The 110,512-nt window shown below is 62.6% G+C and carries 108 protein-coding genes and 1 tRNA gene (2 of these 109 running past the window's edge); 39 read left to right on the top strand and 70 right to left on the bottom strand.

Translation table 11 applies throughout. The features are described 5' to 3' along the window. The 4 genes from ACI6S0_RS07025 to wecB all read right to left on the bottom strand — a co-directional run. On the bottom strand, window positions 1-1,845 hold the 5' portion of the coding sequence (locus ACI6S0_RS07025; protein ID WP_434405316.1) for a GumC family protein. The gene continues 300 nt to the left of window position 1, outside the view; 1,845 of the gene's 2,145 nt are visible here — the first part of the coding sequence; it begins with the start codon at window positions 1,843-1,845; the stop codon falls past the left edge of the window. Beyond that, the gene (locus tag ACI6S0_RS07020) at window positions 1,845-2,573 is read right to left on the bottom strand and encodes a polysaccharide biosynthesis/export family protein (RefSeq protein WP_099232221.1); all 729 of its coding nucleotides are present in this window, start codon (window positions 2,571-2,573) and stop codon (window positions 1,845-1,847) included. Before ACI6S0_RS07020 ends, ACI6S0_RS07025 begins: the two co-directional genes overlap by 1 nt. 117 nt (window positions 2,574-2,690) lie before the next feature. Then, window positions 2,691-3,986: a UDP-N-acetyl-D-mannosamine dehydrogenase gene (wecC, locus tag ACI6S0_RS07015; RefSeq protein ID WP_004207363.1), complete on the bottom strand. Its 1,296-nt coding sequence runs from the start codon at window positions 3,984-3,986 to the stop codon at window positions 2,691-2,693. 71 nt (window positions 3,987-4,057) lie between these two features. Next, window positions 4,058-5,194 carry a non-hydrolyzing UDP-N-acetylglucosamine 2-epimerase gene (gene wecB / locus ACI6S0_RS07010; RefSeq protein WP_434405315.1) on the bottom strand — a complete coding sequence of 379 codons (1,137 nt, stop codon included), beginning with the start codon at window positions 5,192-5,194 and terminating at the stop codon, window positions 4,058-4,060. 157 nt (window positions 5,195-5,351) lie between these two features. On the opposite strand from wecB, the gene ACI6S0_RS07005 reads away from it, so the two are divergent. Further along, the gene (locus tag ACI6S0_RS07005; RefSeq protein WP_434405314.1) at window positions 5,352-6,671 is read left to right on the top strand and encodes a UDP-glucose dehydrogenase family protein; all 1,320 of its coding nucleotides are present in this window, start codon (window positions 5,352-5,354) and stop codon (window positions 6,669-6,671) included. Window positions 6,672-6,795: 124 nt separating this feature from the next. On the opposite strand, the gene ACI6S0_RS07000 is transcribed toward ACI6S0_RS07005, so the two are convergent. After that, window positions 6,796-7,644, bottom strand: coding sequence for an ABC transporter permease (locus ACI6S0_RS07000; RefSeq protein ID WP_004207367.1), 849 nt, complete (start codon window positions 7,642-7,644; stop codon window positions 6,796-6,798). Window positions 7,645-7,757: 113 nt separating this feature from the next. Between ACI6S0_RS07000 and ACI6S0_RS06995 the strand changes: the two genes are divergently transcribed. After that, on the top strand, window positions 7,758-8,447 hold the full coding sequence (locus ACI6S0_RS06995) for a GcrA family cell cycle regulator (RefSeq protein ID WP_037519632.1): 690 nt from the start codon (window positions 7,758-7,760) through the stop codon (window positions 8,445-8,447). Between the two features lie 52 nt (window positions 8,448-8,499). Here the strand turns inward: ACI6S0_RS06995 and ACI6S0_RS06990 are convergent, their stop codons facing one another. Together ACI6S0_RS06990 and ACI6S0_RS06985 are read right to left on the bottom strand one after the other, a co-directional pair. Continuing rightward, window positions 8,500-9,678 carry a M48 family metalloprotease gene (locus ACI6S0_RS06990; RefSeq protein ID WP_434405313.1) on the bottom strand — a complete coding sequence of 393 codons (1,179 nt, stop codon included), beginning with the start codon at window positions 9,676-9,678 and terminating at the stop codon, window positions 8,500-8,502. A 115-nt stretch (window positions 9,679-9,793) separates the two neighbouring features. After that, window positions 9,794-10,636: an outer membrane protein gene (locus ACI6S0_RS06985; protein ID WP_037512020.1), complete on the bottom strand. Its 843-nt coding sequence runs from the start codon at window positions 10,634-10,636 to the stop codon at window positions 9,794-9,796. A 153-nt stretch (window positions 10,637-10,789) separates the two neighbouring features. Between ACI6S0_RS06985 and parE the strand changes: the two genes are divergently transcribed. After that, the gene (gene parE / locus ACI6S0_RS06980; protein WP_004207372.1) at window positions 10,790-12,769 is read left to right on the top strand and encodes a DNA topoisomerase IV subunit B; all 1,980 of its coding nucleotides are present in this window, start codon (window positions 10,790-10,792) and stop codon (window positions 12,767-12,769) included. Continuing rightward, complete coding sequence (locus ACI6S0_RS06975) at window positions 12,766-14,040, top strand: serine hydrolase (RefSeq protein ID WP_434405312.1); 1,275 nt, start codon at window positions 12,766-12,768, stop codon at window positions 14,038-14,040. Before parE ends, ACI6S0_RS06975 begins: the two co-directional genes overlap by 4 nt. Before the next feature lie 168 nt (window positions 14,041-14,208). Here ACI6S0_RS06975 and ACI6S0_RS06970 read toward each other — a convergent pair whose 3' ends face one another. From ACI6S0_RS06970 to ACI6S0_RS06930, 9 genes are all read right to left on the bottom strand, one after another. Further along, window positions 14,209-15,000, bottom strand: coding sequence for a LysR family transcriptional regulator (locus ACI6S0_RS06970; protein ID WP_004207374.1), 792 nt, complete (start codon window positions 14,998-15,000; stop codon window positions 14,209-14,211). Beyond that, window positions 14,997-15,395: a Co2+/Mg2+ efflux protein ApaG gene (gene apaG, locus ACI6S0_RS06965; RefSeq protein ID WP_004207375.1), complete on the bottom strand. Its 399-nt coding sequence runs from the start codon at window positions 15,393-15,395 to the stop codon at window positions 14,997-14,999. Before apaG ends, ACI6S0_RS06970 begins: the two co-directional genes overlap by 4 nt. Window positions 15,396-15,427: 32 nt before the next feature. Next, a complete protein-coding gene (locus ACI6S0_RS06960) occupies window positions 15,428-16,636 on the bottom strand; it encodes a trans-sulfuration enzyme family protein (protein ID WP_434405311.1) in 1,209 nt (402 codons plus the stop codon). Then, complete coding sequence (locus ACI6S0_RS06955; protein WP_017502835.1) at window positions 16,633-17,631, bottom strand: threonine dehydratase; 999 nt, start codon at window positions 17,629-17,631, stop codon at window positions 16,633-16,635. Before ACI6S0_RS06955 ends, ACI6S0_RS06960 begins: the two co-directional genes overlap by 4 nt. A gap of 184 nt (window positions 17,632-17,815) precedes the next feature. Continuing rightward, entirely contained in the window at window positions 17,816-18,232 is a 417-nt protein-coding gene (locus ACI6S0_RS06950) for a hypothetical protein (RefSeq protein WP_434405310.1), read from the bottom strand. An 85-nt stretch (window positions 18,233-18,317) separates the two neighbouring features. After that, entirely contained in the window at window positions 18,318-19,361 is a 1,044-nt protein-coding gene (gene leuB, locus ACI6S0_RS06945) for a 3-isopropylmalate dehydrogenase (protein ID WP_374553526.1), read from the bottom strand. A gap of 120 nt (window positions 19,362-19,481) precedes the next feature. Then, complete coding sequence (gene recO, locus ACI6S0_RS06940; protein ID WP_434405309.1) at window positions 19,482-20,216, bottom strand: DNA repair protein RecO; 735 nt, start codon at window positions 20,214-20,216, stop codon at window positions 19,482-19,484. A gap of 38 nt (window positions 20,217-20,254) precedes the next feature. Then, window positions 20,255-21,235, bottom strand: a complete 981-nt coding sequence (locus tag ACI6S0_RS06935) for a TerC family protein (protein ID WP_278391456.1) — start codon at window positions 21,233-21,235, stop codon at window positions 20,255-20,257. A gap of 141 nt (window positions 21,236-21,376) precedes the next feature. After that, a complete protein-coding gene (locus ACI6S0_RS06930; RefSeq protein ID WP_434405308.1) occupies window positions 21,377-22,894 on the bottom strand; it encodes an acetyl-CoA hydrolase/transferase family protein in 1,518 nt (505 codons plus the stop codon). Between the two features lie 116 nt (window positions 22,895-23,010). Between ACI6S0_RS06930 and ACI6S0_RS06925 the strand changes: the two genes are divergently transcribed. Beyond that, the gene (locus ACI6S0_RS06925; RefSeq protein WP_010337723.1) at window positions 23,011-23,898 is read left to right on the top strand and encodes a LysR substrate-binding domain-containing protein; all 888 of its coding nucleotides are present in this window, start codon (window positions 23,011-23,013) and stop codon (window positions 23,896-23,898) included. On the opposite strand, the gene ACI6S0_RS06920 is transcribed toward ACI6S0_RS06925, so the two are convergent. From ACI6S0_RS06920 to uvrC, 3 genes are all read right to left on the bottom strand, one after another. Then, the gene (locus ACI6S0_RS06920) at window positions 23,895-25,421 is read right to left on the bottom strand and encodes a methyl-accepting chemotaxis protein (RefSeq protein WP_434405307.1); all 1,527 of its coding nucleotides are present in this window, start codon (window positions 25,419-25,421) and stop codon (window positions 23,895-23,897) included. The two genes, ACI6S0_RS06925 and ACI6S0_RS06920, sit on opposite strands and share 4 nt — an antisense overlap. After that, window positions 25,418-25,666, bottom strand: coding sequence for a hypothetical protein (locus ACI6S0_RS06915; RefSeq protein ID WP_434405306.1), 249 nt, complete (start codon window positions 25,664-25,666; stop codon window positions 25,418-25,420). The genes ACI6S0_RS06920 and ACI6S0_RS06915 overlap by 4 nt, the downstream gene beginning before the upstream one ends. A gap of 155 nt (window positions 25,667-25,821) precedes the next feature. After that, entirely contained in the window at window positions 25,822-27,735 is a 1,914-nt protein-coding gene (gene uvrC / locus ACI6S0_RS06910) for an excinuclease ABC subunit UvrC (protein ID WP_069338467.1), read from the bottom strand. 242 nt (window positions 27,736-27,977) lie between these two features. Here uvrC and ACI6S0_RS06905 point away from each other — a divergent pair, with 242 nt between their 5' ends. The 3 genes from ACI6S0_RS06905 to ACI6S0_RS06895 all read left to right on the top strand — a co-directional run bounded on the left by ACI6S0_RS06905 (window position 27,978) and on the right by ACI6S0_RS06895 (window position 30,682). Further along, on the top strand, window positions 27,978-29,030 hold the full coding sequence (locus ACI6S0_RS06905; RefSeq protein WP_434405305.1) for an NAD(P)-dependent alcohol dehydrogenase: 1,053 nt from the start codon (window positions 27,978-27,980) through the stop codon (window positions 29,028-29,030). Window positions 29,031-29,172: 142 nt separating this feature from the next. Then, a complete protein-coding gene (locus ACI6S0_RS06900) occupies window positions 29,173-30,087 on the top strand; it encodes an HAD family hydrolase (protein ID WP_434405304.1) in 915 nt (304 codons plus the stop codon). A 70-nt stretch (window positions 30,088-30,157) separates the two neighbouring features. Next, entirely contained in the window at window positions 30,158-30,682 is a 525-nt protein-coding gene (locus ACI6S0_RS06895) for a GNAT family N-acetyltransferase (RefSeq protein ID WP_434405303.1), read from the top strand. 63 nt (window positions 30,683-30,745) lie between these two features. On the opposite strand, the gene ACI6S0_RS06890 is transcribed toward ACI6S0_RS06895, so the two are convergent. The 8 genes from ACI6S0_RS06890 to ACI6S0_RS06855 form a co-directional block, all read right to left on the bottom strand. After that, the gene (locus tag ACI6S0_RS06890) at window positions 30,746-31,360 is read right to left on the bottom strand and encodes a F0F1 ATP synthase subunit B family protein (protein ID WP_004207390.1); all 615 of its coding nucleotides are present in this window, start codon (window positions 31,358-31,360) and stop codon (window positions 30,746-30,748) included. Beyond that, entirely contained in the window at window positions 31,353-31,847 is a 495-nt protein-coding gene (locus tag ACI6S0_RS06885) for a F0F1 ATP synthase subunit B family protein (RefSeq protein WP_004207391.1), read from the bottom strand. The genes ACI6S0_RS06890 and ACI6S0_RS06885 overlap by 8 nt, the downstream gene beginning before the upstream one ends. Window positions 31,848-31,914: 67 nt before the next feature. After that, window positions 31,915-32,142 carry a F0F1 ATP synthase subunit C gene (locus ACI6S0_RS06880; RefSeq protein WP_004207392.1) on the bottom strand — a complete coding sequence of 76 codons (228 nt, stop codon included), beginning with the start codon at window positions 32,140-32,142 and terminating at the stop codon, window positions 31,915-31,917. Between the two features lie 52 nt (window positions 32,143-32,194). Beyond that, window positions 32,195-32,980 carry a F0F1 ATP synthase subunit A gene (locus ACI6S0_RS06875; protein WP_017503282.1) on the bottom strand — a complete coding sequence of 262 codons (786 nt, stop codon included), beginning with the start codon at window positions 32,978-32,980 and terminating at the stop codon, window positions 32,195-32,197. Between the two features lie 46 nt (window positions 32,981-33,026). Beyond that, window positions 33,027-33,350, bottom strand: coding sequence for an AtpZ/AtpI family protein (locus tag ACI6S0_RS06870; protein ID WP_434405908.1), 324 nt, complete (start codon window positions 33,348-33,350; stop codon window positions 33,027-33,029). A gap of 173 nt (window positions 33,351-33,523) precedes the next feature. Then, entirely contained in the window at window positions 33,524-33,910 is a 387-nt protein-coding gene (locus tag ACI6S0_RS06865; RefSeq protein ID WP_004207395.1) for a YdbL family protein, read from the bottom strand. After that, complete coding sequence (locus ACI6S0_RS06860; protein ID WP_004207396.1) at window positions 33,907-34,095, bottom strand: YnbE family lipoprotein; 189 nt, start codon at window positions 34,093-34,095, stop codon at window positions 33,907-33,909. The genes ACI6S0_RS06865 and ACI6S0_RS06860 overlap by 4 nt, the downstream gene beginning before the upstream one ends. After that, complete coding sequence (locus ACI6S0_RS06855) at window positions 34,092-37,331, bottom strand: intermembrane phospholipid transport protein YdbH family protein (protein ID WP_434405302.1); 3,240 nt, start codon at window positions 37,329-37,331, stop codon at window positions 34,092-34,094. The genes ACI6S0_RS06860 and ACI6S0_RS06855 overlap by 4 nt, the downstream gene beginning before the upstream one ends. Before the next feature lie 152 nt (window positions 37,332-37,483). On the opposite strand from ACI6S0_RS06855, the gene radC reads away from it, so the two are divergent. Continuing rightward, entirely contained in the window at window positions 37,484-38,176 is a 693-nt protein-coding gene (gene radC / locus ACI6S0_RS06850; protein ID WP_434405301.1) for a RadC family protein, read from the top strand. 2 nt (window positions 38,177-38,178) lie between these two features. Here radC and ACI6S0_RS06845 read toward each other — a convergent pair whose 3' ends face one another. The 3 genes from ACI6S0_RS06845 to ACI6S0_RS06835 all read right to left on the bottom strand — a co-directional run bounded on the left by ACI6S0_RS06845 (window position 38,179) and on the right by ACI6S0_RS06835 (window position 40,612). Then, entirely contained in the window at window positions 38,179-38,559 is a 381-nt protein-coding gene (locus tag ACI6S0_RS06845; RefSeq protein WP_434405300.1) for a glyoxalase, read from the bottom strand. Window positions 38,560-38,654: 95 nt separating this feature from the next. Next, a complete protein-coding gene (locus ACI6S0_RS06840; RefSeq protein ID WP_097383455.1) occupies window positions 38,655-40,046 on the bottom strand; it encodes a DEAD/DEAH box helicase in 1,392 nt (463 codons plus the stop codon). Between the two features lie 134 nt (window positions 40,047-40,180). After that, window positions 40,181-40,612 (bottom strand): hypothetical protein, encoded by a 432-nt coding sequence (locus ACI6S0_RS06835; RefSeq protein WP_434405299.1) that lies wholly within the window; start codon window positions 40,610-40,612, stop codon window positions 40,181-40,183. A gap of 77 nt (window positions 40,613-40,689) precedes the next feature. Here ACI6S0_RS06835 and ACI6S0_RS06830 point away from each other — a divergent pair, with 77 nt between their 5' ends. The 3 genes from ACI6S0_RS06830 (at window position 40,690) to ACI6S0_RS06820 (ending at window position 43,440) form a co-directional block, all read left to right on the top strand. Further along, a complete protein-coding gene (locus ACI6S0_RS06830; protein WP_434405298.1) occupies window positions 40,690-42,144 on the top strand; it encodes an FAD-binding oxidoreductase in 1,455 nt (484 codons plus the stop codon). A gap of 116 nt (window positions 42,145-42,260) precedes the next feature. Next, window positions 42,261-43,049, top strand: a complete 789-nt coding sequence (locus ACI6S0_RS06825; RefSeq protein WP_125985855.1) for a SapC family protein — start codon at window positions 42,261-42,263, stop codon at window positions 43,047-43,049. Between the two features lie 316 nt (window positions 43,050-43,365). Then, window positions 43,366-43,440: transfer RNA gene (locus ACI6S0_RS06820), tRNA-Glu, on the top strand. A gap of 798 nt (window positions 43,441-44,238) precedes the next feature. Here ACI6S0_RS06820 and ACI6S0_RS06815 read toward each other — a convergent pair. The 4 genes from ACI6S0_RS06815 to ACI6S0_RS06800 are packed head-to-tail and all read right to left on the bottom strand — an operon-like array spanning window position 44,239 to window position 49,994. Beyond that, window positions 44,239-44,778, bottom strand: coding sequence for a lytic transglycosylase domain-containing protein (locus tag ACI6S0_RS06815; protein ID WP_230461472.1), 540 nt, complete (start codon window positions 44,776-44,778; stop codon window positions 44,239-44,241). Beyond that, window positions 44,762-47,695 carry a MobF family relaxase gene (gene mobF, locus ACI6S0_RS06810; RefSeq protein WP_017502399.1) on the bottom strand — a complete coding sequence of 978 codons (2,934 nt, stop codon included), beginning with the start codon at window positions 47,693-47,695 and terminating at the stop codon, window positions 44,762-44,764. Before mobF ends, ACI6S0_RS06815 begins: the two co-directional genes overlap by 17 nt. Next, window positions 47,692-49,695, bottom strand: a complete 2,004-nt coding sequence (locus ACI6S0_RS06805) for a type IV secretion system DNA-binding domain-containing protein (protein ID WP_017502400.1) — start codon at window positions 49,693-49,695, stop codon at window positions 47,692-47,694. Before ACI6S0_RS06805 ends, mobF begins: the two co-directional genes overlap by 4 nt. After that, window positions 49,692-49,994 (bottom strand): hypothetical protein, encoded by a 303-nt coding sequence (locus tag ACI6S0_RS06800; protein WP_026109438.1) that lies wholly within the window; start codon window positions 49,992-49,994, stop codon window positions 49,692-49,694. Before ACI6S0_RS06800 ends, ACI6S0_RS06805 begins: the two co-directional genes overlap by 4 nt. A 483-nt stretch (window positions 49,995-50,477) precedes the next feature. On the opposite strand from ACI6S0_RS06800, the gene ACI6S0_RS06795 reads away from it, so the two are divergent. Continuing rightward, window positions 50,478-50,738, top strand: coding sequence for a hypothetical protein (locus ACI6S0_RS06795; protein ID WP_017502403.1), 261 nt, complete (start codon window positions 50,478-50,480; stop codon window positions 50,736-50,738). 185 nt (window positions 50,739-50,923) lie between these two features. On the opposite strand, the gene ACI6S0_RS06790 is transcribed toward ACI6S0_RS06795, so the two are convergent. The 4 genes from ACI6S0_RS06790 to ACI6S0_RS06775 all read right to left on the bottom strand — a co-directional run bounded on the left by ACI6S0_RS06790 (window position 50,924) and on the right by ACI6S0_RS06775 (window position 54,093). Further along, complete coding sequence (locus tag ACI6S0_RS06790; RefSeq protein ID WP_038292990.1) at window positions 50,924-51,907, bottom strand: DUF2493 domain-containing protein; 984 nt, start codon at window positions 51,905-51,907, stop codon at window positions 50,924-50,926. A 406-nt stretch (window positions 51,908-52,313) separates the two neighbouring features. Next, window positions 52,314-52,529, bottom strand: a complete 216-nt coding sequence (locus ACI6S0_RS06785) for a DUF6117 family protein (RefSeq protein ID WP_026109578.1) — start codon at window positions 52,527-52,529, stop codon at window positions 52,314-52,316. Window positions 52,530-52,540: 11 nt separating this feature from the next. Then, window positions 52,541-53,551, bottom strand: coding sequence for a DUF2493 domain-containing protein (locus ACI6S0_RS06780; protein ID WP_293921997.1), 1,011 nt, complete (start codon window positions 53,549-53,551; stop codon window positions 52,541-52,543). 83 nt (window positions 53,552-53,634) lie between these two features. Next, window positions 53,635-54,093: a DUF736 domain-containing protein gene (locus ACI6S0_RS06775; RefSeq protein WP_017503022.1), complete on the bottom strand. Its 459-nt coding sequence runs from the start codon at window positions 54,091-54,093 to the stop codon at window positions 53,635-53,637. A gap of 335 nt (window positions 54,094-54,428) precedes the next feature. Here ACI6S0_RS06775 and ACI6S0_RS06770 point away from each other — a divergent pair, with 335 nt between their 5' ends. The 5 genes from ACI6S0_RS06770 to ACI6S0_RS06750 all read left to right on the top strand — a co-directional run bounded on the left by ACI6S0_RS06770 (window position 54,429) and on the right by ACI6S0_RS06750 (window position 61,511). Beyond that, complete coding sequence (locus ACI6S0_RS06770) at window positions 54,429-54,938, top strand: hemerythrin domain-containing protein (RefSeq protein ID WP_017503021.1); 510 nt, start codon at window positions 54,429-54,431, stop codon at window positions 54,936-54,938. 247 nt (window positions 54,939-55,185) lie between these two features. Continuing rightward, on the top strand, window positions 55,186-55,842 hold the full coding sequence (locus tag ACI6S0_RS06765; RefSeq protein ID WP_026109577.1) for a DUF6766 family protein: 657 nt from the start codon (window positions 55,186-55,188) through the stop codon (window positions 55,840-55,842). A gap of 338 nt (window positions 55,843-56,180) precedes the next feature. Continuing rightward, window positions 56,181-56,372, top strand: a complete 192-nt coding sequence (locus ACI6S0_RS06760; protein ID WP_373562054.1) for a type II toxin-antitoxin system ParD family antitoxin — start codon at window positions 56,181-56,183, stop codon at window positions 56,370-56,372. After that, the gene (locus ACI6S0_RS06755) at window positions 56,369-58,354 is read left to right on the top strand and encodes a hybrid sensor histidine kinase/response regulator (protein ID WP_038293050.1); all 1,986 of its coding nucleotides are present in this window, start codon (window positions 56,369-56,371) and stop codon (window positions 58,352-58,354) included. Before ACI6S0_RS06760 ends, ACI6S0_RS06755 begins: the two co-directional genes overlap by 4 nt. Before the next feature lie 31 nt (window positions 58,355-58,385). Continuing rightward, entirely contained in the window at window positions 58,386-61,511 is a 3,126-nt protein-coding gene (locus ACI6S0_RS06750) for a hybrid sensor histidine kinase/response regulator (RefSeq protein ID WP_026109576.1), read from the top strand. Window positions 61,512-61,559: 48 nt separating this feature from the next. On the opposite strand, the gene ACI6S0_RS06745 is transcribed toward ACI6S0_RS06750, so the two are convergent. The 10 genes from ACI6S0_RS06745 to ACI6S0_RS06700 form a co-directional block, all read right to left on the bottom strand. After that, window positions 61,560-62,336 carry a Crp/Fnr family transcriptional regulator gene (locus ACI6S0_RS06745; RefSeq protein ID WP_026109575.1) on the bottom strand — a complete coding sequence of 259 codons (777 nt, stop codon included), beginning with the start codon at window positions 62,334-62,336 and terminating at the stop codon, window positions 61,560-61,562. A 364-nt stretch (window positions 62,337-62,700) separates the two neighbouring features. Next, window positions 62,701-63,330, bottom strand: a complete 630-nt coding sequence (locus ACI6S0_RS06740) for a hypothetical protein (protein WP_293921994.1) — start codon at window positions 63,328-63,330, stop codon at window positions 62,701-62,703. A 41-nt stretch (window positions 63,331-63,371) separates the two neighbouring features. After that, complete coding sequence (locus ACI6S0_RS06735) at window positions 63,372-64,562, bottom strand: DUF932 domain-containing protein (protein ID WP_293921992.1); 1,191 nt, start codon at window positions 64,560-64,562, stop codon at window positions 63,372-63,374. Between the two features lie 113 nt (window positions 64,563-64,675). Beyond that, window positions 64,676-66,553: a strawberry notch C-terminal domain-containing protein gene (locus tag ACI6S0_RS06730; protein ID WP_434405297.1), complete on the bottom strand. Its 1,878-nt coding sequence runs from the start codon at window positions 66,551-66,553 to the stop codon at window positions 64,676-64,678. A 49-nt stretch (window positions 66,554-66,602) separates the two neighbouring features. Next, window positions 66,603-67,607 (bottom strand): tyrosine-type recombinase/integrase, encoded by a 1,005-nt coding sequence (locus ACI6S0_RS06725; protein WP_434405296.1) that lies wholly within the window; start codon window positions 67,605-67,607, stop codon window positions 66,603-66,605. Then, window positions 67,604-68,518, bottom strand: coding sequence for a tyrosine-type recombinase/integrase (locus tag ACI6S0_RS06720; RefSeq protein ID WP_434405295.1), 915 nt, complete (start codon window positions 68,516-68,518; stop codon window positions 67,604-67,606). The genes ACI6S0_RS06725 and ACI6S0_RS06720 overlap by 4 nt, the downstream gene beginning before the upstream one ends. Continuing rightward, window positions 68,512-70,059, bottom strand: a complete 1,548-nt coding sequence (locus tag ACI6S0_RS06715) for a tyrosine-type recombinase/integrase (RefSeq protein WP_434405294.1) — start codon at window positions 70,057-70,059, stop codon at window positions 68,512-68,514. The genes ACI6S0_RS06720 and ACI6S0_RS06715 overlap by 7 nt, the downstream gene beginning before the upstream one ends. A 145-nt stretch (window positions 70,060-70,204) precedes the next feature. Further along, entirely contained in the window at window positions 70,205-72,733 is a 2,529-nt protein-coding gene (locus ACI6S0_RS06710) for a strawberry notch-like NTP hydrolase domain-containing protein (protein ID WP_375188861.1), read from the bottom strand. 122 nt (window positions 72,734-72,855) lie between these two features. Then, complete coding sequence (locus tag ACI6S0_RS06705; protein WP_293921988.1) at window positions 72,856-74,862, bottom strand: ParB/RepB/Spo0J family partition protein; 2,007 nt, start codon at window positions 74,860-74,862, stop codon at window positions 72,856-72,858. A gap of 32 nt (window positions 74,863-74,894) precedes the next feature. Then, a complete protein-coding gene (locus ACI6S0_RS06700; RefSeq protein WP_026109727.1) occupies window positions 74,895-75,782 on the bottom strand; it encodes a DUF7146 domain-containing protein in 888 nt (295 codons plus the stop codon). 180 nt (window positions 75,783-75,962) lie between these two features. On the opposite strand from ACI6S0_RS06700, the gene ACI6S0_RS06695 reads away from it, so the two are divergent. The 5 genes from ACI6S0_RS06695 (at window position 75,963) to ACI6S0_RS06675 (ending at window position 78,726) form a co-directional block, all read left to right on the top strand. Then, window positions 75,963-76,763 carry a helix-turn-helix domain-containing protein gene (locus ACI6S0_RS06695; protein ID WP_293921984.1) on the top strand — a complete coding sequence of 267 codons (801 nt, stop codon included), beginning with the start codon at window positions 75,963-75,965 and terminating at the stop codon, window positions 76,761-76,763. Between the two features lie 62 nt (window positions 76,764-76,825). Beyond that, window positions 76,826-77,176, top strand: a complete 351-nt coding sequence (locus ACI6S0_RS06690) for a hypothetical protein (protein WP_017503688.1) — start codon at window positions 76,826-76,828, stop codon at window positions 77,174-77,176. Window positions 77,177-77,241: 65 nt separating this feature from the next. Beyond that, window positions 77,242-77,670: a hypothetical protein gene (locus ACI6S0_RS06685; protein ID WP_017503687.1), complete on the top strand. Its 429-nt coding sequence runs from the start codon at window positions 77,242-77,244 to the stop codon at window positions 77,668-77,670. Between the two features lie 32 nt (window positions 77,671-77,702). Next, window positions 77,703-78,239 carry a JAB domain-containing protein gene (locus tag ACI6S0_RS06680; RefSeq protein WP_017503686.1) on the top strand — a complete coding sequence of 179 codons (537 nt, stop codon included), beginning with the start codon at window positions 77,703-77,705 and terminating at the stop codon, window positions 78,237-78,239. 64 nt (window positions 78,240-78,303) lie between these two features. Then, on the top strand, window positions 78,304-78,726 hold the full coding sequence (locus ACI6S0_RS06675) for a MarR family transcriptional regulator (RefSeq protein WP_293921980.1): 423 nt from the start codon (window positions 78,304-78,306) through the stop codon (window positions 78,724-78,726). Window positions 78,727-78,839: 113 nt separating this feature from the next. Here ACI6S0_RS06675 and ACI6S0_RS06670 read toward each other — a convergent pair whose 3' ends face one another. From ACI6S0_RS06670 to ACI6S0_RS06655, 4 genes are read right to left on the bottom strand one after another with little or no spacing between them, the layout of a single operon-like run. Beyond that, complete coding sequence (locus ACI6S0_RS06670) at window positions 78,840-82,052, bottom strand: error-prone DNA polymerase (RefSeq protein ID WP_017503115.1); 3,213 nt, start codon at window positions 82,050-82,052, stop codon at window positions 78,840-78,842. Further along, window positions 82,052-83,863, bottom strand: a complete 1,812-nt coding sequence (locus ACI6S0_RS06665; RefSeq protein WP_157228574.1) for a DUF6504 family protein — start codon at window positions 83,861-83,863, stop codon at window positions 82,052-82,054. Before ACI6S0_RS06665 ends, ACI6S0_RS06670 begins: the two co-directional genes overlap by 1 nt. Continuing rightward, window positions 83,778-84,539, bottom strand: coding sequence for an ImuA family protein (locus tag ACI6S0_RS06660; protein ID WP_026109607.1), 762 nt, complete (start codon window positions 84,537-84,539; stop codon window positions 83,778-83,780). Before ACI6S0_RS06660 ends, ACI6S0_RS06665 begins: the two co-directional genes overlap by 86 nt. A 12-nt stretch (window positions 84,540-84,551) precedes the next feature. After that, window positions 84,552-84,950, bottom strand: a complete 399-nt coding sequence (locus tag ACI6S0_RS06655; RefSeq protein ID WP_157228575.1) for a hypothetical protein — start codon at window positions 84,948-84,950, stop codon at window positions 84,552-84,554. A 131-nt stretch (window positions 84,951-85,081) separates the two neighbouring features. On the opposite strand from ACI6S0_RS06655, the gene ACI6S0_RS06650 reads away from it, so the two are divergent. Further along, window positions 85,082-85,255 carry a DUF6771 family protein gene (locus tag ACI6S0_RS06650; RefSeq protein ID WP_293921977.1) on the top strand — a complete coding sequence of 58 codons (174 nt, stop codon included), beginning with the start codon at window positions 85,082-85,084 and terminating at the stop codon, window positions 85,253-85,255. A gap of 1,353 nt (window positions 85,256-86,608) precedes the next feature. Here ACI6S0_RS06650 and ACI6S0_RS06645 read toward each other — a convergent pair. Continuing rightward, window positions 86,609-86,986, bottom strand: coding sequence for a hypothetical protein (locus tag ACI6S0_RS06645; RefSeq protein ID WP_434405293.1), 378 nt, complete (start codon window positions 86,984-86,986; stop codon window positions 86,609-86,611). Window positions 86,987-87,063: 77 nt separating this feature from the next. Here ACI6S0_RS06645 and ACI6S0_RS06640 point away from each other — a divergent pair. Together ACI6S0_RS06640 and ACI6S0_RS06635 are read left to right on the top strand one after the other, a co-directional pair. Next, window positions 87,064-87,824, top strand: a protein-coding gene (locus ACI6S0_RS06640; protein WP_086012830.1) for an IS5 family transposase whose coding sequence is annotated in 2 segments (ribosomal slippage) — window positions 87,064-87,397 and window positions 87,397-87,824 — 762 coding nt in all. Because the reading frame shifts where the segments join, the coding sequence is not laid out codon by codon here. 612 nt (window positions 87,825-88,436) lie between these two features. Then, window positions 88,437-88,691, top strand: a complete 255-nt coding sequence (locus tag ACI6S0_RS06635; protein ID WP_017503124.1) for a hypothetical protein — start codon at window positions 88,437-88,439, stop codon at window positions 88,689-88,691. Between the two features lie 292 nt (window positions 88,692-88,983). On the opposite strand, the gene tnpC is transcribed toward ACI6S0_RS06635, so the two are convergent. The 5 genes from tnpC to ACI6S0_RS06610 all read right to left on the bottom strand — a co-directional run bounded on the left by tnpC (window position 88,984) and on the right by ACI6S0_RS06610 (window position 93,328). After that, a complete protein-coding gene (tnpC, locus tag ACI6S0_RS06630; protein WP_434405292.1) occupies window positions 88,984-90,558 on the bottom strand; it encodes an IS66 family transposase in 1,575 nt (524 codons plus the stop codon). Between the two features lie 31 nt (window positions 90,559-90,589). After that, entirely contained in the window at window positions 90,590-90,916 is a 327-nt protein-coding gene (tnpB, locus tag ACI6S0_RS06625; protein WP_201038991.1) for an IS66 family insertion sequence element accessory protein TnpB, read from the bottom strand. A gap of 26 nt (window positions 90,917-90,942) precedes the next feature. Then, window positions 90,943-91,395: an IS66-like element accessory protein TnpA gene (gene tnpA, locus ACI6S0_RS06620; protein WP_063141500.1), complete on the bottom strand. Its 453-nt coding sequence runs from the start codon at window positions 91,393-91,395 to the stop codon at window positions 90,943-90,945. Between the two features lie 260 nt (window positions 91,396-91,655). Continuing rightward, entirely contained in the window at window positions 91,656-92,573 is a 918-nt protein-coding gene (locus tag ACI6S0_RS06615; RefSeq protein ID WP_017503125.1) for an NAD(P)H-hydrate dehydratase, read from the bottom strand. After that, complete coding sequence (locus ACI6S0_RS06610) at window positions 92,570-93,328, bottom strand: histidine phosphatase family protein (protein ID WP_017503126.1); 759 nt, start codon at window positions 93,326-93,328, stop codon at window positions 92,570-92,572. The genes ACI6S0_RS06615 and ACI6S0_RS06610 overlap by 4 nt, the downstream gene beginning before the upstream one ends. 152 nt (window positions 93,329-93,480) lie before the next feature. Here ACI6S0_RS06610 and ACI6S0_RS06605 point away from each other — a divergent pair, with 152 nt between their 5' ends. From ACI6S0_RS06605 to ACI6S0_RS06590, 4 genes are all read left to right on the top strand, one after another. After that, window positions 93,481-93,690: a hypothetical protein gene (locus ACI6S0_RS06605; RefSeq protein WP_081600971.1), complete on the top strand. Its 210-nt coding sequence runs from the start codon at window positions 93,481-93,483 to the stop codon at window positions 93,688-93,690. Between the two features lie 123 nt (window positions 93,691-93,813). Next, window positions 93,814-94,932 (top strand): DUF3182 family protein, encoded by a 1,119-nt coding sequence (locus tag ACI6S0_RS06600; RefSeq protein ID WP_017503711.1) that lies wholly within the window; start codon window positions 93,814-93,816, stop codon window positions 94,930-94,932. Next, window positions 94,929-95,723, top strand: coding sequence for an alpha/beta hydrolase family protein (locus ACI6S0_RS06595; protein ID WP_026109732.1), 795 nt, complete (start codon window positions 94,929-94,931; stop codon window positions 95,721-95,723). The genes ACI6S0_RS06600 and ACI6S0_RS06595 overlap by 4 nt, the downstream gene beginning before the upstream one ends. A gap of 99 nt (window positions 95,724-95,822) precedes the next feature. Then, window positions 95,823-96,266 carry a pyridoxamine 5'-phosphate oxidase family protein gene (locus ACI6S0_RS06590; protein ID WP_026109733.1) on the top strand — a complete coding sequence of 148 codons (444 nt, stop codon included), beginning with the start codon at window positions 95,823-95,825 and terminating at the stop codon, window positions 96,264-96,266. Here the strand turns inward: ACI6S0_RS06590 and ACI6S0_RS06585 are convergent. Together ACI6S0_RS06585 and ACI6S0_RS06580 are read right to left on the bottom strand one after the other, a co-directional pair. Then, a complete protein-coding gene (locus tag ACI6S0_RS06585) occupies window positions 96,260-96,433 on the bottom strand; it encodes a hypothetical protein (RefSeq protein ID WP_434405291.1) in 174 nt (57 codons plus the stop codon). The two genes, ACI6S0_RS06590 and ACI6S0_RS06585, sit on opposite strands and share 7 nt — an antisense overlap. Before the next feature lie 79 nt (window positions 96,434-96,512). After that, window positions 96,513-98,411 (bottom strand): glycoside hydrolase family 15 protein, encoded by a 1,899-nt coding sequence (locus ACI6S0_RS06580; protein WP_313326191.1) that lies wholly within the window; start codon window positions 98,409-98,411, stop codon window positions 96,513-96,515. A 109-nt stretch (window positions 98,412-98,520) separates the two neighbouring features. Here ACI6S0_RS06580 and ACI6S0_RS06575 point away from each other — a divergent pair, with 109 nt between their 5' ends. After that, window positions 98,521-99,414 (top strand): SDR family oxidoreductase, encoded by an 894-nt coding sequence (locus tag ACI6S0_RS06575; RefSeq protein WP_026109644.1) that lies wholly within the window; start codon window positions 98,521-98,523, stop codon window positions 99,412-99,414. Window positions 99,415-99,521: 107 nt separating this feature from the next. Here ACI6S0_RS06575 and ACI6S0_RS06570 read toward each other — a convergent pair whose 3' ends face one another. Then, on the bottom strand, window positions 99,522-99,956 hold the full coding sequence (locus ACI6S0_RS06570; protein ID WP_026109643.1) for a DUF3597 domain-containing protein: 435 nt from the start codon (window positions 99,954-99,956) through the stop codon (window positions 99,522-99,524). Window positions 99,957-100,081: 125 nt separating this feature from the next. Between ACI6S0_RS06570 and ACI6S0_RS06565 the strand changes: the two genes are divergently transcribed. After that, a complete protein-coding gene (locus tag ACI6S0_RS06565; protein ID WP_017503310.1) occupies window positions 100,082-100,654 on the top strand; it encodes a DUF4142 domain-containing protein in 573 nt (190 codons plus the stop codon). A 227-nt stretch (window positions 100,655-100,881) separates the two neighbouring features. Here the strand turns inward: ACI6S0_RS06565 and ACI6S0_RS06560 are convergent, their stop codons facing one another. From ACI6S0_RS06560 to ACI6S0_RS06530, 7 genes are read right to left on the bottom strand one after another with little or no spacing between them, the layout of a single operon-like run. Next, window positions 100,882-101,193 carry a response regulator gene (locus tag ACI6S0_RS06560; RefSeq protein WP_081600982.1) on the bottom strand — a complete coding sequence of 104 codons (312 nt, stop codon included), beginning with the start codon at window positions 101,191-101,193 and terminating at the stop codon, window positions 100,882-100,884. 39 nt (window positions 101,194-101,232) lie between these two features. Next, window positions 101,233-101,529, bottom strand: a complete 297-nt coding sequence (locus tag ACI6S0_RS06555; protein WP_017503308.1) for a hypothetical protein — start codon at window positions 101,527-101,529, stop codon at window positions 101,233-101,235. An 11-nt stretch (window positions 101,530-101,540) separates the two neighbouring features. After that, the gene (locus ACI6S0_RS06550) at window positions 101,541-102,635 is read right to left on the bottom strand and encodes a catalase family protein (RefSeq protein WP_434405290.1); all 1,095 of its coding nucleotides are present in this window, start codon (window positions 102,633-102,635) and stop codon (window positions 101,541-101,543) included. Window positions 102,636-102,663: 28 nt separating this feature from the next. Then, window positions 102,664-102,846, bottom strand: a complete 183-nt coding sequence (locus ACI6S0_RS06545) for a hypothetical protein (protein ID WP_026109641.1) — start codon at window positions 102,844-102,846, stop codon at window positions 102,664-102,666. Between the two features lie 9 nt (window positions 102,847-102,855). Beyond that, window positions 102,856-103,638: an SDR family NAD(P)-dependent oxidoreductase gene (locus ACI6S0_RS06540; protein WP_026109640.1), complete on the bottom strand. Its 783-nt coding sequence runs from the start codon at window positions 103,636-103,638 to the stop codon at window positions 102,856-102,858. 11 nt (window positions 103,639-103,649) lie between these two features. Continuing rightward, on the bottom strand, window positions 103,650-104,840 hold the full coding sequence (locus tag ACI6S0_RS06535; protein WP_017503305.1) for a zinc-dependent alcohol dehydrogenase: 1,191 nt from the start codon (window positions 104,838-104,840) through the stop codon (window positions 103,650-103,652). Then, window positions 104,840-105,415, bottom strand: coding sequence for an SRPBCC family protein (locus tag ACI6S0_RS06530; protein WP_017503304.1), 576 nt, complete (start codon window positions 105,413-105,415; stop codon window positions 104,840-104,842). The genes ACI6S0_RS06535 and ACI6S0_RS06530 overlap by 1 nt, the downstream gene beginning before the upstream one ends. 290 nt (window positions 105,416-105,705) lie before the next feature. Between ACI6S0_RS06530 and ACI6S0_RS06525 the strand changes: the two genes are divergently transcribed. The 3 genes from ACI6S0_RS06525 to ACI6S0_RS06515 all read left to right on the top strand — a co-directional run bounded on the left by ACI6S0_RS06525 (window position 105,706) and on the right by ACI6S0_RS06515 (window position 107,931). After that, a complete protein-coding gene (locus tag ACI6S0_RS06525) occupies window positions 105,706-106,494 on the top strand; it encodes an alpha/beta hydrolase (RefSeq protein ID WP_017503303.1) in 789 nt (262 codons plus the stop codon). A gap of 154 nt (window positions 106,495-106,648) precedes the next feature. After that, the gene (locus tag ACI6S0_RS06520; RefSeq protein ID WP_017503302.1) at window positions 106,649-107,305 is read left to right on the top strand and encodes a DUF6766 family protein; all 657 of its coding nucleotides are present in this window, start codon (window positions 106,649-106,651) and stop codon (window positions 107,303-107,305) included. A gap of 113 nt (window positions 107,306-107,418) precedes the next feature. After that, entirely contained in the window at window positions 107,419-107,931 is a 513-nt protein-coding gene (locus ACI6S0_RS06515) for a hemerythrin domain-containing protein (RefSeq protein WP_293922949.1), read from the top strand. A gap of 307 nt (window positions 107,932-108,238) precedes the next feature. Here the strand turns inward: ACI6S0_RS06515 and ACI6S0_RS06510 are convergent, their stop codons facing one another. Further along, the gene (locus tag ACI6S0_RS06510) at window positions 108,239-108,796 is read right to left on the bottom strand and encodes a PRC-barrel domain-containing protein (RefSeq protein ID WP_051035826.1); all 558 of its coding nucleotides are present in this window, start codon (window positions 108,794-108,796) and stop codon (window positions 108,239-108,241) included. Between the two features lie 483 nt (window positions 108,797-109,279). Between ACI6S0_RS06510 and ACI6S0_RS06505 the strand changes: the two genes are divergently transcribed. The 4 genes from ACI6S0_RS06505 to ACI6S0_RS06490 all read left to right on the top strand — a co-directional run bounded on the left by ACI6S0_RS06505 (window position 109,280) and on the right by ACI6S0_RS06490 (window position 110,300). Then, window positions 109,280-109,483 (top strand): hypothetical protein, encoded by a 204-nt coding sequence (locus ACI6S0_RS06505; RefSeq protein ID WP_017503140.1) that lies wholly within the window; start codon window positions 109,280-109,282, stop codon window positions 109,481-109,483. A gap of 86 nt (window positions 109,484-109,569) precedes the next feature. Continuing rightward, window positions 109,570-109,827, top strand: a complete 258-nt coding sequence (locus ACI6S0_RS06500; RefSeq protein WP_017503139.1) for a hypothetical protein — start codon at window positions 109,570-109,572, stop codon at window positions 109,825-109,827. Window positions 109,828-109,840: 13 nt separating this feature from the next. Next, window positions 109,841-110,011 carry a DUF2256 domain-containing protein gene (locus tag ACI6S0_RS06495; protein WP_375188345.1) on the top strand — a complete coding sequence of 57 codons (171 nt, stop codon included), beginning with the start codon at window positions 109,841-109,843 and terminating at the stop codon, window positions 110,009-110,011. An 82-nt stretch (window positions 110,012-110,093) separates the two neighbouring features. Further along, window positions 110,094-110,300, top strand: coding sequence for a DUF3253 domain-containing protein (locus ACI6S0_RS06490; protein WP_293922950.1), 207 nt, complete (start codon window positions 110,094-110,096; stop codon window positions 110,298-110,300). Window positions 110,301-110,307: 7 nt separating this feature from the next. On the opposite strand, the gene ACI6S0_RS06485 is transcribed toward ACI6S0_RS06490, so the two are convergent. Then, a protein-coding gene (locus tag ACI6S0_RS06485; RefSeq protein WP_313326185.1) for an extracellular catalytic domain type 1 short-chain-length polyhydroxyalkanoate depolymerase crosses the window boundary here: on the bottom strand, window positions 110,308-110,512 show its 3' end. Its footprint extends 854 nt past the window's final position; the window shows 205 of its 1,059 coding nt (coding positions 855-1,059); its start codon lies beyond the right edge, outside the window — the gene reads right to left on this strand; its stop codon occupies window positions 110,308-110,310.

Genomic DNA, 110,512 nt, shown 5'->3' with positions numbered 1-110,512 from the left:
CACCGCGCCACAGGGCAGCAGTGATACGCCCGCGACACCGCTGTCGAGGATCAGATCCTCGACCTTGCCCTGCCCGGTCAGCACCTCGCTGATGCCGCGCGTCGCGGTCACCCGGAACAGGCTGTGCTGCACCGGCCGGCGCATGTCGGCGTCGATCACCAGCACCTTCTTGTCCAGCCGCGCCAGCGCGCGAGCCAGCGCGTTGACGGTCAGCGACTTGCCTTCCTCCTCCTGCGCACTGGTAACCAGGATGGAGCGCGGCAGGCCGGCGACCGATGCCAATTGCAACGACGCCGCGATCGGCGCGAAGATGTCGGGCGCGCTCGGCTGGTCGCCCGTGGTCGGCACTGCGCCGAGCAGCGGCAGGTCGACCCGCTCCGCCAGCGTATCGGCCGACGTCACCGCATCGTCGAACATGTGCCGCGCCGCGATCAGCAGCAGGCCCAGCAGCATGCCGCCGAGCAGCGCGACCAGCATGATCTGTCCGGCATGGGGGGCAAAGGGCGTGGTCGGCACCGCCGCCCGGTCGAGCGGCTGGATGCGGCCGGCCTGGAAACCCGCCTGCGACGCCATGTCGCGATAACGCTGCAACAGACTGTCATGCAGCAGGCGATAGGTTTCGACCGACCGGCTCATCATGCTCATCTGCATGTCGCGGCCGCGCTCGACCCGTGCATCGCCTTCCAGCGCGGCGATTTCCGAAGCGATCTGCTTCTCGCCATGCGCCGCGACCTCATATTCCTGGCGCAGCGACGCGCGGATCGTGTTGGCCATGGTCTCGGCCTGATCGTCGAGCGCCGCGAGCCGCGCCCGCGCCTCGCGCATTTCGGGGTGGGCATCCTTGCGGAACTGCCGTTCCTCGACCAGTGCCGCGCGCGCCTGCGCCCGCTCCGCCATCAATTGCTGCATGGCGCCATTGCCCAGCACCTCGGGCAGCGTCTCGGCGCTCGCCGCCTTCGCGCTTTCCCAGCGCTTCTGCGCGGCGATGCGGTCGGCGACCGCCTGCGCCCGGAAGGCGTTGAGCTGCGCCAGACGCGCTGCGGTCGACCCTTCCGGCACCGGCGCGGCCTCCGGCTTTGCCTCCTTGCCGTCGCTCTTCTTGTCCTCGTCCGTAGCCGCCTCGGCCGGCACCGCGCCGGTGCGCGAGGCATAGACCGCCAGATCGCGCTCGGCCCGTTCCAGATCCTTGCGCGCGCCATCCAGCTCGCCCAGCAGGAAACGACGCGCCTGCACGCCGGATTCAAAGCCGCGCTTCAGGTCCGCCCGGATCAGGCTGTCGGCATAGCTGTTCGCCACCCGCGCCGACAAGGCCGGATCGGCGCTGACGAAGCTGATGCGCAATACCCGCGACTTGCCCGGCAATTCGACCTGCAGATTGTCGCGCAGCAGCTTGATGACCTGCTCATGCTCGACCTGGCGCTGGGTCAGGCTGCCCTGCCCCTGTGCCGGCCGGCGCGCATCCATGCCCTGGAAGAAGACCGGGCTGCCGACCAGCGCCAGATCGCGCGCGACATCCTCGGCCAGTGCCCGGCTGCGCAGCACTTCCAGCTCGGTCTGCATCATGCTTTCGGTGTCGGCCGCGCTGACCGGCTTCTGCATCGCGCCGGCGCCGGCGGCCCCCGCCGGCACATCCTCCACCTCGACCGAGGCGGTCGCGCGATAGTCGGGCGTCGACAGCAGGATATAGATGACGCCCGCCAGCACGCAGAGCGCCATGGTGACGAACAGGATGACGCGGTGCCGCCGCACCACGGTCCATGTGCCGCGCGCGCTCTCGACAAAGCGGGTGGTGCGATCCTCCTCGCCAGCCTGACGCTGTTCCAGTTCGATGATCCGGGACACCATCAATTGCCTCCGTCTATGGCGATGAAGCCGGTCGCGACGGCGGGAATGGCGATCAGCGCGCCGCCAAGGATAGCCTTGGCGCGCGACAGGCCGACGATCACCAGATCGCCGGGCAATATTTCAGGATCGGGCGCTTCGCCCTTGCGGATGGCGCCCAGGTCGAATGTCGCGGCCTGGCGCTGCCCCTCGACGGTGCGGACCACCACCACCTGCCCCAGGCTCGCCAGCCGGGTCGGGCCATGGGCCAGCGCTACCGCCTGGATGAGGCCGATCCGTCCTTCGATCGGGAACAGGCCGGGCTCGCGCACCTCGCCATCGACGGTGATGCGGCGACCGACCGCCTGCTTCACGAACACCGTCACCTGCGGCGACACCAGATAGCGCTCGCCCAGCCTACCGGCGATCACGTCCGACGCCTCGCCGGCGGTCAGCCCGCCAATCGACACATCGCCGACCAGCGGCATGCGGACCATGCCCGCCGCGCTGACCCGCGCATCCTCCAGCGACAGGTCGGGCTCATGATAGACCTGGACGCGCAGCACATCGTCGGGGCTGATGACATAGTCGCGGCCCACCGCGGCGGGCGCAGGCATCAACGCATAGGCGGCCTCGCCGCGCGGGGCATCCTCCACGGTCGAGCAGCCGGCGAGCAACATCGCCGCTGCCGCGACGGCGCCGCCCCTCATCCCCTTGCCATAGTGCCCCAAAATCTGGCGCTTCATGCGCATCAACACCCCATTGCGAACCGGGTGCGGCCCGCAAAAGGGCCGCTCGGCTCGGGGGTTAGCGACGCGGCACCGTCATGGCAACCGCGCGGGGGGCAGGACGAACCGCCCGGCCGACGATCAGACCGCGATGCGCTGCGCGGCTGGCTCGGGCTGACGACGCGGCTGGTCGGGCCAGATGCCGCGCGTGTCATAGACGGCCTTGCCGGCACGTTCGTCGACGGGAACGGATTTGAACATGTCATGATCGACAAGAATGATGAACACGCCGCATTGTTCCAGAGCCGTATCGAGATCGATCAGTTCGGCGCCGGTGCCGGCGAACTCCATCGGCAGATCCTGGGCATAGGGTTCGACCAGCTTGACCCGCTTGCCGTAGCGGCGGGCGAGCCGGCTGGCGACCTTGACCGCCGGGCTTTCGCGGAAATCGTCGATGTTCGGCTTGAAGGCGAGGCCGAGGCAGGCGACATCCTCGCCGGCAAAGGCGTCGATCATGTCCGAAGACTTGGCCACGACATAATCGGTCTTGCCGTCATTCACTTCGCGCGCGGTGCGGATGATGCGGGCATTTTCCGGGTCGCCGTGGACGATGAACCAGGGATCGACGGCGATGCAATGCCCGCCAACGCCCGGCCCCGGCTGGAGGATGTTGACGCGCGGATGGCGGTTGGCCAGGCGGATCACCTCCCACACGTCGATGTCCATGCGGTCGGCAATCACCGACAATTCATTGGCGAAGGCGATGTTGACGTCGCGGAAGCTGTTTTCCACCAGCTTCACCATCTCGGCCGCGCGCGCCGTGGTGGTGATGCAGGCGCCGCGCACGAACTGGCGATAGAAGCCCAGCGCCTTGCGCGCGCAACGCGGCGTGATGCCGCCGATGCAGCGATCATTGTCGATCAGCTCGACCAGGATGCGGCCGGGCAGCACCCGCTCGGGGCAATAGGCGATGGCGATGTCGCCCGCGACGCCGGGCGCCGGCATCCTGAGGTCGGGGCGCAGTTCGGCGATCAGGTCGCGCATCGCCTCGGTCGTGCCGACCGGCGAGGTGGATTCTAGGATCACCGTATCGCCGTTCTTCAGCACCGGTGCGACGGTCCGCGCCGCCTGCAGCACATAGGAGATGTCGGGCGCGCGGTCCTCGGCCACCGGGGTCGGCACGGCGATGATGAAGACGTCGCTGGCCTCGACGCTAAGCGATGCGCGCAGATTACCGCGTGCCACGACGCCCTGCACCAGGCCGTCCAGATCGACTTCCTCAATATGGACCCGGCCCGAATTGACCGTCTCGACCACATGGGCGCTGACATCGACACCGACGACCTGCGCCCCGCCGCGCGCGATCAGCGCCGCAGTCGGCAGGCCGATATAGCCCAGGCCAATGACGGAAACCTTCTGCTTGCTGTCGACGGGCATGGGGGAGATAATCCTTCATTCACCAAAATTCGGAGCGACATTGCCCGGAAATGTTGAAGATTCCGGTAATGTCAGGCGGCAAGATGCGCCGCGCCGGCCGTTCCTGCAATGATATCGGCAATCCGCTCGGCCGCCTTGCCGTCGCCGAACGGGTTATGGGCACGGGCCATCGCCTGATAGGCGGCATCATCGTCGAGCAGCGCCAGCACCTCGCGCACGATCCGTTCCCGGTCCGCGCCGACCAGCTTCGCCGTGCCCGCCTGCACCCCTTCGGGCCGTTCGGTGGTCTCGCGCATCACCAGCACCGGCTTGCCGAGCGAGGGCGCCTCTTCTTGCACGCCACCGCTGTCGGTCAGAACCAGATGGCACAGGTCGAGCAGGCGGACGAAATGGGGGTAGTCGAGCGGTTCGATCATCGCGACATTGGGCAGGTCGCCCAGCACCGCATCCATGACCGGACGGACATTGGGATTGGGATGGACAGGGAAGATCACCGCGACATCCGGCCGCGCGGCAATGTCCGCGATGGAACGGGCGATCGCCTCCATCCCGCCGCCGAAATTCTCGCGCCGGTGGCTGGTGACGGCCACGATCCGCTTGCCCGCGAAACGCGCCGCCAGATCATCAAGGCCGCTGGCCAGCGCCGGTTCGCCATGGACCCGATCGACCGTCGCCAGCAGCGCGTCGATCACGGTATTCCCCGTGACATGAATGCCGGCCGCGTCGCGATTTTCCCGCAGCAGTGCGTCGGCCGCCGCCTGGGTCGGCGCGAAATTCATGTCGGCAATGCACGCCACGACGCGGCGATTGACCTCCTCGGGCCAGGGATGATGGATGTCGCCACTGCGCAGGCCGGCCTCGACATGGGCGACCGGGATCTTGCGATAATAGGCCGCCAGGCTCGCCACCATCGTCGTCAGCGTATCGCCATGGACCACCACCCGGTCGGGCTTTTCCGCGTCGAACGCCTCGCCCAGCGCGACGATCAGCTTGGCGGTCAGTCCGTCCAGCGTCTGGTTGGGCGTCATGACGTCCAGATCGATGTCGGGCACGATGCCGGCAATCTCCAGCACCTGGTCCAGCAGGCCGCGATGCTGCGCCGTCACGATCACGCGGGTGTCGATATCGGCACGCGCCTTGAGCGCGTGGATCACCGGAAACAGCTTGATCGCTTCCGGCCGTGTCCCAAATACCAGCGCTACTTTCACTCTGTGCCCTTTCGTTCGGATGCGCCTTCCCTGGCAAAAAAGGGTAACCAGCCGCTAAACGGTAGCATGGTAATTACGCAAAGGCGCGAATTGTATTGCGTTATGACTATGCTAGAGCCTCAAACCAATCACTTCCCGTTTGGAGTTCCACCAACTCATGAAAATCACCATGATCGGCACCGGCTATGTCGGCCTCGTCTCCGGGGCCTGCTTTGCGGATTTCGGCCATGATGTCGTCTGCGTCGACAAGGATGCGGGCAAGATCGCCGCGATCGAGGCCGGCACGATGCCGATCTACGAACCCGGCCTCGACCAGCTGGTCGGCACCAACGCCGCCGCCGGTCGCCTGACCTTCACCACCGACCTGCCCGAAGGCGTGAAGGGTGCCGACGCCATCTTCATCGCCGTCGGCACCCCCTCGCGGCGGGGCGATGGCCATGCCGACCTCAGCTATGTCTATGCCGCCGCTAAGGAGATCGTCGAATCCCTCGATGGCCCGGCGGTCATCGTCACCAAGTCGACCGTGCCGGTCGGCACCGGCGACGAGGTCGAGCGGATCGCGCGCGAACTGCGCCCGGACCTCGACATCCAGGTCGTGTCGAACCCCGAATTCCTGCGCGAAGGCGCCGCGATCGGCGACTTCAAGCGTCCCGACCGCGTCGTCGTGGGCACCACCGGATCGGAACGCGCCATTTCGGTGATGAGCCAGGTCTATCGCCCGCTGAACCTCAACCAGGCGCCGCTGATGTTCACCGGCCGTCGCACGGCCGAACTGATCAAATATGCCGCCAACGCCTTCCTGGCGACCAAGATCACCTTCATCAACGAGATGGCGGACCTGTGCGAGGCGGTCGGCGCCGAAGTGCAGGAGGTGTCGCGCGGCATCGGCCTCGACAAGCGGATCGGCAGCAAGTTCCTGCATGCCGGTCCGGGCTATGGCGGCTCCTGCTTCCCCAAGGATACGCTGGCCCTGGTCAAGACCGGGCAGGATTATGATGCACCGATCCGCATCGTCGAAACGGTGGTGCAGGTGAACGACCTGCGCAAGCGCGCCATGGGCCGCAAGATCGTGAAGGCGCTGGGCGGTGAAGCGCGCGGCAAGACCGTCGCCCTGCTGGGCGTCACCTTCAAGCCCAATACCGACGACATGCGCGACGCGCCCAGCCTGGCGATCGTGCAGGCGCTGGAGGATGCCGGCGCGAAGGTCGTCGCCTATGATCCCGAGGGCATGGACGTCGCCGCGCCGATGATGCCCGGCGTCACCATGGCCGGTTCGGCCTATGAGGCCGCTTCCGGCGCCGACGCGCTGGTGCTGGTGACCGAATGGGACGCCTTCCGCGCGCTGGATCTCAAGCGCCTGGCCAGCTCGATGAGCGCACCGGTGCTGGTCGACCTGCGCAACATCTATCCTGTCGCGGAAGCGGAAGCCGCGGGCTTCACCGTCACCCGCGTGGGTGGAAAGGGCAGCGCCGCCTGATGTGGCCATGGGAAGAGGAGGGCGTCAGCGCCCTCCCCCGACTGCGCCACTGGCTGCTGGCAGCCATGCTGATCCTTGGCGCGATGCTGGCCGTGCCGATCTTTGCGGCCCTTACCTGACGCCGTCAGGCCTTGAGCTTCCAGCCCTTGCGCAGCAGCACATAGCAGAGCAGCGCCAGCCCGGCATTGAGCGCCAGCAGCACCACGCTGCCGACCAGCACATTGCCATCCGCCGCCGCAACGAAGCCATAGCGGAAGCCGGAAATGGCGTAGAAGAAGGGGTTGGCGTGGCTGATCGCCCGGAAGAGCGGCGACAGGCGGTCGATCGAATAGAAGGTGCCCGACAACAGGGTCATCGGCCCGATCACGAAATTGGTGATGGCGGCGGCATGATCGAATTTTTCCGCCCAGATCGACGTCATCACGCCGATGAAGGCGGTCAGGCTGGCGCCCATCAGGCCGAACCAGATCACCGCCCACAGATGCGTCGGCGTCACATGCACGCCGGGCCACAGCGCCATCGCCCCCCACAGCGCCAGACCGACCGCCACCGCGCGCGTCACCGCCGCGCCGACCAGCGCCAGCAGCAATTCGCCCACCGACAGCGGCGGCATCAGATAGTCGATAAGCGTCCCCTGCATCTTGCCCGCCAGCAGCGAGAAGCTACTGTTGGCAAAGGCATTGTTCATCATGCCCATCATCATCAGGCCCGGCGCGATGAAATCGGCAAAGGGCACGCCCAGCACCTGACGGTTCGCCCCGCCCAGCGCGATGGTGAAAATCACCAGGAACATCAGCGTGGTGACAGCCGGCGCCCAGATCGTCTGGAGCTGCACCTTCATGAAACGGCGCACCTCCTTGCGGTAGAGCGCGCGCATGCCGGCCCAATTGACGTTGCGGATCACCAACTCCCCCGGTTCATGGAAGGGAACGGGTGCGGGATGGGCGGCTGCAATTTTGGGCTGGTCGTTCATGATGGGATCGACTATCGGCTGGTCCGTTATGCCGCAAGGGCGTTCTGCGCGGTTGGAAGTCGCGCCTGCATGCCCCATATAGGGCGCATAGCACAGATTGTGAGGAGTTTTCATTGTCCTGGACCGACGAACGTATCGACCAGCTCAAGGCGATGTGGGAAAAGGGCCTGACCGCGAGCCAGATCGCGGACGAACTGGGCGGCGTCAGCCGTAACGCGGTGATCGGCAAGGCGCATCGCCTTGGCCTGCAGTCGCGCCCGTCCCCGGTGAAGGCCAACGAGGCGCCCAAGAAGGCCGCGCCCGCCCGCAAGCCGGCAGCCCCTGCCCCGGAAGCCGAAGCGCCCCGCGCCGCCGCGCCCGTGGCTGCCCCGCCGCCGCCGCCGCGTCCGGCCCCGGTCGCTGCACCGGCTGCGCCTGCCGCACCGGCTGCCGCCGCTGCCCCCAGCGACGCGCCTGCCGCGCCGCAGCCGCGCATCGTGTCGGTCGGCCCCGGCGGCTTCCTGCGCCAGGGCCCCGGTGACCAGCAGGCCCCGATCCCGCCGGCACCGCCGCGCCGTCTGGTACCCGCCAAGCCGAGCGCCGAAATTGCCGGCAAGACGAGCCTGCTCGACCTGACCGAGCGGATCTGCAAGTGGCCGATGGGCCATCCGGGCGAGCCGGACTTCCATTTCTGCGGCGAAGCGGTGAACCCCGGCTTCCCCTATTGCGTCGAACATTGCGGCCGCGCCTATCAGGCACAGCTGCCGCGCGGCACGCGCCGCCCGCCCCCGCCGCTGCCCTTCGGCGGCCCGCGGGTCCGCTGAGCGAAACGAGACAAGGAAGGCCGCCCCACCGGGCGGCCTTTTCTTTTGCCCCCTATTTGCCGACCAGTTGCGGATTTTCCGCCTTCCAGACCATCGCGGCATGGATGCGCCGTTCGACGCTGGGATGGTCGTAGAACAGGATTTCCTCCAGCCGCGAGGGCGATGAGGCGCGATATTCGATCGTCTTGACCAGCGCCTTGGCAAGGCCATCGGGCTCATGCGCGACCTTGAGCGAGAAACGGTCGGCGGCATTTTCATCATAACGGCTGATGCTGTTCATCAGCGGCACCAGGAATATCCCGACCACCGCCGCCACCGCCCAGGCGACTGGCATATGCGCCGGATCGCTGATCGCGCTGCCCGCGCCGAACCAGCGCGCCGCGACCGGATAGAGCCGGTCGACCAGGAAGAAGAGCAGCATCGCCAGCAGGCTCATGCCGCCGGCCAGCCACAGCACATGATGTTCGGCATAATGGCCCATTTCATGGCCCACCACGCCGCGGACCTCGGCCAGGTCGGCGCCGCGCTTGAACATGGTGTCGCTCATCGCCACCCGCGCCGTGCCGAACAGGCCGGAGACATTGGCAGTATAGCGTTCCGACTGCTTCGACCCGTCATAGATATAGATTTTGTCGCCCGGCACGCCGGCACGATGGGCCAGTTCGACCACCGCATCGCGGGTCGGCCCGGCTGGCGCGGGGGTATATTTGTTGAACAGCGGCTCGATCGCCACCGGCGCGATCACCACCATCAGGATGATGCCCAGCACGACCACCAGCCCCGACCAGGCCCACCACCAGCGCGGCGTGCGGCGCATCAGCGCATAGATGGCAACCGCCAGCAACGCCAGCAGCGGAATGCTGATTGCAGTCGACAATATATCCTCGCCCAGCCAGCCGCCGAAACCCTGGTTGGTCAGCCCATAGCTGCGCTCGCGTCCCCAATTGGCATAGATGGACCAGGGCAGTTCGATCAGCCAGTCGAGCAGGAAGAAGAGCAAGGCGGACAGGAACACCGCCAGATTGGGGCGCCGCACATGCACCCGCCGCCCCAGCCGCACCAGCAGGCCGCTGCGCCAGATCAGCGCCATGGCGACCAGTGTCACCAGCATGCCCCAAAGCAGCAGCCAATGCCCGCCCTGGGTATAGGCGATCGCCCGTTCATGCTGGGCCGGCGACAGTGTCGCCAGATAGGCGGCGGTCGCTGCATCGGGGTTGAAACCTGCCGCCATATTCTCGACCTCCCGCCATATCCTGTCGGCGGGAAGCTATGTCGGGCGCGGGATCAGGTAAAGATCACAAGAGGAAAGGGCCGGAGCATCGCCCCGGCCCCTTCATTGCGGCGGATCAGAAGCGGAAGCTGGCGGTCGCCATCAGGCTCTGATTGTCGAACTTGTCGCCACGGTTGATGCTGGTGCCGCCGGATGGCGTGATGATGAAGGGGTTGGTCGCGGGCGCGCTGCCCTGCCCCACATCGACGCGATAGTCGCCCGTGTTATAACGGGTCCAAAGATAGCGGGCGCCGATCGAGAAATTCTGCGCAACCTTGGCTTCGACACCGCCGCCCATGGTGTAGCCCCAGGCATCTTCCTTGCGATCATATTCGGTGAAGCTGTTGGCGGTGTTGCTGGTGTCGAAATGATTCTTCACCTTGGCATAGGCCAGGCCGCCGGTGATGTAGGGCATGACGCCGCCATCGGTGGTATAGCCCAGCCGCGCGCGCAGATTGGCGTTCCAGCCGATCCGCCGGGTCATGGTATAGCTGGCCGGCGTGCTCGAATATTCGGTCACGCTGTCGCTGACATAGGCCTTGCCCGCTTCGCCGACGATGCCCGCGACGATATTGCCGAACTGCCGGTCATAGCCGACATGGCCCATCCAGCCGATCGCATCCTTGTCGCCATTGCAGCCGCTGGCCGGCGTCGCGCCCCGTGCCGAACCGCCGCAGGTGCCGGGCGAAAAGGCATTGGCCCCGGCCGCCGTGGTGACGACATTGTCATAATTGCCGTCCCCGTCCGTGTCGAAGCGCAGATGTTCGCCGCCATCGCCCTTCGACCAGTTATAGCCGAAGGAACCGCCGACATAGGGGCCGGTCCAGTCGACCTTGCCGCTGTCCTGCTGCGCCATTGCCGGCGTCGCCAGGGCGAGCGCCAGCGTGGCGCCGATCGGCGCAAAATGCTTGAATGTCATGAATTTCTCCAGCCTGACCTTGGGAATATACCCTGATGGAGGCAACCGACCGGACGGCCGATTTGTTGCACCACGGCTTGTAACAATTGATTGCTGACGATCGCTTGCGCGCAGCGCTTGCGCCCGACGCCCGGCTGCCTATAGCTTGGCGGAATGTCCGAAGACCTGTTCGCCTCCGCCCAGTCCACCACCTCGCCGGGCTATGACGCCTCTACTATCGAAGTGCTCGAAGGGCTGGAGCCGGTCCGGCGCCGTCCGGGCATGTATATTGGCGGCATCGACGAGCGCGCCTTTCACCATCTCGCCTCCGAAGTGCTCGACAACAGCATGGACGAAGCGGTGGCCGGTCATGCCACCCGGATCGAGATCAGCCTGGAACCGGGCAACAAGTTGACCATCACCGACAATGGTCGCGGCATTCCGGTGGACGACCACCCGAAATTCCCCGGCAAGTCGGCGCTGGAGGTCATCCTCACCACGCTCCATTCGGGCGGCAAGTTCGAGGGGAAGGCCTATGCCACCTCGGGCGGCCTGCATGGCGTGGGCATCAGCGTCGTCAACGCCCTGTCGATCAAGACGGTGGTCGAGGTCGCGCGCAACAAGGAACTGTTCCGCCAGAGCTTCAGCCAGGGCCTGCCCACCAGCGGCCTGGAAAAGGTCGGCGCCGCCCCCAACCGGCGCGGCACCGCGGTCAGCTTCATTCCCGACAGCGAGATTTTCGGCGAGCAGAAATTCAAGCCGGCCAAGCTCTATCGTCTCGCCCGGTCCAAGGCCTATCTGTTCGCCGGGGTCGAGATACGCTGGAAATGCGCGCCCGAACTGATCGGTGACGACACCCCGCCCGAAGCGGTGTTCCAGTTCCCCGGCGGCCTGGCCGACCATCTGAAGGAGCAACTGGGCGACCGCGAATGCGCCACCACCCAATTCTTCTCGGGCAATCAGGATTTTCCGGGCGAAGCCGGCCGGGTCGAATGGGCGGTCGCCTGGCCGCTCTGGTCCGACGGCAGCTATAGCTGGTATTGCAACACCATCCCGACGCCCGATGGCGGCACCCATGAAAACGGCCTGCGCGCCGCACTGGTGAAGGGCATCCGCGCATTTGGCGAACTGGTGGGGCAGAAGAAGGCGAAGGACATCACCGCCGATGACATCATGACGTCATCGGAAATCATGCTGTCGGTCTTCATCCGCGATCCCCAGTTCCAGAGCCAGACCAAGGATCGCCTGACCAGCCCCGACGCCGCGCGCCTGGTCGAAAATGCCGTGCGCGACCATTTCGACCATTTCCTGACCGACCATATGGACCGGGGCAAGGCGCTGCTCGCCTATGTCATCGACCGCATGGACGAGCGCCTCAAGCGCAAGCAGGAAAAGGAGGTCAAGCGCAAGACCGCCACCAGCGCGCGCAAGCTGCGCCTGCCCGGCAAGCTCACAGATTGTTCGAACGACGACCCGGAAGGTGCTGAAATCTTTCTCGTCGAAGGCGACTCGGCCGGCGGATCGGCCAAGCAGGCTCGCGATCGCAAGACGCAGGCGATCCTGCCCCTGCGCGGCAAGATCCTCAACGTCGCCTCAGCAAACACCGCCAAGATATTGGCAAACCAGGAAATTGCCGACATGATCCTGGCGCTGGGCTGCGGCACGCGCAAGGATTGCAACCCCGATAATCTGCGCTACGAACGCATCGTCATCATGACCGACGCCGATGTCGACGGCGCCCATATCGCCACTTTGCTGATGACCTTCTTCTTCCAGGAAATGCCCGAGCTGGTGCGGCGCGGCCATCTCTATCTGGCGCAGCCGCCGCTCTATCGCCTGACTGCCGGCGGCAAGAGCCTCTATGCGATGGACGATGCCCAGCGCGAGGCGATGATGGCCAAGGAGTTCAAGGGCAAGAAGGTCGAGATCAGCCGCTTCAAGGGGCTGGGCGAAATGAACCCGATGCAGTTGCGCGAGACCACCATGGACCCCAAGACCCGCAGCCTGATCCGCATCACCCTGCCCGACGATATCGAGGATCGGCAGCAGGTGCGCGATCTGGTCGAGCGGCTGATGGGCACCAACCCGGCCCATCGCTTCGCCTTCATTCAGGAAAATGCGGCAGCGGTCGATGAGGAAGCGATTGACGCATGAGGCTGCTGGCGGCCGCGCTTGTCCTCATCGGGATGGCGCTGCTGCCGGGTCGCGCCATGGCTGATCCTGCCCCCGCCTTTCGCGCGCGCGCCGCGCAACTGGTGACCATCCTCGCCGGCCCCGGCAACGAATCGGACTTCTTCTCCCCCGTCTTCATCGACGCCATCCCGGTCGACCGCTGGCGCGCGCTCGCCGCCGACCTGCGCCGCCAGCATGGCCGCCCGGTCGCGCTTGGCGCGCTCACCCAGCAGAGCGCAACCGCCGGGCAGATGGAGGTCCGCTACGAACGGGCGATCGTCGCCATTACGCTGGTGATCGCGCCCGATCCGCCCAACCGCGTCGTCGGCCTGCGCATCATCGGCAGCCGCCAGGCCGATGACAGCATGGCCGCGGTGCTGCGCGACATCGCCGCCCTGCCGGGTCGCAGCAGCTTCGCCATCGCCCGGCTGACCGATGCCGGCCCCGTCCTGCTCCAGTCGCACCATCCCGACCAGCCGATGGCGACCGGCTCCTCCTTCAAGCTGACCGTGCTGGCCGAACTGGCGCGTGCGGTACAGGCCGGCGAGCGGCGCTGGAGCGATGTCATGCCGCTCGGCCCGAAAAGCTTTTCCGGCCGGCTGATGGCATGGCCCGATCACGCGCCGATGACGCTGCACAGCCTGGCGACCGCGATGATCGCCGAAAGCGACAATAGCGCGTCGGACACGTTGCTGCTGGGCCTGGGCCGCGACAAGGTCGATGCCATGCGCCAGCGCTTCGGCATAGCCGATCCCCGCAGCCTGCCGATGCTGACCACGGCCGAGGCCTTTGCCCTCAAGATGCCGGCCAATGCCGAATTGCGCCGCCGCTATGAGGCCGGGACCATCGCCGATCGCCGCGCCCTGTTGCGGGATGCCGCCACCCGGCTGACCGCCGCCCATGTCGATGTCGGCACCGTGTCGGAAAATCCGGTGGCGATCGACACGCTCGAATGGTTCGCCAGCCCGCAGGAGGAAATCGCCCAACTCGACTGGCTGCGCCGCAACGGCGGCGACGCCCTCTCGATCATGGCGGTCAATCCGGGCATCGCCCCCGCCAACGCGAAACGCTGGCGCTATTTCGGCTATAAGGGCGGCAGCGAACCCGGCGTCATTGCGATGAACTTCCTGGTGCAGGCGCAGGACGGCCAATATTACGCAGTCAGCGGCGCCTGGAATGATCCGGTCGCCCGCGTCGACGAAGGCCGCTTCGTCATGCTGATGACGCGCGCGCTCAACCTGCTCGCCGACTGATCGCCCGGTCCGGCGCCTGTCCTACACGCCGCCGATCCTCTATACATGCCCGATGGGACATGGACGACGCTCGCAACAATCCATCACCAGTTGGACATTTAATGTCAAAATGCGCGGGAAATATGCGAAGTTAAGCGGACCAAATCCTATTTTCCTGGCCCCGCCGGGTCAGGCCGTGAGCGCCTCGACCAGCGCCTTGACCTTCTTCTGGCGCCATTGCGGCAGCGGGGCGATCAGCCAGTAGCTGAGCATCGTCGGCAGGGCATCGCCCACCTTGCGCACCCGTCCATTCTCGATATCCGCCTGCGCCAGCAACAGCGGCACACTCGCCCGGCCAAAGCCGTTCGCCGCCGCCTCGATCGCCAGCCCCGCATCCGCCACCCGGATCGCGGCAGGCAGGTCGCCCGAGGGGCAGCCGGGCCATTCGATCCGCTGCTCCGGCCCGCCCGCCGCCGCTTCCACGGTGACGAAGGCGGTTTCGCCGATCTTGATGCCCTCATGCTCGCCCGCACCATCGGTCAGGCGCAGCGCCAGGTCCAGATTGGCCTCGGTAAAGTCCAGCGCCTCGTCGGCAGCGACCAATGAGAAGGTCAGGCCGGGCTGGCTCGCGGCATAGGCGGCCAGGCGCGGCTGCAGCCATTTGGCGGTGATGTCGCGCGGCGCCGCGATCGTCAGCGACGAACTGGACTGGCCCGCCTGCATCGCCCGCACCGCTTCCTCGAACTCCAGGAAACCGGCACGCAGCGCTTCCAGCCCCGCTTCGGTCTCGGGCGTCAGTTCCAGCCCCTTGGGCGTGCGGCGAAACAGCACCACGCCCAGCATATCCTCCAGCGCGCGGATCTGCTGACCGACCGCCGCCGGCGTCACCGCCAGTTCGTCGGCGGCGCGGGTGAAGGACAGGTGTCGCGCCGCGGCATCCAGCACGCGCAGGCCGTTGAGCGGCAAATGGGTCCGCTTCATTCGGCCACCGCCGGCGCGATCAGCGCGAAATGGGGAATGGTCACCTCGAACGTCTCGCCATCGGAACCGATCATCGTATAGGCGCCGCGCATCGACCCCGTCGCCGTGTTGAGCGGGCAGCCCGACACATAGTCATAGCTTTTGCCCGGTTGCACCACCGGCTGTTCCCCGATCACGCCTTCACCCTCCAATTCCTGCTGAATGCCCCGCCCATCGGTGATGATCCAGTGACGGCTCAGCAGTTGCACCGGCTGTTCGCCCTGATTTTCGATCCGGATATGATAGGCCCAGAACCAGCGCCCCCGGTCCGGCTCCGACTGTTCGGGCAGGAAAGTCACGGCGACATGCACGATGATGTCCCGCGTCGTCGCGTGCAGGGGGAACAATGCGTTCATATCTCCCGCATGCGCCTCCCTGCCCGGTTCCGTCAACGCCCTATCGTCTTGAGCGCCTGGTCGAAGTCCGCGATCACATCGTCGGGATCTTCCAGGCCGACGTTCAGGCGCAGCATATCCTCGGTGATGCCGACTTCCAGCCGGGCTTCCTCGGCCATGCCGAAATGGGTGGTCGATGCCGGATGGGTCATCAGCGAACGCGAATCGCCGATATTGTTGCTGATGTCGACCAGTTCCAGCGCATTGAGCAGGCCATGCGCCTCGGCCCGGCCGCCGCCGACATAGAGCGAGAAGATCGGCCCGGCCGCGTCCATCTGCTGCATCGCCAGCGCATGCTGCGGATGGCTCTCCAGCCCCGGATAATTGACCTTGGGCAGGCGGGTTTCCAGGAACTGGGCAACCTTGAGCGCATTCTCGCTCTGGCGGCGGATGCGCAGGTCCAGCGTCTCCAGCCCCTTCAGCACCACCCAGGCGTTGAACGCGCTGAGCGTCGGGCCGGTGTTGCGGTGGAAGGGCAGCAGCACATTGTCGATCCAGTCGCGGCTGCCACAGATGGCGCCGGCCAGCACGCGGCCCTGCCCGTCCATCATCTTGGTCGCGCTATAGGCAACCACGTCGGCGCCGAACTCCATCGGCCGCTGCAATGCCGGCGAGGCGAAGGCGTTGTCGACAACGGTGGTGATGCCGCGTGCCTTGGCGATCGCGCAGACGGCGGCGATGTCGACCACGTCCATGGTCGGGTTGGCCGGCGTCTCGAAGAAGAAGACCTTGGTATTGGGCTGTGCCGCCGCTTCCCAGGCGGCAACGTCGCTGCCGTCGATCGTCGTCGTGGCGATTCCGAACTTGGGCAGCAGCGTGTCGACCAGCCAGCGGCAGGAGCCAAAGGCCGCCTTGGCCGCGACGACATGGTCGCCGGCCGACAGCTGGCACAGCAGGGCAGCAGTCATCGCCGCCATGCCGGTCGCGGTGGCGCGACAGGCTTCGGCGCCTTCCAGCAGGGCGATGCGCTGCTCCAGCATCTCGACAGTCGGGTTCTGCAGCCGGCTATAGGTCATGCCCTGCTGTTCACCGGCGAAGCGCGCGGCAGCGTCTTCGGCCCGGTCGTAGCAATAGCCGCTGGACAGGAACAGGGCCTCGGACGTCTCGCCATATTCGGTGCGCGCGGTGCCGCCCCGGATGGCCAGCGTCGCCGGCTTCCAGTTCTTGGTGATCTCAGGGTTCTGACCGCTCTTCCGCTTCATATCGCCTTCCGCATATCCGTCGTGACGCGCGGCGTTTCGCCGCCCAATATCTGTGCCATCTGGCTCATGTCGCCATTACCGCCCGACAGGATAACCGCAACCTTCTTGCCGCGCATCTGCTCCTTTTCCTGGATCAGCGCGGCCAGCGCCACCGCACCGGCGCCCTCGGCCAGATTATGGGTGTCCTGCCAATAGATGCGGATGGCGTCGGCCACCTCGTCATCGGTGACGCCGACGAAACGGTCGGCGCGCGGCCCGAAATAGTCGAGCGCGGCCTGGACCGGGGTGCAGACAGCAACGCCATCGGCAAAGGTATAGGCGGTCGGACTGGTCAGCAATTGCCCTGCCTCGAACGAGCGTTTGGCGGCATCGACATGGGCGGATACGACGCCGACGACCTTGGTCTTGAGGCCCAGCGCATCGCGCGCCGCGATCGTGGCGCACAGGCCCGATCCGCAACCGACGGGGACATAGACGGTGTCGAGGTCCGGCACAGCATCGAACAGTTCCAGCCCATAGCTGGCGACGCCCCGTACCAGTTGTTCATGATAGGCCGGGACCATGAACAGCCCCTGCTCGGCGGCCAGGCGCACCGCCTCCGCCTTGGCGCTGTCGAAATCATGGCCATGCTCGATCAGGGTCGCGCCGAATGCCCGCATCGCCGCATTCTTTTCCAGCGCATTGCCATGGGGCACGACGATCGTCGCCTGCAGACCGGCGGCACGGGCCGCGCGCACCTGCGCCTGGCCATGATTGCCGCGGGTCGCGGTGATGATGCCCGTCACCTCGGGGTGGGTGCGGCGCAACCAGTCGATATAGGTGATGGCCCCACGCACCTTGAAGGCGCCGGTCGGCGTATGGTTCTCATGCTTGACCCAGGTTTCGACGCCGATCCGCCCGGCCAGCAGCGGCCAGGCATATTGCGGGGTCGGCGGCACCTGGTCATGAACCATGGCGGCGGCGGCACGAAGGCTGGGCAGGGAAAAGTCGTCCATGCCGCTGCCTAGCTGGCGCGTGGAACAGCCGACAGGACCGATATGCGCGAATTGGCCCCCTAGAGCCTGATCGTTTGAGGCGGAAGCGCCTTGCGCTTCCACCGATAGCGTGAATCAGGCTCCATTCTTGGATGCTAGACCTTGATTCACGCTTCAGGCAGATTCAGCCTGAAGCGATCAAGGTCTAGGCGGCCCTGCGCACCCTGCCCTCGATCAGCGGATGCAGATGCGTCTCTTCCCACTCCATATGGTCATAGAGCATGTCCTGCAGCCCCAAGGTGCCCCGGCGATAGCCATCCCAGTCAGCCATGATCTGGGCAGGCGTCCATTGCTTGATATGGTCGCTATAGCGCAGGAACAGCGCCACCATGGTGCGGCCATGCTGATGCACGACCGGCTCGGCTTCCATCGCCAGCGGCCCCTGGCGCAAGCCCCGCGCCAGCATGTCCTCACGCCCCATATGGTCGCGGAACAGCTGGGCGAAGCGGATGCGCCAGCGGGTCAGAAGTGCCATGTCGCGGACGTCATCGTCCATCATGCTGGCAAAATCCCGCATCATGCCCCGCAGGACATGATGGTCTTCAATCAGTTCAGTCGGCATTTGCGTCCCCATTCACCGCTCATATCGACCGGAAACGAAGAAACTTTACGTTCGCGTCATGCAAATGCGACGAACCGAAGCGGAATTAAAGCGCCGCGAGGACCGCGTCGCCCATCTCCACCGTGTTCATCGTGCCGCCCAGATCCGGCGAACGGGCACCGTCGGCGAGCGCCTTGGCCACCGCCGCCTCGATCCGGTCGGCCGGCTCGGGCAGGTTCAGCGAGTAACGCAGCATCATCGCCGCCGACAGGATGGTCGCCAGCGGATTGGCCTTACCCTGGCCGGCAATGTCGGGCGCGGACCCGTGGATCGGCTCATAGAGGCCCTGGCCGCCGCCGTTCAGCGTTGCCGATGCCAGCATGCCGATCGAGCCGACACACATGCTCGCCTGGTCGGACAGGATGTCGCCGAACATGTTGCCGGTGACGATGACATCGAACTGGCCGGGATTGCGGACCAGCTGCATCGCGGCATTGTCGACATACATATGGGTCAGGGCGACGTCGGGATATTCGGCCGACACCTCGATCACCACGTCGCGCCACAGCTGGCTGGTCTCCAGCACATTGGCCTTGTCGACCGAACAGAGCTTGCCACGACGGGCACGCGCCGCCTGGAAGCCGGCATGGGCGATGCGGCGCACTTCGGCTTCGTTATAGGACATGATGTCATAACCTTCGCGCAGGCCATCGGTGGTGGTGCGCATGCCCTTCTCGCCGAAATATACGTCGCCATTGGTTTCGCGCACGATCAGCAGGTCGATCGAGCCGGCCACTTCGGGCTTCAGCGCGCTCTCATGCGCCAGTTCGGGGAAGACCTTGGCCGGGCGCAGGTTGGAGAAGAGGCCCAGTTCCTTGCGCAGGCCCAGGATCGCCTGTTCCGGGCGCAGATGACGCTCCAGCGAGTCGCAGTCGGGATCACCGACCGCGCCGAACAGGATGGCATCGGCGCGCTTGGCAATGTCCAGCGTCTCGGGCGGCAGCGGGTGGCCGACCGCCTTGTAAGCCGAACCGCCGACCAGACCCTCTTCATAGGTGAGGCCGTCGATCGCCAGCGCATCAAGCACGCGCTTCGCCTGCGCGACGATCTCGGGGCCGATACCATCTCCAGGGAACAGGGCGATCAACATGGGAAACCTCTTTCTAAATCTCTGCCGGCACGGTTCCGCGAAAGAAAATGGCCGCCGCTGCCCGACGGGCGAACGGAGAATGCGGAAACGGCGCGCCCGCCCTTGCAAAAACTGCGCGCGTTACGCAACCGCTCTTTTCAGCCGATCCACCAGTCTTTCGCGCGCGGCCAGCACATCGGCCCGCCTTTCGGTCAGCACCGACCGCTCCAGGAAGAAGCCGGTCAGGCGCAATCCATCCATGATCTGCGGCCACTCCCCGGCCCCGCCCTGCAACAGGAAAGGCGGCAGCGGCAGCAGGCGCGCCTCATAGCCTTCCGCCCCGGCCCGGCTGACCGCCGCCGCGCTGCGCGGGCTGACAAAGGCCAGCTCGTCGGCGGTGCCGGTGGCGGCGCAGCGGCTCAGATCAAGGCCGAAACCCAGTTCCGCCAGCAACAGCAATTCGTAGCGGACCAAAGCCGCCGCCCAGCCGCGCGCCGCCGGCGCCGCCTCGACCGCGCCAAGCACGCCATCGAGCGCTTCGTAAAGCGTCGGATAGGGCGTTCCCTCCGGCAAAGCCGCCGCCGTCAACGCGCAGGCCCAGTCGATCGCCGCCGCCGGCAATGGCTCGCCCAGCAGGGGCGCGCGGCTATGCTCCAGCTCGACCGTCAGGCTGGCCAGTTGATCCTCGGTACGGGCGCGAAACTCGGCCATCACGGCATTGCCCGGCAGCAGCACCGGACGCAACGCCCGCGACCGTCCGCCGCGCACATAGCCCGCGACCAGCCCATGATCGGGCGTCAGCAGCCGCGCGACCGCGCCATGTTCGCCATGGGCGCGCAGCGCGCAAACGATGCCGGATGTGATGAGGACGGGCATGACGCCTTCCTATCGACGATCCGGCATTCGTGCCAAATCTAATGTTGCGGCTGCGCCTCGCCACGGGTGCGCCACAGCGACAGGCCGATGCCCGCGCCCAATACCCCGGCCGTCACCAGCAGGGAAAAGGCCGGCGGGATCTTCTCCAGCCCCAGCGCATCGGCCAGGAAGATCTTGGCGCCGATGAAGATCAGCACCACCGACAGCGCATATTTGAGATAATGGAAGCGGTGGACCGCCGCCGCCAGCGCAAAATAGAGCGCGCGCAGGCCCAGGATCGCGAAGATGTTGGAGGTATAGACCAGATAGGGATCAGTGGTGATGGCGAAGATCGCCGGCACCGAATCCACCGCGAAGATGACGTCGGCAATCTCGATCATCACCAGCGCCAGGAACAGCGGCGTCGCATGGAGCAGCGGCTTGCCACCCGGTTCGGCCGGCTGGCGCACGAAGAAATGATCGCCCTCCACCCGGTCGGTCACGCGCATGTGACGGCGCAGGAAGCCGAGCAGCCGGTTCCCCTCCATCGTCTGTTCCTTGCCCACCGTCCACAGCATGCGGATGCCGGTGAAGATCAGGATCGCCGCGAAGAAATAGAGCGCCCAGGAGACATTCTGGACCAGCGCCGCGCCCAGCCCGATCATGATCGCGCGCAGGACGATGACGCCGATGATGCCCCAGAACAGCACCTCATGCTGATAGCGGCGCGGCACTTGGAAGAAGGAGAAGATCATCGCGATGACGAAGACATTGTCGAGCGCCAGCGATTTTTCGACGACGAAACCGGTCAGATAGGCGACCGCCGCCTCCTGCCCCATCTGCCAGGCGATCCAGCCGCCAAAGGCGAGGCCAATGGCGATGTAGAAGCCGGCCAGCTTCACGCTCTCGCGCACGCCGATCTCGCGCTGCTTGCGATGCAGCACGCCCAGATCCAGCGCCAGCAGCGCGATGATGATCGTCAGGAAGAGCGCCCACATCCAGATGGGCTTGTCGAGAAAGTCGGTCGTCAGGAAATCCATGATGGGTCCGTGCTGCAAAGATGCAGGTCAAGCGGACGGCATGGCTCCCGGTTCCCTCAGCGGGAATATGTCGGAAAGCGGCAATCGAACAGCAATGATCAGTGCCCCGGCGCAGGTCAGGCTGCGCCGGGCCATTGATGATCAGCCCGGCATCATCGTGCCGGTATCGATGAAGCGCTGGTGCCAGGCGAAGGCCTCGGCCGGCAGCATCGGCGACTGCAGGCCATAGCTGCCCTGCATCGCCCGCCTGAAATAATCCTTCAGCATCGGGCGATAATCGGGATGGGCGCAATTGTTGATGATCAGTTCGGCCCGCTGGCGCGGCGCCAGCCCGCGCAGGTCGGCCAGCCCCTGCTCAGTGACGATCACCTGCACATCCTGGTTGATATGGTCGACATGGCTGGCATGCGGCACGATCGCCGAAATCTTGCCCTGCTTGGCGGTCGAAGGCGTCATGAAGATCGACAGATAGGCGTTGCGGGCAAAGTCGCCCGATCCGCCGATGCCGTTCTGGATGCGCGATCCCATGACGTGGGTGGAGTTCACATTGCCATAGATGTCTGCCTCGATGAGGCCGTTCATGGCGATGCAGCCCAGGCGGCGGACCAGTTCGGGATGGTTGCTGATTTCCTGCGGGCGCAGGATCATCTTGTTGCGGAAGCGCGCCATGTCGGCATTGAGCCGCGCCGCCGCCTCGGGGCTGAGCGAGAAGGCGGTGGCGCTCGCCATGCGCAGCTTGCCGGATTCCAGCAGGTCGAGCATGCCGTCCTGAATGACCTCCGTATAGGAGACCATATTGTCGAACGGCGCGTCGATCAGGCCCGTCAGCACGGCATTGGCGATATTGCCGACGCCCGACTGGAGCGGCAGCAGCGACGCCGGGATGCGGCCCATCTTCACTTCATGACCGAGGAATTCGAGCAGATGGCCGGCAATCGCCCGCGCACTGTCATCGGGCGGGGTGAAGGGCGCGTTGCGATCGGGCGAGTCGGTTTCGACCACCGCCAGCACCTTGGCGGGATCGACCCGGAAATAGGGTTCGCCGATGCGATCGTCCGCGCGGGTCAGCGGGATCGGCACGCGGCTGGGCGGCAACGCGGTGCCGTAGTAGATGTCGTGCATCCCTTCGAGCGCGGCATTCTGCCAGCTATTGACCTCCAGGATGATGCCCTTGGCACGATCGAGCCAGGTCTTGTTGTTGCCGACCGAAGCGGACGGGATCAGCAGGCCGTCGGGCGTGATGCCGGTCACTTCGACCACGGCGACATCCAGTTCGCCCAGGAAGCCCTGCCACGCCATCGGCGCGACCTGGCTCAGATGCATGTCGAAATATTGCATCTCGCCGCGGTTGATCCGCTCGCGGGCGATCGGATCGCTATTATAGGGAAGACGAAATTCGATGCCGTCGGCCTTGGCGAGCGCACCGTCCAGTTCCGGCCCGGTCGATGCGCCGGTCCACACCTTCACCCGGAACGGATCGCCGGCCGAATGGGCGGCGGTGATTCGGTCGGCGAGCGCCAGAGGGACGGCCTTGGGATAGCCCGAACCGGTGAAGCCGCTCATGCCCACGGTCATGCCGTCGGCAATCAGGGCAGCTGCGTCCTGCGCGCTGCGCCTCTTTGCCGCAAACCCTGCATGACCGATACGATCCGATGCCATCCTCTCGTCTCCATTAAATGTCTGACTGGCGTCCCTGCGCCGGCGCTTAGGTCTGGCTTTTCCGTTCTCCGCACAATAGGGATTCCCGGCACAATATCTGTGCAGGACATGTTCAAATGAGCGACCTGCTTCTTTCGATCCGCACCTTCATACGGCTATGCGAAAAGCCCAGTTTCACGCGCGTCGCCGCCGAAATGCATGCGAGCCACACCACCATAGCGCGACGGCTCGATCAGGTGGAAGCCCATTTTGGCACCGTGCTGTTTCACCGCACCACGCGCCGGCTGGTCCCGACGCCGGAAGCCGACCAATTGCTGGTCCATGCCCGCACGCTGGTCGACGCGCTGGAAGTGGCCGAACAGGAATTGCGCCCGGTCCAGGGCGATGTCAGCGGCACGGTGCGGATCGGCGTCACGACCGCGCTGGGCCTCTATTATCTGGGCCTGCTGAGTCTGCTCAGCGATCAGCATCCCGGCCTGCGGATCGACATGGCGATGACCGACTGGCAGCGCGATCTGGTCCAGGACCGGCTCGACCTGGCGCTGCGCGTCGGCCCGGTCGGGGACGATATGCTGGTCGTGCATCGGCTGGGCGCCCTGCCCCGCATGTTGGTCGCCCATCCCGACTATGTCGCGCGCCATGGCCTGCCCGCCAGCGCGGACGATCTGCCGAGCCATCGCTGCATCGCCTATGGCTATGGCGACCTGCCGGCCAAATGGACGGTTGACGGCCGCGACCAGTTGATCAGCGGCCCGTTCCGCAGCGACAATAGCGAGGCGGTGCATCGCGCCGCGCTCGCCGGCCTCGGCATCGCGATGCTGCCCGCCGTGCGGGTGGCGGACGATCTGGAGGCGGGGCGCCTCATGCGCGTCCTCCCCGCCAGCCAGATCGACCCGATCGACATATTGGCGGTGCATCCCGCGCTGAAGCGCCTGCCCGCCCGCGCCAGGCTGGTGCTCGATTTCCTGAAGGCGAATTTCCCCGGCGACCCGCCCCAGCGCTAAGCGGCGCGCAGTTCCTCCAGCACGTTACGCACCGTTTCCTGCAATTCCTGCGAACGGCTTGACAAGGCGGTGGCCGCCGCATCGGTTTCGCCCATGGCCGATTGCGCCTCCGCCAGCGCCAGGCTCAGCGCTTCGGCCTGGGACGCCGCTTCGGCGATATGGCGCGCCATCTCCTCGGTCGCGGCCGCGATCTCGCCGGTGGCGCGTATCTGTTCCGCTACATCATCGACGATGCCGGCAGTCGACCGGTCGATGGTATCCGCCGATTGGGTCGCGACATCGATCGCGCCCGACACGCCGTCGGCCGCACGGCGAATATCCTGCAGATAGATGTCGATCTGGCGGGTCGCCTCGGCCGTCTGCGCGGCCAGGCTCTTCATCTCCGATGCCACGACGGCAAAGCCACGCACTTCGCTGCCGCTGCGCGCCGCTTCGATCCCGGCATTGAGCGACAGGGTCCGGCTCTGCGCCGCGATCTGGGCAATCAGCGCGACAATCGAACTGGCGGAATCGACCGTCGCCGACAGCATGTCGACCTCCGGCGTCAGCGCACGGGTCGCCATCGCGCCGCGCAGCGCATTGTCGCGGGTGTGGCTGGCGCTGCCGCCCACGCCATTGATCGAAATGGCCAGCTTTTCCGTATCCTGCGCCACCGCGCGGACATCGCCATCGGCGCGGGCATGGGCCTTGCGCAATTCGGCCGAGCGCTGGGTCGTGCGATCGAGCAGATCGAACAGCCATTGCTTGCTGGCAGACAATTGCCCGGCCAGTTGGCCCAGATCGCCGACCACCGCGCCCAATCGCGCCTCCAGCGCATCGGCCACCAGCCGGCGCCGCTCGCTTGCCTCTTCGGCCCGCCGCGCCGCTTCCTCGATCGCGCGCTGCCGCGTCGCAATCGTCTGCGCCCGCTCCAGTTCGGCCAGCGCGACCTCGGCCCGCTCCTTTGCCGCATCGGCTTCCTTGCGCAGACCTTCGCTCCGCTGCCGCTCCTCAGTTTGCAGGCGGATCGTCTGGGTGAGCAGCGACACGATCCACCACAGCATCAGGGTCTGGATCACCACGATCAGCGCATGCACCAGCACGCGAGGCAGATCGCCCTCGCTGGCGAACACCCAGGCGGGGTAGCTATAATTGAGGATCAGATGATGGAGCGCCGTCACGCCGGCCGCCACCAGTAGCGCCCGCCGATCGAGCAGCACGGTCTGCGCCGCCAGCGCCGCAAAGAAGCCCATATGCATGTCCATCTGCCAGCCATGGCCGCGCAGCAGGAAGACATAGAGCGCCGGGATCGCCACCGATGTCACCGCCAGCGTCATGCGCGCTGGCGCCGAAATGTCGCGCCGCCGCACCATGATGGTCGGAAGCAGCGCCAGCAGCGCAGCCGCCAGCGCGCCGACTTCCGCGTCAGGAGAGTTGAGCAGCCAACCGATCAGCATCAATGCCGGCACATTCAGCCAGAACAGCCACATCAGCATGCGCGCACCGGCAAGGCGGATGCTTTCCATCGGGCGTTCGACGTTCATGCCCGCCCTCCCCTGCCGGCGCAGAGGAAATCGGGCGCCGCCAGCAGCAACACGCCGCGCGCCAGCATCGGCCAGGCCAGCCGATCGCGATCGCCCCGCACCACCAATGCCCCCTCGATCTGCCCCTTGCCGACCGGGATCGCGCCGACTGCAATCAACCCCGCCGCCAATCCATGGCCGCTGGCCGTTGTCAGGGGAATGGCGAGCATGTCGCCACGCGCCGGCGGCGCCAGAACACCCGCCATCTTCAGAAAAGCGACTGTCGCCAATTGCGCAGCCGCAAGCCCCCACCTGTTCCCCACCCTTGTCTCCCCTGCCGATCGGCTGCGGAAACATCACCAACAATTGTTAACGCGACACTTATGAGCCAGCAAAAATCATTGCGTTATCGTCACATTTTTCAGCCGTGGAAATAATCATAGACTTGCTGCGCCACCGCCTTCGACACGCCGGGTGCCCGTTGCAGATCCTCCAGCGCCGCATCCCGCACCGCCCGCGCCGTCCCGAAATGCATCAGAAGCGCCTTTTTCCGGGCCGGGCCGATGCCCGGCACCTCGTCCAGCGACGACACGGTGATCGCCTTGCTGCGCTTCGCCCGATGCGCGCCGATGGCAAAGCGATGCGCTTCATCGCGCAGGCGCTGCATGTAGAAGAGCAGCGGATGATTGATCGGGAAACTCACCTCCCGGCCATCCATCAGGTGGAATACCTCGCGCCCGTCGCGGCCATGATGCGGCCCCTTGGCGATGCCGATCATGCAGACATCCTCGATGCCCATATCCTCCAGCATCGCCCGCGCCGCCGACAATTGCCCCTTGCCGCCGTCGATCAGCACAAGGTCCGGCCATTCGCCGCCGTCGCGATCGGGGTCTTCACGCGCCGCCCGCCCGAAGCGCCGCTCGAACATCTCGCGCATCATCGCGAAATCGTCGTTCGAGATGTCCGGGTTCTTCATGTTGAACTTGCGATAGGCGTTCTTGCGGAAGCCCTCCGGCCCGGCGACCACCATTGCCCCCAGCGCATGGGCGCCCTGGATATGGCTGTTGTCGTAAATTTCGATCCGGTCGGGCACGCCGTCCAGCCCGAAGGCCTCGACCATCTCGTCCAATATCTTGGCCTGGGTCGTGGTCTCGGCCAGGCGCCGGTCGAGCGCCTCCACCGCGTTCCGCTGCGCCTGCTTGATAAGCCGCGTGCGCTCGCCGCGCTGGGGCACCTCGATCCGTACCTTGCTGCCCAGCCTTTCGCTCAGCGCCAGCGCCATCAGCTCGCACTCGGCCGGCTCACGGTCGGTCAGGATCAGCTTGGGCGGCGGCACTTCCTCGTAAAATTGCGCCATGAAGCTTTCCAGCACCTCTTCGGTCGCCACATCATTGGTGTGGACCGGGAAGAAGCTGCGATGTCCCCAATTCTGGCCGCCGCGGATGAAGAAGGCCTGGATGCACATCGATCCGCCCTTCTCCGCCAATGCGAAGATGTCGGCGTCGCCCAGCCCCTCGGCATTGATCGCCTGCGATCCCTGGATGAAGGTCAACGCCTTCAGCCGGTCGCGGATCATCGCCGCCTGTTCGAAATCCAGCGCCTCGGCCGCTGCCTCCATCGCCGCGCCCAGCTTCTGCTGCACGGCGGTCGACTTGCCGCCCAGGAAATCCTGCGCGTCCTGCACCAGTTCGGCATAGCCGGCCGTGTCGATGCGATCGACGCAGGGCGCCGAGCAGCGCTTGATCTGATACAACAGGCAGGGCCGCGAACGATTGGCGAAGAAGCTGTCGGTGCAGGACCGCAGCAGGAACAGCTTCTGCAATGCGTTGATCGTCCGCGTCACCGATCCGGCGCTGGCGAAGGGCCCATAATAGCGCCCCTTATATTTACGCGCGCCGCGATGCTTCTGCACGCGGGGAAAGGCATGATCCTCGCGCAACAGGATGAAGGGAAAGCTTTTGTCGTCGCGCAGCAGGACATTATAGGGCGGGCGATAGCGCTTGATGAGTTGCGCCTCCAGCAGCAGCGCTTCGGCTTCGCTGTTGGTGGTGACGATCGTCATGCTGCGCGTCTGCGCCACCATGCGCCGCAGCCGGTTGGGCAGCCGGTCGACCTGGGTATAATTGGCAACCCGGTTCTTCAGCGCCCGCGCCTTGCCGACATAAAGCACATCGCCACGCGCATCCTGCATCCGATAAACGCCGGGCCGGGTCGGCAGCGTTTTGAGCGTCGTGCGGATCGCCTCCACGCCCGCATCGATATCGGGCTGGCTGCCGGTGACGGTATAGGTCGCCTTGTCTTCGTTGAAACGGTCGGGGGATTGCGGCTGCGACATGGCCGCAGAGATAGCGGCACCGGCGCGGATCGCAATGGCGGTGTGGAACAAAGGGCGGCCAACACCCCCATTCATGATTGCTATTCATGGCTGTTTTACCGAAAGCCGGCCTAATCAACAACCTGTCGACTTCCTACATTGGGTAGGCACAGGCCGTCCCACGGCCCGCGCCCATCCAAGAATAGCAGCGGAGGGGCATACCGGCCCTGCACACCGCGAACCTCAAGCAAAGGGACATCCCCATGGCCACCAAAGCCTATGGCGCCAACGCCGCCGACAAGCCGCTCGAAGCCCTCGACATCGAACGCCGCGCCGTCGGTCCGCATGATGTCGCGATCGATATCGCCTATTGCGGCGTCTGCCATTCGGACCTGCACCAGGTCCGTTCCGAATGGGACGGCACCCTCTATCCCTGCGTTCCCGGCCACGAGATCGTCGGCCATGTGTCCGCCGTTGGCGATCATGTCAGCGCCTTCAAGGTCGGCGACACGGTCGGCGTCGGCTGCATGGTCGACAGCTGCCAGAGCTGCCCCTCCTGCGACGAAGGGCTGGAGCAATATTGCGAGAGCGGCTTTGTCGGCACCTATAATGGCAAGACCGACGACGCGCCGGGCCACACGCTGGGCGGCTATTCGCAGAATATCGTGGTGAAGGACAAGTTCGTCCTGAAGATAAGCCACCCCGCCGACCAGCTCGCCGCCGTAGCGCCGCTGCTGTGCGCGGGCATCACCACCTGGTCGCCGCTGCGCCACTGGAAGGTCGGCCCCGGCCAGAAGGTCGGCATCGTCGGCATTGGCGGCCTGGGCCATATGGGCATCAAACTGGCCCATGCCATGGGCGCCAAGGTCGTCGCCTTCACCACTTCGGAGTCCAAGCGCCAGGACGCACTGGACTTGGGCGCCGACGAAGTCGTCGTCTCGCGCAATGCCGAAGAGATGCAGGCCCATGCCAACAGCTTCGACTTCATCCTGAACACGGTCGCGGCCAGCCATAATCTCGACGCCTTCACCACCCTGCTGAAGCGCGACGGGACGATGACGCTGGTCGGGGTGCCCGAGCATGCTCACCCCTCGCCCAATGTCGGCGCGCTGATCTTCAAGCGCCGCAGCATCGCCGGCTCGCTGATCGGTGGCATCGCCGAAACACAGGAGATGCTCGATTTCTGCGCCGAAAAGGGCATTGTTGCGGACATTGAGATGATCCGCATCCAGGACATCGAAGACGCCTATGCCCGCATGCAGAAGAGCGACGTCAAATATCGCTTCGTGATCGACAACGCCACGCTGGCGGCCTGATCGCCAGGCAAAGGGGCGAATGGTCAGTCGCCATTCGCCCCGACTGCGGGCCATGCCCGCCCCTTTCCGGGGGAAACCCCGATTGCTCCCAGCTTCCCGTGCCGGTCCAATCACCGGACGTCCAAGCGCGAAGGAGCCAGCCATGTCCGATCTGCTGCCGTCCTGGAATGACGGACCTGCCAAGGCCGCGATCCTGGATTTCGTCGCGCGCGTGACCGGCGCGGGACCGGAGCATGTCCCCGCCCCGCAGCGCATCGCCACCTTCGACAATGACGGCACGCTCTGGGCGGAACAGCCACTTCAGACCCAGTTCCTGTTCGGCCGCATGCTGCGCGCAAAGCTGATCGAACAGGAACCGGAACTCGCACAGCAACAGCCTTTCAAGGCCTATGTCGAGCAGGACATGCCGGCCATAAAAGCGCTGGGGAAGCTAGGGCTGCTGGAGGTTGCCGCCCGTGAGCATGCTGGTGCGACCGAAGAGGAATTTGACAGAATCGCACGCGACTGGCTCGCCACCGCACATCACCCCCTGCTCGACCGGCCCTTCACCCGGTGCGTCTATCGCCCGCAGATCGAATTGCTGGATTTCCTGCGCGCCCATGATTTCAAGACCTATATCGTCTCGGGCGGCGGGCTCGACCTGATGCGCGCCTTCGCCGAAGACGTCTATGGCATTCCGCCCGAACAGGTGATCGGCTCCAGCCTTCGCACCCGGTTCGAAATCGACGGTGATGGCGTCGCGCAACTTGTCAAGCTGCCCGAACTCCACTGTTTCGACGACCGCGAGGCAAAGGCGCAGAATATCGCCCTTCATATCGGCCGTCGCCCGATCCTGGCCTTCGGCAATTCGGACGGCGACCTCGCCATGCTCCGCTATGTGAAGACCGGATCAGGGCCACGGCTGGCGCTGCTGCTGCATCATGACGATGCCGCTCGGGAATTTGCCTATGATCGGGATTTCTTCCTGAGCCCCTTGGCCGAGGCTCTGGACAAGGCCGCGGATTATGGCCTGACCTTGGTCAGCATGAAGCAGGACTGGAACAGCATCTTCGTCTGATGCGCGGACCGCGCCACCGTCAGACAACCGGCCGTGGCGCTCCGCAGGCTGGCCCGCCTATGACCGCCTTATGGTCCATCTCCTTCCCTTCACCCCCGATCATTTCCCCACCCTGTCGGGCTGGTTTGGCAGCGACGCGGATGTCGTTCAGTGGGGCGGGCCCTATGTCCATTTCCCGCTGTCCGACGAGCAGATGATGGCGATGCTGGACGAAGGACGCAGTGATCCGCCCGCGCGCCTGTGCTGGATGGCGCAGGACGACGGTCAGCTTGTCGGCCATGTCCAGATCGCCTTCGACTGGCGCAACGGCAATGCCACGCTGGGCCGGGTCGCGATCGCGCCCGATGCGCGAGGCCGGGGTCTGGCGGCGCCGATGCTGCGCCTTGCGCTCGCCAGCGCCTTTGCCTTCGACGCCGTCGAGCGGCTGGAACTCAATGTCTATGCCTGGAACCGGCCCGCCATCCGCAGCTATGAACGGCTGGGCTTCGTGACCGAAGGCGTCCGCCTGTCCTCCGTCCGGGTCGGCGATGCGCGATGGGATACCGCGATCATGCGGATGCTGCGATCCGAATGGACGGGCAACACGCCAGCCTGAACCCAAACAAAAAGGGCCGGCGCCTTTCGGTGCCGACCCTTTTGCTAATTCTGCCTGTTTCGATCAGGCGACCGGGCCAAGACCCTTGATCGCATCATCGACCAGCGCCTTGTCCGCCTTGGCATCATGGCCTTCGGCAATCAGGGCGGCGGCAGCGCCGGTAGCGGCCTTCACCGCCTTGGCACGAATGTCGGCGAGTGCGCTGCGCTCAGCCGCACCGATCTTGTCTTCCGCCATCTTCTGGCGACGGGCGACCAGATCGGCAGCCTGCACCTTGGCATCGGACAGAAGCGTTTCGGCTTCATGCTCGGCCGACTTGCGCATGGCGTCGGCTTCGCCGGCCGCAGCGGCCAGCTTGGCTTCATATTCGCCCTTGAGCGCTTCGGCTTCGGCACGAAGCTTCGATGCTTCGGCCAGTTGTTCCTTGATCTGGGCAATCCGGCCATCCAGAACGCCACCGATCAGGCTGGGCACCTTCTTGATCAGCAGGATGACGATGAACACCGCCATCGCCAGGCTGACCCAGGCCGTCGCGTCCATGCCGACCGCCTTGGGATCGGTATGCGGCGCGACGCCTTCATGCGCCACGGTGCCAACCGGCTCCATGCCTTCGGCGTGGATTGCCTGATTGAGGTGCGGGGCCTGCGCCTCGCTATGCTCTACTGCTGCCTCAGCCATGAGCCAGTGCCGCCTTTACTGCGTTGCGGGCCGCTTCGTCCGACGCTTCCACGCCGGAAATCCGGACGACCATGTCGCGCGCCGCATCGGCGGCGACGGTTTCAATCTGTGCCATGGCGGCATCCGTGGCGGTCTTGATCCGGGCTTCGGCAGCGCCGATCTTGTCCTGGATCTCCGCATCGGCGGCGGCCAGCTTCGCTTCCGAAGCCTTGGCGGCATCCGCCTTCGCCTTGGCCAGCGTCGCCTGGGCGGCGGTGCGGCTTTCGGCATCACGGACGCGATAGTCCGCTTCCGCTTCGTCGGCGCGGGCGAAGGCTGCCTTGGCAGCATCGAGATCACCCGAAATCTTCGCGTCGCGCGCGTCGGCCGTCGCCTGCACCTTGGGCACCATGCCGCGGCCGATGACGAAGAAGACGAAGCCGAACGTCAGCAGCAGCCAGAAGATCTGGGAAGCATAGGTATCGGCGATTTGCGCGATTTGAGGCATTTTTATCCGTCCGAAAAGGGGGCGGTCGTCAAGGGGCAGGCAGCCAGGCTGCCCGCCCCGTCGATCTTTAGGCCACGAAGACCAGGATCATGGCGATAACGAACGCCAGCAGACCCAGAAGTTCGGCGGCGGCGAAGCCGATGAACAGGCGGCCCTGCTGGCCGTCAGCGGCACCCGGATTGCGCAGCGCGCCTTCGAGGAACGAGCTGAAGACGTTGCCCACACCGAGGGCGGCAATGCCCGCACCGATCGCGGCCAGGCCAGCACCGAGCAGCTTTGCGGCTTCTGCGTCCATGTTCTAAACTCCTTTTTCTAAACCAATTAAACGTTGAAGAATGTATGAAAACTCAGTGCAGGTTTTCGGCGTCGTTGATGTAGACCGAGGTCAGCAGCGCAAACACATAGGCCTGGATCACGGCGACCAGCACTTCGAGTGCGCTGATACCGACCATCAGCACGAAGCTGGCGGCACCGACGGTCAGACCGAAACCGGGGCCAGCATTCGAGCTGTTGATGACGAAGCCGGCCAGCACCTTGAGCAGCACGTGTCCGGCGGTCATCGCCACGAACAGTCGCAGGCCCAGGCTGAACGGACGCACCATGAACGAGATCAGCTCGATCGGGAAAATGACCGGGATCATCGGCAGGGGCGTGCCGTGCGGCACGAACAGGGAGAAGAAGTGCAGCCCATGCTTCCAGAAGCCAACGATCAGCACGATCGAGAAGCTCATGATCGCCAGCACGCCGGTGGCGGTGAAATGGCTGGTGAAGGTGAAGGGGTGGACCCCGACCAGACCCAGCGGCAGCAGACCCAGAAGGTTGGCCATCAGGATGAACATGAAGAGCGAGAAGACATAGGGAATGTACTTCTTGCCGCCCTCGCCCACGTTCGAGATCAGCAGGTTCTTGATGAAGCCGGTGAAATATTCGACCGCCATCTGCCAACGACCAGGCACCAGTTCGCGCTTCATGCCGCCGATCACGAAGATCCACAGCACCACCGCAGCGGCGACCATATAGAGCGCGCTGTTGGTGAAGGCGATGTTGAAGCCGCCGATGGACAGGTGATCGGTACCGAACAGCGGTTCGATCGCAAACTGATGCATCGGATCGATTTTGCCGGATTCTGCCACTTGGACCCCTGTACCGTCTAATATTCGGACTAAGACAAAAGCGCCCCTATTGATCGGAACGCTTCGTCGTCGTCAATCTGATGATGTTCCTGAACGCCGCCACGATCCCGAAACCGAGGAAGACAAGCAGGAGCCATGGGGATGTGCCGAGCAGCCGGTCGAGAACCCAGCCGATCAACGCACCACCGACAAGACCACCGATCAGCTCTGCGAGAACCCTGTTGCCCAGACGCGAACCATCGTCCGCCTGCTGCACCTTCGTCCCCTGTCTGACCTGCTCGGCATGTTCCGCCTGCGCAATTCTCGCTTCCAGTGAAGCGATCCGCGCATCTTCCCCCGCCGGGTCCTGCCCGGGTTCACCCGCAACCATTGCCAATCCTTCCATCAGGCTGAAACCCAATGGCAGGCGGCATGGCGCTTGCGGCTGCACCCGTCAAGGCGCGGCCCGTTTAGAAAGGGGATGACGGATAGTCAACTATACTTGGGCAGGAGATTATCCTGCCCAGACGAACTGGCGGTCAAAGTCCGCCAGCCACGCGCGTTTTACTGGCCTGCGGTGGCGCAATAGGCCGGCAAAGAGATCGCCCCGGCGCCCTTGGTCTGCCAGGCACCACCGCCAACGCGATAGACCTGTCCCGGCTTCACCCGGCTGCTGAGCGTCTGGCAGCCGGTTGCGGCCGCCACATCCTGCACCGTCACGCCGCGCTTGCCGGCCAGATCGGTATAGACGGCGCGGCGCTTGATGTTGATCGATTCGACCTCGGCCCGCACATCCGCGCCCACCGTGCCGGCGATGCCCAGATAACCATCGGCCTGTTCGCCCACCGTGCCGGCGGCGATCGCGGCGGCCGCACCACCCTGGGCCTGCGCGGCACCGGCCAGAACCAGGCCGCCCAGCACAGCGGCGGCCAGCATGAACTTGCGTGTCATTGCGGGAACAACTCCGGGTTATTGTTGATCAGATCCTTGGCGTCCTTCTCCAGACGGACGACGACCTCCTGCTGGACCTTCACGTTCAGATTGATCTCGATCGGCTTGTCCGGGGCCTTGACCTGGATGCATCCCCCCAGGGCCGAAGCGGCCAGACCGGCCATCATGATTGCTGCTATCTTCATTTCGGCTCCGTATTTGACACAGTCTCGCTTGCCGCAGGCTGAACCGCAAGACCAGATTGCAGATCGGCCGCGCTTTGTGCGCGCATCTTCTGCTGGGCATCCTCGCCAATCTGGTCGCGGATCACCTGCGACGGATCGACATAGGATTGGGCGGATTTCATCAGGCCGCGGAAAGGCGCGGAAATCCGCACGTTGAAGATGAAGGGCAGGCCGACGAAGCTTTTCGCTATCCCCTGCGGCGCACCGCCCAATTGGCCCCGGTTGACGCCGTTGAACACCACATTGGTCACCATCTCGCCATCCAGTGCGCCATCCATCAGGATGGTGAGGCATTTATATTGCAGATCCTTCAGCGCGTCGAAGGCGACCTTGCCCATAACTCCGACTTGTTCGTTCGACACCGGCCCCACATAGGACAGCACGCCGGACTGGCGCGTGGGGTCGCAGGGGATGCTAGGCAGCACGCCCTCGGGCATGATTAGCGGCGCCATGCCCTGCTGCCGCGCGACCAGTACGCCGCCGGCAACCCGCCCGCCCTGCGCATTGAAGATCAGCGGCATGATGCCGTCGAACGTGCCGGTCGCCGACACATTTTTGAGGTCCATCGCCTGGATGAAGGCGCCGGCGTCGAGGCCGATGACCCGGAAGGTCAGATAGCGGTCGACGTCGGCACCAAAGTCCATGGTCGTCGGCAGAAGCACCAGTTCGCCGCCCGAAAAGGGAAAGCCGCCGCCCTCGATATGCACCTTCTGGCCGGCACCCAGGCGATAGCGCACCGTACCATTGCGTGCCTCGACCCCCGGATTGACCAGCGCGATTCGCGCCTCCTGTCCGGTCGGCGTCACCATATTGAGCAGGTCGGAGAAGCGGATTTCGCCAGACAGTCCCTCGACCGGGCCGAATGCCGCCGCCAGATCCAGCCGATCGGTCCGGAAGACGCCATCGCTGCTGACATCGGAACCGGTCCAGCGGATATGCCCCTCGCCGGTTACGCGGCCAGCGACATTGGCGATCACGCCGAGCGTCAACGGCGTCAGTTCCTCCGGCTGCAATCCCGCCCCGAAGCCAAGGTCCGGCACGGTCAGGTCGGCATGCCCCTTCCCGCTGCCCAGGTCGTGCGCAATATCGGCGCGTGCCACCGTGGCCCCCTTGCCCGGCACCTGCAGCGTACCGGTCGCGGTGATCCGGCCATCCTTCATCGCCAGGGTAAAGTCAGGCACAGACAACGGGTTGAAGCGCACCGAAGGCTGCGCATCGCGCACCTGCATCGCGGCCTTGAGCGACAGCGCACCCTTGGCAAAGGCCCAGTCGCCCGCCCCCTGCTCGACGATCAGCGGCACGGTGCCGATCCGTCCGCCCGCGCCCTTGATGTCGCCGGCAAAGCCATTCTTCGTCGCCGCACCGGTGACGCTCGTCGCAGACAGGCGAACCGGCGCATCCTCCGGGCCAATGGCGAAGTCTGCATTGCCCAGGGTGAAGCCGGTCTGGCCCAATATCAGCCGGGCATTGTCCGCCTTGAGCCGCATCGGGCTATCGCCACTTCGCCCGTTCAGCGCGACATTGTGAAGCTCCGCACCGCCCTTCATGCCGCCCGGCCCCATGGCGAAAAGCGCCGAATTGGGCAGTGGGCAGAGCGTCTGCCGGGTCTGCCCCAGCGCGAAGCTGCCATAGCGCGCTTCCAGCACTGTCAGTGGCGCGCAATGTTCGTTGATCGCGATCGCGCCATTGGGCGCCAGCCGGCCATCGATCGGCAGACCAAGACCGCGAACAGCCCCATCGGGCAGCGGCCCATCCAGCCGCAATGCGGTCGTGAAGCGCGTATCGCCCTTCGGCCCGGCAACGAATCGGACAGGCTCGAACGCCAGCCGGGCGCCGTCGGCCGTATAGGGATCAATGAACAACTGCCCGCCAAAACCGCCGCCGGCGCGGCGGGCCAGTCGGAGCGCCGCCTTGGGCAAGCCCCCGCCCTGCGACGTGATCGCGCCATCCAGCGCCCAGTCGATCGCCGCGCCGCCCTTGCCCGGCCAGGCCAGCGTCACCCGGCCGTCCCGCGCCACGGCCACCTGCGCGCCGCTGCGCGCCGCAAATTCGGTATCGGCCAGCACCAGACTGCCGGCATCGCCCTTCTGTGCCAGCGCCACCCGCGCCCGCAGCAGATTATCCGCCCCAGCCCGCCGTGCCGCATCCGCCAACCGCAGGGCCAGCGGCGCCACCGGCGTGCCGGCCGTCGACGTGCGCAAAGCCGCCAGCGGATCGCGCCCGGCCATCCGCCCGTTCCGCGCGGTCAGATCGCCGTTGAAGGTCGCATCACCGCCGCGCAGCGTCCAGTCACCGGCCAGTTCGGTTGGCCCCGCCAGCACCCCGGCACCGGAGAAGGCGCGCGCGCCGATCCGCGCTCGTCCGGCCATGGCCTTGGCCGAACCGTCGAACTCGATCCGACCGACGGGTGCCGCCAGCAACATCCCCTGCGCCTTGAGCGCATCGCCCGCCAGTTTGGCCGATCCGTTCCAGCGGTCCAGACCCTGCCCCAGCCACAGGTCGATCTCGGCCGTCGGCGCAGCCATCGCCATATCCGCGCAGGCGAGCGCATCGCCCTTGATCGGCCCGCGCAGATGCGGCCGGCCGTCCACCATCGCCACGTCCAGCCAGGCGCTCGCCCTGGCCACGCCACAGCCGGCCATCCGTGCCCTGGGCATGGCAGCGGCCAACTTGCCGCGGAAACCCGATTTCAGATTGCCGTTACCATCAATTTGCATGCCGACTGCCCCCGCATCGGTATCCAGCCGCAACTGCGCATCGCGCAGATGAAGCAGCAGGTCGGGCATGGCGAAGGGGGCCGTCGAATCGGGATCGCGAAACTTGTCCAGTTCGCCCAGCGTCAGCACGCCGTCGCGATAGGCGCCGCGCATCCGCACGCCACCGGCGCGAACCGCCGCCACCTGTGGCGTCACGCCGGAAAAGGCGATGTCGACTTCCACCCAGCGGGCGGTCAGGTCCGGCCGCGCCGGATCGCCCAGCACGACATTCTCGATCCGCTGGGTGCGCAGGCCCACCTGCGTCAGGTCATAATTGGCCTGCACCCCGCGCCGGTTCAGTTCGCGATTGACGAAATTCTCGGCAATCGGCGCGCGCTGCGTCCACAGCGCGACCAGCACCAGGCCGAGCGAACCCGTCCCGACACCCAGCCAGCGCAGCCAGCCCCGGCGAATTTCGGCTTCGCCGTTCTCGTCTTCCATCTGCCTGGCCAACCCCGACTTTCGCTCGCACTTCAGGTCCGTAACGCATCCATAACGTCCGACCCATTGGAAATATCCACCCCTGAAATAGCCTTGCCCGCGAAATCCGCAAAGCCTAGCCTTCATTTGCCGGGGAATGGGGGATCGCCAGCATGACCGAAAAAGACGAACGCGCGAGCCAGGATGGCGCTGGTCATCGCGCCCGCCTGCGCCAGCGACTGGCCGAAGGCGGCGACGGGCTGCTCGACCATGAACTGATCGAATATCTGCTCGCCCTCGCCATCCCCCGCCGCGACACCAAGCCGCTGGCCCGGCTGCTGCTGCGCGAATTTGGCGGGATCGGCGGATTGATGGCGGCCGACTGGCAGGCGATCGCACGGGTGCCCGGCATGGGCGACACCAGCGTCGCCGCGATCAAGATCGTTCAGGCCGCCGCGCTGCGGATGCTGCGCAACGATGTGGCGGAACGACCGGTGCTGGGCAGTTGGCAGGCGCTGCTCGACTATCTGCGCGCCGACATGGCCTATCTCCATGTCGAACGCGTGCGGGTGCTGCATCTCAACAGCCGCAACATGCTGATCCGCGACGAGAATATGGGCGACGGATCGATCGACCAGGCGGCCATATATACGCGCGAGGTCATCAAGCGGGCCATGGAACTGGGATCGGCAGCCCTGATCCTGGTCCACAACCACCCGTCGGGCGATCCGTCGCCCAGCAAGCAGGATATCGAGATCACCCGCCAGATTGTCGAGGCCGGCAAACGGCTAGGCATCGGCGTGCATGACCATATCATCATTGGCGCACAGGGGCATAGCAGCCTGCGCGCGCAGGGACTATTATAGCGTCAGGCGCCCTCGATCAGTTCGGACGGCCAGCCGATGCGCACCAGCAGCCCATCCGGACCGTTGATTCCAACTTCATACAGCCCCCATTCGCGATGGCGCAACATGCCGCCCGGCCGGATGATCAGATCATCGACCCGCGCCGCGATCGCCGCCACATCGGGCGTGCGCAGATAGACGCCAAAGGGATTATGCGCCGGCACATCCCAGGGCGGCGCGCCGGCCTGGGTCAGATGCACCTCGCACCCCCATCCCTCCATGATATGATAATGGTGATCACCGCCGACCCGCGCGAAGCCCAGCCTTTCCCAGAAGACCAGCGCGACCGCGACGTCATTGCTGGGCACGATCGCGAAAGCGCCAACACCTGGAATTGCCGTCATGGCCAACCTCCCCTTGCCCCGTCCCGATCACATAACAAAAAGGCCCCCGCCATGCTTGCGCGTGACGGGGGCCTTTTCAATCAGGGTTGTGCCGTTCAGCCACCAAAACCGAAGTTCAGGAATTCGGGCACCGGACCGTTCCAGCCATCGTCCGGACCATCATCGGGTTCCTGACGGCGGCTATGCGGCGCTGGGCGTGCAGCCGGCGCATCGCGGCGGTCGTCACGACGATCATCCCGCTTGTCGCTGCGCCGGTCATCCTTGCGCTCGGGCTTGCGGCGCGCGTCGCGGCCACCGGAACGCTCATTGTCGCGCTCCTCGCGATCGGCCTTGCGCGGCTCTTCCTTGGTGCGCGGCGCAGGCGCAGCCGCGACCGGCGTTTCGACATAATCGATCTTGGTGCCGATCAGCTTCTGGATATTGTCGATCGCCTCGGCATCCTCGGCCGCGACGAAGGTATAGGCGACACCCTTGGCCCCCGCGCGACCGGTACGGCCGATGCGGTGGACATAGTCATCGGGATGCCAGGGCGCGTCGAAATTGAAGACATGGCTGACGCCCTTGATATCGAGGCCGCGGGCCGCGACGTCCGACGCCACCAGGATGTTCACGCTGCCATCGCGGAACCGCTCCAGTTCGGCGATGCGCGATGCCTGGTCGATATCGCCATGGATCTCGCCCGACTTGAAGCCGTGACGCTGCAGGCTCTTGTTCAGTTCGCGCACCGTGGTCTTGCGGTTGCAGAAGATCACCGCGCTCTGCACGTCTTCTGCTTCCAGCATCGCGCGCAGCGCTTCACGCTTCTTGCGCGAATCGACCTTCACCAGTCGCTGGGTGATGTTGGTCGACGCCGTTGCCGGGCGCGCCACCTCGATCGACTTGGGATTGTCCAGGAAACGATCGGCCAGCTTCTTGATGACCGGCGGCATGGTGGCAGAGAAGAGAAGTGTCTGGCGCTGCGCCGGCAGCTTGGTGCAGATTTCCTCGATATCCGGGATGAAGCCCATATCGAGCATGCGGTCGGCTTCGTCGATCACCAGCATGTTGCAGCCATTGAGCAGGATCTTGCCGCGCTGGAACAAGTCCATCAGGCGCCCCGGCGTCGCGATCAGCACGTCGACGCCCTTTTCCAGCGCCTTGATCTGGTCGCCCATCTGCACGCCGCCGATCAGCAGCGCCATGGAGAGCTTGTGATATTTGCCGTATTTCTCGAAATTCTCGGCCACCTGGGCAGCGAGTTCGCGGGTCGGCTCCAGGATCAGACTGCGCGGCATCAGCGCACGGGCACGGCCATGCGCCAGGATGTCGATCATCGGCAGCACGAAGCTGGCGGTCTTGCCCGTGCCCGTCTGCGCGATGCCGATGATGTCCTTCATCATCAGCACCGGCGGGATCGCCTGCGCCTGGATCGGCGTGGGCGTGTCGTAACCCGCCTCGGTTACGGCCTTGAGCAATTCGTCGGAGAGGCCGAGATCGGCAAAAGTCATTCAAATGTCCGGGACAGGAGGTTGGCCGTCCTGCGCGTCCGCACGACGGAAATCGCGCGCGACTTGCGAAAATATCGCCATCTTGTCAAGGAAATCGCGCAACATGCTGAGCAAACCAGCCGTTTTTCTGCCGATCAATCCTCGGCGTCCGCTTCCACCAGCCGCCTGAAGCTGTCGATCCCGCAACTCGCGCCACTGCGCGCCTGCAACTCGTCCCGCCCCGAACAGAGCGATCCATCGTCGTCCGGCTCGACATAGAAGCCCGAATAGAAGCTGGCGGAATCGCATCCCCGCTCCAGTCGCGCGCGATAGCGATGCTTGTCCGCCAGGATCAGGTCGACCCCGTTGGACACCACGATGCTGGCCCCGCGAATCGATCGCAACGCCACACAGCGCGGCCCCTTCTTCTCTTCCCAGCGCTCGTCGCTCTTGGGCACGACTCGCGTCGGCGCCCGCCCCTTGGCCATCGGAACACGAATGATCACGCGCTGCTCGATCGTCAGTTGCGCCCATTGCACCGGGTCGGCAGCAGGCGCTGCAAGCAGCATCAGGATGGTATGAACCAAGCGGAACCCCTTTTGGGAGTGGCAAGCTATCGGCCAACGGTTGAACCGTCGATGAATTCCGGGGCATAGCATGTCCCATGACAGAACAAGCCATAATCGCACAGGATGCCATCGATCGCTTCGTCGCCCTGCTCGGCCCCAAGGGCGTCATTACCGATGCCGACGATATCGCCCCCTGGGTCAGCGACTGGCGCGGCCGCTATCATGGAACGGCCCGCGCGATCTTGTCCCCGGCCACGACACGCGAAGTGGCCGGCTGCGTGGCGCTGGCAGCGGAACTGGGCATTGCCCTCGTCCCCCAGGGCGGCAACACATCAATGGTCGGCGGCGCGACACCGCCAGCCGACGGATCGGCGCTGATCCTCTCGCTGCGCCGCATGAACCAGATCCGCAGCCTGTCGGCCGACGACAACCTGGCAGTGTGTGAGGCCGGGGTCATCCTTTCCAATCTGCACGACGCCGCCGAAGCGGCCGGCCGTCGCTTTCCACTCAGCCTGGGCGCCAAGGGATCGGCCACGATCGGCGGCCTCACTTCGACCAATGCCGGCGGTACCCAGGTGCTGCGCCACGGCACGATGCGCGCGCTGGTCGAGGGGATCGAGGCGGTGCTGCCCGACGGCAGCATCTTCGACGGGCTGGACGCACTCAAGAAGGACAATCGCGGCTATGACATCAAGCAGTTGCTGATCGGTGCGGAAGGCACGCTGGGCGTCATCACCGCGGCCGCCCTGCGGCTGGTGCCCGCCATCGCCGCCCGCGCAGTCGGCTGGGTCGGTGTGCAGACGCCCGCCGATGCCCTCGCCCTGCTGCGTCTGGTCGAAGGCGAACTGGGCGACAGCGTCGAGGGGTTCGAGGTGATTGCCGACGATGGCCTCGGCCATGTCCTGTCCCATATTCCCGGCACGCGCTGCCCGATCGAGACCCGGACGCCCTGGCATGTGCTGATCGAGGTCGACCATGGCGACATGCGCGAGCCCGGCCCGACCGAGCGGCTGGAAGGCGCGCTCGGCCTGGCGCTGGAACGCGGCATCGCGATCGACGCCGCCATTGCCGCCAGCGAAGCCCAGGCAGAGGCCTTCTGGCGCATCCGCGAATCCCTGTCGGAATCCGAAAAGGCGCAGGGGCCCGCGCTGCAATATGACATCAGCGTGCCGGTGCCGCGCATGCCGGCCTTCATGCTGGAGGCTGCCGCCGCCGCCGAAGCAGCCTTCCCCGGCACGACCGCCTCTTCCTTCGGTCATCTGGGCGATGGCAATGTCCATTTCCATGTCCGCGCGCCCAGGGGCATCAGCGACGGTCCGGCCTGGATCGCGGCGCAGGGCCAGGCGATCAACGCCTTCGTCCATGACGCGGTGGTCGCCGCGGGCGGTTCCATCTCGGCCGAGCATGGCATTGGCCAGATGAAGCGCGCCGAACTCGGACGCCTCGCCAGCCCGGCCCGCATCCATGCCCTGCGCGCGATAAAGACAGCCTTCGATCCGGGCGGCATCATGAACCCCGACAAGCTCATCCCTCGCCCCGACGAGGGTTGAGCGCAGCATATCCACAAAGCGATTGCCTAGCGGGATGGCTCCGATTATCCCGTCACACCCATATTCGGATCAGCGACGCAAGCCTTGCGCGCTCTCTAACAGGACGGAACAACATCATGGCCAGCGCGCCCGCGAACAGCCTTCCCATCTTCTACAACGACCTGATCCCGCTCAGCACCGTCGATCATGCCGATTATCGCACCCAGCCGGTCGATGCCGCTCCGTTCCTGGTGACCCAGCATGCCGTGCCGCTGACCATCGACGAATTCGTCTCGGCCCAGCGCTTCGTGCCCATCATCTTCTCGGCCGGCCAGGATTCGGTGCCGCTCGCGCTGATGGGCCTCAATGAAGGCGTGAACGTCTTCGTCGATGACGAAGGCAAGCTGCGCGGCCCGGCCTATGTCCCGGCCTATGTCCGCCGCTATCCCTGGATGCTGGCCAAGCTGCGTCCCGACAGCGACGAACTCTCGCTCTGCTTTGATCCGACCAGCAAGGCGATCGGCACCGAAGGCGACGGCCCGGTCCTGTTCGAAAATGGCCAGCCGACCGACGTGACCAAGGGCATCCTGAAGTTCTGCGAGGATTTCGAGCAGGCCGCCGCCCGCACCGGCCAGTTCATGAAGGATCTGGCCGAGATGGACCTGCTGATGGACGGCGAAGTCGCGATCCAGACCCCGAACAACGAGCAGCCCTTCGTCTATCGCGGCTTCCGCATGGTGAACGAGGAAAAGCTGCGCGACCTGCGCGGTGACCAGCTGCGCAAGATCAACCAGAACGGCCTGCTGCCGCTGATTCACGCCCATCTCTTCTCGCTGCAGCTGATGCGCGAGATCTTTGAAGGCCAGGTCAGCCAGGGCAAGGGCCCGATCGCTGTACCGGCCGCACCGGTGCCAGCAGACGCCTAAAGTCCGATTAACTCCGTTAATCGCAAATATATCGGGACAGGGCGGGGCTTGCTCTTGAAAGCAGCCGCGCCCTGTCCTATTTCTGTTGCATGCGATGCGCCTGCCCCCCTTTCGGGCGCGTCGTATAGGGCGCCTCCCCCTTGGAGGCGTCTCCTCCCTGAACCTGGCCACCCCGTGCATCGCATGGGGTGGTTTTTTATGGGCTGCAGTCGACGTAAGGGGCGCGGGGGGCGCCAAAACTTTTCACCGCTTTCGCTTGACGCCATCGCCTACCCTGCCTAAAGGCACGCCCCTGCCTGTCGCCCATGCGACATACGGCCCCTTCGTCTAGCGGTTAGGACGCGGCCCTCTCACGGCTGAAACACGGGTTCGATTCCCGTAGGGGTCACCAATCTTTTCAATGACTTAGCTCTTGAGGTTGGCCCCAAAATACCATTTTGCCTATTTCTTGTCCTTTTGACCGTCTGGGATTGTGTAGGACGCGCTTGGAAAAATTTTTCTTGATGAACTGCGGCGTAGTGCCTCGCCGCTGGCTCAGTTGACCAGCGTTGTGCAGCGCGAGGCTACACCTGCCTGAGCCCCACTCCGCATTCTTGTCTGGGCTTTAGCGTGATCGCCGTCGCTCGATCGCCTCACGCAAACTTGCAACCATGATCAAAGTCGAACTTCGATCTTTCACGATCTCCAACTCACCGGATTTGATCAGCTCATAGAGGCGGGACCGGCTTAACCCCGTCATTGTCACCGCTACCGCGATCCTTACGCTGATGGGATCAATGAGTGTAGGTGGCTTTGACTTCTCGACAGGAAGTGGCGCGTTAATTCTTGGCAGGCTCTTACGCACGGCAGAAGGTCTCCTTGTTGGAGTCTGCCAAATGGGATGAAGCCTTCTCAATCTATCGGAACTATGCGGAATTGGAAGTCCAAAGCTGACAGGTATGGGGCGGCGAAATGCGCGCGCGGCGAGGCCTCACCGTTTACGAGGAACATAAACCTACTGAAAGAGCCGCAGGTCCTGACCCTGACGCCTCACGGTGTCGCCAGCGCGGCACGCCGGCAAGGTGCCCGGAAAAGGGCTGGTTGAATGAACTCCGAATCGAAAATGTGCACTGCACAGCGTCACATTCGCTTTTCCTGAATACCGTTGCGGCAGGCTCAGATGACCGGGGGCGCCGATCATTTTGTTCGCTCAACGAACTCTTCCTCCAATGCCCCCCGCGCCGAAAGATGAGAAAATCGTTACACCAAACCGGCGCTTCAAATGTTCCGCTACGCTGCGGGCATATCGCCTCTGCCGATCAGACCTCGGACTGTGATAGACGCCCACCGCCTTCCAATAGCTGCCCGTCGATGCCAGAGCAGCGACGAAAATCCAACGGGCTGCGTGGGCATTGAAGCATGGATCGTAACGCAGCCAATGGCGAACTTCCTCCGGTGAACGATCAAGCGTTGCTGCGATTTTTGGCACCCACCAGCTATTGATCTGGAGAGGTCCGAGGTCGTGGCTCCCATTGCGGTTCGGAACCGCTGCGCCGATCCAACCGCCTTCCTGATCGCGCAGCCCCCACAGGGTCACTTCGAGCCATTTCTGTCCGCCCGCTGCTTGCCTGATGCAATGGGCGACCCTCCGTTCATCGGCTGCATTATGACCCGACGGTGCTGCAAGACAATCCGATTGCCAGATGATCAGTATCATCAGGGCGGCTGTCCGCTTACCGATCGTGATCATGCGATCGCTCCCCAATGTTCCGCTCTGTGGCAAGGTCCTCCGCCTTGGGCGCATGGGCTTGCCGATTCTCGGCCAGCGTCTGCAAATGACGGTCGAGCGTCTCGAACAGTGAGCGGGCATCGCCTGCAAGACGTCCGACAATTCCGCGGTCCGGCTCTCGCTGATCAAGTTTGCGCGCGAGCGCCCTTCCCTCTGCCTTCCGCCGCTCCTCAACCTGTTCGAGCTTCATTCCCTTCAACCGCGCCTCGTTCCGTGCGGCAAAGCGCCTGTTGTGATCGCGCTCCAGACGGCCCAAACCTTCGAGCGCCGATGTCTTCTCGCCCGACCTCTCTTCGAGTTTCGCGATGAGCTTCTTAGGGTCTTCTGTCCAGAGTTTGACGCCGTAACGGGCTCGCGTGATGGCGGTGTAGAAGTTTTGTCCATTGACAAGCGGGGACGCCACAGGGGCCAGCACATAGACGCGGTCATAGGTCTTTGACTGAGCGGAATAGACGGTCTCGGCATAGCCATGGTCCCAAGTGGAGTGGCGTCCAAGGTCAATCTGCTGGACCCGATCCCCGCGGTCCCAGCGAACCGTCGCCACCATGCCATCGAGCCGCTCCACCGTTCCGCGTTCGGCGTTTTTGAGACCAAGCTCCTTGGTCGCGAGCCGCCACTGGATGCGATCACCAGCGGCGAGGTTGCGATGCTCGGAGAGGAATATATTCACGTGCGCCGCCTTGCTGGTTCGCGGATTCCAATTGTGGATGCGCCCCTGCTCATCCGCCAGTCGCACAAGCTGCCGGCCCTTCGCATCGCGCACCACGGAAACCACCCGATACTCGCCATCGCGCGCCAGGCCAGCGCCGACCTGATCGCGGTTGAATTTCAGAACCTGGCCGCCGGAATAGAAGCGGGCCATCTGCTTCTCTTGGTCGCTGAGCCCGGCGGGGGTTAGGACCGCGAGCCGGGTGTCCTCGGCCGCAACGACGCCTTCCCGCTGCAATGTCTCGCGGATCTGACTGTTGACGATGAGGCGCGTCGCATTCTCCAGAACGAGGATATTCGTGGTTGCTCGGCTTTCAGGCTTGAGGCGCGTCCATTCCCTCACCAGCCCCTTGGCCAGTTCCTCCGCGTCTCCGCCGCTGACCACCTTATCGAGATGGTCCAGCGAACCGGCATAATCACCGGCGCGAGCCTGGGTGACAGCAAGCTTCATCGCCCTGGTTTCCTGCCGCCGTGATTCAACCAGCTCGGCGGTCGCGAGCCCAAGCTTCTGCATCAGCCAGAATGCCTTTCCCTGTTCGATCGCGCCGGTCTGCCGGTTGTCACCAAGCAGGATAAGTCTCGCACCGGTCGCACGGCTGATCTCCAGCACCCGCAGCGCCTGGCGGTTTCCGAGCTGGCCCGCCTCATCGAGGACCAGGACATCGTTGCTGCTCAGGCCATGCCCGCCACTCGCCAACAGGCTGGCGACGGTGCGAGATGCAATCCCCGCGCGATCACCCAGTTCAGCGGCGGCAGATGATGTCGGCGCAAGCGCCGTCAGTACCATCCCCGGATGCGCGGCGTTCTTGAGTGAGCGAACCAGCATGGATTTCCCGGCCCCGGCCACGCCATGCACGGCCGTTATCCGGTCTCCTGACAATGCCATGTGCACGAGAGCCTGCTCCTGCGCCGGGGATAGACCAGCGCTTTCCAGAACGGGCAGCAGCCGGTCTGCGCTGGCTACCTGTCTGCCGTCTCCCAGCGAGAGCGCGAGATGCTGGGTCAGCGCCTGTTCCAGCCTTACCGTCCTGCGGCTGGTTCGCCCACGCGTGAGGATTGCGTCGCCGGTCTGCCCCCGAGTAGCGAGCAGTTTGCGGCGGCTCTCATGGTCAATCAGGAGCGGTCTCAGGTCTTCGAACCGAACCTCTCCCACATGGGAGGCAAGGCCTACGGCAATGACGCGACCAAGTGGATTGACCGCCTCGCGCCCTTCCGATTGCCTGATCCCAAACAGGGCCGCCCGCGCTGCGTCGGCGGGCTCAACCGGGACGGGGCGCTCACCAGCCTCCATGGCCTGGGCGAGGACAGCTGCAAGTTTGGGCTCATAAGGGATGAGCCGCGCATCCCAGCGATCATGCAGCTCGTTCAGCCCGACTTTCACCTTTGCGCCACGCGTCTGATAGAAGCTCTGCCTACGCGCCGCCTGCCCGGAAAGGCCATGCTCAGCGGCATGAGCGTTGATCTGCTCGGCACGCTGCGACATCTCTTTGATCAATGCCTTTGGGACGCCCCTGATTTCGAACAATCCTTGGCGCGGATCGAAGTCGATCTCAAATCCATATTCCCGCAAATGGTGGGCAAGGGCGTTACGGTAGATTTGGCCGCTGGCCATCTGCTCGGCATACATGGCCCGCGTTTCGAGACTGGCCATCGGATTGCCCGGATCGCGGTTCGTCATGTTGAGGATCACGATATGGGTATGCAGATGGGGGTCGAGTTCGCGGCTGGCATGCTCAGTAAAGCGTGCCCACAGGAGCCGCCCCGTCGTCTCATGAACGATTTTCCCTTCTTCCCGGCGGCGCAGCTGGGCATGTTCTTCAAGATAGGAAAGCGCTGCGTCGACAGCCTTCTCATGCGCCGCGACCATCCTCTCATCGCGAAGGGCAAGCGCCATGATCGATACGGATTTGGGGGCGCTGATCGCAAAATCCCATCCGGGATGGTGGTCGATCCCGTCTGCACGCCGACGCCCTAACTGCTGGTCCTCGACAGCGCCGCTGAGCAGCGCATTAAGCTGCGCGGAATCCACCTCTCCGTGCAAACCAAGCTCGCCAGCGAGCGCTCCGCCCCAGGAAGATGTCTCCGCATCTCCCTTCGTGTAATAGTCCCCGACGGTGTAATAGCGGGCGATGTTGCCCGGGGAGCCCTTGAGGCGGCGCGGATGCATCATGCCGGCCTCGCATCGTCACGCTCACCGTTGGAACGGCTATGCTTGTGGAGGTTGAAACCACTCCTTGGCCCAAGGAGCTTGGGCGGTTCGGCGTTCGAGCTGTCCCCATCCTGCTTCGGAATTTGGTTGCCCTTATGCGCAGGCGGTTCACCCGCAGTTGCTTCTTCGGGTGAGCTGCCGTCCAAGGGCAGCTGCGGCGCGGGCGGCGCTTCCTTCCCGGCGCGACGGCGCTTTTTCTGCGACACCTTTTCGGGGTGGGGTAGAGCGTTGCCCTCCTCGAACCTCCTCGCAGGTTCCGTTCGCTCGACGAACGCCGGCTCAATCGTTGGCAGCCCATTGTACCGATCCCGGAAATGGACGACGGGCAGATTTCTTCCGAACCGGAGAAATCCCGACAGGTTGGGGAGGTTCGTGACCTCGGTATGCATGACCAGCGGGCGGGTGACTTGCATACGGGAGAGATTGACGCCGTCCCGCATGTCGTTGACCCCATAGGACATGCCCTCATTGGCCTCGACCTGTTCGACCTGCCCCAAATTCTCGGACACATGCTTGGCCGTGGGGGTATCGTTCGCTCGTAGCGCCACCCAGGTGGAACAGTATCCGGTGATCGCGGCCGCATCCTGGATGCCATAGGTTGCCTCCAGCTGCGGATAAGACTGGAACCCCAATATGCCGCATCCGCCATATTTGCGGGCGCGCGCCAGGAAGTCGCTCAGCGAGGGCAGGCGCTGAAGCGTAGGCAGCTCATCGATGACGCAATAGAGGCGGCGCTTCTGGTCGGGCGGAAGGCTCATGATCGCGCTGATCGCGATGTCGAGCCAGACGGTGACGAGCGGCCGCAGAGAAGGAAGCTGGTCGGCTTTCACCGTGATGAAAAGCCAGCTGTCATCCTCTTCATTCGCCACCCAGTCGCGCACCGAGAAGCCGTCCAGTGTGTCGTCAAGATAGGAGAAGCTGCGCATGACAGAGGCCAGTTCGGCGCGAATGCCCGCGGACGTACGGTCTCCCTCCAGCGAAATAAAGGCGGCGGCGTCCGTCCCTTCCGCAAAGGCCGCCAGCGTCTTCAGAGGGCTCCGCAGTAGCGTGTCGAGCAAGACCGAAACGAGCATCTGCTTGTTCTTCGCAAGCTTGCGGAAGACGGCGACCAGCGTTCCCCTCGCCGCCTTCGCCCAAAAGGGATCGCCGCCCTTATCTGGTATCGTGGACTCCGCGATCTGATCATAATGATAGTCGCGCGGCACATCGACCCAAGGGGACCAGCTGTCGGCTCGAGCGTCGAGCGGGTTGAGCAATATGTCATGCCCGGGCCGGTAGAATTTTTCGACGAAGGTGCCGGCCGTATCGAACACTATCGCCCGGCGGCCCTTCCCACGCATTCCCGCCAGCATCTTGACGATGATGTTGGTCTTGCCCGTCCCCGGCGCACCGCAGATTAATATATGCTCAGGCTCAAACTCTTCAGGAACCGGCACACCGCCGATAGCGAAGCTTCCCCGCTTCGACCGCCACAACAGCCGGCGCAATTGCCGTGCCGTCCCGAACCGGGCGCCGCGAATGAACTGATTGGACCCAAGCCCTTTCCCCGTTCGCGTGAAATAGAACCAGGCCCACAGAAGCATAAGCGCGGCAAAGGCACCTGACAGCCCCGCGCCATAGATCAGATGCTGCTCCATCGCCTGCATGGTCTTCTTCGCGATGGGGGAGGCCAGCAGCGCGTCCGAGTTCGTCCAATATTGGCGCCCAGCCGGGGTCCTGAACAGGATCGGCGCCCCACCCGGCACGTCGCTTTTCAGCGTAGCTTCGGCGATCTTCATCGCGACGAAGCGCTGATAGTCGCTGGATTTTTCGAGGACATACCAGATGATGCCGCCAACCCAGATCGCGAGACCCGCAAGCGAGGTCTGGAAAAAGACCTGGGTGGTCATCCTGACATTGTGGACAATGGCCTGACCACCCCGGGTCCAGGAGCCCAGCGTGTCGTTGCGGAAGATGCTCATAGTGCACCATCCTCGGGCGCGAGCAGCCCCCTTTCGAGGAGCAGGGCGCGGGCATCGTCCATGCCCTTCTGGAGAATGTCGGGGCGCCGCGTTCCGACCGAGGCGGCCAATATAGCGAAGACCTGAATGAGCGTCGCCTGCACCTCATCGAAGCGACCATGATAGCCGCCGGCATCGATGCCTTCGAAGCGATCGAGGATGTCGCGGACATATTCGGGGAGGCTGAGCCGCGCCGATCGGGCGCCAGCGACAAGGCGCTCGTAAAGAGCATCCTTCAATCTGATATTGATCCTGGGCAAACGCCGAACTCCTGCTCGATGCCTGTCCAGATGGGGTGAAGCCCGGTCGTTATACGCCTATTTACAGGGGATCTCAACGCCTTACGATGAGGAAGTGCGGCACCGACATGGTGCCAAAGCTTATCAGGCACTTAGCCCTGAATTGCCTTCATATGGTGACCATTTGGTACCAGCTACCGATGAAGAAAGCGACATCGGCACCGGCTGGCACCTTGCCGAAACCCGCGGAAAACCTCGCGATTCGCGCCCGCAGCACCCGTGCGTACGGTGCATTACAAAACGCCCTGGGCGTGAGTACCCCTTTCGCAGCGGGCTCGCCCCGCTGCGCTGCCTCGTGCCGGAAGGCGCGGGGCACCCCGGAGGGGATTTCTCTTCCCGGCGGCAGCCAGCCGAGACTCTGATTGGCACAACGAGTTGCGTTCATGGGCATGATCCTTGATAATGAAATTGGCGGGCAGACCATCCGACGTGAAAGGATGATCAATGCCAAAGTTGAATGACCGTGACCGCCTTGCCGACCTCGAAGCGCGCCAAACGAAAATCGCGCAAGAGATCCTGGACGCCCGCCGCGCTCTGCGCAGCAAATATGCCTCTATCCTGAGCGACATGGAGGTGGAGAGGCTCAGCGAAAAAGACTTTCGCGACCTTCTCCAAAACGCGATACGGGCGGGTGGGCCAGCCTCAATCACTGCACTGAAAGGCATTCCAACGACGTCGAAATCTCAACCGGAAAAGCGCCCGTAGGGCGTCCCTGTGACGAGCACGGCGTAGCCGCGCGCGGGAGGCCCGCGTTCCTTAAGAGCGCGGCATCGTTGTCCGACGGGACGGGCGCGCAGCGCCTGTCCTCGAGGGCAACGACATAGAGCGACAGACAAAAAAGCGGGAGCTATCGGGCCTGAACCCGACCGCTCCCGCATATCCGCATGACTTCAGGAAGCCCAGTGCGCCGGGCCGCCATAGAGTGAGAGGAGCACCGGCGCGACACCGATGGAGCGCATAACCCTTACCAGTTGAGCCTGAACCCCGCTTCCTTCAGCGACGATCGCTTCGACAGGCCGCAGCCGCGCAATCTGGTCATTGCGTACGAACCCGGCTCGGTTCCCCCACCTCCCCTTGTCGATGCCCAGTTTCACCACCGGCGTCTTGGTCTTTGCCGCCCATGCCTCGGCAATCGCATCGCCGCCGCTATTCTGCGCGGTGGTGAGCAGCACCATCTGCGGCCGGGTCGCCTTGGCCCGCGAGAGCGCCTTCCAGATCGGCTCGGGATCTGCCCACTGGCTGCCGCCCGAGAAGACGACCAGCGGGCCTTCAGGATGATACTGCCCGATCCGGCGCTGGCGTCGCGCGGCCAGATAGTCCGTCCCGTTGATGACGCTCGCTGTCCGTTTAGAGGACACCAGCGTCGCCCTTGGCGCAGACCAGGGCTTACCGGTTTCGTTATGATACACCGCCGCGGCATGGTCCCGCATGCAGGCTAGTGCATCCGATGCCTCATCGAGAAACGCCAGTTCCTCCTGCGCGCGCTCCAGCTCGACGGCGTGGATTTCGCTGCCGTCCGCCTGCCGGAGAAGGTCGCGCATCTGTCTTGCAGCACCGTCGGCTTGTCCCGCTGCCCGATCGCTCACTCGGTGGAAACTGTGGACGATGCCCCACGCGATGCGTCCCGCCACTTTCTCCATCCTGCTGTCCCGCAGAACATCGAAGAGCGTCGTGACGATCAACTCGACCGCGAGCTGAACCTCGGTCGCGTCAGGCATCTGCGCAGTGCGCTCTTCGTCGTCCCTGCTGACCCGGACGCCATCGAGGTCCGTTTCGAATGCGGCTAGAAAGCTGTCGGACGTAACCGCGCTTTCGTCCGCAATGAGCGCTGCAATCTCGGTGAAGCTGCGGACGGAACGGAATGCCTTGGTCATGAGAACCTCCTGTGATTGAAAGAGGTCTTCCCCCTGCACGGGCTCCGAGTGACGGGGTCAAGGATCGGGGCGCAGCCCCGACCGCGAAGCGGCGATGGGGGTCACGATTTTTTTCGGCACGCGCCCCCGCCAGCATGGACGGACTGCCGCCTGCCTGCCGAAAAAAATGGTGGGGCCCCGTCATCCTTGAGGCCGGCGCTGTCCCCGTGCCAAGATTAAAAGACTTGAGAGAAGAAGTGTGGCAGCGCTCCAGGGGGCTCGATGCCCCCTGGAGCGCTATGATCCTCGCGCGACATGTGCCCAAGCGCCCTTCTGACATCGCCCCGGACACCCGCGTCGATAAAAAAAGGACCGCGCGCCCGAATGGCTGCGGTCCCAAGGTAAATTTGGATTTCGTCGTCCGCTGTCAGGTCAGCGCCCGGTAGGCGTCGTAAGGGTTACCTTCCGCGAGGTGGCCGAAAGGGGTCATGAGATAGGCCCCCTCCTCCCGCCCGACCGCGCAGATCACGTAACGCGGGTCCCCTGACGCTGAGTCCTGGCATTCTATAAAAGCGAGGTTTCCATCTTCCGCTGCCCGAAGGAGCGACTGGAAATTGGCGCTAAGATAGTCAGGTATTGCCATGCCACCCTCCTTCAATGGCTGCCGCGGGAAGCGCGCGTGGGGATTTTGACGGCGTCAGCCGCCTGGTCCGCCTTGCGCAACGCATGGATGGGAACATTGGCTTGGCGAAGCAACTGGTAGAGATTGGCTTGCACACCCGAGCCCTCGCAGAGCACTGCCTCGACGGGCTTCAGATCGAGAATCTTGCGATTGCGGGTAAAAGCGGTCTTTCGCCCGGTTCCGTATAGGCCATAGCGCACGACGGGCACTTCAACGCCGGTGCGAGCCGCCCAGGCCGCGGCGATCTGATCCACACCGCGGCGTTGCCCGGTGGTGACCAAAGTCATATGGGAGACCCGTGCATGGATGGCGTCAAGCCGTGCCCAAATCGCCTGCCAATCATGCCAGTCGGCCGGACCGGTGACGACGACCACCGGCCCCTGCGGCAGGTGACGTTCGCGCTGCTCCAGCTGACGGGCACGCAGGAAGTCGACCGCAGCGATCTGGCTGGCGCTCGATGCAGAAGAGGCTCGCGTGCCCTTGGCCGGCGACCAGGGCCAGCCTGACTGCGCCCGGTACATTTCCGCGGCATAGTCGCGCATGCATTCAATGGCCTGCCGCTGCTCGGCGACCGACTGACACTGAAGCTGCTTTTCTTCGAGCGAACGGGCATAGATCTCGCTCCCTTCAGGGTCTCGCGCCAGCTCCCCCAGTTCCCTGGCATAGCCATCCTCGCGCTTTTCGAGTTCCCCCGCGAGAAAGTGGAAGCTGTTGACGAAACCCCAGGCGATATCAGGTGCCAGAGGCTCCAAACGGGTACCGGTAAAGAGGTCGAAGATCGCAGCGATAATCCCGCCGCATTCAGCCTGGGCCGCGATCGGCTCGGGCATCTCATGCTCCGCAGGCGCGTCTCCAGGCTCGGCGATTGTAAGCGGCATTGGGTCGCCAAAAGCCGCCTGATATTCCGGCGTTGCGATCATTTGTGCGTAGAGGGCGGGCAAGTCAGCAAATCGATCGATGCTGTGGCGCAGGGCGGTAGCCATGATGCGCATCCTTTCCAAAATTGGCAGACAAAAAGAAAGGCCGGGGAAGCCATTGCTCCCCCGGCCCATGACGCACAAAGACCTCAGTGAGGCACTTCATCGTCGAAATCGCTACCGCCCATGTAGCTGCCATCCATGCCGGCTGTGCTCGCGCCGAACCCGCCCACTGCCTCGCCGCCCACCCCCGGACGTTCCGAACGCTGGCCGCCGCCAAAGCCGCTCAGCGCATCACGGCGCCGCCATGCGACCCGATAGCCTTCAGCATCGCTACCGAACAAAGCGATCGGCAGCGGTTCGGCCAGGCTCGGATCATCGAGCGATCCTTGGAGGAAGCATTCGCCAGTCTTGTTGGCGGTCGCTTCCCAGAGCGCACCGATCTGTACCCAGCGCTGCCCCACGTTAAGCGCGACGATCTCGAAGACCGGCGCGCGCTCATTGGTGCTTTCGACAGGCCTGAGCCCAAGCCGCGGCAAGTCGATCGAACGGGTCGCGATATGACCGATAAGACGACCGTTCACGGGCTTGATTTCACCGATATTCATAACCTCAACTCCTTGGAAGTTCCGCTCTCGACCATCCGAAAGCGACACTCTCCAAGATCCTTCTCCCCTCTCACACGCGGCGCGTCCGTCCGGCGCGACCGTCGGCCCCGAAGGAGCCCGCCTCGCACCGGGCTTCCGCCCGGCCGTCGACCCAAAGAGCCGGACAAATCCGGGATCCCCCTCGCCATTCTTATTAACGGGACAGAAAATTGCCGCCAATCTGGCGACGATTGTGGTGCGCCGTCCCCAGGGGGCCGGCTCTTGCGAGTCGTTCGCTTGGAACGAGAGTAGGTTTGGAGAACTTAGCAGCGGGGGCGAACAAGAGGAGTTTCACCATGGCTGACAGCTTCACTGACGCGATCGCACTGCTCAAAGCCGATCACCGGGAGGTAGAAGACCTTTTTGAGCAATTCGAAAAGACAAAATCCGCCTCGAAGAAGCAGGCGATCGCGCGACAAATCTGCACAGAGCTCAAAATTCACACACTGATCGAGGAAGAGCTGTTCTACCCCGCGTTCCGGGGGAAGATCGAGGACGACACCCTGGACGAAGCCTATGTCGAGCATGACGGTGCAAAGGTGTTGATCAACGACATTGAAGCCGGAAGCCCCGACGACGATTTCTACGATGCTAAGGTCAAGGTCCTATCCGAAGAGATCAAGCACCATGTCCATGAAGAGGAGATGCAGTCGGAGGGCATGTTCGCGCAGTGCCGCAAGACCGACGTCGATCTCGTATCCCTTCGCGACCTCATGCTGGCGCGAAAATCCGAGTTGCAGGCGCAAGCCGGATCCGGCGCGCTGCCGCCGGCCAAGCCAACGGCCGTCAATCTGATGCCGGCGTAAATTTTGGATCTGACCGGGTCACGAGGCCCGGTCAGTGCGCAATAGGCTTGAATTGGGGCCTGAGGGGAAAAGGTTGCTGAACACGGCAACCCACCGGACGAAAATGGTGTCCCACGCACCATTTCGGCAGCGTTCACAAGCGATGTCCTCTTGCAACTGGATGGCGAACTGGCTGCGTTACAGGAAAAGAACCATAATCGTTCCACCTGCGTTCCAGCACACAAGAACAGGCTGAGGGAGACGTCGGATGAGGGTGCTGCGCGATAATGGGCTGACAATTGTCCTTTTGCTGCTTTTTGTCGGCAGCATAGCGGGTCAATGGCTCGCGGGCTGGCATGTTGCGGCCGAGGATGCACAGCGTCACCATCAGGCCGCGATGAGCCTTAGTGCTTATACGTCGAGCCCAGAATTCCTATCCTCGGTTTTCGAGAATTGGGAAAGCGAGTTCCTTCAAATGTCCGCCTATGTCGTCCTGACAGCCTTTCTGATTCAGCGTGGATCGGCTGAATCCAAGGATCCTGATGCGCAGCCACGCGACAAAGATCTGGATAAGCAGGCACTAAAGCCCGGCGCCCCGACTGTGCTACGTGGGGGTGCGATGTGGCGCGCACTATATGCGCGATCGCTCGGCTTGGCGCTGTTCGCACTGTTTCTGATTTCTTTCGTTATTCACTGGACCCAAAGTGCCCAGGTCGCTGCGCAGAACGCAATCGAACATCGTGAGGTGCCGTTGAGCACGCTTGCTTACCTGGGCGACCCGCAACTCTGGTTTGAGTCTTTCCAGAACTGGCAAAGCGAGTTTCTCTCGACCGCCGTCCTGGTCGTGCTTTCGATTTTCCTGCGTCAGCGCGAATCTCCAGAATCGAAGGCCGTCGCAGCGCCCCATAGCGAGACGGGCAGTTGATCCGATTTATCGCGGTGCCACTTACCCGGATATTCGCTCACTTCAGCGATCATGGCCAAGTTGAGGATAATTGACCGTGTGTTCACCGCCATCGCGACCGTTGACCCAGATTATGGGTCACCCGATGGTTCACCATCTCCACGTTGCTTATCATTGTCTCGCCAGAGCGGTCCGCCACTTCAGTATTCCGTCACCTGACAGTCCACCTGTTTGCGCCCCGGCTGAGGCGCGCCCCAAATTCGTCGGCATCGAGCATCCGACCGATACCCAGATCGCCGTTGTAATTGACGGCTTAGGAGGAACCCGCAGCCATTTTATGTGTATTGCATTGTCATACAATGCCGGGGGTATGCATGTCAGGTCGCCAAATACGCACGATCTCGCTCAGCCGCGAGCTGGACCGATTCATATCGGATCAGGTCGCATCCGGACTATATTCCAACGCAAGCGAAGTTGTTCGTGCGGGCCTTAGAACGCTCGCGGCGCAGCCAGCATCTACTTCAAGCCGAGTGAAACAACCAGAACGATGATCGACCCGTCTCTTGCCCAATGTATTGTCGAAAGCTCGACAGATTTTGCCATTATTACCCTCGCTGCCGATGGGCGCATAACCAGTTGGAACCCCGGCGCGGCCAATCTACTGGGGTGGTCGCCGGAAGAGGCGTTAGGTAAACATGGGCGGATTTTCTTCACCCCTGAAGATCAGGCCGCAGGATCGCCGGAAGATGAAATGAGCCGTGCGGCGCAAGAGGGTCGCGCGCTCGACGAGCGTTTCCACATGCGCGCCGATGGGTCGAGATTCTGGGGCTCGGGTCTCATGATGCCGCTTCAAGGCGAACCGGGGTTTGTGAAGATCGTCCGTGATCGCACCCGCGAGCGCGAGGCTGAACGCAGCCTTGCCACTCTTACCGATGCGCTACCGGGCTTTGTGTTCCAGGCGGATACGGACGGGCATATCGTTCAGATCAACGAGCGCTATCGCGAATATACCGGCCGCGGAGACGAGGATTTGCTCGGCAATCGTTGGCTGGACGCGATTCACCCGGATCATCGCGACAAGACCCAGGCGGCTTGGTCGGAAGCGGTTGGTTCAGGGGCGGCGTTCAACCAAACCTTCCCTGTGGCGGCGCAGGATGGCACCTACCGATGCTTTTCCTGTCGCGCGCTGCCACAGACCGACGATGACGGCCGTATTCTTCGCTGGATTGCAACATGCATCGACGTCGAGAATGAGGCTCAGGCGCGCGCTACGCTCGAAAAACTTAACCTCTCACTCGAACATGCGGTGACGGACCAGGGTGAGGCGCTGGCAGAGTCTCTGCGGAGCCTGCAGGCCGAAGTTGCAGAGCGTGAGCGCATCGAAGAGACATTGCGCCAAAGCCAGAAGATGGAAGCTATCGGCCAGCTGACGGGCGGCGTGGCTCATGACTTCAATAATCTCCTCACAGTTATTCTCGGCAGCATCGACCTGCTGAAGCGACCCAACCTTCCGGAGGACAAGCGCGAGCGATATGTAAATGCGATCGCCGAAACGGCGCAGCGGGCGGCAAAGCTTACTAATCAGCTACTAGCATTTGCCCGGCGTCAACCGTTGCAGGCCGAAGCCTTCGATATCGCCGAGCGCCTTCGCAAGGACGAGGAAATGCTTCGCAGTGTATCTGGTTCACGCGTGACGCTCGAACTGGACATCCGGTGCCAGCCATGTGTGGTAGAGGCAGATCCGGTTCAGTTCGACACCGCGATGCTAAACATGGCCGTGAATGCCCGTGATGCAATGGGCGGTGAAGGACGGTTGCAAATCGTTGTCGAGGAGCGTGACGGCATACCCGCAACACGGGGCCATGCCGCGGTCCAGGGCAAGTTTATAGCGGTCCTCGTCAGGGATACTGGCGGTGGCATATCAAAGGCCGATATATCACGGATCTTCGAACCGTTTTTCACCACCAAGGATGTCGGACACGGCACCGGCCTCGGGCTCAGCCAGGTGTTCGGATTTGCCAAGCAGTCCGGAGGCGAAATCAGTATCGAAAGCGAGATCGACAAAGGCGCGACCTTCATCCTCTATCTTCCCCATGCGCAGGAAAAGCCGCAGAGCCGGCCGGTTGACGTATCTCCGCCGACCGAGCCGCAACCGGGCCAGGAGCGCTGTGTCCTTTTGGTTGAGGACAATCAGCTAGTCGGTGAATTTGCAGCCCAGTTGGTCGGCGACCTGGGATATGGCAATATCTGGGTGTCGAGCGCCAAGGATGCTCTGGCTCTCATCGAAGCCGATCCCGAGCGTTTCGATATCGTCTTTACCGATGTTGTCATGCCCGGCATGTCGGGGATCGAGCTTGCCGAAATATTGCGCGCGCGCTTTTCCGACCTGCCGGTGGTTCTTACCAGCGGTTATAGTCATGTCCTGGCGGCGGAAGGGACGCACGGTTTCGACTTGCTTCACAAGCCCTACACCGCTGATGGTCTCGCGCGCGCGCTGCGAGTGGCGCGAAAGTCAAACGGCGCGAAAGCCTGATGGATGAATTTGGGGGGCAGAAGTCAGATCTATGAACTCAGGCGGCGATCATAAGGCTTTGGAATTTCTCGCTTGCGGCGGTGAAATGGGTGCCATCATCGCGGATTTCGATTGGGCCAAAACCAGCATCGGCCCTATCGCAACATGGCCTGCGGCGATGCGCGCGAATCTGGCGTTCGTGCTGCGCTCGCAAGCCCCGATCGTCACGCTCTGGGGTCCTAAAGGCATCATGATCTATAATGACGCTTATCGCGCGTTTGCGGGCGACCGGCACCCTAGCCTGCTGGGAAGTGATGTCCTTCAAGGTTGGCACGAGGTTGCCGAATTCAACGCCAACGTGATGCGGGAGGTCTATCAGGGTGGGGGAACACTCTCCTACAAGGATCAGGAGCTGACCCTTATCCGCGACGGCACGCCCCGCCGCCTCTGGACTGATATCGAGTATTCCCCGGCTTTTGACGATGATGGTTCCGTTCTGGGCGTTATCGCCATCGTCCTGGAGACCACGCAGGCCGTGCTTGCGAATGAACGTATCGCTGACGAGCGCCGCAAGCTGCTTCAAATGGCTGAGCATAGTCCAAGCTTCATGGCCCTGCTGGAAGGCCCGGAGCATCGGTTCCTGATGACCAACCCGGCCTATCAAGCCTTGGTTGGCGGCAGAGAGGTGATCGGCCGACCGATCGTCGAGGTGCTGCCGGAAGCCTTGCAGCAAAATTTCGTGGCCATTCTCGACGAGGTGTATGCCAGCGGGGAAGTGTTCCAGGCCACAGGAGCGCCATTTCGGCTTGAGGGGTCACCTGACGATCCCTCGCTCGAACGCCGTCTCGATTTCGTCTATCAACCGGTCGCAAACGAAAAAGGCGAGACTACTGGCATCTTCGTGTCGGGCATCGACGTCACCGATCGCATGCGGGCCGAGGCGGCGATCAGTGCCAGCGAAGCGCAGTTCCGGACCTTCGCGCAGGCGCTTCCCAGCCATATCTGGACGGCAACCCCCGATGGGAATCTCGATTGGTTTAATGACCGGGTGTTGGAATATAGCGGTGCTTCCGAGCGAGACCTGATAGGGAATGGCTGGACGGCAATCGTCCATGCCGATGATGTATCCGCGGCGGCCGAGCAATGGCGATCCTCACTAAGCTCGGCGAAGCCTTATGAAACGGAATTTCGCATCCGCGGGGCTGACGACAGCTATCGATGGCATTTGGTGCGGGCGGTACCGATTTGTGATGATGCCGGCGGTATCATCCGGTGGATTGGTACGAACACAGATATTCACGAACAAAAGCTCAGCCAGGCCGAGAGTACAGCAGATCGCGATCGCCTCTGGTCGATATCTCGCGACCTTATGTTGGTATGCACTTTCGATGGAGTCATCACAGCGGTCAATCCTTCAGCGCGGCGCCTCCTTGGATGGGCCGAAGAGGAAATGGTCGGAAAGAATTTGGGAGATTTCCTCCATCCCGATGACATCAGGAGCACGCAGGAAGAGGTGGAAAAGCTTTCTCGCGGTGTGACCACGCTCGCTTTTGAAAACCGCTATCGCACGAATGGTGGCGATTATCGGTTGCTCGCATGGACTGCAGTTCCAGATGCCGACCGCATTCACGCCGTCGGGCGGGATATCACGCAGGAGCGCCAACTTCTGCGCGATCGGGATCGGACCTGGAGCTTGTCTCCTATCCTAAAGGTGGTCACCGACAGCCAGGGTTACATCACCGACGTCAACCCGTCCTGGACCAAGGCGCTCGGCTGGACCCGTGAAGAGACGCTCGGCAAGCGCAGCACAGACTTCATGATCGACGATGAAGCCTTTTGGGGCGAGCGGGTGCGGACGCTGTCCGCCGGGCAGCCTATGCTCGAATACCAGACACGGTTGCGCGCCAAGGACGGTCATGAGCGCTTGATCAAATGGACAACTGTGCCCGAGGGCGGCACCTTCTACGGCTTTGGCAGAGACATAACCGCGGCAGCAGAGGCCGCGGCCGCGCTGGCCGACGCCGAAGCCGCGCTCCGTCAGTCGCAAAAGATGGAGGCGGTCGGACAACTGACTGGTGGCATCGCCCACGACTTCAATAATATCCTGCAAGGCATCACCGGGAATCTGGAAATTATACAGCGTCGCGTGATGCAGGGGCGCGTCACCGAACTCGATCGATACATCGCCGGCGCGTCTAACGCCGCTAACAGGGCAGCGGGCCTCACCCACCGTCTGTTAGCTTTCTCCAGGCGCCAGCCGCTCGATCCCAAGCCCGTGCGTGCCAATAGGCTCGTAGCGTCTATGGAGGATCTCCTGCGCCGGACCCTGGGCGAGCGCATTGAGCTCGAGCTTGCTCTCGCCGGCGGATTGTGGATTACCAAATGCGACCCCAATCAGCTTGAAAGCGCGATCCTCAATCTTGCGATCAACGCTCGCGACGCGATGCCAGATGGGGGCAAATTGACGGTCGAGACCTGCAACGCCCATCTCGATAGCGCCTACGCTGCGCGCCAGCGGGGGGTGAATCCGGGCCAGTATGTCTGCATCTGCGTGACCGACACCGGCGTGGGCATGGATGCTGACACCATTGCCAAAGCATTCGAGCCCTTCTTCACGACCAAGCCGATCGGTCAGGGCACCGGTCTTGGTCTATCGATGATCTACGGTTTTGCGCAACAGTCTGAAGGCTACGCAAAAATCTACAGCGAGGTCGCAAAGGGCACGACGTTCAAGCTCTACCTGCCCCGCTTCCGCGGCACCGAGGAAACGGATGAGCGCGCGCCTCAGCTAACCGACGCGCACATGGCTGACGCCGGCGAGGTCGTCCTTGTCGTCGAAGACGAACCGATCGTCCGCGGGCTGATCGTCGAAGAGCTTAAGGAACTGGGCTACCAGGCGCTGGAGGCTGCGGATGGGCCAAAGGGCCTCGAAATCCTTCAGTCCAGACGTAGGATTGACTTGCTGGTGACCGATATCGGGCTGCCAGGCCTGAATGGGCGACAGGTTGCTGATGCCGCGCGCGATCTGCGCCCTGAGCTCAAAATTCTCTTCATGACTGGCTACGCGGAAAATGCGGCTCTTGCCTCTGGTTTCCTTGAACCAGGAATGGAAATGATAACCAAGCCATTCGCGATGGAAGCGCTCGCAACGCGGATCAGGGCAATGATCGAAGGGTGACAGCCGACCCCATCGAAACCAATTCGTCCTATTCATATGGATCGATTCTTAGCAGGCCGCGGCAGCCGAAGAAATAGAACGGCCAGGCATTTGTGAAGTGCGGGTCGTTTTTTGATCCTGGGAATGTCTAATCAGTCCGGCTGCGAGCTCTATCGCGTTCCAGTCCGTTATCTGAAGGCGACCGCGGGAAAGTGCGAGAACGCCGTCCTCCCGCAAACTCTTCAGCATCCGGTTGACATGAACCGCCGTCAGCCCTGTCAGATCTCCCAGTTGCTCCTGTGTCCAAGGCCATTCAATGGATTGAGATTGGCTCGCACCCGACGCCCTTTGTCGCGAAGCCATTTCGCAGGCAAATCTAGCTATACGCTGCCTCGCATTACATCGTCCAAGACTTACCAGGCGCGATTGCAGCAGAGCTAGCTCAGCTGCTGCCTCTCGGCGAAAGGCGGCTCCAACATTAGGAAATTCAATAAATATCTGGTCCAGCGCATCGAGAGGAATCAGCGCTACCATGACTGGCGTTATAGCGATGACATCCCGCATTTCCTCAGCAAAGCCGGGATCTACGTTAGCGACGTCGCCCGACAGATACACACTCAAAATCTGGCGGGTGCCAGCCCTCGTCGTCTGCTGCTGGCACGCGATGCCTGTCAGCATCACGAAGGCGTTCTTAGCGAAATCTGTTTGCCGGGAGATAAATGAGCCGCGTTCATAGTTCATGACCCGCAAGGACAGCGCTGAAATTGCTACCGATTCTGCATTCGATAAATGCGAGTGAGTGGTAAGCTTTCGCATTAAAATATCTGGGGCGGAGATGTTCTGCATGACGGTCTCTAAACAGTAATCGCTCGCCATCTTTTACCCAACGAAGTCAGGCTCAGGCAGCACATTAATACATGTTAGCCCGCCTTGTTCCGTCATATGTCCAGGAGGTTGAGGGCCATCCGATGCTGTCTACCATGGCCGCGCGCGCCCTTGGACACCGAGGCTGAAGCCACGCGCGTAGAGGCCGAATGCGGTCCTGGCCATGTCCCGTGATGCGTCGCGCGATATGAGGTCGAGGAAGTTCCCCTCTTCGCCCCTCAGCTCTAGCATCCCAGAATGGGCGTCGAGGCGTATCAATGCGACGCGCGCCGAGTTCACAAGGCGCGCGTTGAAGCGATGCACATATGCCGCATCGGGCATCGGACTAGGCATGATCACCTCCTGTACCGGGACGGCGGTCTACGCTGTCCGCCGATAATCGCGGCCCAACGGCTTCGACCCATTCGGCGCGAGCGTCTTCGACCGTGTGGGTGAGCGCGTGATCGACGCAGAACAGCTGGAATAAGGTGTCGAAAGCGAGTTCCGGAGAGGACAGCGCGTCTGCTAGGGCGGCGCTGAAGCGATCTAAGGGTGTGAGATCACCCGCCGGCACCCATCGAGCCAGATCATCGCTTTCCGCATTGCAGAGGTCGCAGAAGGTGCAGTCATAGACGCCGGAGATCGCCCAGGCCTGCCGCTGAATGTCCCATCTTGCGCTGGCGTCGCGAACGAGCATGTCGCAACCGCAGTCCCTGCAGACAGGTTTGAGGCCACCGGCAGGCGATGTTGGATCGGGATCGTCGGGAAAACTCGGAACGAAGCTGAAGCTGTACGAAAGATCAGGAATCCGCAGGTCGAAATAGGTCGAACCCTCCGCGGCGAGATAGGCCGCGGTCCAGACGTCAGCCCCGTCCTCGATCTCGAATGAAATGACATCGGAAGCGAACAGGTCGCCTCCACTAAAGAATTCGACATCGATCCGATAGGCGCGCAGCGTCGTGGTCATGTGAGCCATGACAAATCTCCTTGAATTTTGGTCGGGTGGTGCCGGCTCGCTCAGCGAGCGCGTTCGAGCAGCTTGCGGGCCTTGCCTTCGAGCTCCAGGCGTCCGTCCTGATGCGGGCGGCTGCGTGCAAGCGCGGTGATCCCCTGGACGAAATCATAAACCGAAGCCGGAGGATGCCCCTCTTCAGCCAGAACCGTCGCGATGACCTTGGCGGTCTCTGCCTTGGAAAAGCCTTCCTTGCGCAGGAAGCTTTCCCGATCCTCGTCCTTGCGCGCGACGATGGCTGATCGCGCCGCCGATATCCCGTCGATGAACGAGCGCGGCGAACTATCGGCGAAGTGCGCGAGCGCTGGTGCTGCCTCATGCGCGAAGCGGTTCGCCGCGAACTTGGAGTGCCGGATATTCACTTCCTGGAAGTTTTCGACGCCCCATAAATTGCGGTTCTGACATACGGCACGGAGGTAGAAAGTGGCTATTCCCAGTGACTTGCTGCCAACCTCTGAGTTCCAGCAATAAAATCCGCGAAAATAGAGATCCGGCTCCCCATTGGGCAGTCGGCCGGCCTCGATCGGGTTGAGATCGTCAACCAGGAATAGGAACACATCCCTGTCCGAAGCATAAAGCGTTGTCGTGTCGCTCGTCACATCGACACAGGGGTTGTAGGTCATCGATCCCCAATCGAGCACGCCCGGCACCTTCCATCTTGTGTCGCCCGTGCCATTGCCCGCGATCTTCATCACCGCGGCGACCAGTTCATGATCCCAGATGCGACCATAATCCGGTCCGGTGACCGCCCGCAGTTCGGCCCGGCCATCGTGCGTCTGGAGCAGCTTCACATGCTCGGCCGGATGGCGGATGAGGCCATGCTGGAGGTTGATGCCGGCAAGCGCGGCGGGAAGTTGCCGCAGATAGGAGGCCGGGGCGCCAACCAGGCTGCACAGCTGCCCGAACGACCAGTTGGTGGGTGCAACCGGTGCGCTGTCACCGGGAAGAAGGAGCGAAAGCCGTTCGGGCTGGTCGCTACGGGCCTCGACCCGCACCGTCCGGCTCTCGATGATCCGCGTCGTCGCCCGTTCCGCGCGCGAGCGCACGCTGGCGTAGAGATCGTTCAGCGAGAGATAGCGCTCATCCTGGGGGCGATTGAACCATTCGGACGAAACGCGAGAAACAACGGTCCCGCGGGATATATCGACGCGATAAGGCTGCGCCTGCTGGCGCGGGGCAGAAGATAGGGCGTTCATGAATGCCTCCGAAGGTGGGAAAGTTGGCGATCCCGCGCAGCTTCCAACCGCGCTTCGCCGCCGCCCTTCCCCACCCCCCTTCCCTTCTGCTCGCCTGACTGGTCGGCGCTGCCTCAGGCCGCCTTCACGCCAGCAAGCCGGCTCCATTGCTCGCCGGTGCGGACGATCTGGTCGAGGATGGCCTCGGCACGGTCAGTGGGCACGAACAGCCTCGTCTTGTAATTGATGATCTCGGTGAAGCAGCCGATCGACTTCAGCCAATCCCGCCGTGCGGCGGGAAAATCACGAATTTCGAGCCGTCGCGCATCGTTCATATGGACCTGCACCAGTCGTGCAGTATCCATGCCGACGATCGGAACCCCTTGCCTCCCTCTGGCGCCAGCGATCATCTCCGCCGGGCTCAGCACAGTGGACATGTCGACACCGAAGGAACGGGCGAGTTTCTCCAGTCCATAGGGCGAAATGATGCGTCCGAGCAGCGAGTTGCCTTCCGCGTCAGTAACCCGCCAGACCCGCATATCGTCATCAGGAAGGCGATCCCAGACCGGAAGCAGGAGGCCGGTTGCCATGCTGATCGTTTCAACGTCGAGCTTTGATCGGGTCTCTTCGACCTCTGTGTCCCAGAGGCGTTCGAATTCCTCCTTATCGACAGGAGACCAGAGGCTCTCCTGTAGGGCGGTATCGCGGATGCGGTCGCGGCCGGTTGGACGAACAAGCTGCCACATGGCGATCGCATTGCCATCATTGTCCATACTGCTCCAGCTTGGCACCCGGAGTGCAACGCGACCCGACCGACCGTTGCGCAGCCGAATAGCTTCGACACCGCCATAATCACGCTCCAGCCGCAAGAGGCTGAGGGCACGCTTGCGAAAATGCAGTTCGATCCGACTAAGCCGTGTTTCGGCGCCCGTCACAGGATCACGCCGCAGTACCTGCTCGTCGAGGAGGGCCATCCGCTCTGCCTGCATGGTTTCGACGCCGACATCGAGCGTCCCGGCCTCACGCGCCGCATCGATGCGCGCCCGGATCAGCGCCATATATTCCTCGAAGATCGCATTCTGGATCGCGATCCGCAGAGCCAGCAGGCGATTGAGCCATCGCTGGATAGGCGGGAGATCATCGAGCAGACCGCCGCTTTCCTTGTCCAGGAGGCGCAGGCCCGTCATGTCGATGAAGGCGGCAAGGGTCGTGCTGGTGAGCTTGCCGCGGTAAAGAAGATGGTACCACTGGATGAGCGCATCGCGGGCATAATCGCTTTCGAGATTGTCCGAGGGGTCGAACATATTCTGTCCGCCCGTCTGTCGCTGGCCGCGAGTGAGGGCGCCAAGGCTGTCGAGCCGCCGCGCAATGGTGCTGATGAAGCGGCGCTCGCCCCGGCAATCCGTGGTCACTGGCCTGAAGACGGGCGCACTCTCCTGATTGGTGCGGTTGGAGCGACCAAGACCCTGAATGGCGTTTGCCGCGCGCCATCCAGGCTCCAGCAAGAAATGGATCCGCCGGCGGTCCGCGGATTTGCAGTTGCGATCGGCATGGTAGCTCCGCCCCGTGCCGCCGGCGTCGGAGAAGACCAGTATCTGCTTGGCCCCAGACATGAAGGCTTCGGCTTCAACGATGTTGCTTCGACCGCTCCGGCTTTCGACACGCTGGCGGCCATTTGCGTCAACAATGAGCCGTCGGGTCCGTCCGGTCACTTCCGCCACGGCTTCGGTGCCGAAATGTCGGATGATTTCATCGAGCGCCGAGCCAATTGGCGGCAAGGCGCAAAGCGCCTCGATCATCTCGTCACGCATGGCGAGGGCCGCCTGGCAGAAGACAGGGTTGCCAGCCTCATCGACCATCAGTTCGGAGCGCTCTGCATCGTCGCTCCCCGTGATGATCTTCATCATGCGGACTGGGAAGGCCGTCTTGAGGTAATCGATCATCGCTTCTTTGCAGTCGCAGTTTATGTCGAGCGTGGCGGCGGGAGGCGCAGGTTTCCTTCGGTTTTCCATGATTTCACTCCAGATAATATGAGGGTCAGGGGGAATGTTCTGGGACGGGCTAAGCCCGCCTTCGAACGTCGGTAAGCATGGTAATCAGGGCATCGGATGGTGGCTTGAAGCGCCCGGGCTTGATTGCAGGCGCGCCATGGGCCGCGAGGATTTGCAGCTTCTCCTCGGGATCGGCCCGCAGGTAGGTCTCGGTGCTCTGGATGCTGGCGTGGCCGAGCCACAATGCGACCTTGCGAATGTCCCCGGTCGCCGCGAGCGTGTGCATCGCACAGGAATGCCGCAGCACGTGCGGCGTAACCCGTTTGCCAAGGATCGACGGCTGCTTCATTGCCGCGGTCTTGACGTGCTCGGCCAAACGGAACGCAAATCCGTCGCGGGTCATGGGCTGCCCGTTGGCATTGAGGAATATCTCGGCAGCTTGCGCGTCGGGCCGTATCGCAAGCCACGCGCGCAATACGAACTGGGTCTCTTTCCAGAGCGGCAGGACCCGTTCACGCCGACCCTTGCCCATGATGTGCACGGTGGACAGGGAGCGGTCCGGGAAATCGCGCAGCTGCAGCGTTACGAGTTCCGACACCCTCAGCCCGCCAGCATAGGCCAGATGCAGCATGGCGCGATCGCGGGTGCCAAGCCGAGTGCGGGGATCGGGGGCGTCGAGCAACGCCTTGATCTCGGCCCGGTCGAGATAGTCGATCAGCGCCTTGTCGGTCCTCTTGGTCGGGATCGATCTGACGCGGAGAGCCTGATCGAGGCAGGCTGGAATCCGATACTCGATGTACCGGAAGAAGGATCGGATCGCAGCGAGCCTGCCATTACGGGTCCGCACGCAGCTGCCGCGGCCGGTCTCTATATGGTCCAGGAAGGCCATGATCATGTCGGTGCCGAGATCCTCGATCTCAAGATCGGTCGGCCGACGCTTCAGCCGATCGGCAGCGAACTGAACGAGGAGGACGAAGCAGTTGGCATAGGTCTTCACCGTGTGCGGGCTGACGGCACGTTCGCGCGGCAGATGCTCACGCAGGTATGCCGAGAGATGGGGAGCTAGCGCCGTCATGCCGCTTCTCCCCGGTAAAGCTGCTCGCTGGCGGCAGCGATGTCGCGCAGCAGCACTGGAGTGGCCTCGAGATACCAGTACGTGTTGGCGACCGACACGTGCCCCAGATAGACGCTGAGACCGGCCATGTGGTGAGCGATGGCCTCCCTGTCGGGCGGACATGACTCAAGCGAGCGGACAGCGAAGGTGTGCCGCAGATCGTGGAGTCGCATGCCCGCCGTACCGGTTGGTCCACGATATCCGAGGAGCCGGGCCAATCTGACGAACACGACGTGGGTGCGCACCTTGTGCGGTGCCCGTCCCCGGATAGTGACGAACAGGTCGTTGCCCCTGGCCGCGTGCTTCTCGCGGAGGGCGAGATAGGCTTCGAGTGCTTGGCGCGTCGATGGCTGCAAGGCAATCAGCCGCTGCTTGCCGAACTTGCCGTTGCGGACGATCAGGCCATCCTCGACCAGATCGTTGCATTGTAACGCGAGGGCCTCGGAAATCCGGAGACCTGTCGCCGCCAGCAGCCCGAACAGGTAATGGTACGTGTATGGGCTGATCGTGCCTTGGGGTGGAACGTCCAATGCAGCAGTCATGATCGCCCGCACTTGGTCCGGTTCAATGATGGTCGGCGTCGGGCGTGGCCGCTTGCCCCGGCCGAAGACGCCGGCAGGCGGAACTTCATGGCTTGAATCTTCGGCGTGAGCGAAAAGGCTGAAGTTACGTGCGGTGTCGAACCTCCGGCGGGCCACATATTGTGAGCTCGACGTGTGGCACCAGTCGTAGATGCGCCGGACCTGAGTGTGCCGATCGCCGAAACCCTCGGCGTAAGCAGCGTACTGGCGGAGCATCCGGTCCTGTTCGGAATACTTCCGACCCAGGCTGCGATGCAGAGCGACGTATCTTGAGATGTGTGTGTTCAACATGGCAGGTCTCCGGGCCAGGGCTGCGCGATCTTCATGAGCATCGGCAGATCGACCTTGGCGTAGATGGCAGTGGTCTCGGGCGTGCTGTGACGCAGGATGGTCCCTACGGACTCCAAGCCCGCGCCCGCGCGCAGCAAGTTGGTGGCAAGCGAATGCCGGAATATGTGCGACCCGGTCGGCACCCCTTCGATCCCACCGCGCTCATGTGTGCGTGCGACGATGCCTGCGATCTCCGCAGACGAGCTGAATGGCCGGAACGGAGCTTGCACGCGCAGGAACAGATGCTCTTCGACGGCCTTCGGGCGGGCTGCCGCAAGATATGTCAGAATCGCGTCGCCGACATCCTGCGGCAGTGGCAACCGGTCCGGCCTTCGGGTCTTGCCCTTGACCCGGATGTACCCGCCCCGCCAATCGATATCGTCGAGCCGCATGTCCCGGACATCGCCCGCTCGCAGTCCGAGCCTGGCGAGCAGGAGAATTATGGCTTTGTCGCGGACTTCCACCGGCCGATCAGTCGGACAGGCTGCAATGATCTTCTCGATCGTGGCCGGGTCGACGTGACGGGGTAACGCCGAAAGGCGGTAGCGTTGCACTGATGGTATCGCGTGCAACAATGCCGGTCGGCACTCGCCTTGCACGATCAAAAACCGAATGTAGCTCCTCATTATCGTGACGAGCAGCGATGCCGAACCCGGCGTCTCCTTGCTTCGTCGCTGGAACGCGCGCCTGAGAGCGGCTGCATCCCATTGTGAAGGCTCGCCGAGCATGGGCATGAGCCGCGTGATATCGGTCCGGTAACGCCGGATCGTCTCGTCGGTCGCGCCACGATGTTGCTTGAGCCATGTAAGATATGCCGCCATGTGCGGGTTATCGTCCACCATCGGTTCGACCGATGGGACGACGCCCCGACCCCGCAGAAACTCGACGAAGTGCCGAGCGCAGCGCCGCCGCCGCTTGGTGCCCGTGGCAACCAGCTTGCCCCGCTTGCGCCAGACCGGGCAACGGCAATCATGCACGGCGTACTGGTCGATGATCGTGTCGTCGACATCGGCCCACCGTCGTCGCGCAATGCGGAGCCAGGCCACGACATGCTCGGCCTCGGATCGATAGGACTGCGCCGGTCCCTCGGCGAGTTGCAGGCGATCGATCGCGTCGAAATAGTCGGCGAGGTGCCGTGGCAGATCGTCGATCCCGTCGTCGACTTCGACGTAGCCTTGATCTTCCAGGAAGCGGACGAAGCGTCTGACCCGCGCTGCAATGTCCGCCTTATATACTGGCTGCTGCGCCGAATACCGGTGGCACCGGCACCGGTGCTTCTCGAACCGCCGAACAGCCTGATCGTCGATCGTGCGGATCGCGATCCCATGCAGTTCCAGCCAATGCAGGAAATGGCGGACAGCAGCGCCAAACAGAACCGCACAGGCTGACCTCTCGTCGAGCGACAGAGAGGAGAGGAATGCGGTGAGTAGGGTGCCGTGACTGGGCGGGTCTTCGACCCGGAGCGAGGCCGCTCGAAACGGCAATGATGATCTTGTTCGCATGTAGCTTCCTTCGACTTGTTGAGGTCGAAGGAACTGTAATTATCTGGAGTGAAATCATGGAAAACCGAAGGAAACCTGCGCCTCCCGCCGCCACGCTCGACATAAACTGCGACTGCAAAGAAGCCGTCTAATGTTGAGATCCACATTACACGTACTCCCGAGGCGATAGTTCGATATCGAGGTTGGCGCGCTCCTCGGCAGACAGACTTGCGAGCCGTCGCCCCAGCATGGCTTCGGCCGTCGTCACAAGCTGGATAATCGCATGATTGCCTGCATCAAGCTCTCGGGTCACGGCATCGATCAGGCTGGGCACTTTCATTGCGATCAGCAATTGCGCGAAGAAGCGTTGCTTGGCGCTCTCAAACCGCGAGAGCGCAGAGCCCTTGGCCTGGGCATTGAGCGCCTTGTCCTCCATCCGGTCGACGATGTTGGTGAGCGCGAGCACTTCATCGAGATTGCGGTGGATGACGGCCCAACCATCGGCATAAGCGTTGTAAGTCTCGATCTGGGCCGGGGTCAGCGGATGAACGAGGGGATCATATTCAACGCCGCGGAATGTCAGCGCGCGCGCCGTGTAGAGCCCAAGGGCTTTCAAATCGCGCGCGACGATTTCCATCGCGGCGATCCCGCCCTTCTCGATGCCGCCCATGAAAGCGGCTCGATCATCGAACGACGTGCCCGCCCCCCAAAGGCCCAGGCGGATCGCGTAGCAAAGATTGGCGGGGTCGGTGGCGCCGGTCGCCGAAATGTAGAGGACGCGGGCGCGTGGGCGCAGGTTCTGAAGGCGAACGCCGGCCAGACCCTGCTCCGACCCCTTCTGGGTGCCGAACTTGGTTTCGGTGCCTGCGGCGTTGGCCATTTCGTGCGCTTCATCAAAGCAGATGACGCCTTCGAAATCATCTTCGAGCCAAGCCAGCAGCTGCGAAAGGCGCGAGGCCGTGTCATGGCGCTGGGACCGCAGCGTCGCATAGGTCAGAAAGATGATGCCGCTTTCCATCGAGATCGGCGCCCCGAATGGAATGGCGTCCAGCGGCTGGATGTCGATCGGCAGGCCGCCCAGCGCCGCCCAGTCACGGCGCGCATCCTCGATCAGTGCCGAGCTCTTGGATATCCATATCGCCTTGCGGCGACCGCGGCTCCACTGGTCCAGGATACAGGCTGCGACCTGCTGACCTTTGCCGACGCCAGTGCCGTCGCCGATGAAAAAGCCCATGCGATAGGCGCGCCCCGCACTGTCAGGCATAAGCATCGTGCCAGCTTCATTGGGCGCGTGGAGACCGGGCAGATCGCGCTCGAACGCCTGTCCCGCGTAGACAAGGGTTTCGAGCTGCGCGTCCGACATCGCGGTGACGGCGCAGCGGGGCAGCATCGGGACATAGGTCGGCGCGGGAGGAAGGATCGAGGACATTGCGATCGACTCGACGAGCTGGTCGGGATGCGGCTTTCCGCCCGGAATATCCATCCGCGAGAGACGCCAGGGCACATAGATGCCGATCTGCTCGTCGGCGGACCGCGGCGTTTCGCGAACAGCGTAAGCGAGCGGTTCTACCGTCGTATCCAACGCGGCGGTAGCGCGCGGCCTGAGCTTGCGTCCAATTGTGGTTGAAGGCAGCGCTATCAGCGGCGCATGGGTTCTGACAGGCATTCGCACCGGGATCCGTGCTTTAGTCGTTCCTGCCGGCTCACGCTGCGCGCTATCGAGCGATCCCAGCCTTGGCGGCATCGAAAGAATATGCGGCAGGGCCGCTCTTATGTCTGGCACGCAAATCCGTTCTTGCGCGCCGGTCCAGCCCTTGTCGTAGATCATCAGACGGACCGACACGCTGGTGCCATGCTTTGCAAACGGCCTGCCCTGGATCGTGATTTCCACGCGCGGCGGGACAAGGTCAGCGACAGCCCGGTAGCCTTTCTCCCCGCTTCCATCATGGGCAAATGCCGGCGACATGATCGCAACGCATCGGCCGCCGGGCGTCAGACGCGCGAGGGCGGAGCGAAGATGCCGGGCACCGGCATGCGCGTCGCGTCCCCGCTGTTCGCTGCGGGCGAAAGGTGGGTTGATAAGCACGACATTGGGCCGCACGGCTGTAGGTAAAAAGTCGTCGATGAACTCGGCATCGTAGCAGCTGACTTCGGCACCTAGGGCCTGCCCAAGAAGGCCGGCTCGCACGGGATCGCGTTCGTTCAAGAAAAGGCCCGCGCCCGCCAGTCGCGCAAAAATGGCCAGCAGCCCGGTACCAGCAGAGGGTTCAAGGATCAGATCGTCGGCCCCGATGACGGCAGCGCGTGCTACGAGATAGGCCAGTGGCAACGGCGTTGAAAATTGCTGCATGTCGACCTGGCGCTCCGATCGGACCGACTGGGTTGGCAGCCGCTCGGATCGCGCCAGCAGGTCAGCAAGGACAGCTTCGGGCGACGCCTCGTTCAGCGGATCTCGCATGAGCGCCAAGGCCTGAGCTGTCTCCAGCGCGTCGAACGCCTCGCGCAGCGACCAGACGCCCGTCGCGTCGCCAGCACCGAAATAGGCGGTCATCAGACGGGTGAGACGGTGCCGGCTGATCGGCTGACCGCTCGCTATGAGTTCGCAGAGGTCCTTCGCGACCGAAGTGAGAGTCCAGATTTTTTGATCGTGCGGCCCGGTGCCAGCGGTAACGGCGGCGAAATGATCTGAGGTCATGGCAAGCTCCTGATGCCCGTAGCCGAACGGCTCCAGGCGAGATTGTCGGACGGCAGGGCCTGCCCGACTTCGATGTTCGGAAAATTTGGGCGAGGCTCGCATGCGGCCCCGCCCACGATCGTTCAGGCCGCTTCGGGCAAGTCGCTCTGCTGATCAGCGGACGCAGGCTCGCCGTTGGGGGACTGCGGCTCGCTTTCCGGGGGAGCGAGATCCTCAAGCGGACCAAAGCGCATCGCGTCCGGTAGCCATTGCATCGCCCGATCCTTGATATCGGCCTCGACGATGATTTGGCCGCCAAAGAGCTTTTCGGCAGAAAGCGCGAGATCATGCTTCTTCAAGCCGCTGTACCGGCTGCGCAGTTCGGCCCCGCCAACCTCGTGGAAATGGTCCAGGATCGTTGGCTTGGCTACCCGATCGAAATAGCGTCGCGCGGTCGGACGCCACCATTGCGCAACATCGATGTCGAGCTTGGTCCCGAGGTGGTCGATGAGCATGGCCGAACGGTCACCTGCGGGCACCGCATGGAGGGTTCTGGCAACCGCCCAGCCAAGCCAGGCCGCCCGCGCCGTATCGGCGAGCGCACAGAAAGCGTCGTACCGTTCGCATATCCCGCCTGCATCGATCCAGCTGCGGTCGAGGCCCGCCTGCAATTCATCCCAACTTTCCGCGGCGGGCGTGTCGCTCTCGAAATTGCCGACGCGGGTACTGGGCACGGTGGCGCGCAGATCGCTCGGCATGTCGTAGCGATAGGCAACCGCCGCGTCGGCCATGATGAAAGCGCCGAGGTCGAGAGCAAAATGGGGATCGCTCGCGACATGGACCCGGAGGATTTCCGTCTTCATGAGAGCCAATTCTTCTGCCAGCTTCTGGCTTATCGGCGACCGTCCGGAAGCCTCATCGACCGGCTCATCGGCGCTCTCATCCTCCTCCTGGGATTGGGTATCGGCATCCTCGTCGACCTCCGGTTCAGGCTGCGGGATCGCGTAGATTTGTTCGTGAAGCCGGGGGGTGCCGTCATCGCCGATCACGAGATAGGCCAGCGACGTAGCCTTCTGGTCGGCACCGAGGACCGGCGGGCGCTCAGTCAGGCCCTGATATTCCGATTCCAGCCCCTCGATCCGTTCGATCTCTTCGTCGGAATAGCCATCTTCATCGGCATTCTCGGCAATTGTCTCCAGCTCGACCTCGATCGCGCGCTGCCGCTCTTCCTCCTCGGGAGTTAGCTCCGCCGGTTCACCCTCGATTGGATCCAGGCCGATGGTTTCCATGTACGGGACACGGCTGTGGCAGACGACGCGCAGTTCGCCAAAGCCCTCGGTTGATCTCAGCGCCGCGGCCGCTGCCTCCAGGCGTTCCTGCGCCAGCGTTTCGACTATGTCGCTGTCGATCCAGTTTTCGCTCGCATTGTCGGAGAAGAGATCACCGTCGATCCTGCCACCGGCGGCGAGGTAGGCGTCGCGCCCGACGAGCAGGGCCTTGGGATCATTGCCGCGATAGAAGCCGGAGATCAGGCGGCGCCGGATTTCCGCGCAGTTCGTGGCGTAGTAGCCGTCGGCAAGTTCTTCGAAGACGGCTGCCTGGCGGGCTGTGTCGGTGATGCTGCCATAGGCCTTCGCCACATCGAGCGTAATGGTCCCATCAGCGAGGGCGTCAAAGACGGGATCCGCAAGGCCAGCAAGTCGCAGACGCCCCAGCACGAAACGCTCGGTGAGCCCAAAACGTATGGCAACGTCGGCCGGGCTCTTCTTCTCGGTCTCCATGATCGTCTGGAACGCGCGGCATTCCTCTGCCGGCGACATGTTGAGCCGATTGAAATTTTCAACAAGGCTGATTTCTGCCGCATCGTTCCGATTGCTCAGCAGCTTCACCGTCACCGGGTAATCGGCCGGCAGCTTGCCCTCATCGATCAGTGCCTTGAGCTGCGTGAGACGGCGACCGCCGGCGGTGATCTGATATTCGCCCTTCTTGCGCGCCACCGGCAGGCCAATGAGGTTCTGGATGATGCCGCGTGCGAGGATGCTGGCCTTGAGTTCGCTATCGGCCACGGGGTCAGTCCGCTTGCGGACATTGGAAGGAGCGATCGAGAGCTTGGAAGCGGGAACCTGAATGTCGGGCAGTGCCTGGGACATGAGCTTTCTCCTGTTCGCGGGCGCCCTGACCATCAGGCCGCATTCCGCTCCCATCCCAACCTCACTTTCCCTCCTGCCCGCAGCATGTCGTTCCAGTCGTTGAATGGCGCTGCCGGCCAAAGGACAATGATCTCGCGTTCCGGAAGTGCGTAGCTCTGCAAAGCTTTGGTTACGGCCCGCCTGCCCGCATCGTCGTTATCGGCGAGGAGGATCAGGCGCTTGATGCGGCACGGTATCTCGATCCGATCGAATCGCTCGGCGCCAAGGCTCGCCCAAACCGGGATGGAGAGAAGCAAGGACGCGGATAGGGCATTTTCCACGCCTTCTGCCAGACCCAGCGTATCCATCGGTTCGAACAACTGCACGGCATCTCGATATAGCGGACCGAGCGCGCGCTTTGTCCGGCTGAGCAAAGCCGGCCGACCATTGGGCTGCAGAAATATCCGTTGGACAGCTGCCAGTCGGCGCGGTTGCCCGACAGCGACAAGCAATGCGGGCAACCGTCGAACCGCTCGACCTCGACCTAAGGGTGTGGCCGGGTGGTAGCGCATGAGATCATGGATCGCCGGAATTGACCGCTTGCGCAGATAGCGCTCCGCCGGAGTGCCGCTGACAGGTCGTCCTTCGCGCCAGAGACGAGCGGCATATCGCCGCATGTCGGTGGCAGGCTGGAGGCGCTCGAACTTTCGGCTCTCCCCACCTGGCACATCGAGCTTTTCGCGCCTGAGTGCGGCCAGAATTTCGGTAATTGTGCAGCCGGCAAAACATTTGAACAGGAGGCCGGTCCGACCGCACCGTACGGACAGGCTCGGCGTGCGATCCTCGTGAGCCGGGCATTGGCACATGCCCCACCCGTTGGACCAGACGCCCCCGAGTCGCCGGACAATGTGCTCTCCGGCTGCAGCCATGTCAGCGCTCATGGCAAACTCCGCGAGTCAGATGCCATAATGCTCGCATCAGCGGGATTGCGATGCCGAGGAATGCGCCAACCGCAGGGGCGTGATCGCTTTAAACTTACAACATGCTTTCGCCCGAGCCAGTGCTCCTGCGAGAGGATGGTTTCGAGACAACTCGACAGACCAGCGGCCAAAGGGCTGCACATGGGGGAAATCCTGAGGTTAAAAGAAGCCGACCTCTCCCCTCTTCCTTTTCTCCTGTTCGTTCCCAGACGGTACGCCAATGGCTCTATGCCATTCGATATAAGAGCGTTGCTTTTGCGTGTCAGTTTGATGACACTCATAGCTTATCGAAACGGATCGGCCACCTCGCCTGGCTCTCCCGGCTATGGTCGCCGACGCATGCAAGGGTCGGGTCGCACCGTGACAAGCAACATTTTGCCTCCCGAGCTGGAGAAATATCGCGCCGCCGTCGAGTCGCTGAGCGATCGTCAGCGTGAATGTCTAGCGCTTGTTGCGCGAGGGATGATTTCCAAGCGAATCGGACCCAAGCTAGGCATCATGCCCGGCACGGTCGACAAACATGTTGATAAAGCTCGGGTTGCGCTGAATGGGATGAGTCGCGCTGATGCAGCGCAGATCGTGCTGGCCTTCGAAACCGGCCGCGAAATTCAATTTGTCGATACCTATTTTTTACCACCCCCCGAATCGCTGGTAATTTCCTCCAAGGTCGAGAGAGCGGCAACTATCCCTGCTGATCACGAAGCGGATGGGCATCCGGATGATGATGGGCAGCTTGTTGAGGAACAGGGAAGCTATTCGCTCGAACGCCTCACAACCTCCCTCGTCGACTGGGTCCCGCTCCGCTCAGGCAGGAGACCGAGTAATGACCTGAACCAATCAAAAGCCATCGTTACCGTAGCGGCATTGGGCGCCTTGGGGCTCCTGCTTGCCGGCTCGGCCATATCGCTTCTTACGGTCATGGACAGTTTCGCCCACCCGTAAGGCACCATCCGACAATCAATTTCATGAACCATGCATTCCTGTGGAATGCGGGAGGAGACATCATGCCCAGACAACGTCAGATTATCGCCCATTCGATCGCGCAGCGGATGCACGCTGCGGAGGAAGCTATCGACCTTGCGGCGGCTCGCATCGCCGAACTCAATGCCGCCCTTCCCCTCGCCCGTCTCGAAGGGCGCCTGGACGCAGCGATCGGGCAGGACGCATTCCAGTCCTCCGCCTCGGCCATCATGCTGGTTGCCAAGACGCGGGCAGAGCTCGTCGCGACCCATGACCAGCTCAAGCGCGTGAGTGACGACATCGGTCTTGGCGAGCAGGCCTATGGCGATGTCTTCAAGGTCGCAACTGGCCAAAGCCAGCAGCCGGCGGTACCGAACCATCTCCGCGCCGCCTGAGCGACGATCGTCAAGCGCTTGACTGGGAACGACACTTCCGTTTCGAAGTCGATATGACCAGACAAATGATGTTCGTCGGACTTTTGGTCGTGAGCTCGATTTATGGGTTCGCAAAGGGTGGCCGGCCCGAGCAGATCGGGGCGGCAACCTTTGTGAGCGGCGTCATCGCCAGCATTGCGCTCGCCCATCCCATTGCCTTCCGGTTCCAGGGTGTCGAGCACGGCATGCTCTTTGTCGACACGGCCATGCTGGGTATTTTCTTATGGCTTTCTTTCAAAAGCACGCGATTTTGGCCGCTTTGGGTTTCGGGAATGCTGGTAGCCGAACTTTCGATCCACATCATGCGCGTGGCTGTGCCGGCTGTGGTGCCAAAAGCCTATATGGATGCCGTGGCGCTCTGGAGCTGGATTGCCCAGATCATTCTGATTGCCGCGACCTGGCGACACCAGCAACGGCTGGCCCGGCTGGGTGTCGACAAATCCTGGAAGACCTGATCGGTCTGGGAGCGCCCGATCGCGCGAGAGAATTGTCTGACCGGCTTCTCGAACGATTTGGGTCCTTTCCCGAGGCCCTCAACGCTACGGAGGGGGAGCGCGTCAAAGCTGTTGGTGGCGATGATCTGGAGGGGCTGTTTTCATCGGTTCGAACGGCTATCCACCACGTCCTGCGAGATCGCCTTCCACGTGGAGCCGTGCTGGCCGATGAGCCCGCCGTCCTTGATTATCTGAGAGGCGCGATGGCGTTTGCCCCGCAAGAGCAGCTTCGGGTACTCTATCTCAACGCAGGCAATGAGCTTCTATGCGACGAGGTAGCCAGCATCGGCTCCGTTTCCGCTGTCCATATTTACCCGCGCGAAGTGCTCAAGCGCTGTCTTGAGCTCGGCGCGACCGCCATCATCGTTGCGCATAATCATCCATCTGGTCGTCTTGTAGCCTCCCGGAGTGACAGGATCATGACCCGCAAGCTCGTCGAGGCCGCCACAGCGCTGGGTGTCGCGGTGCACGATCATATTCTTATCGCCCGGGAGGGCAGCCTGAGCTTTCGTAGAAAAGGATTTTTGTAGGCAGGCGCCGCAGCGATCGGCCCGGCCGAGCACGCGCAGCGCCCTTAGCAAAGGGAGAAAGACAATGCCGTATCAAGTCGTTGCTCGCATGGATGCCTGTCGCAAGCTGGTGACGATGCGTAAAGCTCTTGGTGACACGCTGGGCTATCGCTATTGCGCCAGTCCCGTCTGGGACATGCTTCTGGAACTCTATATTGCCGAGAGGGAGGAGAGGGTCGTCTATCTCTGGTCGCTCTGCAGTTTCGCAAATGTCCCGTTCCCCACAGCATGTCGCAAGGTGTACGAAATGGAGAAGATCGGTCTGGTCCTTTGCAACGCGACCGATCGGGACCGACGCGGAATTAAGGTTAGCCTGACCGAGAAGGGGCAAGGGGTCGTCGAGTCGCTTCTGGACCGGCTCGCCGAGATTTACCAAACCAACACGGGAATGCGCGCCGACATTCCCGCGCTTGTCAGCGCGGACAAGCGCACCAGAAACGCCAACTGATTATGTGCAGGTGACGGTCGCGCCCGCCCGTTGGCATCTGGCTTGAGAGTCCACTTCGGCCAGATCCACCGAATTCCAAGAGGCAGCCGCAAGCCCTCCACGCAATGATCTGTTCAGTGAAAATTGCGCGATTGAAGCCGCAAACAAGGTGCATCATCTCTCGCTGCCCGCTTCGACAAGTCTGCTTCACCATCGCTGGCGGCGCAAGTGGCGGCAGACAGCTTGGCTTCACCGATCGATCTGAGAAGAGGGGTATAGTCGATCACGCGATCTATGATGATGTGCGTGACAATCCCCTCGCGCTGCAACCGCCCACGCAACCCGACCATTGCTGATGCCAAGACCGTCCGCCGCTGCGCCTCAAACCGGTCCGGCCACAATATGCCATTCGCGATCCCGGTTTCATCTTCGATCGTGATGAACAGAACACCTTTAGCCGACCCCGGCTTCTGCCGCACAAGGATGACCCCCGCCACCTCGACATGCTGCCCGTCCTTCACCTGATCGAGTTCGGCTGCAGACTTGACCCCGCGCCGTCGCAAATCCTCGCGCAGAAACGCAAGCGGATGCGCCCGAAGCGAAAGCTGAATGGTCCGATAATCTTCGACCACCTCCCTTCCCTCGCTGAGCGGCTCCAGCGTCACCATGGGCTCGTCCCCTTCCGGACCGAACCGCCCTTCCCGCGCGTCGGCAGCCGCAAAGAGTGGCAGGGGTTTGTCGCCCAGCCCCTTCACGCGCCAAAGCGCCTGCCTTCGATCATGGGCAAGGGCGTGGAATGCATCCGCATCCGCCAGCCGCTCGATGGCGGCCGGCGGCACCCCTGCCCGTCGCCAAACGCCTTCGACGCTATCGAAGGGCGCGTCCCCTCGCGCCGACACGATCATGGCGCCGTGCAGGTTGGAAAGCCCACGTGCCATACGCAGCCCCAGCCGGACGGCGAGGTATCGCCCGCGTGTTGGCTCCAGCGTGCAATCCCAACGGCTGCGGTTGATGCAGGGCGGCCGCACCTCCACGCCATGGGCACGGGCGTCCCGCACGATCTGCGCAGGCGCGTAAAAGCCCATGGGCTGCGCGTTCAACAGAGCCGCGCAGAAGATATCGGGATGGTGGCACTTCATCCAGCTCGACGCATAGGCGATCTTGGCAAAGCTCGCCGCATGGCTTTCGGGAAAGCCATAGGACCCGAAGCCCTCAATCTGCTTGAAGGTGCGCTCGGCAAAGTCGCGCGGATAGCCGCGCCCCACCATGCCCTCGACCAGCTTGTCGTAAAAATGGCTGACGCCGCCGGTAAACTTGAACGTCGCCATAGCGCGGCGCAGCTGGTCGGCCTCAGCGGCCGTGAACCCGGCACCGACAATGGCCACCTTCATCGCCTGCTCCTGGAACAGCGGCACACCCAGCGTCTTCTGCAGCACGGCGCGCAACTCCTCGCGCGGATATTCCGGCTTCTCCTTGCCCTCGCGCCGCCGCAGATAGGGGTGCACCATGTCGCCCTGGATCGGCCCGGGCCGAACGATCGCCACCTCGATCACAAGATCGTAGAATTTCTCCGGCTTGATCCGCGGCAGCATTGACATCTGCGCACGGCTCTCGATCTGGAAGACTCCGAGCGTGTCCGCGCGCTGGATCATGGCATAAACGGCCGGATCATCTCGCTGGAGTGTTGGCGACGCCATGGTCATGGCGACGCCGCGATGCTCCGCCAGCAGCGCAAAGGCCCGGCGCATACAGCCCAGCATGCCCAGACCCAAAATATCGACCTTCATGAACTTCAGCGCATCGATGTCATCTTTATCCCACTCGATGACCTGCCGGTCCTCCATGGCTGCAGGTTCGATCGGCACTAGCTCATCCAGCCGGTCCGAGGTCAGGACAAAGCCGCCAGGATGCTGCGAGAGGTGGCGCGGTGTGCCGATCAGTTCACGCGACAGCTCCAGCGTCAGGGCAAGACGCGGATCGCTGGTGTCGAGATTGAGTTCGCTTGCCTGATCGTCGCGCACGCCTTCGAGCGACCATCCCCACACGAGCCCCGCGAGCGCCCCGGTCATGTCCTCGGGCAAACCCAGCGCCTTGCCGACCTCGCGCACCGCGCCGCGGGCGCGATAGCGCGTTACCACCGCCGTCAGAGCGGCGCGGGTGCGGCCATAGGTCTCATAGATCCACTGGATGATCTCCTCCCGCCGCTCATGTTCGAAATCGACGTCGATGTCGGGCGGTTCCTTGCGCTCGCCCGACACGAACCGTTCGAAAAGCAATTCATGCTTGATGGGATCGATCGAGGTGATGCCCAGCACGAAGCAGACGCAGCTGTTCGCCGCCGATCCCCGCCCCTGGCAGAGAATGCCCCGCCTTCGCGCTTCAGCGACGATGCTGTTCACGGTCAGAAAATAGGGGGCATAGCTCAACTTTTCGATCAGCCCGAGCTCATGGGCAAGCTGATCGGCATAGGCTTTGGGCACGCCATCGGGAAACATGCGGGCCGATGCCGCCCCCGTCAGCCGCTCCAGCAATTGCTGCGGCGTTTCGCCCGGACTTGCTTCCTGCGGATATTGATAGCGAAGCTGATCGAGGTCGAAGGTGCAGGCATGCGCGATGTCGGCCGTTGCTGCCAGCGCATCGGGATAGGCGGCAAAGCGCCGGGCCATTTCCGCGCCGGACTTGAGCTGCCGATCGGCATAGCGCTCGCGCTTGAACCCCAGCGCATCGACGGTGCAATGGTGACGGATCGCGGTCACAACATCCTGCAACAGCTCGCGATCATTGCTGTGATAGAGGATGTCACCCAGCACCACCGATCGCACATGATGCGATCGCGCCTGCGCATTGAGACCATGAATCCGGATCGCATCGTCCGGCCTTCGGCGCAGCGACAGCCCAAGATAGGCGCGATCGCCAAATGTAAGGTTTAAACGGCAGAGCGCTCGTGCATTGGCGTCGTCGGGCAGATCGGGAACAAGGATGGCGATCAACCCCTCGTGCCATTGTTCGACATCCTCCCAATGCAGCTCGCAGGCCCCCTTCCCTGCTCGCGCCTTGCCAACGGACAGCAGGCGGGTCAGCCGCGACCAGGCGGCCTTGTCGGTTGGATAGACCAGCAGGCTGGTGCCACAGGCAAGATCCAGCCGACAGCCGGGGATCAGACGGACGCCGGTTTCCTTGGCCGCTTGCCAGGCGCGCACGATCCCGGCTACCGAATTGCGATCGACGACGCCCAGTGCCGGTATCTTGAGCCAGGCGGCCTGAGCGAACAGTTCGTCAGGGGAGGACACGCCACGCAGGAAGGAGAAATGCGTGGTGACCTGAAGTTCGACATAATCCTCGCTCATCATCCGAACACACCATGGATGTGCCAGGAGAGATCGCCCGACCGCAGATTTTCGCCATCGCCGCGCCGGAACACCCAGAAACGCTCGCCCCGCTCATTCTCCACCCGGAAATAATCGCGCACGGCATAGCTCTCGCCGCGCCGACGCCACCATTCTCCACGAATACGCTCCGGTCCATCTGCCCGCACCACGACATGGGCGACCCCGCGCCAGACGAAGCGGCGTGGCGGCTGGTCGGGAAGCTCGGCCATGACATGGTCGATCCGCTCTGGCCGCCGCAGAATGCGGGCGGGCCGTGGCCATAAGGTCGGCCAGGGCATAGCGTCAGCCAGTGGCGCGATGCGCCCAACGCCGCGCTCGGGTACATCACTCTCGCGCATGGTCGGACGGTAAATGGCCCCCTGCCCCAGCCGAGCAACGATCTGATCGACGAGGAGTGCGATATCCGCCGCTTCGCCCGTCCCCAGATCGGCGTCGATCGCCGTGGGCGCCAGGGATTCGCTGCGCAACGCGAGCAGCCGCATGCGTTCGATGCCGAAGCCTGGATCGATGGTCTCGATCTTCATCGCGAGCAGCCGCAGCATATGGCCGATGTCGCGCGTGCCGCGCGCGGTCCCGACCGTGACGATCTGTTCTTCCTTGTCCACCCGCTCGCAAACAAGACGCAGAAGCCGCACGCCAAGCCCCAGTTCGCGCAATGTCCGCGCCAGATCATCGGCAAGGTCGGCCATGACCCGCGCGATCGTCTCAGCCGAGCCAATGGGTTCGGCAAAGATCCGCAGCACCTGCGGCAGTTCGAATGGGACAATGCCGACGAGCGGCTCGCCAACCCGCCCGATTGCCTGGTCGAGCCGGTGAAGCAGACTGGCCCCAAAACGGCGGCCGAGCGGCGCGCGCGGCATGGCGATGAGATCGGCGATGCGCTCGATCCCGAGGCGCTGGGCGGCGCTGCGCTGGCGGTCATCGAGCCGCAGTGCCGCTACCGGCAAGCTGCTGATCGCTTCCAGTTCCCCATGCACGTCGCAGATCGCAATGCGCTCTTTGCCATAGCGGGCGAGCGCATGGGCAGCGCCCGCCGTGCCCGCTATAGCGATGCGCGCGTCCAACCCGATCCGACGGCAAAAGCCGATGATCCGCCGCGCCATCGCCTGCTCGCCTCCGAAGAGATGGGCAACGCCGGTCAGGTCCATGAGCAGCCCGTCAGGCGCGTTGACCTGTGCGGTCGGCGTCCAGCGCCGCACGGCGAACAGCGCGAGCCGTTCCAGCTCCCGCACATCTCCCACCGGGTCAGCGTCGCGCGTATCGAGGCCGGGCACCATGGCTTTAGCCTGGGTGAGCGGCATGCCGGAAAAGAGACCAAGGCTTGCAGCTTGCGCGTCGAGTGCGGCGATCACCATGCGCTGCTTGTGAAGGATGCTGGTGACCAGCGGCGATGCGTCTGGCTGCGCATGTCCAAGGGGCTTCAGATTTGGCGCTGCCGCTTGCTTGCCCGATTTGAACGGATTGTCGGCCGCCTCCGAGCGGCGACCGAGTTCACGCGGCGAGGGACGTTGATGCGCAGGCAGGCTATCGATTTGTTCCTCGCGCGTGCCCATCGCGGCGCCCGCCCCGGCAGTCTGCGCCCAGCGCGCGCCAGGACGCCACCCGCCGCCACGTGGGCAGGAGCAGGACGAGCCGTCTTCCTCTTCGAGCGGAAGGACGGGCAGTTGGAGCGCAGATATCCGTTCAGGCGGCCTGCCGGTCCTCGCCTCGTTTCGGCGCAGCCGATCGACGGCGAGGCTCGGCAGGAACAGCGAGGCGACCCGTCGCATCGCAGCCCTCCAGTAGCCAGTTATCAGGATCCCCGCCGCGCTGGCGCACCAGTGACACCTGCCAGCGCGAGCGACCGACGCCAGATACCGGCAAGGGATCGGACGGCGCACAGCCGATGCGCCAGCGCGTCAGCGCAGAGGAAGGTTGGCCCAGCGGATCTTGCGCGGACCGTCGCCAGCGCCGCAGCAGCAGGGCCGTGGTGTTTCCCTCCTCAGCCGCCAGTTGCAGGCGACGCGTGGCGGTCATGCCGATGCGGGTAACCTCGCATACCACGGCTGCCAGTGCGCCATGGCGCAGCGCCTCTTCCATTACGGCAAGAGCGTGGTCGTCCTTGCCGGCTTCGACCTGGATCAGCCGGGTCGCCGGTACACCGGCGCAGGCAAGGCCGGGCGCGAACAGGTCGGGCTGGGACATGATCCAGAGAATATCGCCTTCCGACGCTCTGGCCGCGATGCCCGCAGTGAAGAGGGTGGCGGCGGCGTCATCGCCCAGCGCGCCGGTGTCGCCGGCAATCTCGTGCAGCGCGGCGCGCACCAGCCCGCCTGCTGCCAGGCGGTCATCGACGGCGGCAATACCGAAGGGCAGGCACGGCACATCGGCCCGCGAAACCGGCGCTATAGCCTGGATTTCGGCAATAAGGGCTTGCAGCCTTTCCGGGCGCGGGACAGTCGGCATGATGGATGAGACTCACGTGTTCTCTATATGTTCCTCTGATACTGTCACGGAGTCAATTGATCGAGATTTCAGTGGCGCATGTGCCTGATGCGCGTCACAAAAATCTGGTCCGCCAAAAAGCGGCCCGCCGTCCTCAACTGGACGGGCATTTTGGCCTTCATCATCTGAGCCGCGCCACTGAACGGTAAATCTCCGCTCGATGGCTGCGGCAATTCGCTCGACGATATCGAGGCGCGCGCCGCGGGAACGGGCAAAATTGCGATCGGACAGAGCCCGGCGCAGCCAAAGTGGTGCCATCGAAAGTGCGATGGAAATATCGACGCGAAGCTGATGCGCGCGCCCCAGCCGCTCACGGCCCTCGGGCACGTGAAGGTCATCGGCTAAAGGGCGATCTGGCTCATCTGATTCCATGATCGACGCCTAGAACATATCAAGAACGCAACGTGCAAGAGGCGCTGCGAGTTATCCACAGATAATTGGAGAGATGCCGTGTGACCGCCCGCTATTGCGCCAATACGCATTGACGCTCATAGGCGATGACCATGGACGACCATATGAAAGCGATCATCGAACGGACGGTCGAGCGCGCGCCCCAATGGCTGCGCAATGATCTTGGCGGCAAGGATGCGAATGCCCGCCGCAGCGCTGAAGAGACGCTTGCGGCTATGATCGCCAACGCACTGAACGAAGGGGCCGGCGAAAAACCGACGACCTGATTTCTGAGAGGAACCTGATCAGTCACCACCGTCAGCTTGAATATCCACGCTCGGCCTCTCGGTTGAGTGTGCCACCCTTCCCCCCTTTGGCTGGCAACTCCCTGAACCTTGGCCCCGTGTTTTAGTTTGCTCCGGCGGCGTTTTATTTCGCCTGCGAGACAGAACAGAGCTTCGGATGTAGCACGCCGACGACCAGTATCTACCAATCCGTGGTGCTGACATGGGAAGATCGGCTGACCCGTGCAGGGCGCGTTCGAGCGACACGTGCCGAGTGCCGGTTGGGATGGTTGGCGGCTAGACGGATTTTATCATGAACTTCAATACGGGACTTTCCTCAACATAGCCTGGCGCAAGCCATCCAATCGGGTTCAAAAGCCGAGGATGGACCTCCAATTTCCGCACAGAACTTCTCCTGAAGCATCGAATTGGCGCGGTCCTGACGGACACGGCTCCATCTCCACTACGCTTCGACCAAGCCACCTTCAGTGTCCTGTCCCATTCGGGCAACGATCCCCGCGCGAGGTGCGCCAGGTGGCGCGGCCCTTCCCACATCCTCGATGCTGACGAAATCCGCAGCTGTGTTCGTTTCCACTGAGAATTGACCCGGGTAGGGCGTAAATTTCCATTGAGAATTGACCCATGCTCAACTCGTCCCTGGCTTTGACAAGCGAAGATATATGGAGTGATGGACATGGCTAGTGAGCGTTATCCGGCGCCGACATTTTGGCGATCATGTGCCGATCCGGGAGATAGCGCGCCGCACCCCACTATTACCAAGCGCGTCCCGTGCGCGGTCAAAATCAGCGGGCGTATTTGGGGTCAAGTCGTCCGCGAAATACCTCATATGCGATAACGACGAACCACCTTCGCCTGCCCTCCGACATGAAATCATGGACCGCTTCGACAGTCCGCCCGAACCGTTGGATCATTTGTCCTATGTCGTCGATTACGTTGGCATCCCGCTGCTAATCGCCCCCCCCAGCAGACGATAGCGCTGACATTGGCGTGGAGCGTCCCCTCCCCCTCTATCCCAACATGATCCTTCGCCTTGTGCGGTCCTTCACCATGTCGCTAGACGCATGTTGAAGAGCATGTACCTGCGCCGTCGAGCAGACGATCAGTTGGGAAGATGGCGCGCGCTTCTTCCCCGATTTCCATCGTCCAGAAATACTCCGGAACGCGAACGATTTTCCGCATGGGGATGGAAGCGATCAGCGACACAATCCTGATCTGAGACATACCCCGTTGGGGTTATTCGCTGCGCTGCAAAATGTGCTATCCGATTCGCGCGACCCGACGGTTTGTCTTCACGATCGATCGTTCACTGGCCCCGTCCGAAATGGCGGGGCCATTTTAGTTGATCGTTGGTCGCGTGAGACTGAAGTCTTCAGCGGCGATCAGCATCAGAAAACTTCCATCGACTTGGACCAGGGCGCCCCGCGCGAAGGCCTTCTGGGCCGCATCGGCGATCCATCCGATCATCCCGCCGAAAGCTATCAGCACTTCATCATCCGCAGCTTTGGTTGCCGCTAGCATTTCGCCTTCAGACAAAATGAGCATCCCTGAGAGGCCCTCGAACGTCGCCGGGATCCGCATCTCGCCATCGGCCACTTCACCGGCAGCCCAATCGACCTGGAGTGTATCGCTGTCCATCCGTGGAGATGGACGCGCGCGTAGGGCGCCATCAAGATATATATAGAGAGAAGCTTTTGCGGCGCGAAGCTTCACCAATCTAGGCTCAGGACCTATTAAATCGCTTGCGGTGATAGCGAAGGGTTGATTCAATGACGGCGTGAGGAGACGTCGTGATGAGTGACCTGCTCTGGTTGTCGGAAGCGCAGATGCGCCGGATCGAGCCATATTTTCCGCTATCGCACGGGGTGCCACGGGTGGACGACCGTCGGATCATCAGCGGGATCATCTTCGTGATCAGGAACGGCCTGCGGTGGCGCGATGCGCCTGCCGATTATGGCCCGCCGAAGACGATCTACAACCGCTTCATCCGGTGGAGCCGGCTCGGCGTGTTCAACAAGATCTTCGCGGCCCTCGCGGCGAAGGGCGGCAAGCCCGACCAGTTGATGATAGATGCAACCCACCTGAAAGCACACCGGACGGCGGCAAGCCTGCTCAAAAAGGGGATGTTCCCAGACGTATCGGACGCACCAAGGGCGGCCTGAACTCGAAGCTCCACACCGTCTGCGACGGCAAGGGCCGGCCGCTGGTCATGCTGCTGAGCGAGGGCCAGATGAGCGACTACAAGGGCGCTGCCCTGATGCTCGACGCCTTGCCTCCCGCCAAAGCCTTGCTCGGCGATCGAGGCTATGACGCCGACTGGTTCCGCAAGGCGCTTGCGGAGCGCAACATCACCGCCTGTATTCCCTCAAAGAAGAACCGGAAGGTGCCAATCCCGCACGACGCTGCGCTCTATCGTCAGCGCCACAAGATCGAAAACATGTTCTGCAAGCTCAAGGACTGGCGGCGCATCCACACCCGATACGACCGTTGCGCCCACACCTTCATGTCCGCCATCTGTATCGCCGCCGCCGTCATCTTCTGGCTCAATCAATGAGTCCTGAGCCTAGGTAGCGCCTCGCCACCCCCCGTGTTCCATCGTCGAACTCTTGCGCTCCCCCGTAATCGGCAGCCAGGCGCTCCTTCAGCAAAGTCGAGGATCGAAGCGCCGCCTCGTCACAGCTGAACGCAAAGCGTTCTCCATTGCTCCGCATGACACTCATCGCAACGGCTATTGGCCTGCTCTTGAACGCGATCATAATCGATAATGCAGTCTTACAGTTTGCAATTGCCATGATGTCTGCGACCCTGATCTATGAACTTGCCTACGCTTGGCGATGCGCTTGGAAGCGGGAGGCGGCCGCTCGCTACAGGTTTGAAGAGATTGAAGCGGCCAGCATAAGCTCAGAAACGTCTGGCCCAGGCCGTTGAGCCTTGGATTTCATATTCAAATGCCGAAAATGGGCTTCTTACCGGCCGCCGGCAATCTCGCACCGACGAAACAGCCAACAAGAGTGTCTCCACGAAATTTATCTGAAAGGCGAACAGATCTCGCGGCCGTGAGTTGAAAGGATAGTTATTCACTGGGCCGGAAGTTGGCAAGCGGCTGTCCTGAACCGACAAACGGCGATGACGGATATTTTTCCTACTATCACTACTAGGGAATGATATGACGGAAGAAGAACTTCATGCGCTAAGATTTCAGGCTCTCGTCACGACCAAGCTGGCGCAGACAACGCTGGAGTTCGTCATCAACATGGCAAGATTGCAGGGCTTGTCGCTTGACCTGGAAGGGGCCGCTCAGGCCCACCTGAACTGCGAGGTCGATCAGAGCCTAGACCCGGCAAGTTTTGCGATCGAGCGCGATGCACGAACGGCGGTCGCGGAGATGCTATTGGCTTTCGCACGAAAGGCCGGGAATTAGTCCAAAAGCCTGATAGAATGTTGCTAGCGGCGTGGCGCGCGCCGCTTGCGACCCTTTGTCGTGATTTAGCGCCCAATTTTTCGGTCCTAGGTGCGGTCGGTCCGCGAAAGGGCAAGTCGCGACCCTTCTGAGACACTCAGAGATCAAATGCTGATCCCTAGGTGCAGAAGGTCCGCTATCGCGGCAGGTGTCGATCAACTCACTCCATTCCCCTCTATCAAGATGGACGGGAGCTTTTTGTAGCGGTGCAGACGTTTGTGTCTGCCACAGATTTCAATCGTAAGCGGTGGCCTCAGCCCACGGCGATCCAGGGCATGAGTTCATGAACGCGATTGGCGGGATGGCCGTTGGCGAGCGCAGTGAGGGTCTGGGTCAGCCAGTCGTTGGGGTTAATCGCGCCCAGCTTGCAGTTTTCGATGAGCGTGGCGATGACCGCCCAGTTGTCGCCGCCTTCGTCGGAGCCGGCGAAGAGCGCGTTCTTTCGGTTCAAAGCCAAGGGGCGGATTGATCGCTCGACGGTGTTGGTGTCGAGTTCGATGCGGCCGTCGTCGATGAAGCGGACGAGGCCAGCCCAGCGGCTTGTCGCATAGCGAATGGCTTCAGCCAACTTGCTCTTGGCACTGATCTGGCGAAGCCGGCCATCAAGATAGAGCTTAAGGTCCTCGACGATGATGCGGCTGCGTTCGGCGCGCTGAAGGCGGCGCTGTTCAGCGGCCGAGCCGCGCACCTCGTCTTCAATGGCATAGAGCATGGCGATCCGGCGCAAGATCTCGGTCGCGACCGGAGAACTGGCGGCGAGATCATAGAATTTACGCCGAACATGGGACCAGCAGAAAGCGAGGCTGAGCTGCTGACCGCGCCGCTTTGCAAGAGCTGTATAGCCGCCATAGCCATCGACCTGCAGGATGCCTGCAAAATCTCCGAGGTGGATGTCGGGCCGCTCAGCCTTCCGATCTGCCGCATAGATATAGGCGACCATCGGCGGACCTGCGCCACCGCATGGTCGATCATCGCGGGCATAGGCCCATAGCTGGCCGGTCTTCGTTCTGCCTCGCCCGGGATCGAGCACCGGCGCGGTGGTCTCATCGGCAAACAGGCGTTCGGATCGCCGCAGTTCCTCAAGGGTCCGGTCGCGCAGCGGCCGCAGATACCATGCTGCCCGGCCCACCCAGTCCGCCAGGGTGGAGCGATCGAGCCTGATATCCTGCCGGGCGTAGATCTGAGCCTGCCGGTATAGCGGAACATGATCGGCATACTTCGACACCAGCACCTGGGCGATCAGCGCTTCGGTCGGAATCCCGCCTTCAATTATCCGCGCCGGAGCGGGTGCCTGGACGATCGCGCCTTCACAGGAGCGACAGCCATAGCGCGGGCGGCGCGTCACCAGCACGCGGAAGGTGGTGGGCACGACGTCCAGGCGCTCGGCAACATCTTCGCCGATCTGATGGAGCGGCCCCTTGCAGCAAGGGCAGGCCTTGTCGTCGAGATCGACAATCTGTTCGATCCGCTCGAGATGCGCGGGCAATGAGCCGCGGTTGGTCTTGCGGGGCTGATCGCCGCGGGGCCGCGGCGCAACAGCCTCTCTGGCAGCACGGGCGTGCCCAAGGGCGATCTCGACATCTTCCAGTCCCAACTGGAGCTGATCGGCATCGAGCTGTTCGGATCGGCTGCCGAAACGATGCCGCATGAAGGCCTTTATGATCGACTGGAGGCGTTCGATCTCGACGTCCGCTTCGCCCTTGGCGACGTTCAGCTCCGCCAGTCGGACCTCAGCTGCGGCCCGCTCTTCCGCCAAAATCCGGGACTGCTCCAGCACGAGCGCGCGAAGCGCGTCGATGTCTTCCGGCAGGTCCGCTTGCGTGAGCATGGAAAGAGTGAATCAGTGGAGCAAAGCCGCGTCAACCGGCAATCTGCGGGGCCTGCGGTCGACGGCCGCCATGGACCCGGCGCCAGTCCAATCCCTCCAGAAGCGCACCGAGTTGGGCGGCGGAAAGACGCATCACGCCGTCCTGGATGCCGGGCCACTTGAAGCCGCCTTGCTCCAGACGCTTCGCCATCAGGCACAGGCCGGTCCCGTCCCACCAGATCAGCTTGATCCGGTCGGCACGCTTGGCCCGGAAGACATAGATCACGCCGGAAAATGCATCGCCGCCATAAACGGCGCTCACTAACGCGGCCAAGGCGTCCGGTCCTTTGCGAAAATCCACCGGGCGCGTCGCCACCATCACGCGGGCGCCAACTCCTGGTCCGATCATCGGGTCGCCCTAAGGGCTTCGATTACTGCGGCGATGACGCCGGCATCGGCGCCACGGCCGATCTTCACTGCCACGCCGTCGATCTCCAGCTCGACCGCGCTGTCCTTTGCACGCGCCTGCTTCCGCGGGCGCTTCGCCGGACCCGGTTCGATCGACGGCGGCTCCTCGATAACCGCGGGGACGAACGCTGGCGCCATCGTGGGGGCAACTGGCAGCGCAACGCCGCGGGCCTCCATCTGCTTGCGCAACTGCCGCCGCCAGGTGAACAACTGCGATGGGCTAAGGCCGTGCCGACGGGCAACGGCGCAGACAGTCTCCTGCTTGGAATAGCTCTCCGCGATGATCGCGGCCTTCACTTCAGGCGGCCAGTCCCGCCGCTGGCCTGCACCGGTAAAAACCTCGAACCGCTGAACCTTGCTGGTGCCAGCATCGTCACATGGCATCGTCATAGCACCAGTGTCCTCCATCCTGATCAGGAGGCGCAGACTCAAGGCTACACTTTACGTCTGCAAGGTGGGGCCGCCGCCCCGCTTACTTTCAATCAGCAGCGGATCGGGGCCCTCGCAAAGTCAGGAAGTCGCTTGCCAGCAGCACCAGTACTCGATCCGGGGCAATAGGGGACGCGACGCCCACGGTCGGGAGAATCACGGAAATCCATGTTTCATGCATCTGCGGATCGATTGCTCACGCAGGCAAAAATGGACGGCAGCTAGGGTAGGACATCCTCACCAGAACCCTGAGTTCGCATGGTCTTCTCAATGAGAGCAGGAATGAGCGGTAAAAGCTCGCGTGCCAGAAAGCCGACCTCACCGATTGTCTCTGCAAGGATGTTGCCGGCTTTCCCATGGATCCAAGCACCCCAGGCGGCAGCCTGAAATGCAGTCGCACCTCGAGAAGCAAGACCCCCTATGAGTCCAGCCAGCACATCGCCGGAGCCTCCCGTACCAAGCCCGACGCAGCCCCCCTCATAAATGAGACATCGGCCGTCAGGTTGGGCCAGATAACTAATATCTCCCTTGAGGAGTATGACGGCGCTCCATCGCGCTGCCATTTCAACCGCTATCGCTGCTGGCCTCGCCTTGATCTCTTCGATCGGCAGGCCGCTCAGCGCCGCCATCTCTCCATGGTGAGGCGTGAAAATCGCATCCTTGCTTACTCGCCACCGTGATGGGCCGAAATGACGCAATGAAACCAAGGCTGCAGCGTCGAGAATGAGACTGCCAGGGAAATCGAGGCTATCGAAAAGACTGGCGACAAATGCCCGCGCCGCCTTCCCCGTGCTCATGCCTGGTCCCAGGATGATCGTGTCGCACGCCGTGATTCGATCCTTCAATATTTCCGCTGCTGCGGGGGCGATTTCTCCGTCTTCGTCGGCGGGCAGCGCGATCATGGCTGCCTCCGGGACGAGCACGCCCAGCGACATTGCCGAAGATAGCACGGTCGCCATCTGCAGCTTTCCCGCACCTGCGCGTAGCGCGGCTTCGCCGGTAAGGCGAAGCGCACCGGGCACGAACTCGGCCCCTCCAACCACCAGGACGCGGCCGCGACTATTCTTGTCGGCGCCTTGCGCGATCGCCGGCAGCGGATGTCGCTTCAGCCACGCCTCGTCGAGCTGTCGGCAACTCATCCGCGTACACCCGCTATGGCATCGGGCGCGCGGGTCACGGGCGTGTCGTCCTGCTCGACCGGGGCTGTCACATTGTATCGACCAAGCAATAGCCCTCCATCCTTGCCCTTCTCCGCGTTGAATGCATATTCGGTGATGGCGCAGTTGGCGACATCGCCTTCACGGTCGACCTCCAATATCTCGGCCTCGGTCATGCCTTCGATGATGTATCGCAAGCACAGCACCACTACCTGATGGGTGAAGATCATCACATGCCGGTCCGCATGATGAAGCGCGATCGTATCCATGACGGAGCGCAGTCGCAGAATGACATCGCACCAGCTCTCGCCCCCTGGAGGGCGATGATAGAATTTGCCTAGCAGCCTGCGAAATTCTGCTTGCTGCGGCTCGATGCTGCTTACCCCCATAGATGTCAGCCCATCGAGGATGCCGAATTCCTTTTCCCGCAGCCTCTCGTCAAAGCAGATGGGCACATTGCCTGCGCAACCTCCGGCCTGACGAAATAGATCTGCGGTCTCGCAGGCGCGCCGATAGGGAGATGCAAGGAGAACATCCGGACGCTCATGCGGTGCCTCGCCGGCATACCAGCGTCCCAGCGCTCCAGCCTGGTCGCGGCCCAACTCGCTCAGGGGCACGTCAGCATCTCGCTCGGACAAATCTATGCGGTCGACATTGGCCTGCATGGCGGCATCCCGCGCGACATTGCCAGCGCTCTGGCCATGCCGAACGATCGTCAGTTTCCTCGGCCAATGCATCTGCTTCACCGCTTTTCTCCTTTTTGAAAGAAATGGATGGGCTGGACAAATGATCCCATTTTCGCGTGCGGGAGATGAAGCGCGATCAAGGATATTTCGCTTCTCCGTTGAGTTCACCAATATGAGAGGACCATATTAGCCGGGAATCACGCATGCGTGATGATGTCGAAGCGCTGACACTCATGGCGGAGGAAATTTCGCTGCTCCGCGACCTTTCCACGCAGGATAAAAGCGATCCAAGCTGGATCCTGGTACGAGCCTGCGCAGACCATATGTGTGAGATTTTGGATCATTTTGCGGGCGACCAGGGGCATTTAAGTGGCGAGATGCCTTGGTGGCGCCTATTTCGGAAAAGGCCCTGACACTGCCCTGACCCAGAGCCGCAGATCAGGGAAGCCTGGTTTGCAAGGTCAGGGATATAATGTCCGAGCCTGGGGTTGTTGCAGGACTGCCGCTTGGCGGCCCCTCCAAGTCCGTGAGGCCCAATGGCTCGCTCGCATCAGACCCATTTTGTGAAGATCCATCCCACCCAATCCATTGCCTTGAACAATGAACATGACAAGGCCTCACGGAGCGAACTTGCCCGCAGGATTGCCCGGCTCGGCGAGACAAGATTTGTCGATCATGACATGCCGGGTGACCAACAGCTATCAAGCGGCAAGCCGGACACACTCTTCATTCCGACCGGCACGGTCGATCTCTCAACGGCAAGAAAACTGGGCATCCAGGCTGAGAGCCAGATCTACGGTGGCGTCGTGCCGTTTCCCTTTGTCGGGAGCAAGGTCATCACGCATCCGGCCTTCGGGGACGACCCTGCAATTCCCGCCGGATGGCGCGCTGAACTGGGCTTAGCTCTTGCTCCTCACGTTCTTTCGGGCTGGTCGGCCTTTACTTTCGATGCGGTTCGCGATGCCGCTCTTGATATGCTCGGGCGTACGGCGACCCGTCTGAAGGAGGTCGAGGCCACTGCCGGACTAGGCCAGTTCGTCGCGACGTCGGTCAAGGATTTGGACGAAGCGATGGCCCAGCTCGACGAGGCTGCCATTTCGAAGCATGGCGTGGTGATCGAGGAGAATCTTGATGACGTTGTCACCTACAGCGTCGGCACGACGCGCCTTTTTGGCGAGGCGATTTCCTATTGGGGCACGCAGCGGCTCACCACCAACAACAGTGGCGCGACTGTCTATGGCGGCTCCACTCTTCATGTCGTGAGGGGCGGTCTGGAACGGCTTGTGAGCCTGGGTCTGGCTGACGAACTGCAGCAGGGGGTCGATAAGGCGATCGCCTATGACGCTATCGTCTCACGATTCTATCCGGATTTGCTGGCGTCTCGCCGCAATTACGATGTCGCCGCAGGCGTCAATTCCTACGGCGAACGCCGCATCGGCGTGCTCGAGCAGAGTTGGCGTGCCGGCGGCGCGAGCGGCGCGGAGATCGCAGCGTTCGAAGCCCTGGCGCGTGATCCCGGCCGATCGGCTGTGACGTGCATGACGATGGAGATTTATGGCGAGGTAGACGCTGCTCCGGACGGCAGCATTATCTATTATAGCGGGGTAGATCCCGTGGCAGGACCGATGACAAAATATGCGATGGAGCTGGAATGACAGGTAGTCAGCTATCCTTTGACGTCGAGGGCGAGAGCCTGGAAGCAACCTTATTGTCGCCCGACAAGCTGGTCCCTGGCATTCTTTTCATCCACGGATGGGGCGGTTCGCGCGAACAAGACATGGTGCGAGCCGAAGAGATCGCGCAATTGGGCTGTATCTGCTTCACCTTCGACCTGCGAGGCCATGCCAAACATGCCGAAGAGCGCAATGTCGTGACCCGGTCGCACGGTCTTGCAGATGTGACGGCGGCTTATGATTATCTCGTCAAGCAGGACCAGGTCGATCCGTCGGCGATTGCGGTCGTTGGCACCAGCTATGGTGGCTATCTTGCGGCATTGCTGACTGCGGCTCGCCCGGTCAACTGGTTGGCGCTTCGTGTTCCTGCGCTCTATCCTGACGAACATTGGAATGTGCCCAAAGCGAAGCTCGACCGCAATCTCATCAATGCCTATCGGGCGCGCTTTCGAACGGGCCGGGAAGACAAGGCTCTGGCCGCTTGCGAGCACTTTGCCGGCGACGTTCTGATCGTTGAATCGGAACATGACGATTATGTGCCGCACGCGACCATCAGCTCCTATATGTCGGCGTTCCACAACAGCAATTCGCTGAGCTATCGTATTCTAAAAGGCGCTGATCATTCGCTGCGGGATGAAGCTGGCCGACGGGCCTACAATCAATTGCTGCTCACCTGGATAGAGGAGATGGTCCGGGGCGGCCGCCGCCCGTCGTCGGACGCCCAGGCAGAGGCTCAACTTCCATCGCAGGCGAGGAAGCTCGCACAAAGCTGATCCTGTCCCAGCGGATGCGTTCTTACAGCGGCGCTTCACTGTGGGGTGGCCGTTATTCCTGTTCGTGCGTTGATGCCGCAACAATAGAAGGAGACGGCCATGTCCATGTCGCTCGAAGATCTGTCGCGCAAGATGAAGGAGATCGATTTCGCGATGCTGGCCATGCATACGGGCGGTGGCGCGATCGGATCGCGTCCGATGAGCAATAATCGTGAGGTCGATTATGACGGTAGCGCCTGGTTTTTCACGGAAGAGACCACGCTCATGGTGTCGGATATCAAGGCCGATCCGGCAGTAAATCTAAGCTATCAGGGCAAATCAGGCTTGTTGGGACAACGCCCCTTCTGTCTGGCGGTGGAAGGGACAGCCATGCTCATCCGCGACAAGGACCAGTTTGAAGCGCATTGGACGAAAGGCCTGGAACGGTGGTGGCCGCAGGGTCCGCAGACGCCTGGCCTCGTCCTGATCCAGGTGATTGGCGAGCGCGCGCATTATTGGGATGGCGAAGAGGAAGGCGAGCTATCGCTGGAGGGCGCTCACTGATGGTATCGGATGAGAAGCCCTCGCCGCGCCGGCTCGCGAAGGCCGGTGCAGTCTTTTGCGGCGTGATCATTGCCCTGTTCATCATCATATTCGTCGCGAGGAATGTCTGGCATGGCGAGGAACTTGAGCGGGATCAGGCCACTGGCAACAACGTCGCGACCGAGCATACCGGCCCATCCTATAACCAGCAGCCTTGAACCGGACAGCTTTCAAAGGAGCCTGGAAGCTGGCCCTGTTCGCTGGAGCCTAGCCTCTGCTAGCCTCCAGCGACATGAGAGCCTGAATAATAGCCAGATGGGTCAGTCCTTGCGGCATGTTGCCCAGATATTGGCCTGACACAGGGTCGATCATTTCAGGATATACGCCAGCTGTGGGCGCCAGTCCCTCAATCGCTTCGGCAAATGCCCTGGACGCCGCTTCAGGCTGGTCGAGTAGAATTTTGGCCTCGACCATCCAGAAGGTGCAGGCGAGGAAGCAGCCTTCTTCTTTCTCTGCTCCCGAATAGCGATAATGATAGGGTCCAAAGCCGAGCTCCCGATCGATCGCCTCGACCGTTCGACGCAGGCGATCCCGTCCATCGAATCCAAAGCGCACAGCAAGGGCGAGGGATGCATCGAGGCGATCCGAGCCTGGATAGAAACTATAGGCGCCCAGGCTCTCGGACCAGCAATGTTCCGTTATCCAGGCCTCGATCCTGTCTCGTTCGCGTGACCAGCGATCGCGGCAAGTCGTCGGCAATTGTCCTGCGTCAGCCAGCTCGACGGCGCGGGCCAGAGCCTGCCAGCAACTGATTTTCGACATGGTATAATGCTGCTCCTGGGCAAGCTCCCAGATGCCGCTATCCTTCTGGCGCCAGATGTCCGCACATTGATCGGCAAGATGGGCCAATATCTCTGCGCTGCGCGCGTCCAGAATATTGCCATGGTCTACGAAGCATGCCGCGGTCTCGAAGATATCGCCATAAATTCCATGCTGCCGCTGATCCGTGGCGCGGTTTCCAGCAACAACCGGCTGTGAACGGCGATAGCCGGGCAGGTCGACTGTCCGGACGTCTGAAGCTGCGCCGCCCCAGATCGAATAGCAGACGCGCGGCCCCACTTCCTCGATTTGCTTGAGCAACCAGGTCAGAGCAGCCTTAGCCTCCGCCTGGGCACCAACGCGCAGGAAGGCGTTGATGGTATAGCCTGCGTCGCGGACCCAGGCGAAGCGATAGTCGTAATTTTTCGGTCCGCCAATCCGTTCAGGAAGAGAGGTGGTCGCCGCTGCTGCGATCGCTCCACTGGGCGAAAAGAGCAGGAGTTTGAGGGCCAGGGCACTTCTGACCAATGCCTCCCGACATGGTCCGTCACATTGGACCGTCTTCGCCCATGTGCGCCATTCGTCATCCGAGCCATCGATCCGGGCATCTATTTCGTCAAGCGAAGGCGCAACCAGCGGCTCGTCTTCGCCCGCCACGATCGCGAGCAGCTCCCTCCGGCCCGCCTCGATCGTCAAACTTGCGGTCGCCCCACTATCGCCCAGATGCTCGATGATCACGCCCGATCCCCGCAGAAAGAGACCCAGCACGCCGCCGACATGGAAAACATCATGGCCACCGACTTTCTGCATATAGGGCGAAGCGGTTCCCGCCCGATGGCCAAGCCTCAACGCGATGTCGAAATGTACCGAGCCTTCCAGCCCCTCGATACGTCGCGCCAATTCGCACCAGGGCAAGCGCCCCGCAGAACCGCTGTTGAGCGTTTCGACCATTCGCGCCTTACCGCCAGCGGTCGTGAATATAGTCTCGAGGACATTACTCTCTGGACGATATGCCCGCTCGACCTCGAACGCTTCACGAGGCGTGATGGCGAAATAACCGCCCTCCTGCGGGTCAACCAACTTGTCGAACAGGGGCGGAGAATCGAGATTGGGGACACACCACCAGTCGAGCGACCCATCGCTACCGCTCAGGGCCACCGTCCGGCCATCGCCCAGGGCCCCATAATGTTCGAGATGGAGGTAGTTTTCCGCGTCGCGCCGGGGGCGAGCGTTGTCGAGCCGGATTATGTTGATAGCGACGATTCCCTTTAACTGATTGCAGGGGAGAACGCACGAGAGGCGGCCTGTTTTCCTGATCCAGATCAGAACTATGAATAAGATTGCCATCCTGCTGAGCCGGTGTGGAACTGGATGGCTCTGCGGCTCGTAGTTTGCCGTGTCGCCTAGAACGGCAAACTGGACTGTCGTCCATCATCCCCATCAGCAAGGAGCGAACATGGCAGAGCGTCTCACCATGCAGGACCCGCGCGCACAATATCCCAAGCCCCCATTTCCCGAGCAGCCGCAACCGGTTCCCGGCATCGCCGCGAACATGGATCCCAAGCCTGATCATGGTGAGGAAAGCTATGCCGGCTCGGGTAAACTCAAGGGCCGCAAGGCACTGGTCACTGGCGGCGACAGCGGCATCGGCAGAGCCGCAGCGATAGCCTATGCGCGCGAGGGCGCCGATGTCGCCATCTCCTATCTTCCAAGCGAAGAGGAAGACGCAAAGACGGTCATCGCCCTGATCGAAGCAGAAGGCCGCAAGGCGGTCGCGCTGCCTGGCGACATTACGGACGAGAATTGGTGCCGCAAGCTCGTCGATGAGGCGGTGAATGGCCTTGGCGGGCTTGACATTCTTGTCATCAACGCTGGCCGCCAGCAATTTCGCGATGACGTGGAGGCCGTGAGCTCGGAAGATTTCGACCGCACGCTCAAGACCAATCTCTACGCCATGCACTGGATCACACAGGCCGCTGTGCCGCATCTTCCCGCAGGTGCGTCGGTGATCACCACCGCCTCCGTCCAGGCCTATGAGCCCTCTGCCATATTGCTCGATTATGCCACGACAAAGGCGGGCATCGTCGCTTACACCAAGGCTCTGGCCAAGCAGCTGATCGAAAAGGGCATCCGGGCAAATGTGGTTGCCCCCGGTCCATTCTGGACGGTCTTGCAATCCAGTGGCGGTCAGCCGCAGGACAAGGTCACCAAGTTCGGTGAGCAGAGCCAGTTCGGCCGCCCTGGTCAGCCGGTCGAGATCGCGCCCGTCTATGTGCTGCTGGCCTCGCAGGAGGGCAGCTATATCACCGGTGAAGTCTATGGCGTGACCGGCGGCGCAGGGATCGCTTGAAGCGAGTATGGCCCCGCGTCACCGCGGGGCCAACGTCCCGACAGATATGGTTCTGAGAGGTTAACGCCGGGCCGCCACCTCAAGAAGGAGCGGCACGGCCAGAGGCCTTAGTCGCGCAGGCTATCGGGAACCACGCCGCCATTTTCAGCGAGTTTCGCCATCACTGCCCTGTGCAGCGCGATATTCTGCTCTGCGCTGCCGTCAGCGCCCTCATGAACAGCCAGCTCGTCGGCCAGTTGCTTGCGCGCTGTAAGGCTGGAATCGAGATCGAGGAGCTTCAGCAGATCGACGATCGAACTTTGGTAATTTCCACCGCCGCCCCTAGCGTCGGCCATGGCCGAAAGGACCACGCCGACATCGACCTGCGGCAGCGAGGCTGCCTCAGGTGAGGCGGTGGCCGTGGCGGGCGACGCAGGGGGCGTAATGGCTGGCGGGGTCGGGCTGGCGGTCTGAACATTCGTGGCCGGTGCAGGAGCGCCATTGCTTGCCTTCTGGTCATCATGACCAAAAATCTTGTCTCTGATCTTACTGAAGATGCCCATGTTCCTGTCCTCCATGTGATGGTTCAATCATCACCAAACGGCGGGTGGCAAAGAAGGCTCCCATGGGAACGAGCTTGGACGCGGAGGGTTGACGTTCCGACAGAGGATGATCCGGGAGACGATCGATGAAAATGCAGTTCGCGACGGTGGCGATATCATTGGCAGCGCTGTTACTTGGCGGATGCGGCAAGAAGGTCGATACGACGCCCAACAACGCCGCGGCAGTGCCGATGAACAGCGTCAACGCCTTCGAACCGGCGCCGGTTGCGGAGAGCACAGGCCAGATGTTCGCCAATGCGGCAGCATCGAACGATACATTCGAAATCGAAAGCTCGAGATTGGCGCAAGCCAACAGCCAGTCGACGTCCGTCAAGAAATTCGCGGAGTCGATGATCAAGGCGCATACCGATTCAACGGCTAAGCTTGGCCAGGCTGCGAGCGCCGCGTCCCCGGCTATCGTGCCCAAACCAATCCTGACTTCCGAGCAGCAACAGTCACTCGATGCGCTCAAGGGCAAGAAAGGTGCCGACTTTGATGCCGCCTATATCGAAGCGCAGACCAGGGGACATCAGGAGACGCTCGACACGCTCAAAGCCTATTCGGCCAATGGTGACGTCCCCTCGTTGAAGGAGTTCGCGACCAAGCTTGTTCCCATCGTCACCGCACATCTCAACATGGCGAAGGGTCTCAAGTCCTGAGCGAAGGTTCCTTTTTCAGAATTTCTGCGTGTACGGACGGGCCATGGCGGTGATCGCCCATGACCCGGCTCCCTGCCCCTTCGATCTTGCATGAGGCAGATCGAAGGGGCTTTTGGCCCTGCCAGCAAATGCCGCGTCGAGGAAATCGCGCGTTCATCCTCATGAAGGCACCCGACACGCAACGCGGCGACGCCTTCATATTCTTACATCAAGAGCGCGGGCCAATCTCAGGCGGCCGCATCGCGGAGGATGCGAGATAATACCGAATACGGTTTATGGAGAAGCGGAAATCCGTGCCCGCTATATTCGGCCAGGGCATGGCCATAGCCGCTGGTGAGCACTATTGTCTTGTCGGGCCAGCGCGCACGGATTTTCTTGCCCAGTTCCACGCCATTCATGCCCGGCATGACGACATCCGAGAATATGATATCGACATCGTCGTGAGCGATTTCCAAAATGGCGATCACCTCGAGCGCATCGGCTGTCCGTTGGGTTACAAACCCCGGATCGCCAAGCAGTTGAGACGCAAATCGGCCGATCTGGTGGTGTCTGGTTATGATTGCCCATGGAGCAGGAATTCACGCGGCGCCTTTACGTCTCCGCGTTTCCCAACCCTTTTTCGCGGCAGCCGACCGGTCGGAAGCGCTCTGGCTGGAACCGCCTTTGCGTCCGCCCTTGCGCGAACTGTCATGATTTTCAGCCTTGCCGCGTCCGGAACCCGATTTGTTTCCGCCGCCCGATTCCTTATTGACCGTTGCCCAGGCGCGGCGCTCGGCCTCCTTGTGGGAAACGCCGCGATCCTCATAGCCCTCTTCGATATGGGCGGCCTTGCGTTTCTGCTTGTCGCTATAGCTCGACTTGTCACCTTTCGGCATCGCATCTCTCCTTATTCGGCATCGGGTAGCTGCGCATTTGACGGCTCATGGAAAGGGCAGCCGTTCAACCGCCCGCGCAGCTCGGACGACGCAGCATAGGCCACTTTGCGCGCTCGCATCACCGCACCGAGCGGACGATGCGCCTTGATCCCATGCCAAGGATTGAACGCTGTCTGATCGTCGAGCACCCGCGCTCTGCCCCAAGTCCAGCTCGGCTGTGGCGCAATGCTGATGACCGCGACCGCAACATAGGGATTGTCCTCGTCAGGCCAGGCAACCGACGCATCCTCGATCGGATTGGCAGCAAGATCACGGGCAAGCTGAACGCGTATTTCCCATTCACCGCCTTGCGCCGCCAGCAGGCTGGCAATCTCTTCGCGCAGCGCATCGTCACGACCGGCGATGTCGATTTCCTGATCTTCGAGCGCCTTGAAATTCTCTGAGAGCGGGACGACGCCAAGTTTGGCGATATAGTCGCCATAACGGATCGGCGCCTGGGTGAAGAAGCTCTCGCCAAGGGGGTGGGTGTGGCGATGGCCGCCAAGCTGTTCGAGCAAGGCACTCTCCCCGCCCAGTGCTTCGACGCCCTTCTCGGCCGTTCGAAAGACGGCAGATACTGCCTTCTTGAGTCCTTCGACCTTGTCGGTGGTCTTGGCGAGCAGCTTCAGGTTCGCGAGGAACTTCTTTGGACCCGGGGTCGGAAAGGCAACACCATTGGCGAACAGGAAGTCCTGTGTACTGTCGCCTTCGCTCCCTGCCAGCCGCTCGCCTTCGACGCCGACGAGCTTGATGGCAAAGCCACGGATCAATGAGACGCTGTCAGGCAATATATCGCCAGCACCAGTGGATATTCTTACCAAAGCATCAAAGCTCTTCGGCTCGGCAAAAACGCCTTGCGCGTAGTGAGGCGGCAATCCTTCAAGCACGCGAACGCGCGCCTGAAGGAGGGCATGGCTCTTGGCATGGACACCGCGAAACCCGTGGCCCAGATCACGATATGTGGTCTCGATGATCTGGCGGAAAGTGTCCGCCAGTTCGGCATTTACCTCCGCCTCATCCTGGTCAATCCGCTCGATGTCGGTCGTATAGGGGATCGGGCTGCTCATCGGGCCTCCGGCGATAGTTTGAAACATCTCAATCCGGGCGCGCGTTGTCGCGATCCTCGGCCGGATAATCCTCGGGTTTTACCGTGCCGACATTGGGCCGGTCCTCCACCTTTTCGGAGGGTTTCCCCTTGGGCCGATCATCCTCAGCCTCATGGTCCGGACGGGCATCGCCGAGCGGTCCTCGCGCTACTCTACTGGTATCCTTGGACATTCTGGCCTCCTATTGCGCACTGCCGGGCTCAGCCATCTTGCGATGCTGCTCAGCCAAAAACGATTGTCGCACTATACCCGCTGCTGCGACCTGCAGCTTGTTCGAAAAGCCCGAAACGATATGGCCCTTTCCCGCCAAGAGCGCGTCCCAGCCATCCTTTGCAACCTTGGCCGGATCGGCCTTGTTGTCGTCGGCACCCACTGAAGTGTCGGTTCCCAGGCCGGCGCGGTCGAAAAATTCCGTATCGGTCACGCCGGGCATCAGCGTCGTCAGCGTGACGCCCTCATGATCCTTGAGTTCATTGCGCAGCGCTTCGGTGAAATTGTCGATGAAAGCCTTGGTGCCGTTGTAGACCGCGTTGAAGCTGCCGGGGATGAATCCAGCGATCGAGCCAGTGACGAGGATCTTTCCCGCATCGCGCGCCACCATCGGACTGAGCACCTTGTGAAGGAGGTAGATGGTCCCGGTGATGTTGGTGTCTATGACATGGCGCCAATCGGATAGCTGCTGGTCGAGAAACGCATGTCCCAGGCCATGCCCGGCATTGGCGCAGAGCAAGTCCACCTGTCGCCCGCCGGCACGATCGAGCAATTGATCGACGCCCTGTACGGTAGAAAGATCGACCTCGAGCGTATCGACCGCGACACCAAAACTTGCGAGTCCAGCCGAGGCATCGGCAAAGGGCGTGTCGGCAACCACGAGGAGATCATAGCCATCTGCGGCCGCCAGTTTTGCCAATTCAGCGCCAATCCCGCTGGACGCGCCGGAGATGATTGCGAATTTACTAGCCATGTCTTTTCTCCTCACGCCGCAACGCGATCAAAGGCGGGCTTCAGCACGATCTTGGTCACTTCATTCTGCTGGTCGTGGAACATCTTGTAGCCCATGGGAGCATCCTCCAGCCCCATCCGATGCGAAATGAGGAAGGTCGTGTCGATCTTCCCTTCGACGATCGCATTCAAAAGTGCGGGCATATAATGCTGGACGCTGGTCTGGCCGGTCTTGAGCGTCAGCCCTTTCTCCATGAAGGCGCCCAGCGGGAATTTATCGACAAAGCCGCCATAGACGGCCGGCATGGAAACGCGGCCGCCCTTGCGGCAGGCATGGATCGCCTGTCGGATCGAATGGGTTCTGTCGGTACCAAGAAACATCGACGCCTTGATCTGATCGACCACATTGTCGAGGAAGAAGCCGTGCGCTTCGAGGCCAACGGCGTCGATGACTGCGTCGGGACCGATGCCGCCAGTCATCTCCATCAGCGCCTCATATGTCTTCGTTTCTTCATAGTTGATGGTTTCCGCGCCGAAGCGCTTCGCTAGCTCAAGGCGATGCGGGAAATGGTCGATCGCGATCACCCGATGCGCGCCCATCAGGAAGGCGGACTGGACCGCGAACAGGCCGACCGGTCCGCAGCCCCAGACCGCGACGGTGTCGCCCGGCTCGATATCGGCATATTCGGCCGCCTGCCAGCCGGTTGGGAGAATATCGGAGAGGAAAAGGACCTGGTCATCATCCAACCCATCGGGAACGACGATCGGCCCGACGTCGGAAAATGGCACACGGACATATTCGGCTTGCCCACCTGCATAGCCGCCGGTCAGATGGCTGTAGCCGAACAGTCCGGACATTGGTTGGCCATACATTTCCCGGCCGATATCCTGATTGTCGGCGGGATTGCCGTTATCGCAGGCGGAATATTGATGCTTGCCGCAATGGTAGCAGTTCCCGCAGGCGATGGTGAAAGGCACCACGACCCGCTGCCCCTTCTTCAACGTCGATTTTGCACCGGTCTCGACCACTTCGCCCATGAACTCATGGCCAAGGATGTCGCCGGCTTTCATGGTCGGGATGTAGCCATCATAAAGATGCAGGTCCGAACCGCATATGGCGGTCGAGGTGATCTTGATGATGGCGTCGCGCGGATTGAGGATTTCAGGGTCGTCGACGGTATCGACGCGGACATCATGCTTGCCGTGCCAGGTTAGCGCGCGCATCAGTTCTTCTCCTCGGCAAATTGCTGTGCTGTGCGGGCGGCAGTGGCGACCTCGCCGGTTTCCATGAGCTGCTTGAACCGCCGCAGATCGCGCCGCGCCTGAATGGCCGGTTCGCGCTGGAACATCTTGGCGACGATCTTGCCGATGAAGCCGGCGGGCGGATCATAGGTGATGGTAGCCGTGACGATCGTGCCGCGCTCGCCCGCGTCGCGAAATTCGATTCGACCGCTATTGGGGACGTCAGCGCCTTCGACAGAAGCCCAGGCGATCAGCTCACCGTCTATCTCTTCGGTGATGACCGCGTCCCATTCTACGGTCTTTCCCGCCGGCGCCTTCACCACCCAGTGGGAGCGTCCAGCGGCGAGGACGTCCACGCGCTCCACATTCTCCATGAAGCTGGGCAGCCGGGTGAAGTCGCGCCAATAGGCAAAAAGTTCGGTGCGAGTGCGATTGATGGTCACGGACTTGCCAATGAGGCTTCCATGATCCGCCCCCTCGATTGCGGTTGAAGCCTCTTTCTTCTGCTCGTTCGACTTTGCAGTGGCCGCAGGGGCATCGTCTGTCGCATGACTCATGGGCATAGCTCCTTGGGCATGGGAAATAGGCTGCGCCAACATGGATGGGCGCAGCAAAAGCGAGCCTTGGTCTCGCCGCTACTCAACGCGACTGCCGCAGCAATAGTCCCATAAACACGGGGATAAATCTTATTGATGGAGATCAGTGTTGGAGCCACAGCGGGCGCCGGGTTGCGCGATAAACGGCCGCACGAGGGTCTTCAGGCGTGAATGCCCTGCTCTCTGGCACTGGAACGGACGGTAGCCTGGACCGTTCGCCTGGGCGTCCCCCACCAGTCGAGGAGTGATCCATGAAAACCGTGATATTCGTCCATGGCATGTTTCAAAATCCTGTCAGCTGGCGCAAATGGACCCACTATTTCAGCGAGAAGGGCTATGAGTGCGTGGCACCGGCCTGGCCGCTTCACGCAGGAAACCCACTCGATCTGCGTGAGAACCCGCCTGAAGGTCTGGGCGACCTTCGCCTTCGCGAGGTGATCGAAGCGGTCGAGGCCCAGGTGCGTCGTTACGACCTGCCGATCATGATCGGTCATTCGGTCGGCGGGCTCATCACCCAGATCCTGCTCAGTCGCGGATTGCTGTCGAGCGGCGTTGCCATCAATTCGGTCGCCCCCAACGCAATTATCGATCTCGATTGGGGCTTCATCAAAAACAGCGCGATCATCGCAAACCCTCTGAAGGGCAATGCGCCTGTGCTCATGGACGAGAAGACCTTCCGTGATGCGTTCGCCAATAGTTTGAGCCCACCGGACGCAGCAGCCGAATTCGAGGCGACGGCGACGCATGACAGCCGCAACATTCTGCGCGATTGCATGGGCGAAGATGGCCGGATCGATCTCGATGCGCCGCACGCGCCCCTGCTGCTGATCGGCGGTGAAGAGGATCAGATCATTCCCGCACATCTTAGCGAGAAAAATTTCAGGGCCTACACGGACGTAGCGAGCCTGACGGAGTTTCTGCCCTTCGCCGGCCGCAGCCACTATATCTGCAATGAACCGGGCTGGCAGGATGTCGCGGAAGCCGCCTACCAGTTTATCGAGCCCAACAGCGCCGCAACCAGCGCCGGCGCGATCATCTGATAGCCCCCGCCGGCCCGAAGGCGAGCGCCGTGCGAACCGGCGCAGACTTGTCCATTCGACCCCGGACCGCTGCACCCGGGGTGTTACGTGGCAATCTTTACCGACGGTCCGCGAGCCAGCAAGCCGTCACCCAAAGGATCATGAGGATTGGAAGATGGTCATGGTGCGGAACAACGGACTGACGCTCGTCCTGCTGTTGTTGTTTGGGGCGAGCATTATCGGACAATGGATCGCGGGCTGGCATGTTCAGGTCGAAGATGCGCACCGTCATGGCGAACAGGCGCTTTCGCTCAGCGCCTACAGCTTCAGCCCCGAATTTCTCTCCAGCGTCTTTGAGAATTGGGAGAGCGAGTTCCTGCAAATGTCAGCCTATGTGGTGCTGACCGCTTTCCTCGTCCAGCGCGGTTCGGCCGAATCCAAGGACCCGGACGGCCCGCCGCGAGACGCAGACCTCGATCTCCAGGCGAGCAAGCCCGGTGCACCGAAAATCCTGCGATGGGGGCCAATCTGGCGCGCTCTCTATGCGCAATCGCTCGGCCTGGCTCTGGCCGCCCTTTTCGTCATCTCTTTTGTCATCCACTGGAGCCAAAGCGCCAGGGTGGCAGCGCAGGATGCAATAGCACATGGAGAACAGCCGCTGACAACGATAGCCTATCTCGGCGATCCTCAGCTTTGGTTTGAATCCTCCCAAAACTGGCAAAGCGAATTTCTCTCGACTGCCGTTCTGGTGCTTCTATCCATTTTTCTGCGCCAACGGGAATCGCCGGAATCCAAGGCTGTAGCAGCCCCTCATAGTCAGACGGGCGAGTAAGCAGATGTGGATGGCTCCATACTCCCGGCCTCCTTCCTTTTTGCGAGTCGTTAGCGAGGAACCATAATTGGTGCCGACTGCTTCATTGGCCATCACCCCATAGGAGAATTAGGATGGCCGAGCCGCAATTCACCGATGCGATCGCCCTGTTAAAGGCCGACCATCGCAAGGTCGAGGATCTGTTCGAGAAGTTCGAGAGTGCCAAATCCGCAGACCGCAAGCAGGCGCTGGCGCACGAGATTTGCGTCGAGCTCAAAATCCACACGCTCATCGAGGAAGAAATCTTCTATCCCGCCTTCCGCGGGTTGATCGAGGACGACACGCTCGACGAAGCCTATGTCGAACATGATGGCGCCAAGGTGCTGATCAACGATTTGGAGGCCGGGTCGCCAGACGACGCTTTCTACGATGCAAAGGTCAAGGTGCTTTCGGAAGAAATCAAGCATCATGTCCATGAGGAGGAAATGCCGTCGGAGGGCATGTTCGCTCAGTGTCGGAAGACGGATGTCGATCTTGTGGCACTCCGCGACGCGATGGCTGCACGCAAGAAGGAATTGCTTGCGCAAGCAAAGGCAGACGGGCTGCCCGCTGCAAAGCCGACAGCTGTGAACCTGCTCGCAGCCTAATCAGCCGGTAAAACGCAATGGGCCGGCGTCTGAAAATGGCGACGGCTCATGTCTTGCAACCGCCATCCGACGCGATCCTTCACAGGAGCGGTCAGCCTCTCCGTGTAGCAAGACTCCGCCTGAAGAGCGCTGGCGACATCTCCCCCGATATACTTGCAGATGGCGCTGGCGAGTTCCAGGCCGTCCCCGGAAATTGGGGGAAGGATATGTTACAGCAGCAATGCCCCTTTCCGCCATGTCGAGGCCGCGATCTGCGCTCACATTCCGGCACAGATATGGGCGGTATCGTAAAGGTCGTGAAGAAACCTCATTTGCTCCGCCTCTCGTCAAACTCCGCCGGTGCCGCGGGCCATTCTCCCTCGGGAAGCGGTGCCAAACGATCGAACCACGCGCGTGAGCGCAGCAGGGTCAGCCGAGCACTGGCAAAGTTCATATCCGTCCAATCCACAGCGCGAAGCTCTTCATCCACGCCCGCCCAACCGCCAGACGCAACCACGACGTAACTTACCCTGCCGCTCTCGCAGGACACGAGGGCTTCGACTGCATGTCCGATTGTCTCGCCTTCAGCATCAACGACCGGCATGCCAGCGACGCTCGTCGCGGTGAAAAGCGTTGGATAGAGGGACCGCTGGCTTGCCAGGGTGGCGGACTTACCGCCATCTTCATAGGCGCGCTGCTTGCCAAGCCAGCGCCAGACGCCAATGAGATTGACCAGAGTTAGAAATCCGTTGGTGGCAAGCAGATTCGTCTGTCCCGAAGAGAAACCGACTATCGACCAGGCGATCGATCCCAAGGTGAAGACCCCGAAACCCCAGCCCGTGACGCGTGCGCCCAGATTGGCTGCGGTCATCATGGCCGCAATCATGGTGGCGGCAGGGGCAATCCAACCGGCGAGATCTTCCAACTCTGGTAGCTCCATGATCAATAGGTGAGAAGCGACCAACGCGAGGCGGTCTAGCTGGTGCCGGATCGAAGGCAGATTTCTGAGATTTCTCTTTGCATATACGGCGGCAGCGGTTTTGCCGAGCAGGGGCCGTACCAGGCCCGCGAGAATAAGCTCCGCTGGTGGAAGGGGCATTTGGCGATGGTCGCGATCAAAAACGCTCCGAACAATTCATAACACGGCGCCCAACGCCTGAGCGCTCCGTGTATGACTCGCGTAATTCCGGTGCCAGTGTCGATCGGCGTTCCTGCGCAAAGGTAACTGAGGGTCATAAAGCAGGAGATGGCGCTAGTCCGCTTCAGTCGATGCTGCGCAATTGGCGATCTGCCTCGTACGCATCAGTCGATAACAGTGGAACCTCACGCGATGTCGCGCGCTCCTCTGATCTCAACAAGGAAGCAGGTTATGATCACGGAAATCATCGGTGCGGTCATAGGGTCCAAGCTGGACCAGCGGGACGGCGACAGCGGCGCGAAGGGAGCCGTTATCGGTTACTTCATGCCGCGCATTGTCGGTACTGTGGTAAAGGTCGGTCTGCTGACCGCCATTGGGTACGGCGTTGTGAAAGCTGTTCAGGGTTTCGAGTCAGAAAATGATGCAAACTGCTGATAGCTTGGCAACAGTGCTGCGCTGAGCCATTCGCCGGAGGCACGCGCTGCCGATGTACGGAGTGTCAAATCTTCGAGGTGGTGGTCATGGAAGAGGATTATGCGCGTGGCCGCCGGGATGGTCTGAGGCTGGCCCTGTCGATCCTGGCGGCAGAAGAGGCGAAATGGGCAGCTCTGCTGGGCGAGAGCCGATCATGGCGAACCAACGTCACGCGTGAGGTTCGGCACAAGACATTGCAGGTTGCACAACAGCGGCTGCGTACTGCGCTAAACCGCCTGACGCCCAAATCCGACCAGGCCCTGGACCCCGAGGTCGCTCGGGCACTCGAGGAGATCGGGCTCTAATCCTGATCCTGTCATGACCCACCACAAGCTGAAGCTTTCCTGGAAAATCTGCACTGGCTGCGGACCCTCGTTCATCTGGCGCACGAGATGGACGCGGTATTGGGCGCGGGTAGATTCTGTTCCGAGCGTTGCTGCCCGCCTGGCACCGCCTCAGGCCGGGCACCATCCTTACCTGACCCGATGACCTCTGACATTGCCCTTGAGCGGATAGAGAATGCGCGAAACAAGGTTTTACATTTGCTCGCCGCCGCACGGGCCAGGCGACAATCTGTCCAAGCGAGGTCGCACGGATGGTTGCCGGTAAAGCGAACGCTGATCCCAAAGGGCCCTCGTGGCGTGAAGAAATGCCGGTCGTCCACGCCGCAATCGATCAGCTAGTAGCCGAAGGGTTGGTCGAACTGAGTTGGAAGGGAAAAGTCATGGCGTCGCGCGATGGTCCCTATCGGATCGGCCGTATGCAACCCATGAGGTGAAATCTGCTCAGCGCATGAGGCCCGCAGCCCGGAGCGCATCGTGGATGACTTTTTCTACGCCTGCCTTCCCTGACATGGTCGGGCATGAAGGTTCGGAGGGCAACGCTTCCAATCGATTTACCTTTGATACCGGCAGACTCGGTGTGCCCTCCCGAGCTTTGCCGACCGATTGCGCGACAGTGCGCTCCGTGCCAGCTATTAACAGGTTCCAG

The sequence above is a fragment of the Sphingobium sp. DN12 genome, from assembly GCF_051058005.1.
GTDB lineage: Bacteria > Pseudomonadota > Alphaproteobacteria > Sphingomonadales > Sphingomonadaceae > Sphingobium > Sphingobium yanoikuyae.
Note: the sequence above shows the minus strand (reverse complement) of the source record. Positions and strands in the feature narration are given on the sequence as shown.

What these genes read in the sequence shown, in the direction of transcription:
- ACI6S0_RS07020 (WP_099232221.1), bottom strand. Translation starts at nt 2,573, where the DNA reads ATGCGCATGAAGCGCCAGATTTTGGGGCACTATGGCAAGGGGATGAGG.
- wecC (WP_004207363.1), bottom strand. Translation starts at nt 3,986, where the DNA reads ATGCCCGTCGACAGCAAGCAGAAGGTTTCCGTCATTGGCCTGGGCTAT.
- ACI6S0_RS07005 (WP_434405314.1), top strand. Translation starts at nt 5,352, where the DNA reads ATGAAAATCACCATGATCGGCACCGGCTATGTCGGCCTCGTCTCCGGG.
- ACI6S0_RS07000 (WP_004207367.1), bottom strand. Translation starts at nt 7,644, where the DNA reads ATGAACGACCAGCCCAAAATTGCAGCCGCCCATCCCGCACCCGTTCCC.
- ACI6S0_RS06990 (WP_434405313.1), bottom strand. Translation starts at nt 9,678, where the DNA reads ATGGCGGCAGGTTTCAACCCCGATGCAGCGACCGCCGCCTATCTGGCG.
- ACI6S0_RS06985 (WP_037512020.1), bottom strand. Translation starts at nt 10,636, where the DNA reads ATGACATTCAAGCATTTTGCGCCGATCGGCGCCACGCTGGCGCTCGCC.
- parE (WP_004207372.1), top strand. Translation starts at nt 10,790, where the DNA reads ATGTCCGAAGACCTGTTCGCCTCCGCCCAGTCCACCACCTCGCCGGGC.
- ACI6S0_RS06975 (WP_434405312.1), top strand. Translation starts at nt 12,766, where the DNA reads ATGAGGCTGCTGGCGGCCGCGCTTGTCCTCATCGGGATGGCGCTGCTG.
- ACI6S0_RS06970 (WP_004207374.1), bottom strand. Translation starts at nt 15,000, where the DNA reads ATGAAGCGGACCCATTTGCCGCTCAACGGCCTGCGCGTGCTGGATGCC.
- apaG (WP_004207375.1), bottom strand. Translation starts at nt 15,395, where the DNA reads ATGAACGCATTGTTCCCCCTGCACGCGACGACGCGGGACATCATCGTG.
- ACI6S0_RS06960 (WP_434405311.1), bottom strand. Translation starts at nt 16,636, where the DNA reads ATGAAGCGGAAGAGCGGTCAGAACCCTGAGATCACCAAGAACTGGAAG.
- ACI6S0_RS06955 (WP_017502835.1), bottom strand. Translation starts at nt 17,631, where the DNA reads ATGGACGACTTTTCCCTGCCCAGCCTTCGTGCCGCCGCCGCCATGGTT.
- ACI6S0_RS06950 (WP_434405310.1), bottom strand. Translation starts at nt 18,232, where the DNA reads ATGCCGACTGAACTGATTGAAGACCATCATGTCCTGCGGGGCATGATG.
- leuB (WP_374553526.1), bottom strand. Translation starts at nt 19,361, where the DNA reads ATGTTGATCGCCCTGTTCCCTGGAGATGGTATCGGCCCCGAGATCGTC.
- recO (WP_434405309.1), bottom strand. Translation starts at nt 20,216, where the DNA reads ATGCCCGTCCTCATCACATCCGGCATCGTTTGCGCGCTGCGCGCCCAT.
- ACI6S0_RS06935 (WP_278391456.1), bottom strand. Translation starts at nt 21,235, where the DNA reads ATGGATTTCCTGACGACCGACTTTCTCGACAAGCCCATCTGGATGTGG.
- ACI6S0_RS06930 (WP_434405308.1), bottom strand. Translation starts at nt 22,894, where the DNA reads ATGGCATCGGATCGTATCGGTCATGCAGGGTTTGCGGCAAAGAGGCGC.
- ACI6S0_RS06925 (WP_010337723.1), top strand. Translation starts at nt 23,011, where the DNA reads ATGAGCGACCTGCTTCTTTCGATCCGCACCTTCATACGGCTATGCGAA.
- ACI6S0_RS06920 (WP_434405307.1), bottom strand. Translation starts at nt 25,421, where the DNA reads ATGAACGTCGAACGCCCGATGGAAAGCATCCGCCTTGCCGGTGCGCGC.
- ACI6S0_RS06915 (WP_434405306.1), bottom strand. Translation starts at nt 25,666, where the DNA reads ATGGCGGGTGTTCTGGCGCCGCCGGCGCGTGGCGACATGCTCGCCATT.
- uvrC (WP_069338467.1), bottom strand. Translation starts at nt 27,735, where the DNA reads ATGTCGCAGCCGCAATCCCCCGACCGTTTCAACGAAGACAAGGCGACC.
- ACI6S0_RS06905 (WP_434405305.1), top strand. Translation starts at nt 27,978, where the DNA reads ATGGCCACCAAAGCCTATGGCGCCAACGCCGCCGACAAGCCGCTCGAA.
- ACI6S0_RS06900 (WP_434405304.1), top strand. Translation starts at nt 29,173, where the DNA reads ATGTCCGATCTGCTGCCGTCCTGGAATGACGGACCTGCCAAGGCCGCG.
- ACI6S0_RS06895 (WP_434405303.1), top strand. Translation starts at nt 30,158, where the DNA reads ATGGTCCATCTCCTTCCCTTCACCCCCGATCATTTCCCCACCCTGTCG.
- ACI6S0_RS06890 (WP_004207390.1), bottom strand. Translation starts at nt 31,360, where the DNA reads ATGGCTGAGGCAGCAGTAGAGCATAGCGAGGCGCAGGCCCCGCACCTC.
- ACI6S0_RS06885 (WP_004207391.1), bottom strand. Translation starts at nt 31,847, where the DNA reads ATGCCTCAAATCGCGCAAATCGCCGATACCTATGCTTCCCAGATCTTC.
- ACI6S0_RS06880 (WP_004207392.1), bottom strand. Translation starts at nt 32,142, where the DNA reads ATGGACGCAGAAGCCGCAAAGCTGCTCGGTGCTGGCCTGGCCGCGATC.
- ACI6S0_RS06870 (WP_434405908.1), bottom strand. Translation starts at nt 33,350, where the DNA reads ATGGTTGCGGGTGAACCCGGGCAGGACCCGGCGGGGGAAGATGCGCGG.
- ACI6S0_RS06865 (WP_004207395.1), bottom strand. Translation starts at nt 33,910, where the DNA reads ATGACACGCAAGTTCATGCTGGCCGCCGCTGTGCTGGGCGGCCTGGTT.
- ACI6S0_RS06860 (WP_004207396.1), bottom strand. Translation starts at nt 34,095, where the DNA reads ATGAAGATAGCAGCAATCATGATGGCCGGTCTGGCCGCTTCGGCCCTG.
- ACI6S0_RS06855 (WP_434405302.1), bottom strand. Translation starts at nt 37,331, where the DNA reads ATGGAAGACGAGAACGGCGAAGCCGAAATTCGCCGGGGCTGGCTGCGC.
- radC (WP_434405301.1), top strand. Translation starts at nt 37,484, where the DNA reads ATGACCGAAAAAGACGAACGCGCGAGCCAGGATGGCGCTGGTCATCGC.
- ACI6S0_RS06845 (WP_434405300.1), bottom strand. Translation starts at nt 38,559, where the DNA reads ATGACGGCAATTCCAGGTGTTGGCGCTTTCGCGATCGTGCCCAGCAAT.
- ACI6S0_RS06840 (WP_097383455.1), bottom strand. Translation starts at nt 40,046, where the DNA reads ATGACTTTTGCCGATCTCGGCCTCTCCGACGAATTGCTCAAGGCCGTA.
- ACI6S0_RS06830 (WP_434405298.1), top strand. Translation starts at nt 40,690, where the DNA reads ATGACAGAACAAGCCATAATCGCACAGGATGCCATCGATCGCTTCGTC.
- ACI6S0_RS06825 (WP_125985855.1), top strand. Translation starts at nt 42,261, where the DNA reads ATGGCCAGCGCGCCCGCGAACAGCCTTCCCATCTTCTACAACGACCTG.
- ACI6S0_RS06815 (WP_230461472.1), bottom strand. Translation starts at nt 44,778, where the DNA reads ATGATCACGATCGGTAAGCGGACAGCCGCCCTGATGATACTGATCATC.
- mobF (WP_017502399.1), bottom strand. Translation starts at nt 47,695, where the DNA reads ATGATGCATCCGCGCCGCCTCAAGGGCTCCCCGGGCAACATCGCCCGC.
- ACI6S0_RS06805 (WP_017502400.1), bottom strand. Translation starts at nt 49,695, where the DNA reads ATGAGCATCTTCCGCAACGACACGCTGGGCTCCTGGACCCGGGGTGGT.
- ACI6S0_RS06795 (WP_017502403.1), top strand. Translation starts at nt 50,478, where the DNA reads ATGCCAAAGTTGAATGACCGTGACCGCCTTGCCGACCTCGAAGCGCGC.
- ACI6S0_RS06790 (WP_038292990.1), bottom strand. Translation starts at nt 51,907, where the DNA reads ATGACCAAGGCATTCCGTTCCGTCCGCAGCTTCACCGAGATTGCAGCG.
- ACI6S0_RS06785 (WP_026109578.1), bottom strand. Translation starts at nt 52,529, where the DNA reads ATGGCAATACCTGACTATCTTAGCGCCAATTTCCAGTCGCTCCTTCGG.
- ACI6S0_RS06780 (WP_293921997.1), bottom strand. Translation starts at nt 53,551, where the DNA reads ATGGCTACCGCCCTGCGCCACAGCATCGATCGATTTGCTGACTTGCCC.
- ACI6S0_RS06775 (WP_017503022.1), bottom strand. Translation starts at nt 54,093, where the DNA reads ATGAATATCGGTGAAATCAAGCCCGTGAACGGTCGTCTTATCGGTCAT.
- ACI6S0_RS06770 (WP_017503021.1), top strand. Translation starts at nt 54,429, where the DNA reads ATGGCTGACAGCTTCACTGACGCGATCGCACTGCTCAAAGCCGATCAC.
- ACI6S0_RS06765 (WP_026109577.1), top strand. Translation starts at nt 55,186, where the DNA reads ATGAGGGTGCTGCGCGATAATGGGCTGACAATTGTCCTTTTGCTGCTT.
- ACI6S0_RS06760 (WP_373562054.1), top strand. Translation starts at nt 56,181, where the DNA reads ATGCCGGGGGTATGCATGTCAGGTCGCCAAATACGCACGATCTCGCTC.
- ACI6S0_RS06755 (WP_038293050.1), top strand. Translation starts at nt 56,369, where the DNA reads ATGATCGACCCGTCTCTTGCCCAATGTATTGTCGAAAGCTCGACAGAT.
- ACI6S0_RS06750 (WP_026109576.1), top strand. Translation starts at nt 58,386, where the DNA reads ATGAACTCAGGCGGCGATCATAAGGCTTTGGAATTTCTCGCTTGCGGC.
- ACI6S0_RS06745 (WP_026109575.1), bottom strand. Translation starts at nt 62,336, where the DNA reads ATGCAGAACATCTCCGCCCCAGATATTTTAATGCGAAAGCTTACCACT.
- ACI6S0_RS06740 (WP_293921994.1), bottom strand. Translation starts at nt 63,330, where the DNA reads ATGGCTCACATGACCACGACGCTGCGCGCCTATCGGATCGATGTCGAA.
- ACI6S0_RS06735 (WP_293921992.1), bottom strand. Translation starts at nt 64,562, where the DNA reads ATGAACGCCCTATCTTCTGCCCCGCGCCAGCAGGCGCAGCCTTATCGC.
- ACI6S0_RS06730 (WP_434405297.1), bottom strand. Translation starts at nt 66,553, where the DNA reads ATGGAAAACCGAAGGAAACCTGCGCCTCCCGCCGCCACGCTCGACATA.
- ACI6S0_RS06725 (WP_434405296.1), bottom strand. Translation starts at nt 67,607, where the DNA reads ATGACGGCGCTAGCTCCCCATCTCTCGGCATACCTGCGTGAGCATCTG.
- ACI6S0_RS06720 (WP_434405295.1), bottom strand. Translation starts at nt 68,518, where the DNA reads ATGTTGAACACACACATCTCAAGATACGTCGCTCTGCATCGCAGCCTG.
- ACI6S0_RS06715 (WP_434405294.1), bottom strand. Translation starts at nt 70,059, where the DNA reads ATGCGAACAAGATCATCATTGCCGTTTCGAGCGGCCTCGCTCCGGGTC.
- ACI6S0_RS06710 (WP_375188861.1), bottom strand. Translation starts at nt 72,733, where the DNA reads ATGACCTCAGATCATTTCGCCGCCGTTACCGCTGGCACCGGGCCGCAC.
- ACI6S0_RS06705 (WP_293921988.1), bottom strand. Translation starts at nt 74,862, where the DNA reads ATGTCCCAGGCACTGCCCGACATTCAGGTTCCCGCTTCCAAGCTCTCG.
- ACI6S0_RS06700 (WP_026109727.1), bottom strand. Translation starts at nt 75,782, where the DNA reads ATGAGCGCTGACATGGCTGCAGCCGGAGAGCACATTGTCCGGCGACTC.
- ACI6S0_RS06695 (WP_293921984.1), top strand. Translation starts at nt 75,963, where the DNA reads ATGGGGGAAATCCTGAGGTTAAAAGAAGCCGACCTCTCCCCTCTTCCT.
- ACI6S0_RS06690 (WP_017503688.1), top strand. Translation starts at nt 76,826, where the DNA reads ATGCCCAGACAACGTCAGATTATCGCCCATTCGATCGCGCAGCGGATG.
- ACI6S0_RS06685 (WP_017503687.1), top strand. Translation starts at nt 77,242, where the DNA reads ATGATGTTCGTCGGACTTTTGGTCGTGAGCTCGATTTATGGGTTCGCA.
- ACI6S0_RS06675 (WP_293921980.1), top strand. Translation starts at nt 78,304, where the DNA reads ATGCCGTATCAAGTCGTTGCTCGCATGGATGCCTGTCGCAAGCTGGTG.
- ACI6S0_RS06670 (WP_017503115.1), bottom strand. Translation starts at nt 82,052, where the DNA reads ATGAGCGAGGATTATGTCGAACTTCAGGTCACCACGCATTTCTCCTTC.
- ACI6S0_RS06665 (WP_157228574.1), bottom strand. Translation starts at nt 83,863, where the DNA reads ATGCGACGGGTCGCCTCGCTGTTCCTGCCGAGCCTCGCCGTCGATCGG.
- ACI6S0_RS06660 (WP_026109607.1), bottom strand. Translation starts at nt 84,539, where the DNA reads ATGCCGACTGTCCCGCGCCCGGAAAGGCTGCAAGCCCTTATTGCCGAA.
- ACI6S0_RS06655 (WP_157228575.1), bottom strand. Translation starts at nt 84,950, where the DNA reads ATGGAATCAGATGAGCCAGATCGCCCTTTAGCCGATGACCTTCACGTG.
- ACI6S0_RS06650 (WP_293921977.1), top strand. Translation starts at nt 85,082, where the DNA reads ATGGACGACCATATGAAAGCGATCATCGAACGGACGGTCGAGCGCGCG.
- ACI6S0_RS06635 (WP_017503124.1), top strand. Translation starts at nt 88,437, where the DNA reads ATGACGGAAGAAGAACTTCATGCGCTAAGATTTCAGGCTCTCGTCACG.
- tnpC (WP_434405292.1), bottom strand. Translation starts at nt 90,558, where the DNA reads ATGCTCACGCAAGCGGACCTGCCGGAAGACATCGACGCGCTTCGCGCG.
- tnpB (WP_201038991.1), bottom strand. Translation starts at nt 90,916, where the DNA reads ATGGTGGCGACGCGCCCGGTGGATTTTCGCAAAGGACCGGACGCCTTG.
- tnpA (WP_063141500.1), bottom strand. Translation starts at nt 91,395, where the DNA reads ATGACGATGCCATGTGACGATGCTGGCACCAGCAAGGTTCAGCGGTTC.
- ACI6S0_RS06615 (WP_017503125.1), bottom strand. Translation starts at nt 92,573, where the DNA reads ATGAGTTGCCGACAGCTCGACGAGGCGTGGCTGAAGCGACATCCGCTG.
- ACI6S0_RS06610 (WP_017503126.1), bottom strand. Translation starts at nt 93,328, where the DNA reads ATGCATTGGCCGAGGAAACTGACGATCGTTCGGCATGGCCAGAGCGCT.
- ACI6S0_RS06605 (WP_081600971.1), top strand. Translation starts at nt 93,481, where the DNA reads ATGCGTGATGATGTCGAAGCGCTGACACTCATGGCGGAGGAAATTTCG.
- ACI6S0_RS06600 (WP_017503711.1), top strand. Translation starts at nt 93,814, where the DNA reads ATGGCTCGCTCGCATCAGACCCATTTTGTGAAGATCCATCCCACCCAA.
- ACI6S0_RS06595 (WP_026109732.1), top strand. Translation starts at nt 94,929, where the DNA reads ATGACAGGTAGTCAGCTATCCTTTGACGTCGAGGGCGAGAGCCTGGAA.
- ACI6S0_RS06590 (WP_026109733.1), top strand. Translation starts at nt 95,823, where the DNA reads ATGTCCATGTCGCTCGAAGATCTGTCGCGCAAGATGAAGGAGATCGAT.
- ACI6S0_RS06585 (WP_434405291.1), bottom strand. Translation starts at nt 96,433, where the DNA reads ATGCTCGGTCGCGACGTTGTTGCCAGTGGCCTGATCCCGCTCAAGTTC.
- ACI6S0_RS06580 (WP_313326191.1), bottom strand. Translation starts at nt 98,411, where the DNA reads ATGGCAATCTTATTCATAGTTCTGATCTGGATCAGGAAAACAGGCCGC.
- ACI6S0_RS06575 (WP_026109644.1), top strand. Translation starts at nt 98,521, where the DNA reads ATGGCAGAGCGTCTCACCATGCAGGACCCGCGCGCACAATATCCCAAG.
- ACI6S0_RS06570 (WP_026109643.1), bottom strand. Translation starts at nt 99,956, where the DNA reads ATGGGCATCTTCAGTAAGATCAGAGACAAGATTTTTGGTCATGATGAC.
- ACI6S0_RS06565 (WP_017503310.1), top strand. Translation starts at nt 100,082, where the DNA reads ATGAAAATGCAGTTCGCGACGGTGGCGATATCATTGGCAGCGCTGTTA.
- ACI6S0_RS06555 (WP_017503308.1), bottom strand. Translation starts at nt 101,529, where the DNA reads ATGCCGAAAGGTGACAAGTCGAGCTATAGCGACAAGCAGAAACGCAAG.
- ACI6S0_RS06550 (WP_434405290.1), bottom strand. Translation starts at nt 102,635, where the DNA reads ATGAGCAGCCCGATCCCCTATACGACCGACATCGAGCGGATTGACCAG.
- ACI6S0_RS06545 (WP_026109641.1), bottom strand. Translation starts at nt 102,846, where the DNA reads ATGTCCAAGGATACCAGTAGAGTAGCGCGAGGACCGCTCGGCGATGCC.
- ACI6S0_RS06540 (WP_026109640.1), bottom strand. Translation starts at nt 103,638, where the DNA reads ATGGCTAGTAAATTCGCAATCATCTCCGGCGCGTCCAGCGGGATTGGC.
- ACI6S0_RS06535 (WP_017503305.1), bottom strand. Translation starts at nt 104,840, where the DNA reads ATGCGCGCGCTAACCTGGCACGGCAAGCATGATGTCCGCGTCGATACC.
- ACI6S0_RS06530 (WP_017503304.1), bottom strand. Translation starts at nt 105,415, where the DNA reads ATGAGTCATGCGACAGACGATGCCCCTGCGGCCACTGCAAAGTCGAAC.
- ACI6S0_RS06525 (WP_017503303.1), top strand. Translation starts at nt 105,706, where the DNA reads ATGAAAACCGTGATATTCGTCCATGGCATGTTTCAAAATCCTGTCAGC.
- ACI6S0_RS06520 (WP_017503302.1), top strand. Translation starts at nt 106,649, where the DNA reads ATGGTCATGGTGCGGAACAACGGACTGACGCTCGTCCTGCTGTTGTTG.
- ACI6S0_RS06515 (WP_293922949.1), top strand. Translation starts at nt 107,419, where the DNA reads ATGGCCGAGCCGCAATTCACCGATGCGATCGCCCTGTTAAAGGCCGAC.
- ACI6S0_RS06510 (WP_051035826.1), bottom strand. Translation starts at nt 108,796, where the DNA reads ATGATTGCGGCCATGATGACCGCAGCCAATCTGGGCGCACGCGTCACG.
- ACI6S0_RS06505 (WP_017503140.1), top strand. Translation starts at nt 109,280, where the DNA reads ATGATCACGGAAATCATCGGTGCGGTCATAGGGTCCAAGCTGGACCAG.
- ACI6S0_RS06500 (WP_017503139.1), top strand. Translation starts at nt 109,570, where the DNA reads ATGGAAGAGGATTATGCGCGTGGCCGCCGGGATGGTCTGAGGCTGGCC.
- ACI6S0_RS06495 (WP_375188345.1), top strand. Translation starts at nt 109,841, where the DNA reads ATGACCCACCACAAGCTGAAGCTTTCCTGGAAAATCTGCACTGGCTGC.